Here is a 109,585-nt window from a genome sequence, read left to right as displayed (position 1 = left end):
GGCGAACGCTACGTCCACGTCATGCTGGACGACGTGCGCGCCGAGTTCTGGCAGATGACCGGGAACAACAGGAGAGCCGCGTGAGGAATCTAAGCCTGCGCCTTAGAGAGGAATGCCTCAATAAGACCGACCGCTCTAACTCTGCGCTGCTCCGCGTACTCCAGAAGCTCAACGAATCGATCGGCGTCTTGCGGCATCAAGAGTCCGTCCCTCAACAGGTCTTGAGCTTCCTCGAAGAAGTTGATGGCCGTGAGTATCTCCCCACCAGCGTCAGGCATGAGATGGCACTCGTGCTCAATTGCCCGCATCTCTCTGGATATTGGCGCAGGGGGCATCGGTACGATGACGCTACCTGTACGTTGGACCCTCGCGTGATTGAGCTGGGCGGAGATGCCCTTCTGGAAACGCCTGACGGCCCTGTGGGCCCTCGTGTAGCGCATGTTGGCCTCTGCCCGCTCCTGCTTGTCCGCTACTTTCTTCGCGGCAGATCTTTCGCTAGAGGCGATTGTGATCGCCGCAACAATGGCGGCGACGCTTCCAACCGCTTGAACCCACGCGGCTTGAGCCTCCGGCTCGAGCGCGCACCATCCAATCCATTCACAGACCATGCCACGTCCTCCCTGTCGTTGCTGCGGATGATGGGTCGGGCGTTCTACTTCCGCAAGGGTTCTCCCTCGGAGTGCTGCTGATGCGCCGCGCGATCAAGGCTGCGACCAAGGCGGAGCAGGCGTACCAAGACGCGGCCCGCGCACTCGGCTGCGTGATCTGCCGCTGGCGGCATGCCGCCGGGCTGCAGCGCGGCATTGGGTGCGGCCCCACCCGGATCCACCACCGGAACACTGGCGACCTGCACGGCCAGAAGCAGATCGGCCAGCACGCAGTGGTCGCCATCGGCGACTGGCACCACCAGGGCATACCGCTGCCAGGTCGCACTGGCCGGCAGATGTACGCCATCTACGGGCCCAGCTTCCAAGAGCAGGCCCGCGAGTTCCGCACCTGGACGCAGGAGGTGCTGCCCGGCATGGGGCGCGGCACCGAAGCGTGGCAGGCATACCAAGACCAACTTCTTCAGCAGACCGCCCCGAAGGACGAAGCAGCATGAACGACGAACAGCGATACGCCACCGCCCACGACCAAGGCCGCGCCGCGCGCCGCAGCGGGAAACCGCGCAGCGCCAACCCCTACACGGGCCACACCAAACTGGTGCGGGACCTGCACGAGCAGCACGACCTCGGCTGGATCGCCCAGGACGCCGAGAACCGGGCCGCGCGCCAGAGGGCAGCATGAGCGCGCTCCGGCTGACCTTTGGCATCGACCCCGGCCTGCATGGCGCGGTGGTAACCCTGCTGGATGGGGTGCCCGGACCGATGATCGACATGCCCACCGTGGATGTCGGCGGCTGGGAAGAGATCGACTCGCGCGCGGTGGTGGTGTTCATCCGTGAGCAGCGAGCCGCGCACCCGGGCGCCTACGTGTCGGCCTGCATCGAGAAGGTCGGCGCTCGGCCCACCGATGGCGGCACCAGCGCCTTCCGGTTCGGCCAGACCGCCGGCAAGCTGCAGGCGATCCTTGAGGTGCTGGGCATCCCCGCAACCCGCGTAACGCCGGTGGTGTGGAAGCGCCACTTCGGCCTGCTCAAGCAGGAGAAGGACGCCGCCCGGGTGATGGCCATCGCCCGCTTCCCGGCCGGCGCGCGGATGCTGGCGCGGAAGAAGGACAGCGACCGCGCCGATGCCCTGCTGATCGCCCTTTGGTGGGACCAGCAGCACAGCATGGAACAGGCCGCTTGACCTCGGCCGACATCTCCGACGTGCGCCTGGCGAAGCGGTACCGGGCGCACCTGCGGCGATACGGCCGCTGCGCGGCCTGCCGGTTCCGGGAAAAGACCGACGGCACCTACCACTGCCAGCGGCGACCGGAGCGGCAGGGCACCTGCGACACCGACGGCATCCTGCCGGCGTTTCGATTCGACGAAGAAGTACTTGAGGGGATGCGTGATGCGCCATGAGGACGAACTGACAAAGCAGCTGCGGCGGTGGGGCCATGCCCAGGTGAACCGGTTCGCCCTGAGCCGTGCCGACCGGAGCGTGCATGTCCTGGACAAGGTGCGCGACCACGCCCCGCTGACCCGGGAGCGCGCGCTGCAGGATCTTGTGGGTCGAGATGGGGCTGAGCGCCGCCGCTTCATGGCTGCCCACAGCGGGGTGCAGGGGATGCGCATGTTGCCGCTCTGGGCGGTGGACCCGATCCGGGCGTCCAACGACGCCGACCACCCGCATGACAACCCTGAGATCGCGGTCGATGTCGGGATCCCGGACGACCTGCGCTGGGTGGACCGGGCGCTGGCGTCGATGGCCAGGCAGTACCCGCTGCGGGAGCTGATCCTGCGCACCGAGTTCACGGTGTCCGCCAGCCAAGCGGTGAAGGCCCGTATGGTGGCTGAGAAGTACGGCGGCACTCTGTCGGTCTGGCAGTACCGGCGCGAGCTGCAGCGCGGGGTAGACTTCATGGGCGGCAGGATCGCCGCGTAACGGATGGAACCCGTATGGCTCACTTTGGTTGGTTGAACGACATTCCTGATGAACAGTGGGGCGTGATTGGCGGTGGCCACTTCAAGACCTTCGGTCTTCAGGACTTCTTGGAACGCAGTGAGGGCACGATGCCCGAGTTGCTGGCGTTCGACTCTTGGGGTGTTGGTCAGCCGAGGTCGTATCGGGCCGAGATTCCCGAAATGCTCAACGACGCGGCTCCTATCGTGATGGTGGTCTGGCCGAGCATTTGACAAGTTGCACAGAGCTATGCCCTAATTCTGCAACTGTCAAGAATTGTCCCTGAAGCCCCGGCCCTGCGCTGGGGCTTCTGCGTTTCCGGGACCCCTTCCTCCGATCGACCACCGCGCCGAACAGCCCCCGCATTCGCCGTGAGGCGATGGGGCCTGGCGCTCAATCGCACCGGGCGGTGTGTGCGGCTGCTCCATGAGGCAGCCAGCGCCTAGCCAGCGGTGGTGATCGGACCATCTACGCCCGCAGCCCCCCGGACCAACCACATCGAGCTGAGAAACCCGGTCGAGGGGCGGGCACCTGTTGCAGCGTGGAGAAGAGGCATCTCGCCGGGCTCATAACCCGGAGGTCGCCCGTTCGAATCGGGCCGCTGCTACCACCATGAAAAGTGAGCCGCTATGAGCCAGTTCGACCAGATCATCAACCGGGTGCTGGCTCATGAAGGCGGCTACGTCAACGACCCACGTGATCCAGGTGGTGAGACCCAGTGGGGCATCAGCAAGCGCTCCTATCCCACTCTCAACATCCGGACGCTTACGCGCGCTGCCGCGGTGGAGATCTATCGCCGCGACTTCTGGCAGCGGGTCCAGGGCGACCGGCTCCCGCGCGCCTTTGCCTTCCAAGGCTTGGATGCAGCGGTGAACCACGGCATCGGAAACGCGGTGCGCTGGCTGCAGCGCGCGGCCGGCGTCGCTGACGACGGAGTGATCGGCCCCCGCACGCTCGCCGCGGTGGCTGCGCAGGACCCGGCCGACCTGGTGCTGCTGTTCAACGCCGAGCGCCTGGAGTTCTACGCCAAGCTGGGTACGTTCGACACCTTCGGGCGCGGCTGGACGCGCAGGGTGGCCGGCAACCTGCGTTACGCGGCACAGGACAACTGACCTATGAGCGCGAGCAACGGTCGGACCCTGCTCGGCGGCATCAGCCTTGCTGGTGTGCTTGCTGCCATCGCGCTGTTGTCGGCGCACTCCACGGATATCGAATGGCTGTTCGCCTACGTGCAGCGCCTCACGGCCACCGCGCCCATGGGTTTCTGGACAGTGGTGCTGGGGGTGCTGATCGGCTGGGTGGTGATCATCCGCATCAACACCATTCCCGGCGAGTGGTTGCCGATGACGCGCCGTGGCCAGATGGCTGTGGCGCAGATGGCAGGATCGGTCGTCACCTTCTCAGTGATCTTCCTGTGGTGGAACAACCATGTCAGCACGCTGGTCGCGCTCCTGTTCGGCCTTGCCGCACCGCTGAGCCTGTCCTGTGTGCTGGCCATCCTTGAACTCGTGCCGTGCCGTATGGCACGGCGCCTGGCCGCTGAGGTCAGGGGCGACACGCAGGTGACCAAGTAATGCCCTTCGCAGATGACGCCGAGTACCAGGAAGCCCGCCGCGAGGCCGAGATGAAAGCAGTTGAGATGCTGAAGGCGTGCTTCGGCCGGCGGCTGGAGCAACCCAAGACCGACGGCGATGGGCGGACGTGGATCGGCTTCGGCCGCAACCTATTCCGCCGACGGCAGAGCCAGGCAGCTGCCGATCTTGACCTCAGCGAGGACGTCGCCGCCACCTACCAGGTGCTGGAGCGCCGACTGCTGCAGATGACGTTCAAGTCGCCGACCACGCTGATGAAGGTCCCATCGCTGGTGGTGATCGCCGACCTGGTTGGCCCGGAGGCCATCCGCGACTGCGAACCGCTCTGGGCGGCGATCGCGGCAGGGGAGTGGACACGGGTAGGCGCCATCCTCCTGGCATTCGACTGGCGCGCGTACCGCGCTGCCGGCCAACACTCGCTGGATCAGGAGGCAATCAACATGCGGATCATCGAGCTTTCCATGGGTGGCCGGCTTTGAACCGCGCCCTCATCGCCGTAGCCCTTGGCATCGCACTGTTCGCTGGTGGGTTCGGAGCCGGATGGGCATGGCGTGGTGATCGTGCTGAAAGGGACGATGCAAAGCACACCGCAACCAACGCGCGTGGAGAGGTCCAGGTTGTCAACCAAGCCCGCACGACCGAGCGCCAACTGGCCGATACCCTGGCCACCATCGGAGCAAAGCATGAAGAAGACCGCGCTGCGGCCCCGGCCGTCGCTGATGCTGTTGTGGCTGACCTGCGCTCTGGCGCTCTCCGCCTGCGCAACGACCTCGCCGCGTGCCACACCGATCGCCTGTCCCAGGCTGCCGCCAGCGCCGGCGAGCGTAATGCGGCCTCCGACTTCGGAAGCACGCTTGCGGGCCCTGCTGTTCGAATCGGCCGAGACGCCGACGACCAGCTCCGTTCCTGCCAAGCCGTCGTTGCCGCTGACCGTGCCGAGGTGAGCCCATGAGCACCACCGCCCACGATGTGATCGTGCAGCTGGCGAAGGATCTCACTCAGCAGCAGTCGACCCAGTTGGCTCAGGATCTGCGGGCAGCGTTCCCGCACAAGCGGGTGGTGGTCCTTCCACCGGGAGTGGTGGTGAGCCACAGCGAACAGCTGGACCGCATCGAGCAGAAGCTGGACACCCTGATAGCGGCGCTTGCCGATGAGCAGGATGACCAGGAAGAGCAGCACCACATCGTGACGCTGGACGGCGAGACCATCGCTGCCGACGACCGCGACCAGACGCAGAGCCTCAGCTGATGCCACGTGTCACTACCCTGGCACCGCGCATCGCCTGCGCACCCAGCCGCCTGAAGCCCTCCACCCCGGTGGTCCCCACCTATGGGCAGGGGAGAGGTGGGAGGCCCTGGCGCCGGAAGCGTGATGCGGTGCTGCTGAGGGACAAGTACCTGTGCCAGTGCGAGGGCTGCCAAGCCGGTGGCCGGCTCCCCCTGCTGGCTGACGAGGTGGACCACATCGTTCCTGTGGCAGAGGGCGGCACGGACGAGCTGTCGAACCTGCGCGCCATCAACCGCGACTGCCACAAGGTGAAGACGCAGGAAGAGGCACGACGCGGTGCGGCACGACGCTGAACGGCCCGGCCGTGGAACGCGAACGAATCGCATCGACGATCCACGGGCGCACCAGACCGGGGGGGAGGGGGCAGAACTTCAGACCCTTACCGACGGACACCCGCCGCCCACTCATTCAGAGGTTTTTTTCTCAGCCGAGATTTCAGGCTGAAGGCCATTTATGCGCAAAAACACGAAATCGGGCCGGCCAGCGTTCAAGGCGACGGCGGTGCAGCGGCGCCTGGTCACCAATGCGGCTGCCAGCGGCATGTCCCATCAGGAGATCTCGATCGCGCTGGGCGTCTCGCGCAATACGCTGGAGAAGTACTTCGAGAAGGAGATTTCCACCGCGGCACTGCGCCGGCGCATGGAGGTGATGGACGCCATGGCGAGGACGGCACTTAAGGGCAACGTGGCAGCCCAGAAGGCGTTCCTTGCCCAGACGCCTACGCTGGCTGCGCCGCCGGTGCCGCAGGAGAAGCCGGTGGGTAAAAAGGAGCAGGCCAACGCCGAGGCAGTGGGCGCGCAGGCCGGAACCGAGTGGGAGGACCTGCTGGACGACAAGGTGACCCCGATCCGCCGGGCCAACAGCTGATGGCATGGGACCTCTCGTGCCGCGACTGGTGGGAGCGCCTGCAGGCCGGCCAGCTGCCGGTGGGCAACCTGCCGCTGTGGACCCCGCAGGCTGAGCGAGCGGCCAACATCCTCGGCCGGCTGCGGCTGGCGGACGTCCCGGGCACGCCCACGTTGGCAGAGGCCGGCGGCGAGTGGTTCCAGGACGTGACGCGCTGCATGTTCGGCTCGGTGGACCCGGCGACGGGCGACCGGCAGATACGCGACCTGTTCGCCCTGGTGCCGAAGAAGAACGCGAAGACCACGTTCGGCGCGCTGGGCATGGTGACCGCCACGCTGCTGAACAAGCGGCCCCGGGCGACCTTCATCATGACCGCGCCGGTGCAGGACACCGCGCAGCTGGCGTTCGACGCTGCTGCCGGTGCGATCGAGCTGGATCCGGTGCTCAACGCGAAGTTCCACATCCGGCACCACCTGAAGACGATCATCCATCGCGAGACGAAGGCCTCGCTGGAGATCATGACGTTCGATCCGTCGGTGCTGACCGGCGTCAAGGTGTCGGGCGGGGCGCTGATCGATGAGCTGCACGAGTGCGCAAAGAAGGCCAAGGCGTCCAAGGCGCTGCGCCAGATCCGCGGCGGCATGGTGCCGTTCCCGGAAGCGTTCCTGTGGTTCATTACCACGCAGAGCGATGAGCAGCCGGTGGGCGTGTTCGCCGACGAGTTGCAGAAGGCGCGGGACATCCGCGACGGCAAGCGCGTCGGCAAGATGCTGCCAGTGCTGTTCGAGTTCCCCCAGGAGCTGCAGGAGTCGAAGGACCAGCAGTGGAAAGACCCGAAGCTGTGGCCGCTGCTGAACCCCAACATCGGCCGTGCCATGACGCTGGAGCGCATGGTCGAAGAGTACGAAGACGCCGTCGGCACCAGTGAGGCGGAGCTGCGGAGCTGGGCATCGCAGCACCTCAACGTGCAGATCGGCGTGGCGCTGCATCAGGGCAGCTGGGCGGGTGCTGAGTTCTGGGAAGCGCAGGCGGACAAGCGGCTGACGCTGGAGGGCATGATCCGGCGCTGCGACGCCATCACCGTCGGGATCGATGGCGGTGGCCTGGACGACCTCCTGGGCCTGTCGTTCTGCGGCCGGGACAAGTACACGAAGCGGAAGCTGCTGCTGAGCCGCGCCTTCGCTCACCCGAAGGCACTGAAGCGGCGTAAGAGCGAGGAAGCCCGCTACGAGGACTTCATCGCCGACGGCCATCTGATGGTCGGCAGCGAAGCGGAGGAAGGTGCTACGGACCTGCGCGACATGGCCAAGATGGTGAAGCAGGTTGCCAAGGCCAGGCTGCTGGCCGGCATCGGCGTAGACCCCTCGGGGCTGGGCACCGTGCTGGACGCGCTGGCCACCGAGAAGATCGATGCGGACCTGATCACCGGCATCCGCCAGGGCTGGCAGCTGACCGGCACCTGCAAGGTGTTCGAGCGCTGGCTGGCGGACGGTGTCCTGACGCATGACGGCTCGAGGCTGATGGACTGGTGCGTCGGCAACGCAAAGGTGGAGGCGTCGAAGAACGCGCTCTACGTGACCAAGGCAGCCAGCGGCACCGGAAAGATCGACCCCTTGATGGCGGCTATGAACGCGGTGGAGCTGATGTCGCGCAACCCCGAGCCGCAGAACAAGAAACTCGTCCTCATGACCTTGGGTGGAAGCCGATGAAGAACGAAAACCGCGCCTACAGCTTGCTGGAGGTGAAGAACTACGACGACGACCAGCAGGTGATTACCGGCTGGGCGACCACGCCGGAGCCTGACCGCTACGGCGATGTGGTCGAGCCGCTGGGCGCGAAGTTCGCCGCCGAGCTGCCGCTGCTCTGGCAGCACCGGCATGACAGCCCGGTGGGCATTGTGAAGTTCGGCAAGCCCACGAAGGACGGCATCCCCTTCACCGCCAGCGTCGCGAAGATCAGCACGCCCGGCGCGCTGAAGGACATGTGCGATCTGGCCTGGCAGTCGGTCAAGGAAAAGCTGGTGCGCGGCGTGTCGATCGGCTTCCGCGCGCTGGAGTACAGCTACATGGACGGCGGTGGCATCCGCTTCACCGAGTCCGAGATCTACGAGCTGTCCCTGGTCACCATCCCGGCCAACGCCGCGGCGACCATCCAGAGCATCAAGGCCATGGACACCAGCGGCACGCGCCGCTCCGTGAACTACGGCGTTCCCCTCATCCAGCGCCAGGCGGTACCGGTCGCGCGACCGGCCGGCGGCGCGGTGAAGTTGTTGAGCTGAGTTAACGGGCCGCATGGCCCTGCGGGGTGGAACCCGCCTCCCATCATTTGCAGGCACTGCCCGGCGTGGAAACCGGGCCGAACGGCTGCGCCACAAAGGAAACCAGATGAAGACCATCGCAGAACAGCTGGAAGCGCTCCGCGCAACCCGTGAAGCGCACCAGAAGAAGCTGGGCGAGATTGCCCAGAAGTCCATGGACGAGAGCCGTTCCTTCAACACGGCAGAGCAGGAAGAGTTCGACGACATCGAAGGCCAGATCAAGGCTCTCGACGGTGATATTGATCGCCTGACCCGCCTGCAGGCAGTGCAGGCCAAGTCCGCGGTGCCGGCGGCGCAGATCGTGAAGGAGCACGGTTCGGCCAACGTCGGCGGCCGCGCCCTTGACGCGGTGCAGGTCAAGAACACCCAGAAGCTGGAAAAGGGCATCGAGTTCGCTCGTTACGCCATGTGCCAGCTGAAGGCGAAGGGCAATCCGGAACTGGCCTTCCGCCTGGCGGAAAAGCATTACCCGGAGAGCGAGCGGGTCGTGAACACCCTGAAGGCGCAGGCCGAAGGTGCGGACCTGGGCAACATCATGAAGGCGGTTGTCGAGGCCGGTACCACCCTCGATGCGACCTTCGCCTCGCCCCTGGTGGACTACCAGACCTTCGCCGGTGACTTCGTCGAGTTCCAGCGTCCGCAGTCGATCATCGGCCAGTTTGGCCAGGGCGGCGTGCCTGGTCTGAACCCGATCCCCTTCAATGTCCGCATCGGCGGCCAGACCAGTGGCGGCAGCGCCAGCTGGGTGGGTGAGGGCAATCCCAAGCCGCTTACCGCATTCGACTTCAATGCGGTCGAGCTGCGCTGGGCCAAGGTTGCCGCGATCTCGGTGCTCACCAACGAGCTGATCCGCTTCTCCAGCCCGTCGGCAGAGCGCTTGGTTCGCGACGCTCTGGCTGCCGCAGTCAACGAGCGCCTGGACATCGATTTCATCGATCCGGCGAAGGCTGCGGTCGCGAACGTCTCGCCTGCGTCGATCACCAACGGCGCGACGGCGGTTGCGTCGAGCGGTTCGGATGCCGACGCCATCCGCAACGATGTGAAGCGTCTGTGGGCCCCGTTCATCGCTGCACGCAACCCCCCGCGCAGCGCGGTGTACCTCATGGACAGCACCACGGCGCTGGCCGTCAGCCTCATGCAGAACCCGCTCGGCCAGTCCGAGTTCCCCGGCCTGACCATGAACGGCGGCACCTTCATGGGCGTCCCGGTGATCGTGTCCGACTACATCCCGGCGGGCGTGGTGGTGCTGGTGAACGCGCGTGACATCTGGCTGGCTGACGATGGCCAGGTCACCGTCGATGCGTCGCAGGAAGCCTCGCTGCAGATGCTGGACAACCCGACCAACAACTCGGCCTCCGGCACCGCCACCTCCATGGTGTCGATGTTCCAGACGAACAGCACCGCGTTCCGCGCCGAGCGTTACATCAACTGGCAGCGTCGTCGCGCGTCGGGCGTGGCGTACCTGACCGGCGTGGCCTGGGGCGAAGCGACTGACCCGGGCGCCGGTGGCTGATAGCCAGCGGCAGAAATAGGCGGGGCTTCGGCCCCGCCTCCTACGGCATCAGTGAGGTTCCCATGAGCAAGGTTGAGATCGAGAAGCGCGGCCGGGTGGCGCGGGTCCATACGCGTGTGGCCGACATGCTGGTGCAGCGCTTTGGCTACCAGCGGCGCGACATGCAGGCGCAGGCTGCCGCCGCACTGCCGGCAGACAGCCAGGCGCTCGAAGCCAAGCGCGCGGCAGCACAGGCGAAGCGTGACGCTGCAGCAGCAGCCAAGGCAGCGGCGCAGGACGCGCCCAAGGACGCGACGAAGAACGCAGCCAAGAAGGCTGCGAAGAAGGCAGCATCGAAGACCGCAGCATCCACGCCCGCGCCTGACAAGGACGCATCCGAATGACTGGTTTCTCGCCCCGTGAGCTGGCCATCGAGGCCGGCGTGCGCAAGTACGGCACCGACTACCTGAAATCGCTGTCTCCGGTAGATGCTGGCCCGGGGCGAGATGGCTGGCGGCCGCTGGTGCGTGAGCCGTTCAGCGGCGCGTGGCAGCGGAACATGGAGGAGCGCCCAGAGTCCGTTCTTACCTATCCGACGCTCTACGCCTGCCTGAACCGCATCAACAGCGATATCGGCAAGCTGCCGTTCGTGCTGAAGATCGAAGGCGCTGACGGAATCTGGCGGGTGGACACCGCGAACACGGCCTTCTGGCCGGTGCTGCGCAAGCCCAATGCTTACCAGACGTCCCAGCAGTTCCGTGAAGCGTGGATCCTGTCGAAGCTGACCCAGGGCAACACATACGTCCTGAAGGGCCGCGACGAGCGCAACGTGGTCACGCGCCTGTGGGTGCTGGACCCCAACCGCGTGCAGCCGATGGTGTCGGACAGCGGCGACGTCTTCTACCAGGTCAATTACGGCAGCGGTAACAACCTGCTGCCGGAGAAGTACCCGGGTGACCAGCTGATCATCCCGGCCAGCGAGATCATCCACGACCGGATGAACTGCTTCCACCACCAGCTGATCGGTGTGCCGCCGCTGTGCGCAGCCAACTGGGCGGCGGTGAAGAACCTCAAGATCCTGAAGGATTCCACCACCTTCTTCTCCAACGGCGCCAACCCTGGCGGCATCCTGACCGCGCCGGCGGGCATGTCCGATGAGGACGCGCAGCAGGTGAAGGACTACTGGAACACCGAGTTCAAGGGTAGCAACGCCGGCAACGTCGCGGTGGTCGGCGCGGACATGAAGTTCACCTCGTTTGCCTTCAAGGCTGCCGACTCGCAGCTGGTTGAGCAGATGCGGTATTCGGACGAGCAGGTGTGCCAGCCGTTCGGCATTCCGCCCTTCAAGGTGGGCATCGGCAGCGTTCCCGCCGGCACGAAGCCGGACGAAGTGAACCAGATGTACTACTCGGATGCTCTGCAGGCCCACATCGAGGCGATGGAAAACCTGCTGGACGAGGGGTTGGGCATCAGCCGACCGCGCGGCGTCGAGCTCGACCTGGAACCGCTCCTGCGCATGGACGTCGGCAAGCAGGCGCAGGTGGAAAGCACGCTGGTCGATGGCGAGATCAAGACCAGCAACGAGGCTCGCAAGGTATTCGGCCTGCCGCCTATCGAGGGCGGCGACACCATCTACAAGCAGCAGCAGGACTACCCCATCTCCGAGATCCGGAACAACAAGCTGCCGCCCACCGCGGCGGCTGACCCGGTGGCGGAGCCGGAGGTGGTCGATCCGCCGCCTGATGACAGCGAAGAAAGGCGCGCGCTGGAGCAGGAGATCTTCATGTTGAGGGCCCTCGAGGCCGCACGAGCCGAGGTGTTCCGCAATGACTGATCCCAACGAGTTCGGCAAGCACATCGGCGCGCTGATCCGCGAGGCCACGGCCGCGCTGCGCCGGGAACTGGAAGAGCTGAAGGCACGACCGTTGCAGAAGGGCGAGGCCGGTAACGATGCGGAACCGGTCGACCTGGAGTGCCTTGCCGACCTGGTGGTCGAGAAGCTGCTGGGTTCGCCGCGGTTGATCACCTTGCTGGACGTGGCCACGACCGACGCGGTTTCGAAGCACTTCGAAGCCAACCCGGTGCAGCACGGCCGCGACGCGGACCCGGTTGCGATCGACACGGCGGTCAAGGCCGCTGTGGCCGCTCTGCCGGCGCCGAAGGACGGTCAGGACGCCCCGGCGATCACCGACGAGCAGCTGGCGGCGCAGGTGGCCAAGCATCTGGCCGCCAACCCGCCGCAGGCTGGCGCCGACGGCGTGGGCCTGGCCGGGGCGATGATCGATCGCGGCGGCGAGCTGGTGATTACCACGACCAAGGGTGAGCCGATCAGGCTGGGCAAGGTCGTCGGTGAGGATGGCCAGAACGGCCTCAGCTTCGACACGGCATCCGGTGAGTACGACGCCGAGCGCGGCTTCGTTATCACTCTGGGTGCTGGTGAGCGCCGCGCCGAGCTGGTGCTGCCGTACATGGTGCATCGCGGGTTCTGGCGCGAAGGGCTGGGCACGAAGTCCGGACAATCTGTCACCCACGACGGCGCGCTCTGGATCGCCAAGCGCGACAACGCGTCCAAGCCGTGCCTGGAGAACGATCAGGACTGGATCCTCGGCGCCCGCAAGGGCAGGGACGGCAAGGACGGCAAGAACGTCAAGGTGCCGGCCGAGCCGGTGAAGCTGGGAGGCGGCAATGCATAGTTTCGTCACCCCGGACGACGCGCGCGAGCAGCTGCGCATCGACAGCGATGCCGATGACCGCTGGCTGGCGATCTGGATCCCGGCCGTGTCCACCTCCATCGCGGCCTGGCTCAAGCAGGAATGGCGCCTGTACCTGCTGCAACGCGATGCGGTAGGGGAGGTCGTGCTGGACGATGCAGGCGTGCCCGTGCCGGTCGAGGACGACGCCGGCAAGCCTATCGTGCATCCGGCGGTGGTCGCAGCCACGCTCCTGGAGCTGGCATCGCAGTACCGGTACCGGGAGAGGCGAGGGCGACAACGTGGTGCCTTCCGATGCCGGCCATGGCTACGTCCTTTCCAAGGCGGCAACGGCGCAGCTGGTCGCGCTGCGTCGGTCGACGGTGGCCTGATGAGCAACGTACCCGCAGGAGATCTCCGCCACCGCGTGCTGATCCAGCAGCAGGTGACCACCCGCGACGACGACGGCGTGCAGACCACCAACTGGGTGGACGTGGCCACGGTATGGGCCAGCGTCGAGCCGCTGTCGGCACGCGAGTTCATCCAGTCCGGACAGACCCAGGCGGCGGTGACCGCGCGCATCACCATCCGTTACCGCGCCGGCCTGCTGCCGAGCATGCGCCTGGTGCACCGCGGCCAGACCTACAACATCGCCGGCCTGCTGCCTGACAAGGCGTCGGGGCTGGAATACATCACGATCCCGGTCTCCGCCGGCGTCAACGACGGGCGGTAGCGCATGAAGGTGGAAATGAAGATCAATGGGGTGGACGGCCTGCTGGCCACCCTGCAGGCGCTGCCGCCGGAGGTCGTCAGCAAGCGCGGCGGGCCGGTGAAGCTGGCGCTGGCCAAGGGCGCGCGCATGCTGCGCGACCAGGCCAAGGAGAACTTTCGGCGCTCAGCGGCTGTTGGCGGCGCGGACAGCACCGACACCACGGTCAACAACATCATCGCCAGCCGCGGCAAGGCGCCTACCGGTACGAAGGGTGAGCGTCAGCTGGTGCGGGTCAAGCGGAAGGTCTTCATCAACGCGCACGGCGCCAAGACGACGACACGCAAGGCCGCGCAGCTGATGGAGTGGGGTTCATCGACACAGGCAGCGATTCCGTGGCTGAGGCCCGCTGTGCGCCGGCGTGGCAGCCAGATCATCGACACGATGACCGAGGACCTGCTGAAGCGGGTGGAGCTGATCACCAAGCGCCTGGCAGCCAAGAACGGGGGTAAGCGCTGATGTTCCCCAAGGTCTACAGGACCATCCGCACGCCTGCGGTCATCGCGCTGGTTGGCGACCGCGTCAGTGGCCACGGCAAGGCGCCGCAGACGGATCCCCGTCCCTACATCACCTGGCAGATCGTCACCGGCGATCCCTACGGCAACCTCAGCAGTGCGCCGGGCGGCGACTTCACCACGGTGCAGATCGACTGCTACCACAAGGATGAGGCGGGCGCGCAGGCGCTCGCGCTGGCCGTGCGGGACGCGCTGGACGCGGAGCTGATCGTCAACCGTGTCGCGATCGACATGATCGATTCGGACACCGAGCTGTACCGGGTCGGACTGGAAGCCGACTTCATCGACCAGCGCTGAGCCGCTGAAACCATCACCAACCACGCACTGCCGCCCTCGCGCGGCTTCAAGAGAGGATCCAGCCATGACCGAGGGCGTCGTCAAGACCCAGGGCACCCATCTGTTCTTCGTCGACCCGAATGCGGCCGGCGGACCTGAAATCGTGAAGTTCGCCTGCCCGACCGGTGCATCCGGCCTCGGCGGCGCTGCCGATCAGATCGAGGACACCTGCCTCGATGCGACGGTCGACAAAACCTACCAGCGCGGCCTCGGCACGCCCGGCCAGGTAAGCATCCCGTTCAACTACATCCCCAGCTCGGCATCGCATGCCGCGCTGTTTGAGCTGAAGGACACCGGCGAGAACGTGGACTGGTACATCGGCCTCAGTGATGGCACCGCCGCGCCGACGCTCGTAGACGATGCGCTGGTGCCGCCGCTGGCCAGTGCACGCTCCGGCTTCAAGTTCCAGGGCTACGTGGCTGATTACAACATCGACATCGCCACCAATGAGATCGTCCGCGGCACCGTCACCGTGCAGCGCAGCGGCCCGGTCCTCCGCTACGGCAAACCCCTGACCTAAAGCAGCGGCAACGGCTGTGGCTTGAAACTGGGTCGGCATGTGGCGCTGTCAGGCCGTGGCGCCACGCCGACCCCCAACTCTTCGAGAACGGGCATGAATGACGCGAACAACGCAGCCGTCGTGCTGCTGGACGACTCCCTTTTCATCAGCGACCGGGTCCACGTGAAGGACGTGGAGCTGCCCGACGGGAAGCAGCACAAGTTCCACTTCCGCGAGCTGCCGGCGGCAGAGTTCCATGCCTTCATCAGCGCGCAGCGCGACGAGAGCGCTGAGCGCCAGGCTGACTCGTGGCCGCGGCTGATCGCGAAAGCGGTCGTCGATCCCGATGGCAAGCTGGTGCTGTCGCTGGACCGGGCGCGTGCCCTGAAGTTCCCCGTGCAGGCCGCCCTGGTGAACGCGATCCGCGAGGTGAACAGTTACCAGGGAAAGGCGACCTCGCCCGACGAGGCAGCGCCGAGTGGTTCCGATACCAGCTCGCTCTGAGCCTGGGCAAGAGCGTCGCGGAAATCGATGCGCTGGGCGAAGTGGAGCTGGCCGGCTGGCGTGCTTTCTTCGAGCTCTACCCGTTCGACGACCTGCATCGCTTCCATCGGCCCGCTTCAGCAATCGCCGGCTCCTTCGGCGCTAAGCCGGAGCAGATCCTGAAATACCTCTCGCCCGACCCAATCGACTCTGCACTGAGCGACGCCGATCGCGACGTTGCCACGGCGCTGGGCTTCACCTCCTGACGGGATAAACCATGTCAACCGCCGGTTCCATTGTTGTTGATCTGCTGATGCGAACCGGGTCCTTCGAGACCGACGCTGACCGCGCTACCAAGCAAGTGAAGAAGCTGGGGAAGGACTCCAGCGATAGTGCGGCGCAGGTGGGCGCCGCCTTCGGCAAGATTGGTGGCGTCGTGGCCGGTGGCCTGACCGTGGCAACGGTGGCGGTGGTCAACTGGACTCGGCAGCTGGTGGTCGCTTCCGCCGAGGTAGAGAAGCTGTCGCGCCTGTCCGGCACCAGCGAGCAGACCTTCCAGCGCCTGGCCGCCGGCGCCAGCACCGTGGGCATCCAGCAGGACAAGCTGGGCGACATCTTCAAGGACACCCAGGACAAGCTGGGCGATTTCCTGAGCACCGGCGGCGGTGCGATGAAGGACTTCTTCGAGCAGATCGCGCCGCGCGTCAATCTGACCGCCGATGCCTTCCGGAACCTCAGCGGCCCCGAGGTCCTGCAGAAGTACTACAAGGCGCTGGAGGATGCCGGTGCGTCGCAAGCGGACATGGTCTTCTACATGGAGGCCATCGCCAGCGACTCGGCGATGCTAGCGCCCCTGCTGGCGAACAACGGGGAGGGCTTCCGTAAGTGGGGCGCGGAGGCGGAGCGCGTGGGGGCGATCCTCGACGGGCCGACCATCGCCGCGATGAAGGAGGTGAAGGAGCAGTCCAACCAGATGGATCTGGCGTTCCAAGGGCTGCGCACCGAGGTGGCCACCCAATTGCTGCCGCAGTTCCGGGATCTCGTTCAGCTGCTGGGCGCTGAGGACACGAAGCGTGCCTTCACCAGCATTGCCGGATTCGCGGCGGACATTGCAGGCGAGATGGCAAATGGGGTCGTGCAGATCGCCAGCTTCATCGCCAGGTTCCGCGAGATGCGGAGGCTTGACGGCGCCGGAGATGCCGATCTGGCTGGCGCCTCCGAGGATGCGCTGAATCAGAAGATCGGCGAGCTGGGCGCAGTGCGTCGGGCGATGCTGGCTGCAGAAGGCGACAACGAGCGAACGGCGAAGGAATCCCAGAGGCTGATGCTGGAGATGCAACGCGTCCAGCGAGAGCTGACCCGTCGCTACAAGGCTGAAAACGCAGCCGAGAACTTCAAGGGCGTCACTGGGAGCGTTGACAGCACCGGTCGAATCATCAAGCCGCAGGAAGCTGGCAGCTTTCGCGCCACTGCGGCCGCGGACAAGGACAAGACGGGCGAGAACGCTGCCAAGCGGCTGGCAGAGGCACTGAAGTCAGCCAATCAGCAGTTGGAGCGGCAGATCGCGCTATATGGTGATGCGTCGGAGCTGTCCCGGGTCACCTACGAGATCCAGTTCGGCGGTCTGAAAGGAATCGATGACGCGTCCCAGTCTGCGCTGCGGTCCGGTGCGTCGCTGTTGGACATGCTCGGCAACATCGACGAGGCCGAGGCCATCATGGCCGAGGATGCTCAGCGCTTCGCCGACGCGTTCCGCAGCCTTCTCGGGCAGGACGACGACTCCACGGTGGCGAACTACTTCGATCAAATGTCCACCTACGCCGACCAGGCTGCGCGCAACATGCAGGACTCGTTTGCCGATTTCCTCTTTGATCCCTTCGCGGAGGGCCTTGGGGGCATGGTTGAGGGCGCAGCCAATGCGATGCGGCGAATTGCTGCCGAGTTCGCCGCGTCCCAGGCATTCGAAGCGCTTGGCCGGTGGGCTTCGACCTACAGCGGGGCCGGCAGCAGCTGGATCAATTCCATCGGCGGGGCGATCGCTGGTAAAGGCGGCCGTGCCGGCGGTGGTCCGGTTTCCGAGAACGGGATGTACCGGGTGGGTGAGGGCGGGATGCCTGAGCTGTTCCACCAGGGCGGCAAGACGTTCCTGATCCCCGGCGATGCCGGCACCGTTCGTCCGGTCACTGCCCGCCTTGGGGGCGACGCTCCGCCTGCGTTTGGTGGTGCAGGCGGCATGCGTGCCACCGTCAACATCGATAACCAGAGCGGCGCCCAGTTCGATATGAAGGCGGAGGACATTCGATTCGACGCCGGCGAGTGGGTCATCAACATGGTTGCGCGCGACCTGGCCACCGGCGGCAATACCTTCAAGGCGCTGCAGCAGACAACTGGCGTACAGCGGCGGGGTAACGTCAATGGCTGAAATCTATCCCTGGCCCCGCACCAGCATCCCGTGTCCGCTGGTGGAGGGCTATGTCGATGCCGGCGACGATGGTGTGATCCGCACCACGGTGCAGTCCGGTCCACAGCGCGCACGCCCGCGTGTAAGCGCTGTGTCGGCTCAGGTGACGGCGGTGGTCATGGTCCGTCGCGCAGGTATGCAGGTGCTGGAGGACTTCTACTTCCTGACGCTCCGCCGCGTAGGCCGCTTCTACTGGCGTGACTTCCGGAAGCCGGCAGCAGACGACAACGTCGCCGTGTACCGGTTCGCAGCCCGACCCAGCTACGCGCCGACATCCTCGCCAGAGTTCTGGAAAGCCACCCTGCAGCTGGAGCGACTGACCACCGTGAACGGACACTTCCTCCTGGACTTCTACGACGAAACGACCTGGCCGACGACCTGACATGCCCCGCATCCTTTCCCCGGCCGCAGCGCGGTCGATCCTGTCGTGCGAGACCGATGAGATCTGGATGTGCGCCATGCGCATCACCCACCCCTCGATCGCCACCGTCCGCATCGTCAACGACAGCGTGGAGGCGGTGAGGGCAGACGGCATCTACACGCCGTGGGGCTTCGAGCCGATCCTGCCGAACGACACGGCTGATGCAAATGCCACGGTCACTGTGACCATGGACAACGTCGACCGCGACATCGTGAAGCTGCTGCGCACCATCACCGGCGAGCCGCCGAAGTGCACGCTGGAGGTCGTGCTGGCCAGCCAGCCGGACGAAGTTGAGCTGGGCCCCCTTCGAGTTCTCGATCCTGCAGGGGCAGAGCGACATCACCACGCTGCAGCTGTCCTTGGGCTACGAGGAAGACTTTCTCAACCAGGGTGTCCCGGCGCAGAGCTACAACCCGACCAGCAGCCCGGGATTGTTCGTATGAACTGGATCGGCATCCCCTACCAGGGCGTGAAGTTCTGCCGAGAGTTTGCTCGGCAAGTGCTGGCGGAGCAGGGCATCCAGATGCCATGCGTTGATGACCCGAGCCAGGCGCCGAACTGGACGCGTGTGGAGCGGCCAGAGCAGTACGACGTGGTGGTGTTCAAGCGCGCAGGCCGGGCGGACCACGTCGGGGTATGCCTGGGCCGTGGCGACTTCCTGCACGTCGAAGAGAACCGATCCTCATGCATCGAGCGCCTGTCCTCCCCGAAGTGGGAGCGGCGGATCGAGGGCTTCTACAGATTCACCGGAGTTCGTTCGTGACCCAAACCCATTCCCTGAGCCTGCACGCGCACGAGTTCGCGCCAGCAGGCGTGTTTGAGGTCCGCGGCGGGCAGAGCCTGCGCGCGATGCTGCAGGAAGCCTGCGGCTCGGGAGAGCTGGCTTCGTCCCTCGACGTCCGTGTGGGGGGCTACCAGGTGCCGGTGGAGATGTGGGACCGCCTGCGGCCGAAGCAGGGGGCGATCATCACCGTGGTGCGCACCGATCTCGCCGGCGGCGGCGGCGGGCTCCTGCGATCGATCGCCATGATTGCTGTAGCTGTAGCCGCCACGTGGGTCACTGCTGGTGGTGCCGCGGGCTGGGGCTTGGCCTTCGCCGCGAAGGGGACGTTTGCTGCCGCAGCCCTCGGCGCAGGCGTGACCATCGCCGGCTCGCTGCTGGTGAACGCCCTGATCCCGCCACCCACGCCTGGTGGTGGGAGCTTCGGTGCAGACCTGCAGTACAACCAGCTCACCGGCAGCAGCAACCAAGCCATGCAGTGGGGCCCGATCCCGGTCGTGCTGGGTGAGAGCCGCTTCTTCCCCCCGCATGCGGCCATCCCCTACAGCGAGAACGTGGGCTCGGACAACTACCAGCACCTGCTGTTCGATCTCGGATACGGCGATCTTGAAGTCAGCGACATCAAGATCGGCGACAACGCGCTGAGCACGTACAGCGACGTCCAGTACGAGATCACCAAGACCCCTACGCTCTACACCAACGACGTCAACGAGACGGCCGTCGGCTTCACGCTGGCGGCCAATGGCGACAACACCTCCCGCACCAGCGCACCGGGCATCGACACGCTGAGCCTGGACCTGCTGTTCCCGCAGGGGCTGATCGGCTACGGCACGTCTTCCAGCGGCCCGGGCGACGGCTTCGAGATGTGGGTTCTGTACCGGATCCAGTACCGGCCCACCGGCACCAGTGGCTGGCTCAACGTCACCGGCGCGCGCCTGTCGAAGATGCTCACGCAGTGGGTGCCCGGCAGTGGTGGCCAGCGGCCGAACCTCAGCCCGGGTCCTGGCCTGTTCCTGGTCAAGACGCGATCGAAGGCGCCGTTCGCTGCCGGCCTGGCATGGGACGCACCCAACGGACAGTACGACGTGCGTGTGGAGCGAATCTCCGCGCTGCGCGGCGGCAGCGCCAACACCTACATCGACACGGCCACCTGGACGCTGCTGCGCTCGATCCGGAACGTGAACCCGTCGACGACCGGCACCACCAAGCTGGCCATGCGGATCAAGGCGACGGACCAGCTGACCGGTGTGCTGCAGAGCCTGTCGTGCATGGTGCGGCAGAAGATCCCCGTCTACGACCGCAACACCGGCACTTGGTCGGCGCCGCAGGTCAGCCTCAACCCGGCATGGATCAGCCACTGGCTCATGACCATGTGTCCGGCGGTGAAGCGGCACGTTCCGGTCAGCCGCATCGACCTGGACAGCTTCGCCGACCACGCCGAGTTCTGCAGGGTCAACGGGTTCGAGACACGGATGACGCTGGATGCGGTGACCACGGTGCGCGACCTGCTGGTGCGCGTGCTGGGCGGCGGCCTAGGCTCGCCGGGAAACCGGGATGGCAGGTACTGCGTGGTCTTCGACCCGGGCGTGGTGAGCTACCCGCGCATGGCCTTCAGCCCGGTGGACATCGAGAGCTTCTCGGACACGACCAGCTACCTGCGCATGCCCGACGCCCTGCGCGTCCAGTTCCGCAACCCGAACGCCGACTGGAAGGACGACGAGATCATCGTGCTGCGGGATGGCTTCAGCTATCGCGGCGTGGACGCCCGGGGCAATCCGTCCTCGGCTCCGCAGGCCACCGAGTTCGAGACCATGAAGGTCGACCAGTCCATGCTGCCGCAGCAGGCCTGGCGCATGGGCCGCTATCACCTGGCGCAGGCAGAGTTCCGGCGGACGTCCTACAGCTTCTCGCCAACGATCTCCGGCCTGAGCACCACCCGCGGCGACGTGGTGGATGTGGGCCATGACTACATGGAGTGGGGCGCCGGCAGCGGCCGGCTCATCGGCCTGACCGCGCAGGCGCCTCCTGGGTATGTCGGCACCATCAAGCTGGACACGATGATCGACACGGACCCCGCCAAGCAGTACGGGATCCAGATCCGCAAGGCGATGGGCGAGCCTGCGGTGGTCAACGTCGAGCCCCATAGCGCCTACACCGACACGTTCTACATCCCCGAGGGCGCAGCGCTACCAGCGGGTGTCTCGCGCGATGACATGGCGATCGTTGGCCTGCGCGGGCAAGAGACGGTCCGGCTGCTGGTCACCGGCGTCACCTATGCGGCGGACTTCATGACCAGCTTCACGGCCACCAACTACGACGAGCGGGTTGACGCCTACTGGCGGAACCCGCCCACGCCGATCATCAGCGAGGTCACGGGAACCGTCCTGGGCGCGCCGGAGCCGCCGGTCATCTCGGCCATCTCCACGGTCAACGCCAACAACAAGACCGACGATGCCGGCATCGCCACCCCGGTGGTGCGCATCAACCTGACCAACAAGCCCGGCTTCATCTACGAGGCCCTGCGATGAAGACACCTGTGGTTGCTCACGAGGTCCGGTATCGCCAGGTCGTGGTCGGGGACTTCGCCGAATCAGCGTGGATGACGAAGACCTTCCCGGCGGGGGAAAACATCGACCTGGAAGAGCTGGCGCGCGGGGTGCCCTACGAGCTGCAGATCCGGGCGGTGGGTGCCAACGGCAATTCGTCCGAGTGGGTGGACGGGTCCGCGCTGCTGGCGCTGACGAACCGGGTCGGTGCCGCGGCGCTGCCGAACATCGGCAACCAGCAGTCGATGTGGGACCTGCAGACGTCGGTCACCTTCGCCGCAAGCACCGACGGCAGCGGAAGCTCGGTGGCCACGATCAGCGTCACCGCTGGTGACCTGATCATCGGCTCGGTGGTGGTGTCCTATGCCGCAAGCAGCGCCACGGTCACCGGTGCGGCAGGCGAGAAAGTCACGCTCTACCTGTACTACCACGATCCGCTCCTGCAGGGCGGCAGCCGGCTGCTCAACGTCACCACCAACATCGTGGAAACCGCGAACGTCAACGGCAACGTGGCCGTCAGCTCGATCGATTTCACCTTTCCGCCTGCAGGTGGTAGCAGCAGCGGCGGCGGAAGCATCGGCGGCGGCGGCGGCAGTGGCGGCATCAGAAATCCCCCCTACACCGAGGTTCCGGTATGACGTACATCAGGCGGGACGATGTCCCGGTGGCGGAAGGCGAGATGGCAGTCCAGCTCGACACCGGCGAGATTGTGGCGCTGCGGTGCGAGCGCGGGATCAACCGGGGGAACGTCGTGTTCACCGGCACGGCCCGCGCCATCCTCGAGGACGGCACCCCGGTTGTTGGTGCCGATGGCATGCCGGTGGAGCGGGAGTATCGACACACCGACCAGCGTGCCCAGCTGGCCGACCTCATTGCCAAGGACGTGCTCATGGCCCTGATCGGCGAACCGATCTCCGAGCTTGTGCAGTGGTCGTCCCAACTGCTCATCGACGTCAACATTCGCCAGGCGCTGTCGCTGGCCACCATCAATGTCGGGGCGTTCGACGCCTCGACCATCCTGTGAGGCATATTCCATGGTCCCCAACTTGAACGTCGTGCCGCTGGTCGATCTTCCTCTTCAGCCGGCAGCGAGTCAGGGGTATCTGATAGCTACAGACCCGGCTCTGAAGAAAGCAGTTCGTGTGTATCTGCCCGATATCAATGCGGCTGCCTCTGTCGTCGGCCAACAGCTTGGAGCCATGCTCGCCGCGGCAAACGTGCAGCTTTCAGCAGAGGTTTCCGCACTTGTAACTGCCATCGATAACACTCTTGCACAGACGCAGCAGGATGCCGAGGCGGTTCTTGCGGCGACCGGATATCTGGTGCCTGTGGCTTACTCCGCTGGACTTGATGTATCCAGCTCACGCTTCACGGTTTCGTATAACGGACAGGTATACGCCGCTGATCCGAATGATGTTCCTTTTATCTCGCACGCTGCGTTTGATACCGCTCAATGGCGGCTGATACAGGGGGTCACCGCTGCTGATCTGGCCCAGAGAGCTGGCGCTGCACTGATAGGCTTTGCTCAAAAGGGTAACGATTCAGTTCTCCGCTCAGTATCCAAGAAACTGGAAGAATTCGTCAGTGTCATGGACTACGGCGCCGTCGGCGATGGTGTCAATGACGACTCAGCGGCTTTCGCGAAAGCCATGGCGGTGGCAGCTGTTAAGGGGCTGCGTGTATTTGTGCCCACTTGCGCCGCCTACTACGTCGTGGGTGACGTAACGATTCCGAAGGGCGTGCGAATCAAAGGCGAGGCATCGCGTCCGTATACCGCATCTACCTTGGCTGAGGTCAGTGGGATCGGCGGAGCTATTGTCATCAAGCAGGGGGCATCGTCTCTTTTCAAATACAACAGCTACGTCAATTTGGAAGACGTAGTTCTCTTTGGTCGCAACCGATCTGTGGCTAACACGCAACCGGCCGATGGCGTTACATCCTTGGTGTGGGTGGAGTTCACGCGGTGCGGGATCTACATGTTCAGTATCGGTGTCGGTGGAAACGTTGCTCTTGGTGGCGCTATGGTCAACCAGTGCAACATCGCATACAACGGCACAGGAATAAGTAACATTGTGGACTCGCAGGTTTGCGGAGGCGCCATCAATGCAAACACCGGTGCCGGTGTGTTCTTGGGCAACGGCGCGAACGACAATTCCTTCTGCAATGTAAAGTGCGAATGGAACAACTCTGATAACTACAACTTCTTTCAGTCCAACTCTAACGTCATCGTTGGGGGAGTTATCGATCGGGCTGGCAGGCATGGCGTTTTTGCAGGTGCCTCATCGGAGACGGTGATTGCTGGTGTAAAGATTCGTAGGTCTGGGCGTGTTACTGCGGGAAACAACCTTCGAATTGAGTCCGTTGTCTCACTGGTGGCTGTGGGGGTGATGTATGGGCGTGGCGCCAACGACGATGGCGGAGGTAGTGCTTCTCCCAATACCTGCATCCAGGCTGAGGGTGCGAGTGGTGTCATCTCGATTTCGGGTGGCGATGCAACCCGCGGCTTCGTTGAAGGGGGCTCCGCATTCGTCAGGAACGGAACCATCCAGAACCTGTCAGTCCGCGGTGTCGTAGGCGTGAGAGACGCTGAGCTGCGGCCAGGACAGTTTTCGGGTGCTGTTTCTGCTCCTGCCGCCTCCAGCGCAGCGATCACCATGCCTTGCCACGCAATCGGCACTTTCACCGCTGCCAGCTACGCTCTAGATGTTCGCGGTCGTGCAGCTGACGGCACCGTCTACCTTCTGGGGCTGCAGGTTCTGATCAGAAGGGAGTCGGGCAACGCGCTTGTATCAACGGCCGTGCGTTACGTCACTGGTAGCGCCGGGGTTGCGGCTGAGAACATGGCCCTCTCATTCGCAGCTGCGCCTGATGGGTCAACGGTTACGATCACCGTGAACAACAATCGGGCTTCGGGCACGATTGGCGCCACGCTTGCTCTGACTACCTCGGTCTAGAAGCACGGCTGCTTGCGCAAGGATTGCTCCAAGCGCAGGCAGCCAATCCGGGTGAACGCTTCACCGATGTATCGGGCCGTGAGACTGGGACGGCCTATGCTCCCGCCCCATGGACGCCGACACCCAGACCCTGACCCCCATGCCTGACGGCTTCTACTGGAAGCCCCGCTGCCACCTCGACACGCTCCCGACAGGTCTGTTCCTCCATGGGGAGATTGTGGCCAGCATGCAAAAGAGGGTCGACGGGACGTGGCTGGCCAGGCTGAGTCCCGAAGAAGGGGTGCATGCGCCCTTGCTGCTCCGGCGCTGCAGCTCGTTTGATGCTGGCCGGCGCGGGTGCGAGATGTGGGCCTTGCGCCACGAACAGGTGCTGCGCCGGAAGGTCGCGAAGAAGCTGCAGTGGATCCAGGACCACGTCGTGCTGCGCGGCAGGGGCAAGCAGCTGGACCAGCAGGACGTTCTAGGGCAGGGCTGAGGCAGTCAGCTGCCGTTGCCTGCGTATCGGCCCCTGCGACGCGCCGCCGGCACCATGGCTGCCATGACGAAGACGAATGCGGGGAAGGCGCGCTGGGCGCGCACCAAGGCTTCCGGCCTATGGCAGCAGGCCACTGAGCTGGACCGTGACCGCACCGGCAGCTGGGAAGATAGGGCACGCCGCCGCCGCGCTGCCGACCGCCTCCGCACCGAGGCCGCCCGATTCGAATCGATCGCGCGCCGCCTCGATCCCTCCCTAGACGATCAGGCCGCCTGACCGGGCCGCAGCGGCACCACATTGCCCATGCGCAGCCGGTCCAGGTAGTCGGCCCATTCCTGCATCATCCGCGTCCGCTCCACCAGGTGCGTGGTTCGGTTGTAGGCCCTGCCGTTCGGATCCTTCACCGCGTGCGCCAGCTGGTGCTCGATGATGTCCGGACGGAAGCCCAGCACCTCGTCCAGCAGCGTGCGCGCGGTGGCACGGAAGCCGTGGCCCGTGACCGTGTCCTTGTCGAACCCCATCACGCGCAGGGCGGCCAGCACCGCGGCCTCTGACATCGGGCGTGCGTCGGTACGGCCGCCGGCGAACACGTATGTTCCGTGCCCGGTCACGTCCCTCAACTCTCGCAGCACCTCCAGCGCTTGCCGTGCCAGCGGCACGATGTGCGCCTGCCGCATCTTCATCCGCCCAGCAGGGATGCTCCACAGTCCCGCATCCAGATCCATCTCCCCCCATTCCGCGTGTCGCAGCTCCCCCGGCCTGACGAACAGCATCGGTGCCAGCTTCAGCGCTGCCTGGACCACTGGCGTGCCATGGTAGGCGTGCAGCGCCCGCAGCAGGCCGCCCAGCAGGGCAGGGTCTACGACCGCCGCATGGTTCTTCTCAGGCGCCGGCACAAGCGCGCCGCGCAGGTCTGCCACCGGGTTCCGCTCCGCCCGGTCCGTGGCCACCGCATACCGCATCACCTGCCCGCAGTTCTGCATCACCCGGTGCGCCGACTCGAAGGCGTCACGGGCTTCCATGCGTCGGGCCACCTGCAGGAAGTCGGAGGCCTTCAGCTCCACCGCGCGGCGGCTGCCGATGAACGGGAAGACGTCGTTCTCGAACCAGGCGGCGACCTTCTTCCGGTAGTTGGGCACCCATGGGCGGCTGGCCAGCCACTCCCTGGCGATGACCTCAAAGGCTTCCCCGTCGGCCGTGGTGCGCGCGGCGGTCGTGGCCTTGCGCTGCTCGCTCGGGTCCACGCCGCTGGCCAGCAGCCGGCGGGCATCTTCCCGGGCTTCGCGTGCTTTGGCCAGCGACACCTCGGGGTAGATTCCCATCCCCAGCAGCTTCTCCTTCCCCCCGAAGCGGTACTTCCAGCGCCAATAGCGGGACCCGTTTGGGTGGACCAAGAGGAACAGACCGCCACCGTCGGACAGCTTCTGCTGCTTCTCGGTGGACTTCACGCGACGGATCGCGGCATCGGAGAGGGGCATGGGGGTACAAGGTTTTCAGGGCGGTGTTGTACCCCTAGATATACCCCCAGCGTCTCACAGGCTGCAACGGAACCGGCTGGACAGGCATAGACAACAAAAAAGCCGGAACCCCTTATTTGACGAGGGATTCCGACTCTCTGTGGCTCCGAAGAGACCAATCAATGGTGGAGGTGGGCGGAATTGAACCGCCGTCCGAAGGCACTCCATCCCCAGCTCTACATGCTTAGCTCACCGTTGAGTCTCGTCCCGGAACAGCACGGTGTGCGAAGCACATCCCGGAACAAGCCTGTTGCGTTCTAGTGCTGGACTGACAGGCAGCCGCCCAGCTCGATTCCATGATAATGACTCTACGCTGCGAGCATGGACACAAGCAGTTTCGAGGCTCCGCCTAAGTCGGCAGAAGGTCTAACTCAACAGCTTTTAGGCTGCGAGTGCGACCGGAGCGTAGTTGTCGTCGTTGGCAACTAGAGTTTTGCAGCTGGATTTACGAGGAAAGCTACCCCCTCGGCATGCGCCAAGCGACTTCACAACCCCCGTCGAAACCAATGCACCCCCGGTTTCAAACAAGTGCCTGCAAGTACTGGCCCGATTCCGATGACGCTGGAGCAGGGCTGCCCAACGCGAGTGATGCTACGCCAATCCGGCTGAACAGTCACGCAAATGATCGATTTCTGGTGGCAAGCCTGCATGTCAAACTGGTAACGTCTTGACGACCTCTTTGCGACACCTGCCGGGTGAGCATGGGGACAGGCTCTGCAGGCGAGGTAACAGGTGGACGTAAGCAACAAGCGCAGCCTTCGGCAACTGGTCGGTCCGGTGGGAATGGGCTACCTGCGCAGGGCCGTACCTCCGCCGTGGGTATGGACGGCGCTGGTTGCCCTGGTGGCCGCCGGGTGCCTGATCGAACTGCCGGTGACGGCCGCCGCGGCCTTGGTGGCCAGCGCGGTGGTGGTGCACTGGCCGCGTCGCAAGCGCCCTTCGCTGGGCTATTGGCGACTTTTGGGCCTGGTGGTGCTGGCAGTGTTGGCGTGGGCGCCGGAACCGGACGTATTGTCCCAGTGGTTCGAACATGGCCTGGCGATCGCGCTGCTGGCGCTGGCCGCGGTCAGTGCGCTGACCCATGTGCTGCAGGCGCGACGGCTGTCACGCCGGCTGCAGCAGTCGGCCGATGCGATGGATGACTCGCGGCTGCTAGCGTTGTTGCCGGGCGAAGCGGCGACACTGGCCGATCGCTGGCGTGCCGGTGACGACAGCCATGCCGATGAGCTGGCCGTGGTGATGCACCTGGCGGTGATGCACGCGGCGTTGTCGCCGCGGATGCAGGGTGGGGCGGTGGACGTCTGAGGGGTGGGGCGGGAACGGCATGACGACCAACGGTCGTCACCCACCGGAGCGACGCATTGACGGCCAGCGGCCGTCACTACCGGGTTGGGTCAGGCGTCGCGGTTGCCGCGGCGCATGACGCGCGACTTTTCGATCGCCCATTCGCGGTCCTTGGCGGCATCGCGTTTGTCGTGGTCCTGCTTGCCCTTGGCCAGCGCCACTTCCAGCTTGATCTTGTTCTTGCTCCAGTACATCGCAGTGGGCACGATGGTGTAGCCATCGCGCTCCACCTTGCCCACCAGCTTGTCGATCTCGCTCCGGTGCAGCAGCAGCTTGCGCTCGCGGCGGTCTTCGGCCACTACGTGGGTGGAAGCCTGGATCAATGGAGTGATCTGCGCGCCGATCAGGAAGATTTCGCCCTGCTTTACATAGGCATAGGCGTCGACGATGTTGCCGCGCCCCGCGCGGATCGACTTCACTTCCCAGCCCTGCAGCGCGAGGCCCGCCTCGAAGCGCTCCTCGATGTGGTATTCGTGCCGTGCACGCTTGTTCAACGCGATGGTTTTGTTGGCCGTCGCGTTCTTTGCTTTATCCTTGCTGCTGTTCTTGCTCATTCCCGTATTGTCTCCGATTCGGGCCCGCCCGGTCGATCACCTGCAGCCGAACCTGAAATGCCTACCATCCGTCGAAGCGCCCTGGTTGAACACTCCGCGGCGCGCATGTTTGATCTGGTCAACGATATCGCCGCCTACCCGCAGCGCTTCCGTTGGTGTTCGGCTGCGCAGATCCTGGAGCAGGGCGACCAGCGCCTGGTGGCCCGACTGGACCTTGGGCTGGGCTCGTTCTCGACCTGGTTCATGACCGAGAACACCCTGGTCCGCCCCCGTTCCATCGACATGCAGCTGCGCGATGGTCCGTTCAAGCGCCTGCATGGCCGCTGGGAGTTCCATTCGCTGGCTGAAGACGCCTGCAAGGTCAGCCTGGAGCTGGAGTTCGAGCCGAAGTCACGCTTGCTGGCGCCGGCACTGGCGCTGGGTTTCCAGGGGCTGGCCGACCGCATGGTCAACGACTTCGTGCGCGTGGCTGACGAGCAGGAATGAGCCGGTGATCCGGGTACAGGTGGTGCTGGCCTGGCCGCAGCGGGTAGGGGAGCGCACATTGGAACTGCCAGAAGGCGCCACCGTTGCCGAGGCCATCACCGCTGCGGCGCTGGAAGGCAGCGATGCCTGTCCGGCGGTAGCCGTGCATGGGGTGGTGGCGCGCGCTGACCAGCTGCTGCAGGACGGCGACCGGGTGGAGCTGCTGCGCCCCCTGCTGGCAGACCCGAAGGACAACCGACGGCGCCGCGCGAAGGCGCAGCCGAAGTAGGTTGTCCGGGGGGCAGGGTGACGGCCAGCGGCCGTCACTACCAGATCAGCCGCCGCCTTTCTTCTTTTCTTTCGGCAGGTTGCGGCCGAACTGACGCACGGTCTGGGTGGCCAGCTCGCCGTCCTGGGCGGGGAAGTAGTCGCCTTCCCAGCGGGTGACCGCATCGTTTTCGAAGTACACCGTGAAATTCTTGGTCTCGGTGCGGCCGACGCGGTCGATGCGCTGGCTGGCCATGTAGTCCCAGCGCTGGGCATGGAACGGGTCGGCCACCGACGGGGTGCCCAGCAGGGCGTTGACCTGCTGCTTGCTCTGCCCGACCTGCAGCTTGGACACGGCATCTTCCCGGATCAGGTTGCCCTGATAGATGGGTTGCTTATAGATGATGCCGCAGCCCGTGGTGGACAGGGCAACGGCGGCGACCAGCAGGAGATTGCGCATCGGGAATCGCGTTTGGGGAAATCGATCCGATGATACACTCCCGGCGTGCCACCGCGACCCAATCCGAGGCAGCTGGCGCTAAATCGCCAATGAACGGAGACATATGGAAACCCACGACCTGCGCAAAGTCGGCCTGAAGGTGACCCATCCGCGGATGCGGATCCTGGCGTTGCTCGAACAGCGCAACGCCCAGAACCACCAGCACCACATGACCGCCGAAGACATCTACCGCCAGTTGCTGGAGCACGGTGATGAGATCGGCCTGGCCACGGTTTACCGTGTGCTGACCCAGTTCGAGGCAGCCGGCCTGGTGCTGAAGCATAATTTCGAGGGCGGCCAGGCCGTCTACGAGCTGGACCGCGGCGGCCACCACGACCACATGGTGGACGTGGATTCGGGCAACGTGATCGAGTTCGAAAGTGCTGAAATCGAGGAGCTGCAGCGCAAGATCGCAGCCGATCACGGGTACGAGCTGGAAGAGCATTCGCTGGTCCTCTACGTGCGCAAGAAGCGCCGCTGAGCCCTGCGGGGCAGGTGGTTGCTGAGAACCCCGGGCTTGCCCGGGGTTTTTCGTTCAGGCGCGCAGCCTGAACGATTCCGCCGAGCACGGCTCGGCGCTACCGGGGCGGGTGCGGGGTAGCGCCGACCCGTGGTCGGCGAGCGCAGTGGGCCGTGGCGTCAGGCAATCCGCCGAGCACGGCTCGGCGCTACCAGGGCGGGTGCGGGGTAGCGCCGACCCATGGTCGGCGAGCGCAGTGGGCCGTGGCGTCAGGCATTCCGCCGAGCACGGCTCGGCGCTACCAGGGCGGTCGCGGGGTAGCGCCGACCCATGGTCGGCGAGCGCAGCGGGCCGTGGCGTCAGGCAATCCGCCGAGCACGGCTCGGCGCTACCAGGGCGGTCGCGGGGTAGCGCCGACCCATGGTCGGCGAGCGCAGCGGGCCGTGGCGTCAGGCATTCCGCCGAGCACGGCTCGGCGCTACCAGGGCGGGCCGTCGGGCGGCCCGGCCTCGGCTCAGCCCGCCAGCAGCTTCCTGGCCGCCGCGCGCGCTTCCTTGCTGACTTCCACGCCGCCCAGCATGCGCGCCAGTTCTTCTTCGCGAGCCTTGGTGTCCAGCTTTTCCACCGCGCTCTGGGTCATGCCGTCCACCGGCGCCTTGCTGACCCGGTAGTGCGCATGGCCCTTGGACGCGACCTGCGGCAGATGGGTCACGCACAGCACCTGGCGCTTTTCGCCGAGTGCGCGCAGCTTCTGCCCGACGATGTCGGCCACCGCGCCACCGATGCCCGAATCGACTTCGTCGAACACCATGGTCGGCACCGCATCCAGGTCCAGTGCCGCCACTTCGATGGCCAGCGAGATGCGCGACAGCTCACCCCCGGAGGCGACCTTGCGCAGCGGGCGCGGTGGCTGGCCGGCATTGGCGGCCACCAGGAACTCCACCCGCTCGGCACCCTGCGGGTCCGGCTTGGCCAGGTCCTGCGGTTCCAGCTGGATCAGGAACTGGCCACCGCCCATGCCCAGTTCGGCGATCAGCCCGGTGGTGGTGGTGGACAGCTCGGTGGCGGCGCGCTGGCGCCCGGCACTGAGCACCGCGGCGTGTTCGCGCCAGGCGGCGGCGGCTTTTTCGATTTCCCCGGCCAGCCTCTGCAGGCGCACGTCGGCCCCGCGCAGCTGCTCGACCTCGGCCTGCATGCGGTCGCGCTGGGCGGCCAGGTCTTCCATCGGCACGCGGTGTTTGCGCGCCAGGTCATGCAGCCGGCCCAGCCGGCGCTCGTTGTCTTCGAACTGTTCCGGGTCCGCATCCAGGTCATCGTGCACGCGGTCCAGCAGGCTCAGCGCCTCCTGCAGCTGGATGCTGGCGCTGTCGATCAGCGCATCCACCTCGCCCAGCCGGGCATCGTGTTCGACCATCCGCGACAGGTCGCCGCGCACCTGCGCCAGCAGGCCCAAGGCGGAGGCGTCGTCGTCGCCGTTGATGCGGGTGGTGGCGGTGTCGCAGGTGGTCAGCAGCGCGCTGGCGTGGGCCTGGCGGCGGTGGCTGGCGCCCAGCGCGATGATCGATTCAGGTTCGAGGTCTTCGCGTTCCAGCTCGCGCAGCTGGTGTTCCAGGAAACCGATGCGGTCGCTGACATCGCCCTGCTGGGACAGTGCGGCGGCTTCGTCGACCAGCGCCTGCCAGCCGGCAGCGGCCACGCGCACGGCGCGGCGTTGTTCGGCATTGCTGGCGTAGGCGTCCAGCAGCGCCAGCTGCGAAGGCCGGGTCAGCAGGGCCTGCTGTTCGTGCTGGCCGTGGATTTCGACCAGCAGGCCGGCCAGCTCGGTGAGCTGGGAGATGGTCACCGGGCGGCCGTTGATCCAGGCCCGCGAGCCACCGTCGGCACGGATCACCCGGCGCAGCTGGCACTGCTCGTCGTCGTCCAGTTCGTTGTCGGCCAGCCAGCGGCGGGCGCCGGCCAGCTGGTCCAGCGCGAATTCGGCCGACAGTTCGGCGCGCGGCGCGCCATGGCGCACCACGCCGCTGTCGGCGCGCAGGCCGGACAGGAAGCCCAGGGCGTCCACCATCAGCGATTTGCCCGCGCCGGTTTCGCCCGATACCACGGTCATGCCGGGGCCGAACTCCAGTTCAGTGGCGCGGACAACGGCGAAATCCTTGATTGATAAGTGTCTGAGCATGGTCCAGTAGGTCTCTCGAGCCGCGCAACGCTAGCACGCACGTTGGCATGTACCAATGACTTGCCAAGCGTCCTTGTCGGCATTATCTAGGAGGGGAGTCTCACAGGCTGATCCGATGCCGCCGTCCTTTGACCAGTTGGCCCCACGTTCGCGCCATCTGCTGCGCACCCTGATTGCCCGCCATATCCAGGATGGCGAGCCGGTCGGGTCGGCAACGCTTGCGCGCACGGCCGGCCTGGATGTCAGCGCGGCCACCATCCGCAACATCCTCGGCGACCTGGAAGACCTGGGGTTGCTGAGTTCACCGCATACCTCGGCCGGGCGCATCCCGACCGCGCATGGCTACCGGGTGTTCGTGGACAGCCTGGTGCAGATGCATCCGCCGGGCGAGCAGGACCTGAGCCGCCTGCGCAGCGAGCTGGCCAGTGGTGCCGGCACCCAGGCGCTGCTGGGCAGTGCCTCCGAACTGCTGTCGGCGATGAGCCATTTCGTCGGCGTGGTCAGTGCGCCCACGCGGGAGCAGTTCGCCTTCCGCCAGATCGATTTCGTGGCGCTGGACGCGCATCGGGTGCTGGCCATCGTGGTGTTCGCCGACAGCGAGGTGCAGAACCGGGTGATCGAGGCGCGCCGGCCTTGGGAGCCGGGTGAGCTGGAGCAGGTGGCCAACTACCTCAATACCCACTTCGCCGGTCTGCCGGTGGCGCAGATCCGCCGCCGCCTGCTGCACGAGCTGCGCGATACCCACAGCGAGATGGAACAGCTGCTCGGCCCATAGCATCGAGCTGGCCGAGCAGGCCCTGCAGCCGCCGGCCAACGACATGCTGGTGGCTGGCCAGACCCGCCTGATGGGCGTGCAGGACCTGTCCGACCTGGAGCGCCTGCGCGAGCTGTTCGAGCTGTTTTCCAGCAAACGCGAGATCCTGCAGCTGCTCGAGCGCACCATCCAGGCGCCCGGCGTGCGCATCTTCATCGGCGAAGAGACCGGGGTGGTGCCGCTGGAAGGCGTCTCGCTGGTCACCGCGCCGTATACCGCCGATGGCCAGGTGCTGGGCGTGCTGGGGGTGATCGGGCCCAAGCGGATGGCCTATGACCGGATGATCCCGCTGGTGCAGGCCACCGCCGAGGTGCTCGGGGCGGCCTTTTCGCCGGGATCGGGCAACTCGATGCCCCGCGGCGCTTGAAACGCAGTTTCCCGCCCACACTAGGTGGGATGGAGGCGGGGAGTCACCGCCAGGGAAACGCACATGAACCAAGATCATCACGATATCGAATCCAACCCGGCCGCCGACGAGGCCGCCATGGCCCACCACGACCAGCTGGAGCAGCTGCGCGGTGAGCTGGAGCAGGTCAAGGCCGATGCGCTGCGTGAGCGCGCCGACCTGGACAACCAGCGCAAGCGCGTGGCCCGGGACGTGGAACAGGCCCGCCGTTTCGCCAACGAAAAGCTGCTCGGCGAGCTGCTGCCGGTGTTCGACAGCCTGGACGCTGGCCTGAAGGCCGCAGGCGAGGACGCCAGCCCGCTGCGCGACGGCCTGGAAATGACCTACAAGCAGCTGCTGAAGGTCGCCGCGGACAACGGACTGGTCCTGCTGGACCCGACCGGCCAGCCCTTCAACCCGGAACACCACCAGGCGATCAGCCAGGTCGACGCCGACGGCGCCGCCCCGGGCAGCGTGGTGCAGGTGTTCCAGAAGGGCTACCTGCTCAACGACCGCCTGCTGCGCCCGGCGCTGGTGGTGGTCGCCCGCGACTGACCGCGGCGCGGTAACTCCGGTCGCGCCGCGCCATGTCCGGCGAGCGCGCCGGCAGGGACAGGGCCCGCCGGGCATGGCTCGGCGCTGGCTGGACCCTGAATCGTGGAATACAGCGTCCCGGGATGGCTTGAATGTTCCACGAGCCTCCCCCACATCCCATTCATACACCGGCTACGGCCGGATTCACCGAATATTCTTCAGGAGTCCCCCATGGGCAAGATCATTGGTATCGACCTCGGCACCACCAACTCGTGCGTGGCGATCATGGACGGCGGCAAGGCCCGCGTCATCGAAAACTCGGAAGGCGATCGCACTACCCCGTCCATCGTGGCCTACACCAAGGACGGCGAAGTCCTGGTGGGTGCCTCGGCCAAGCGCCAGGCGGTCACCAATCCGAAGAACACCTTCTACGCGGTGAAGCGCCTGATCGGCCGCAAGTTCACCGACGCCGAAGTGCAGAAGGACATCGCCCACGTGCCGTACGGCATCCTGGCCCATGACAATGGCGATGCCTGGGTGTCCACCAGCGATGCGCGCAAGATGGCGCCGCAGGAAATCTCCGCCAAGGTGTTGGAGAAGATGAAGAAGACCGCCGAGGATTATCTCGGTGAGAAGGTCACCGAAGCGGTCATCACCGTGCCGGCGTACTTCAACGACAGCCAGCGCCAGGCCACCAAGGACGCAGGTCGCATCGCCGGCCTGGACGTCAAGCGCATCATCAACGAGCCGACCGCGGCCGCGCTGGCCTATGGCCTGGACAAGGGTGACAACAAGGACCGCAAGATCGTGGTCTACGATCTGGGCGGCGGCACCTTCGACGTGTCGGTGATCGAGATCGCCAACGTCGACGGTGAGAAGCAGTTCGAAGTGCTGGCCACCAACGGTGACACCTTCCTGGGCGGCGAAGATTTCGACAACCGCGTCATCGAGTACCTGGTCGAAGAGTTCAACAAGGACCAGGGCATCGACCTGCGCAAGGATCCGCTGGCCCTGCAGCGCCTGAAGGATGCTGCCGAGCGCGCCAAGATCGAACTGTCCAGCGCCCAGCAGACCGAAGTGAACCTGCCGTACGTCACCGCTGACGCGTCGGGCCCGAAGCACCTGAACATCAAGCTGACCCGCGCCAAGCTGGAGTCGCTGGTGGACGAGCTGATCAAGAAGTCGATCGAGCCGTGCCGCGTTGCGTTGAATGACGCCGGCCTGCGTTCGAGCGACATCAGCGAAGTCATCCTGGTCGGCGGCCAGACCCGCATGCCGAAGGTGCAGCAGGCGGTGACCGAGTTCTTCGGCAAGGAACCGCGCAAGGACGTCAACCCGGACGAAGCCGTGGCACTGGGTGCGGCGATCCAGGGCGGCGTGCTCGGCGGCGACGTCAAGGACGTGCTGCTGCTGGACGTGACCCCGCTGTCGCTGGGTATCGAAACCATGGGCGGTGTGTTCACCAAGATCATCGAAAAGAACACCACCATCCCGACCAAGGCCTCGCAGGTGTTCTCCACCGCCGAGGACAACCAGTCGGCGGTGACCGTGCACGTGCTGCAGGGTGAGCGCGAACAGGCCCGCTTCAACAAGTCGCTGGCCAAGTTCGACCTGTCCGGCATCGAGCCGGCGCCGCGTGGCCTGCCGCAGGTGGAAGTGTCCTTCGACATCGACGCCAACGGCATCCTGCACGTGTCGGCCAAGGACAAGAAGACCAACAAGGAACAGAAGGTCGAGATCAAGGCCGGTTCGGGCCTGTCCGAGGACGAGATCGCGCGGATGGTGGCGGACGCCGAAGCCAACCGCGAAGAAGACAAGAAGTTCCAGGAACTGGTGCAGGCCCGCAACCAGGCCGATGCGCTGATCCACGGCACCCGTTCGGCGATCACCGAGCACGGCAGCAAGGTCGGCGGCGATGTGATCGGCAAGGTCGAAGCGGCACTGGCCGACCTGGAAACGGCGATGAAGGGTGAGGACAAGGCGCAGATCGAATCGCGCTCGAAGGCCCTGGAAGAAGCCGGCCAGGCGCTGTTCGCCGCCGCTTCGGCCGGTGACCAGGGCGGCGCCCCGGGTGCCGATGCCGGCGCCGGTGCGAAGCACGACGACGTCGTCGATGCCGAGTTCACCGAAGTAAAGGACGACAAGAAGTCCTGATCCAGACCGACGCGGGACGCTGCTTGGCGCAGCGTCCCGTCGTCGCATCAGGGTCCTGGCCGCCGCGAGGCGAGTCGGGGCGCCCGACGCAGGAGCGGACCTTGTCCGCTTTTCTGCTTTGACGAATCCCGACGTACCGGAAAGCGATCCACTCCATGAGCAAGCGCGATTATTACGAAGTCCTGGGCGTAGCCCGCACCGCCACCGACGAAGAGCTGAAGAAGGCTTACCGTCGCTGTGCGATGAAGCACCATCCCGACCGCAACCCGGGGGATGCGGCCGCCGAAGCGGCCTTCAAGGAGTGCAAGGAAGCCTACGAAACCCTGTCCGACGGCAACAAGCGCCGGATGTACGACGCCCACGGGCATGCTGCGTTCGAACACGGCATGGGCGGTGGCGGCGGTCCGGGTGGTCCGGACATGAATGATATTTTCGGCGACATCTTCGGCAATATCTTCGGAGGTGGCGCCGGTGGCCAGCGCCAGGCCCGTCGCGGTGCCGACATCGGTTACGTGATGGAGCTGGACCTGGAAGAAGCGGTGCGGGGCATCGAGCGCCGCATCGAAATCCCGACCCTGGCCGAGTGCGGCGACTGCGATGGCAGCGGGTCGGAAGACGGCAAGGTGGAAACCTGCACGGTCTGCCATGGCCGCGGCCAGGTGCGCATCCAGCGCGGCATCTTCGCCATGCAGCAGGCGTGTCACCACTGCAACGGGCGCGGGCAGACCATCGCCCAGCCGTGCAAGACCTGCCACGGCAATGGCCGCGTGGAAGAAGACAAGGTGCTGTCGGTGAAGGTGCCTGCGGGCGTGGATACCGGCGACCGCATCCGTCTGGCAGGCGAAGGCGAAGCCGGTCCGGCAGGCACCCAGCCGGGCGATCTGTACGTGGAAGTGCGGGTGCGCGAGCACGCCATTTTCCAGCGCGATGGCGATGACCTGCACTGCGAAGTGCCGATCCGCATCTCGCAGGCTTCGCTGGGCGACAGCATCCGCGTGGCGACGCTCGGTGGCGAGGCGGAAATCCGCATTCCGGCCGAAACCCAGACCGGCAAGCTGTTCCGCCTGCGTGGCAAGGGCGTGCGTTCGGTACGCAGCCGCAGCGAAGGCGACCTGTACTGCCGGGTGGTGGTGGAAACCCCGGTCAACCTGACGCCGGACCAGCGCAAGCTGATGGAACAGTTCGAAGCCACCTTCGTCGGCGAAGACGCCCGCAAGCACTCGCCGAAGTCGGCGACGTTCATCGATGGCGTCAAGGGTTTCTGGGACCGGATGACGTCCTGACCCAAGTAGTGACGGCCGCTGGCCGTCACGCTCCTGCGCGGCCGTCTGGTAGCGACGGCCGCTGGCCGTCATGTCCTTGATCGTCTGCCGGGTGACGACCGCTGGTTGTCACGGGCGTAAAATGGGCAGATGAGCGAATCCCTCGAAAACCACCTGGTCCACGGCCGTCGCCAGCGCCCGGACGGCCCATCGCCGGTCGATGTCATTTCGGTCCAGTCCCAGCTCGTCTACGGGCATGCCGGCAACAGCGCCGCCGCGCCCCCGCTGCGGGCACTGGGCCTGCGCGTGGCCGAAGTGCCGACCACGCTGCTGAGCAACGCGCCCTTCTACGAAACCACCCGCGGGCGCGTGCTGCCGGCGGACTGGTTTGCCGACCTGCTGCGCGGCGCCAGCGAGCGCGGCCTGCCGCAACGCGCGCGGATGCTGGTATCGGGCTACTTCGGCAGCGTCGACAACGGCGCCGCGTTCGCGGACTGGCTGGATCAAACGCTGCCGGCGTGTCCGCAACTGCGGTACTGCCTGGATCCGGTGATCGGCGATACGCACACCGGCGCTTACGTCGAACCCGGCCTGGAAAAAGTGTTCGCCGAGCGCCTGCTGCCGCACGCCTGGCTGGTCACGCCCAATGCTTTCGAGCTGGGCCGCCTGACCGGGATGCCCGCGCTGGCACAGGACGACGCGATTGCTGCCGCCCGCGTGCTGCTGGAGCGTGGGCCGACCTGGGTGCTGGCGCACAGCGTTTCCGGGGACGGCGGCGAGCTGGTGACGCTGGCGGTGAGCGCGTCGGGCATCTGGCGCTGGACTTCGCCGCTGTTGCCGGTGGACGTAGCCGGTACCGGCGATGTGCTGATGGCCCTGATCGTGGCGTTCCTGCTGCGCGGGGAAGACATGCAGCAGGCGATCAGCCGCGCGGTGTCGGGTACCCACGCGGCCCTGGAAGCGACGCTGGCCAATGGCCATGAAGAATTCGACGTGCATGCCGCCGCACCTGCTGCGCTGGCGCAGCCGCACCGGTTTGCCGTGGAGCGGCTGGAATGAGCGTGTCGCCGCGGGTGATAGGTATCGTCGGCAGCGCCGGTGCGTTCGGGCGCTGGCTGACCCGCTTCTTCGAACAACGCATGCAGTTGCAGGTGATCGGTCATGATCCTGCCGACGCCACCTCGCACAGCCCCGAGCAGCTGCTGGAACAGGCCGACGTGCTGCTGTTTTCGGCACCGATCCGGCATACCCCCGCGCTGATTGCCGAGTACGTGCAGGCGTCGGCGGGTCGCGAGGCGGGTCGCTTGTGGCTGGACGTCACCTCGGTGAAAGAGGCCCCGGTGCAGGCGATGCTGGCCTCGCAGGCCGACGTCGCCGGCCTGCATCCGATGACCGCGCCGCCCAAGTCGCCGACGTTGAAGGGCAGGGTGATGGTGGTCTGCGAAGCCCGCGTGCAGCGCTGGCAGCCGTGGCTCAACGAATTGTGCGCCGCGCTGCAGGCCGAGTGCGTGCGTGCCACGCCGGCCCACCACGACAAGGTGATGACGCTGGTGCAGGCGATGGTGCATGCCGGCCACCTGGCGCAGGCCGGCGTGTTGCGCGGCTATGCCGCCGAACTCGGCGATCTTTCCGCGCTGCTGCCATATCGCTCGGCGTCCTTCGAACTGGATACGGCGATCATCTCGCGCATCCTGTCATTGAACCCGGCGATCTACGAGGACATCCAGTTCGGCAACCCGCACGTAGCACCGATGCTGGAGCGCCTGATCGGCCAGCTGCAGCAGCTGCAGGCGCAGGTGCTGCAGGGCGACGACGCAGCGCGTGCGGGGTTCCGCCAGCAGATGCTGCAGGCCAATCGTGATGCATTCGGCGAGCAGGTGCTTGGCGATGGCAACTACACCTTCGAGCGTGTGGGTTACCTGCTGGCCGACCTGACTGAACGCCAGTCGTTGTCGGTGCACCTGCCCGAAGATCGCGCCGGATCGCTGCGTGCGTTGCTGCACGTGTTCGAGCAGCACCAGATCAGCCTGGCCTCGATCCATTCCTCGCGCACGCCGGGGGGCGAAGTGCATTTCCGGATCGGTTTCGTGCCTGGCAGCAGCGACATGGCGATCGCCGCGGCGGCGGCCGAAGTGGATGACAGCGGAATCGGCCGGGTGCTGGAACGCTGACGGTTTCATCCACAGGCGGTGTGGATGGTTGTCGCACAAACATGTGGATAACCGGTCTCAGCCCTTGCCACCAGACGCTGTCAAGATGGGTGGTGAAAATTACGCCATGGCGTGTTGAGGGGGCTGGGCCTGCGGCCCGGCGGCCCGCTTTTTTCAGGCAACGTCAACGTCAAAAGCTGCAGGGATGTGGGTTGGCGGGGCGGGGCGGCCTTGTGGTAGCGCCGACCCATGGTCGGCGGATTCGCCGTTGGGAGGAAGATGGGGTCAGAGTCCTTTCGCTGCGCGAAAGGACTCTGACCCCTGCCTTTGCTTTTTATTTTCATTACGCGGCGGGCGACCACGGAACCTGTCAGAGGGCCGGGCGGTGGGGCTGGGCGGGGGCGTTGAGCGCCATGGATGGCGCGAAACGAGGCCCGCAGGAGCGGCTTTTGCCGTCCCCCGACCAGTCCCACCGCCCGGCCCCAAGCACGTAGCCAGCTGTAGGCAGCCACCCGCGAGGGGGCAGCGCCCGTTCGACCGATCACTCAGATGCTCAACCGCACATCACCACCGGGCGTCACGAACTCACGCCCGCTGCGCACCAGCACGCGCCCATCTTCCAGTTCGTAACGCGGTTCCGCCCGCGCGCCCTGCGTGGACGCGGCGTCAGGCGTGAACTCCAGGATGATGCGGCTGTCGCCATTGGAATCGACTGCGGGAAACTGACGGAACGACATCGTCTACCTCCTTCACTCCACGGGTCTGCGGCGGCCAGCGTGCGCCGCCGCTTGTTAGCCGCGCGTGGTCAATCGATGAACTGCAGGCGGGCCAGCTCCGCGTACAGGCCGCCTTCGGCCAGCAGCTGTTCGTGGGTGCCCTGGGCAATGATCCGGCCATGGTCCATCACCACGATGCGGTCGGCCTTGAGGATGGTCGCCAGGCGATGCGCGATCACCAGCGTGGTGCGGCCTGCCATCAGCCGTTCAAGCGCCTGCTGCACGGCGCGTTCGCTCTGCGCGTCGAGTGCGCTGGTGGCTTCGTCCAGCAACAGGATCGGCGCGTCCTTCAACAGGGCGCGGGCAATGGCGATGCGCTGCTGCTGGCCGCCGGACAGGCGTGCGCCGCGTTCGCCCAGTTCACTGTCATAGCCGTCCGGCAGGGAACGCAGGAACTCATCGGCTTCGGCGGCGCGGGCAGCGGCTTCCACCTCGGCATCGCTGGAGTCCAGCCGTCCATAGCGGATGTTGTCGCGTGCGCTGGCGGCAAACAGCGTGGGCTGCTGGGGCACCAGCGCCAACTGGGCGCGCAGCGCCGCCGGATCCATCGCGCGCAGGTCGATGCCGTCCACGCTCAACGCACCGGAACGCGGATCGTGGAAACGCAGCAGCAGCTGCAGCACGGTGCTCTTGCCGGCACCGGAAGGGCCCACCAGCGCGACCGTTTCGCCATGCCGTACGTGCAGGCTGAAATGCTCCAGCGCGGCCGTGTCCGGGCGCTGTGGATAATGGAACACCACGTCGTCGAAACGGATCTCGCCGCGCAGCGGAACCGGCAGCACCGCCGGCGAGGCCGGTGCGCGGATCTCGATGTCTTCCTGCAGCAGTTCGCTGATGCGCCCCATGCCGCCGGACGCGCGCTGCAGTTCGTTCCACACTTCGGCCAGCGCACCCACCGATCCGCCACCGATCAGCGCATACAGCACGAACTGGCCGAGCGTACCGGCAGACAGGCGGCCGGCGATCACGTCGTGCGCGCCCAGCCAGAGCACGCCCACGATTGCGCCGAAGACCAGCAGGATGGCGCTGGCGGTGACCAGCGACTGTGCGCGGATGCGCCGCCGGGCGGCACGGATCGAATCTTTCAGCGCATGGTCGAAGCGGCCGCGTTCGTAGGGCTCGCGCGCGTGCGACTGCACGGTGCGCACCGCGCCCAGGGTTTCGGCGGCCAGGCTGTTGGCATCGGCGATGCGGTCCTGGCTGTCGCGGGAAATCCCGCGCAGGCGGCGCGCGCCCAGCACGATCGGCAGCACCGCCAGGGGAATGCCGAGCAGTGCCCAGGCGGCCAGCCGCGGGCTGGTCACGAACAGCATCACCAGGCTGCCGACCACGGTGACGCTGCTGCGCAGGGCCACCGACATGGTCGAGCCGATCACGCTGCGCAGCAGTTCGCTGTCGGCCGTCAGGCGCGAGACCAGCTCGCCACTGCGGTTGCGGTCGTGGAAGCCGGCGCCGAGCGTGATCAGGTGCCCGTACAGCTGTGCGCGCAGGTCGGCGACGACCTTTTCGCCGAGCAGCGAAACGAAGAAGAAGCGCGCGGCGGTTGCCAGCGCCATCACCACCGCCACGACCATCAGCAGGGCGAACGCACGGTTGATCTGGCCGCCTCCGGTGAAGCCGTGGTCGATCATCTGCTTGACCGCCGGCGGCAGGCTGAGCGTGGCCGCCGATGACACCGCCAGCGCCACCAGCCAGGCACTGAACAACCCCACATGGCGGCGCACGAACGGCCACAGCGTGCCCAGGCTGCCAAGGCGCTTGAGGGCGGGGCGGGACGCGTCGGTGTCAGTCATCAGTGCGGGACTCGGAAGGAGAGTGCAGGCGTACCCGGTTACGGGTGGCGTCGCGCAGGCGCGTTTTCAATGCATCGCACTGGTCGGCAGGCAGTTCGACCCGCATGATCGCGCCGTCGGCGGTGAAGGTTTCTTCCTGCTTTACCGCCAGGTGCGCGGCCAGTGCGGCGTGCAGGGCGCCGAGGTCTTCGAACGGGGCGAGGATCTGCAGCTGTGCCAGCGCCACCAGCGGCTCACGTGGCGCGGTCCGCAGGCATTCGGCGGCGGTACCGCCGTAGGCGCGCACCAGCCCGCCCGCGCCCAGCTTGATGCCGCCGTACCAGCGGGTGACCACCACCATGACCCGGTCGAAGCCCTGGCCGTCGATGGCGGCCAGGATCGGCCGGCCAGCCGTGCCCGACGGCTCGCCGTCATCGCTGGAACGGTATTCGTTGCCATGCCGGTAGGCCCAGCAGTTGTGGGTGGCGTCGGCAACGGCGACCTGCTGCAGGAATTGCAGCGCGTGGCTGGCATCACGGATCGGCGCGGCATGCGCCAGGAATCGGCTGTGCTTGATGTCCAGGCAGTGGTCGACAGCAGCGGCGAGGGTATCGAGCATCCCCGCAATCTTACCGTGCGCACGCCAGGCAGATATCGACCAGAGCGCTCAGTCAGTCGGCGAGCAGCGGTTGCAGGTCACGCGGGAGGCGGGTCTCCGGGTACTGCGCCAAGTAGCGCTCCAGGCTGGCCCGCGCCAGGTCCACGTCACCGGCGTCACGCCGATGGCGGATTTTCTGCAACCACTGCCGTCGCGTCAGCCGCGCATCGGCATCGACTTCCTGCTGCACCGCCGCTGCACTCAGCGCGGGCACTGCCGTCGCGCTGTACGCGTCGGCCTTGTCCAGCGCCGAAGCTGCCGGGGCGGTACGTGCGAAGGTGCTGGGCGCTCGCTCGGCAGGGGCCGGTGCCGACATCGCCGCAGGCGCGGCCGGTGGCGGGGCGGGGGCCGGTGAGGCCTGTGGCGGCACGCGCGACGCGTCGGCTGCGCGGGCACCGAACGCCTGCGGCGCCGGTGCATCCGCGCTTTCGGCCGGGGCAATAGCCGGTGCAGCGGGCGCTGGAGGCGCTGGTGCTGGCGCAGGTGCCTGCACGCGTGCGGCAGGCGCCGGCGCAGGTACGACCATGGGCGCCGGGGCCGCATCGGGGACCGGCGCGGTGGATCGGGTGGCATCGTCTTCGGCCGACGCCGACGCCGACGCCGCCGCTGACGGGGCTGGCTCTGGCGCGTCTACCGGCTCCGCCGGCGCGGGGCTGGCCATTTCCTGCAACGTAGGCGCCTGCGGCGGTGCCGGCTGCATCTGCCAGGCCAGGCCCACCGCGAAGATCACCGAGGCGGCGATGCCGGCCACGGCCGGCCAGCGCGGGCGACGCGCACGCTGGCGCCGCTCCTGCACCGGCGCACTGGCGGCTGCCGGCGCATCCGCACGCTCTGCGGCCGGTGCGGCCTGCACGGCGGCCCGTGCCGCGGCCAGCACGGCGGCATCCACGGCGGCCGACGGCGCCTTGTCCAACCGGCCGCCGAGCAGCCGGGCCAGTTCGCGTTCTTCGGGGGTCAGGGGATCGCGGCCGTTCATGGGGTCAATCCTGCACGCAGTTTGTCCATCGCATAGCGCAGGCGCGATTTCACCGTTTCCCGGCCCACGCCGGTGACCTGGGCAATCTCTTCCAGGCTGAGTTCCTGCTCCAGCCGCAGCAGCAGTACTTCGCGCTGGTCCGGTGGCAGCGCATCCATGGCCTGCTGCACGCGGCGCCGCTGCTCGAAGCCGCTCAGTTCGCTTTCCGGGGTGTGGCCATCGACCACCGCCTCCACGCGCGCTTCGGCGTCGGCCGGTGCGGGGGGACGGTGGCGCGCAGCGCGCCAATGATCGTTCAGCCGGTTATGCGCGATGCGGAACAGCCAAGTGCTGAAGGCCGCCTCCGGCTGCCAGCCGGCGCGCGCGGCGATGACCCGCTGCCACACGTCCTGGAACATCTCCTCGGCCAGGCCGGGGTCGCGCAGCTGGCGCACCAGGAAGCCGTGCAGGCGCCGGCGGTGGCGCTCGTACAGGGCCTGGAAGGCGGGCAGGTCGCCGCCGGCCCAGGCCAGCATCAAGGCTTCATCGGTTGGCAGTGCGGTGGTGTCCACGGGGGACAGGGTAAGGCCTGCCTGCGATGGCGCATAGCCGGTGACGGGCGGGCGGAGGGATGCGGCCGAGGGAGCGGAAATGGGCATGTCCCGAGCGTCAACGCATGCAGGGGCGGAACGGGGTTGCGGGACGACAAATTCAAGTCGCGGAAAGCGCTATGCTCCGCGCACAGGGGAGGTGCCGGGAGTTCCCGCACCATGGGGTCGTCATGTTGTCCAGCCAGATCGTTGCACCCACGATGGAAACACCGGGCAAAGCGGTGGTGACCACCGGATTGCTGGAGGCCCTGTGTGGCCTGCTGCCAGACCGTGCCTGTCTGTGGGTGGACTGGGACGATCCGCTGCTGGGGCAGGGGAGCCAGTGCCATCCGCCGCAGGCGATGCCGTCATTGCGCGTAGCCGGGCCGCACCCGTCGCAGCACGCGCAATGGCAGCACGACGGTGCGCGCATCGGCCTGCGTGTCGAAGGTGCAGCGGTGAGCGCGGGCTGGTGGCTGGTCGCGCGCGAGGCCCTGCAGCTGGGGCTGCAGCAGGCGCGCCAGGCCGGCCAGATCCACGCCCTGGAAGACGCCAAGCGGCTGCAGCAGGCGCTGTACGAGATTGCCGATCTGTCCGGTGCCGAACTGGAAATGGCCGAGATGCTGCGGCATGTGCATCGCGTGCTGAACACCCTGATGTACGCCCACAACTGCTTCATCGTCGAATATGACGACACGCGGCAGACCATCCGTTTCCTGTACTTCGCCGACCAGATCGATGATTTCATCGCCGATCCGTCGCGCGCCTATGCCGAAAGCGAGCTGCCCGGCAGCCTGACCTTCGCCCTGCTGCAGCATGGGCAACCGCTCAGTGGTCCGTCGCGCCAGCTGCTGGCCACCGTCGGCCAGGACGGGCAGCACTGGCGTGGGCCGGAAAGCCTGGACTGGCTGGGCGTACCGATGCTGCGCGAAGGCCGGGTGTGCGGGGCGATCGTGGTGCAGAGCTACGACCAGCATGACCGCTATGGCGAAGCGGACCGCGCGCTGCTTGGCTTCGTTGCCCAGCACGTGCGCACCGCGATGGACCGGCGCCAGGCGCAGGTGCAGCTGGAACGGCAGGTGGAACGACGCACGCTGGAACTGCAGCGTGCCAACCGCAGCCTGCAGGACGAAGTCTTCGAACGCCGCCGTGCCGAAAAGCTGCAGGCCGCGCTGTATGGCATCGCCGAACTGGCGATGCAGGCCGAAAGCCTGTCGCAGTTCCACGCGCAGGTGCACGGCATCGTCGGCACGTTGCTGGACGCGCGCAACTTCTACATCGCCCTGGTCAACGAGGCAGGGGACGGGCTCGAGTTCGTCTATTCGGTCGATGAATACACCGTCTCGCGCGCGCCGCGTCCCTTCAGCCAGGGGCTCACCGAACACGTGGTGCGCGAGCGGCGACCGCTGCTTGCCGCGCGCGCCGACATCGACGCCATGATCGAAGCCGGCCAGGTGCGCGAGTCCGGCGTGCGTTCGCAGTGCTGGCTCGGCGTGCCGCTGCTGCGCGATGACGAAGTGGTGGGCGTGATCGTGGTGCAGAGCTACAGCCCGGACGTGGCGTTCACCGCGCACGACCAGCGCCTGTTGACCTTCGTGGCGCAGAACATCGGCGTAGGGCTGGCGCGGCAGCGCGACCAGGAACGATTGCGACGGGCGCATGCCGGACTGGAACAACGCGTGGAAGAGCGCACCCGCGAACTGGGCGAAGTGAACGAGAAGCTGCTGGGGCAGATCGCCGAACGGCTGCGCGCCGAACAGCGGCTGACCCACCAGGCGATGCACGACGGGCTCACCGGCCTGCCCAACCGCATCCACCTGCTGGACCGGCTGGAGGACGCGCTGCTGCGCGCCCGCAAGGGCGAAGGCGGTGAGTTCGCGGTGCTGTTCCTGGACCTGGATCGCTTCAAGTTGGTCAACGACAGCATCGGCCATGCGGCCGGTGACCAGATGCTGGTCGAGGTGGCCAAGCGCATCGTGTCGATGCTCGGCCCGGGCAACGTGGTGGCGCGGTTGGGCGGGGATGAGTTCGCGATCCTGCTGCAATGCCCGCACGGGCTTGCGCAGGCATTGGAGTTTTCCCAGCGCATGCTGCTGGCCCTGCAGGAATCGATGTGGGTGGCCGGGCGCGAGCTGTTCCCATCGGGCAGCCTGGGCATCGCGCTGTGGAATGCGCGCTACCAGCGTGGCGAAGAACTGCTGCGCGACGCCGATGCGGCGATGTACCGCGCCAAGGCGCAGGGCCATGACCGCTGCGCGATCTTCGACGAGGACATGCGCGAACAGGCGATGCGCAGCCTGGACCTGGAATCGGACCTGCGCCGGGCGATCATCAACCAGGATTTCCTGCCGTACTACCAGCCCATCGTGCGGCTCAGCGACGGCGTGGTGGTCGGCCACGAGGCCCTGCTGCGCTGGCAGCACGAGACGCGCGGCATGCTGCTGCCGGGCGCGTTCCTGGACCTGGGCGAAGGCAGCGGGCTGATCGAACAGGTCGACTGGCTGATCTACGAACAGGTGATCGCCGGGCTGGCCCGCGGCGGCACCGGCTATGTGTCGGTCAACGTGTCACCGCGGCACTTCCGCTCAGCGGAGTTCAGCAACCGGTTGTTCGGCTTGATCGAAGCCTTCGACGCCGACCCGCACCGGCTGCGGCTGGAGATCACCGAAGTGGCGCTGCTGGACGAAGGCCCGCGCACCCTGCGCGTGCTGCAGGCACTGCGCGAGCGCGGCATCCTGGTGCAGCTGGATGACTTCGGCACCGGTTTCTCGGCGCTGTCCTACCTGCATCGATTCCCGATTTCCACGCTGAAGATCGACCAGAGCTTCATCGCCGGACTCAACGGCCCGGACGCGCAGAGCACCCTGGCGCTGGTGGAAGGCGTGGTGTCACTGGCGCGGACCTTGGGTATCACCACCATCGCCGAAGGCATCGAGACCGAAAGCCAGCGCCAGATCCTGCTGGGCCTGGGCTGTGACTTCGGCCAGGGCTACCTGCTCGGCCGCCCGGCCCCGCGTTAGACCAGGGCGTTGCGGCGCTTTTCGTCGATCCACTTCGAGGCCTGGGCGGGCTCGTAGCTGCGCATCCAGTCCAGCATCGCGTCGATGTCCGAGCCGTACCAGAGGTCGGCGCGCTGCGCCGGGTGCAGGAAGCGCTCTTCGACCATGCGGTCGATCATCCCGATCAGCGGGGCGTAGAAACCGTCCACGTCCAGGAAGGCGCACGGCTTGTTGCCGATGCCGAGCTGGCGCCAGGTCAGCATCTCGAAAATTTCTTCCATGGTGCCGAAGCCGCCGGGCAGCGCGACGAAGGCATCGGAGAGCTCGAACATGCGCGACTTGCGCTCGTGCATGGAGCCGACCACTTCCAGCGTGGTCAGGCCGCGGTGTGCGACTTCCCAGTCCGCCAGCTGCTGGGGGATCACGCCGGTGACTTCGCCGCCGGCTTCCAGCGCGGCATTGGCCACCGTGCCCATCAGGCCGACGTTGCCGCCGCCGTAGACCAGGCGCAGGCCGTCGCGGGCGATGCGGTCACCCAGCGCGATCGCGCGCTCGGTATAGATCGGCTTGCTGCCCGCGTTGGAGCCGCAGTAAACACAGAGGGACTTCATTGGGTATTCCTTGAAACGAAAGCGCCCCGCCAGGGGCGGGGTGCGGGATCAGTATGCGGCACATTTTACCCGCTGGCAGCGGACGCTGCCCGGTGCCAGCGGAGGCGGGGTTCAGGCCGCCTGGGCCTGTTCGCGGCGCGGGCCTTCGCGCAGGGCGCGGCCGACCATGCCGACCAGCAGTTCCAGCTCGCTGCTGTCCATGCCGAAGTGCGGGGTGAAGCGCAGCGAGCGCTCGCCGCCGTGGATCACGTTGACGCCCTGGCGGCGCAGCCATTCTTCGGTGGAACCGGCGCCGTAGCACTTGAACTGCGGCGCCAGTTCGCAGGAGAACAGCAGGCCGGTGCCCTGCACCTTGGTGATCAGCCCGCCCAGTTCGTCCTTGAGCTTTTCCAGCCGGCGCAGCGCCTCCACGCCGCGTTCGGCGATGTTGCCGCGCACTTCCGGGGTGAGCTGGGCCAGCGTGGCGCAGGCCACGTCCAGCGCACGCGGGTTGCTGGTCATGGTGTTGCCGTAGATGCCCTTGCGGTAGAGCTGTGCGGCGCGTTCGTTCACCGCCAGCACCGACAGCGGGTACTGGGCGGCGTTGAGCGCCTTCGAATAGGTTTCCATGTCCGGCGCGTCCAGGCCTTCGAAGCCGGGGTAATCCACGACCGACAGCACGCCATGCGCGCGCAGCCCGGCCTGGATGGAGTCGATCAGCAGCAGGCTGCCGTGGGCGCGGGTCAGTTCGCGCGCCAGCGCATAGAACGCCGGCGGCACCGAGCGTCCCGGATCGCCTTCGCCCATCACCGGTTCCAGGAACACCGCTTCGATGAACCAGTTGTTGCGCGCCGCCTCGTCGAAGACCGCGCGCAGGGCGGCTTCGTCGTACGGGGCGAGGGCGATCACCGAGTCTTCGTCGCGGTAGCTGGCCAGGTGCTGCTGGTAGGTGCGCCGGCTGGAATCGGAGTACAGGGCAGGGCGGTCGGTGCGACCATGGAAGCTGCCCTTGATCACCACGCGCTTGACCGTGGCACCGGCATGCGGGGCGCCCGGATCCGTCTGCAGCTTGCTGTTCACATCGGCGATGCGTGCGGCCAGGCCGACCGCTTCGGAACCGGAGTTGAGGCACATGAAGCGGGTGAACGGGCAGCCGCCGCGGCGATGGCCGATCTCCGCGCGCAGTGCCTTGATGAAGCGCTGCTGGGACAGGCTGGGGGTCATGATGTTGGCCATCACCTGCGGCTGGGCCATCGCCTCCAGCACCGCATCCGGGGTATGGCCGAAGCCGAGCATGCCGTAGCCGCCGGCGTCGTACAGCACCGCTCCTTTGAGCGTGACCACCCACGGGCCGCGTGCGGTCAGGGCGACATACGGGGTCACCGCGTCGTCGGCGTAGAAGTTGATGAAGCCGTCCTGCATGGCGTCGATCTGGGCCTGTTCGTCCAGCGCCAGCACCTCGCCCAGCTCACCCTGCAGACGGGAGAATGCGGCCGCGGCGGCGTCCACTGCGGCCACCAGTGCGGGGTGGGAGGCGGCAAGGCGCTCCAGCGTGGCGTCATCCAGGCCGGTGGTCAGGCGGGTGCCGGGCTGGGCGCGGAGGGGGGCGAGGCGTTCGATGAAGCTCATTGCAGATCTCCTGAAACGATAGGTCGCACGGCCCCGTAAAAGCACAACGCGCGGCAAGCGCGCGTGTCGGGTCATGGCTCGTGCATTCGGACTTCCATTTCGATGCTAGCACGCGGTTTTTTGCGCGATAACCCCGTGCGTTCGCTGCTGCATGGCAGCATTTTCGCGGGCGTTTGCCGCCAACTGCGCTGTCCATCGGTGGCCGGTCGTACAATGCGCGCCATTGCCGACCTGTTGCTGCGTGTTCCCTTGAAGAAGTCCGATTTCCATTACGACCTTCCCGCTGAACTGATTGCCCAGGCGCCGCTGCCGGAGCGCTCGGCCAGCCGGCTGCTGCTGGTGCCCCCTGCGCCGGGCGCGCTGCAGGATGCGCATGTGCGCGACCTGTCCGCGCTGCTGCGCGAAGGTGATCTGCTGGTGTTCAACGACACCCGGGTGATCCCGGCGCGGCTGTTCGGCCAGAAGGCGACCGGCGGCCGGGTGGAGATCCTGATCGAACGCCTGCTGGGCGCGCAGCAGGCGCGGGCGCAGGTGGGGGCCAGCAAGACCCCCAAGCCGGGCAGCCGCATCGCCCTGGACGCCGGTGGCGAGGTGGAAGTGCTGGGCCGCGATGGCGAGTTCTACGTGCTGCAGTTCCATGTACCCGAGCCGCTGGAACAGTGGCTGCTGCATGCCGGCCGGCTGCCGTTGCCGCCTTATATCCAGCGCGAGCCGGGGCTGGATGATCGTGAGCGCTACCAGACGGTGTTTGCGCGCGAGATCGGTGCGGTCGCCGCGCCGACCGCCGGCCTGCACTTCGATGATGCGCTGCTGGCGGCCCTGCAGGCCAAGGGCGTGGGTTTTGGCCATGTCACCCTGCATGTGGGCGCGGGCACTTTCCAGCCGGTCCGCGCGGAGGATCTGAAAGACCACGTGATGCACCGCGAATGGCTGAACGTCGGCGCCGAGCTGGTGCAGCAGGTGCGGCGCACGCGCGAGGCCGGTGGCCGGGTGATCGGGGTGGGGACCACGGTGGTGCGGGCGCTGGAAAGCGCGATGCGCGATGGCGAGCTGCTGCCGTTTGCCGGGGAGACCCAGATCTTCATCACCCCCGGCTACCGGATCCGCAGCGTGGACGCGATGGTGACCAACTTCCACCTGCCGGAGAGCACGCTGTTGATGATGATTTCCGCGTTTGCGGGCAAGGAGCGGGTGTTCGAGGCGTACCGTCATGCGATCGAGCAGCGCTACCGCTTCTTCAGCTACGGCGATGCGATGTTGTTGTTCCCGCAGGGCTGATCGGGTTTCCGTCGGTTTGCGCGGCCGTGCGGTCCCCGTGTTGCGAGCCGGGAACAGGCCCCACGGGACACGCCGTGAATCCATCCATGGAGTCTCGTTTCCGCCCATCCGGGGCTCCAACGGTCCCGTGGGGCCTGTTCCCGGCTCGCCTGACAGTTTCCCGCGCGCGGCCGGAGGTAGAGCCGCCCGTGCGGTGGGGGAGGGGGATAAAAGCGGTGGGTCGGCGCCGTTGGTTTCTATCCGCCGCGGCAGGCGCGGAATGCGGGAGGGGCGGGTGGGGCAGGTTGCGCGGGACGCTGAGCCGCATGGATGCGGCGATGCAGCCTACAGGGACGTACTTGCGGCGTGTCCCGCGCAGCCTGCCCCACCCGCGCCCCGCGAAGACACCCGAGGCGCCACGCTCTTAGCGGTAAACCGAAAAGTGCGAGACAATACAACGCTATCTGTCCCGAACAACCGCACCATGTCCCGACTGCAGTTCCAGCTCCAGACCACTGATGGCCGTGCCCGCCGGGGCCGCCTGACCTTCCCGCGCGGAACCGTGGAAACCCCCGCGTTCATGCCGGTTGGTACCTATGGCTCGGTCAAGGGCATCTTCCCCGACCAGGTGCGTGCCCTGGGCGCGGAAATCATCCTCGGCAATACCTTCCACCTCTACCTGCGCCCCGGCCTGGACGTCATCGCCGACCACGGTGGCCTGCACGGCTTCGCGCGCTGGGACGGCCCGATCCTGACCGATTCCGGCGGCTTCCAGGTGTTCTCGCTGGCGCATCGCCGCAAGATCACCGAACAGGGCGTTACCTTCGCCTCGCCCACCGACGGCGCCCGCGTCTTCCTCGGCCCCGAGGAAAGCATGAAGATCCAGAAGGTGCTGGATTCGGACGTGGTGATGATCTTCGACGAATGCACGCCGTACCCGGCGACCGAAGACGTCGCCCGCCGCTCGATGGAACTCAGCCTGCGCTGGGCCCAGCGTTCGCGCGATGCCCACGATGCCCTGGGCAACGATGCCGCGCTGTTCGGCATCGTCCAGGGCGGGGTGCATACCGACCTGCGCAGCCGCTCGGCCGACGCCCTGCAGCAGATCGGCTTTGACGGCTATGCCATCGGCGGGCTGGCCGTGGGCGAACCCGAGCATGAACGCAATGCCATGCTGGACCACCTCAATCCGGTGCTGCCGGCAGACCGCCCGCGCTACCTGATGGGCGTGGGCCGGCCGGAAGACCTGGTGGAAGGCGTGGCCCGCGGCGTGGACATGTTCGACTGCGTGATGCCCACCCGCAACGCGCGCAACGGCCACTATTTCACCTCCTTCGGCACCGTGCGCATCCGCAACGCCCGCTACGAGCGCGACATGGACCCGATCGAACCGGGCTGCGGCTGCTTTGCCTGCAGCGGCGGCTATACCCGCTCCTACCTGCGCCACCTGGACCGCTGCAATGAAATGCTGGCGCCGATGCTGGGCACCCTGCACAACCTGTTCTACTACGAAAAGCTGATGGCCGACATGCGCGCTGCCATCGCCGCGGGAACCTTCGAGGCCTTTCGCGGGTCTTTCTACGCAGCCCGGGGGGCTGCCGTACCGCCACTTTGAGCGGCCGCCCCCTGCCGAAGGGCCCAAGGACGAATCCCTGGGCCCGTGGCATACTTCACGGCTGACACCGATCTGCGGTCGCGCCCGGCCACTTGTGGCACCGGAGCGCCGCCCAACCAAAGGACTCCACGATGAACCTGCTTGCTTTCCTGATTCCCGCCGCCCACGCCCAGGCTGCCGGCGGCCAACCGCAGGGCTTCACCATGACCACCCTGCTGTTCCCGGTCATCCTGATCGCCATCATGTACTTCCTGATGATCCGCCCGCAGATGAAGCGGCAGAAGGAGCACAAGGCCATGCTGGAGAAGATCAAGCGCGGCGACGAAGTGCTGACCAACGGTGGCATCGCCGGCGTGGTCACCGACATCGGCGACAACTTCGTCACCCTGGAAGTCGCTGACAACGTGCGCATCCGCGTGCAGAAGGGCGCCGTCGGCAACGTGCTGCCGGCCGGTACCCTGAAGTCGGCTGTCTGATCCACTCCCTTTTCTGAAGCACAACCGCGGCGCCGGGGATGGCGCCGCGCGGGAACCTCGCAATGCTCGAATTTCCACGCTGGAAGTACGTCGTCATCCTGATCGTCCTGGCGATCAGCACGCTGTATGCGCTGCCCAACATCTACCAGAAGGATCCGGCCATCCAGATCACCGCCAACCGCGGCGGCCTGGTGGATTCAGCGCTGCGTGACCGCGTGCTGGCCGACCTCAAGCAGGCCGGCGTCACCCCGATGGCGGCCGAAGTGGAAGGCGACAGCCTGATCGTCCGCTTGCCCGACCTGCAGGCGCAGACCGCCGCCAACGACGTGCTGAAGCAGAGCGTCGGCGAGGATTACGTGGTGGCGCTGAACCTGGCCTCTACCGTGCCGGACTGGCTGTCCAACCTGGGCGCACGGCCGATGACGCTGGGCCTGGATCTGCAGGGCGGCGTGCATTTCGTGCTGCAGGTCGACCAGAAGGCTGCCCTCGACAAGCGCCTGGACGGCTACACCGAAGACGTGCGCACCACCCTGCGTGATGCACGCATTCCCTACCAGTCGGTCGAGCGCCGGGCGGACAACACCATCGTCGCCAACCTGAGCCCGAGCGCGGGCGAGGGTGCCGGCCTGCGTGCCCGTGATGCGCTGTTCAAGTCGCAGCCGACGCTGGGTTTTGAAGTCAGCGGCAACCGCGTGACCGTCAGCCTGCCCGACGCCGAACTGGACGCCATCGCCAACGGCGCCATCGAGCAGAACGTCAACACGCTGCGCAACCGCGTCAACCAGCTTGGCGTGGCCGAGCCGATCATCCAGCGCCAGGGTGCCGACCGCGTGGTCGTGCAGCTGCCGGGCGTGCAGGACACCGCCGAAGCCAAGCGCATGATCGGTGCCACCGCTACGCTGGAATACCGCGCCGTGGTCGAAGGCAACGCGCAGGACGCCATCACCAGCGGTCGTATTCCGCCGGAAGCCAAGGTCTACCAGCTGCGCGACAACCGCGGCCCGGTGCTGCTGGCCAAGCGCGTGATCGTCACCGGTGACCAGATGGTCGCCGCGCAGGCCACCACCGACCAGAACGGTTCGGCGGCGGTCAGCGTGACGCTGAACAATGTCGGCGGTCAGCGCATGTTCGACTTCACCAGCGCCAACGTGAACAAGCCGATGGCGGTGGTGTACACCGAGCGCATCCCCACCGTGGAAACCGTCGATGGCAAGGAAGTGCGCAGCTTCCGGGTCAAGGAAGAGGTCATCTCGGTGGCCAACATCAACGGCGTGTTCGGCAAGAACTTCCAGACCACCGGCCTGGAGAAGCGTGAGTCCGAAGACCTGGCCAAGCTGCTGAAATCCGGCTCGCTGGCCGCGCCGATGGACTTCGTGGAAGAAAAGATCGTCGGCCCCAGCCTGGGTGCGGAGAACGTGCAGCGCGGTGTCACCGCGGTGGGCTTCGCCTTCCTGTTCACGCTGGTGTTCTTCACCGTGTACTACCGCATGTTCGGTGTCATCACCTCGGTGGCGATGCTGTTCAACCTGCTGATCGTGGTCGCGGTGATGTCGCTGTTCGGCGCCACCATGACCCTGCCGGGCTTTGCCGGCCTGGCGTTGTCGATCGGCCTGTCGGTGGATGCGAACGTGCTGATCAACGAACGTATCCGTGAAGAGCTGCGTGCGGGCATGCCCGCCAAGGCCGCCATCGTGGCCGGTTACGAAAAGGCGTCGGGCACCATCCTCGACGCCAACCTGACCGGCATCCTGGCAGGTGTTGCGTTGTATGCGTTCGGTACCGGCCCGCTGAAGGGCTTCGCAGTGACCATGATCGTCGGCATCATCGCCTCGATGTTCACCGCCATTACCGTTTCCCGTGCCCTTGCAGTGCTGGTCTACGGCCGCCGCAAGAAGCTCAAGACCCTGGCCATCTGACGGGAAAAGGATCGATACCATGAAATTGTTTCCGCTCCACCTGATACCGAACGACACCAAGTTCGACTTCATGCGCACCCGATGGATCGCCATCGGCATCGCCGCGCTGGTGTTCATCGCCGCCCTCGGCAGCATCATCGGCAAGGGCTTCAACTACGCGCTGGATTTCACCGGCGGTACCGTGGTGGAAGTGCGTTTCGACCGGCCGGCCGACGTCGACGCCGTACGCGAGCACCTGGAGACCGCCGGCTATGCCGGTGCCCAGGTGCAGAGCTTCGGCAGCGGCAGCAACCTGCTGATCCGCCTGCAGCCGCAGGCCCAGGCCGAAGGCGAAAGCGCCGGCGAGGCCAACAACCGCACCGCCGAAGCGGTGCGTACGGCGGTGTCGCTGGAAGGCAATGCCGCCACCGTGCTGTCCTCGGAGTTCGTCGGTCCGCAGGTCGGCAAGGAGCTGGCCCTGAACGGCCTGTACGCCGCGCTGTTCGTGCTGGTCGGCTTCCTGATCTACATCGGGTTCCGCTTCGAATGGAAGTTCGCAGTGGTGGCCATCATCACCACCCTGTTCGACGTGCTGGTGGTGGCGGGCTACTTCTCTTTCAGCGGCCGCGAGTTCGACCTGACCGTGCTGGCCGGCCTGCTGTCGGTGATGGGTTTCTCCATCAACGACACTATCGTGGTCTTCGATCGCGTACGTGAAAACTTCCGCAGCCTGCGCGTCGAGCCGCTGGAAGTGATGAACCGCTCGATCAACCAGACCCTGTCGCGCACCATCATCACCTCGCTGGTGTTCTTCCTGTCCGTGCTGGCGCTGTACATCTACGGCGGCGGTTCGCTGGAAGGACTGGCCCTGAGCCAGATGATCGGCGCGGTCATCGGCACGCTGTCCTCGATCTTCATCGCCTGCCCGCTGCTGACCATGGGCGTCCTCGCGGTGACCAAGCAGGACCTGCTGCCCAAGACCAAGGACGTGGAAGCGCTCGCCCGCCGCCCGTAACGGGGTGTCGGCCTGTTGATTCGAAAAACCCCGCACAAGCGGGGTTTTTTCGTTGGCGGAAGCCTTCAGGCCTGACCGCTGCGCGACATGAACTGCAGCAAAGAACGGCGCGCCACGCCTGTATTTCTCGGCTGCGTCCTATTCCTTCTCGCAGGGCGGCCGGAGAACATGCGACTTCCGTCAACATACAAGGCAACTGCCATGCGTAGTGCCCAAATTCTCGCTGTATCTTCCCTGCTGATGCTGGCCGGCACAGTGCCGTCGCTGGCGCATGCCGCTGACCGCGAGGGCACCTATGGGTTCGCGGACATCGGCGTTACCGGCGTGAGCGACCGGTCCACCGTGGATGGCCTGAGCCAAAAGGACACCGGCCATTCCAGCAGCATGGGTCTCGGTGCGGGCTATCGTGTCAACCGCAACTTCGCCGTCGAAGGGGATATTCACTCTGTGCTGAAGCGAAAGATCGCGTTGCGCGACGGGCGCAGCTTCGGCAACCAGGGGGTGCGGGTTTCTGCACTCGGCATCATTCCGATCGGCGAGAATTTCGAGCTGCTCGGCAAGGTGTCGGCGGGAGTGGAGTGGAGTGACATGTCAAGCACGGCATCGTCGCCGAGTTTCGATGATCGTGCCCTTGTGATCGGCCTGGGCGCGGGTGCCCGGTACTGGATCAACGACCGCGCTGCGCTTCGCCTGGACGTGGATGGCCTCAACAAGGGGGACTTCGGCGTCGTAGGTGAAAAGCACAAGTACCGCGTTGGCAGCACCACGCTGGGCTTCCAGTACCGGTTCTGACCGCGACAACTGCCGCGCGTGAGCCGGCGGGCCCGTTGCAATCTTGCCCCGCGAATGCGGGGCTTCTTGTTTGCCGGCCCGCGCACATGACGCGGGCGTCGCTGCCGCGCCACGGGAAACGATACGCCGCCGTCGGTTGTGCATAATCCCGCCGCACACTACGATTCCCGCGTTGAGCGTATGCGCGGCCCCGCGCTGCGCCAGTCCCACACCGAGGTCTCCATGGTCATCAAACCGCGCGTCCGCGGCTTCATCTGCGTCACCACCCATCCCACCGGCTGCGATGCGGCGGTCAAGCAGCAGATCGACTACATCAGCGCCCGACCGAAGATCGTCAACGGTCCCAAGCGCGTGCTCGTCATCGGCGCCTCCACCGGCTACGGCCTGGCAGCGCGCATCACCGCCGCCTTCGGCAGCGACGCCGCCACCCTGGGCGTGTTCTTCGAAAAGCCCGGCAGCGAAACCAAGCCCGGCAGCGCCGGCTGGTACAACTCGGCTGCGTTCCACAAGTACGCCGGCCAGGCCGGACTGTATGCGAAGAGCGTGAACGGCGATGCGTTCTCCGATGAAGTGAAGGAGCAGGTCATCGCGCTGATCAAGGCCGACCTCGGCCAGGTCGACCAGGTGGTCTACAGTCTGGCGTCCCCGCGTCGCAAGCACCCGAAGACCGGCGAGGTGATCAATTCCACGCTCAAGCCGATCGGCGCGCCGATCACCCTGCGCGGCCTGGACACCGACAAGGTCAAGCTGACCGAAACCCACCTGGAGCCGGCCACCGAGGAAGAGATCGCCGGCACCGTGGCGGTGATGGGCGGCGAAGACTGGCAGATGTGGATCGACGCGCTGGCTGCGGCCGGCGTGCTGGCTGACGGCTGCAGCACCACCGCGTTCACCTATGTCGGTGAAGAGATCACCCAGGCGATCTACTGGAACGGCAGCATCGGTGCGGCCAAGAAGGACCTGGACCAGAAGGTGCTGGGCCTGCGCGATAAGCTGGCGGCGATCGGCGGCGACGCACGCGTATCGGTGCTGAAGGCGGTGGTCACCCAGGCCAGTTCGGCGATCCCGACCATGCCGTTGTACCTGTCGCTGCTGTTCAAGGTGATGAAGAAAAAGGGCACCCACGAAGGCTGCATCGAGCAGCTCGACGTGCTGTACGACATCCTTTACGGCGGCAAGGCCGACGGCACGGCGGTGGAGCGCCTGCGCCACGACCTGACCGACGCCGATGGCCGCCACGTCGAGCTGATCGACGAGGCCGGCCGCCTGCGCGCGGACTACAAGGAAATGGCGCCGGGCGTGCAGGCCGAAGTGCTGCAGCTGTGGCCGCAGGTCACCGATGAGAACCTGTACGAGATCAGCGACCTGGAAGGCTACAAGGCCGACTTCCTGCGCCTGTTCGGCTTCGGCGTGGAGGGCGTGGACTACGACGCCGACGTGGATGCGGACGTGAAGATCGACAACCTGGTCGACATGACCTGAGTGACGGCCAGCGGCCGTCACTACCGGAGCCACGGTAGCGCCGAGCCATGCTCGGCGAGCGCAGCGGCGTGACGACCCACGGTCGTCACCCACCAAGGCAGAACGCTGACGGCCAACGGCCGTCACTGCCGCCCGGACCTCAACCGAAATCGAACTCCATCCGCGGCAAGGCCTCGCCGACGAACTCGCCCTGCACGTAATCCACGCCTGCGCTGAACAGCAGGGTCATGGAATTGGCGTCGGTGACGAACTCGGCAACGGTGGCGATGTTGGCCGCCTGCGCGCGTTCGGTGATTTCCTTGATCTTGTCGAAGTTCTCGCGCGTGCTCGCCGCGTCGCGGGTGAAACCGCGGTCCAGCTTCAGGAACTGCGGCTGGAAATGCGCCAGCAGCTGGAACGAATCCAGCCCCGAACCGAACTGCTCCAGCCCGATCCGGCAGCCCAGCGGGGCGACCGCCTGCAGGAACTGCTGGGCATTGCGCAGGTGGGTGAACACCTTGGATTCCGGGGCATGCAGCCACAGCCGGTCGCCGGGCACGCCATGCGCCTGCAGCTCATCGCGCAGCGTGCTGATCAGCAGCGGATCGGCGAACGATTCCGGGGTGATCTTGACCAGCATGTGGGTGGCATGGCCGGCGCGCTGGCGTTCGCCCAGGATGGCGATCGCACGGCGCACCACCCAGCGGTTGATGTCGGCCAGCAGGCCGTGTTCTTCGGCGATGCCGAGGAAGGCGACCGGGCTCATCAGTTCGCCGTTGTTGTCCAGTCGCAGGTAGGCTTCGTACAGTTCGCGCGATTCGCCCTGCAGGTTCAGCACCGGCTGGTAATGCAGCTGGAAGCCATCGCCGTCCACCGCTTCGCGGATCCGGTTGACCCAGCGCGCGATGCGCTCTTCTTCCACCCGATCGGTGGCGGCCGGGTCGAAGATGCGCACGCTGTTGCCCAGTTCGGCCGCGGCCTGCACGCAGGTGGTGGCACGCGCCAGCACCTGGCCGATGCTGGCGATCTTCTCGCCGACCTGCACGCCGCCGATGCTGACGGTGACCGTGGCCGAGCGCTCGCCGATGCTGAACACATGCGCGGCATAGGCGCTGCGGATGCGTTCGGCCAGGGCCGAGGTATCGGCGAAGGCGCCGTCGAGCAGCACCGCGAAGCTGTGCTCGCCGAAGCGGGCCAGCTGCGCCTGGCTGCCGACCGTTTCGTTGAGCAGCGCGGCCATGGAGGCGATCAGCGCGTCGGCCGAATCCAGCCCGATGTCCGGCAGCAGGCGCGCGTAATGGTCCGGTTCGACCAGCAGCAGGCCGGAACGGCCTTCGCTGCGGCTGGCCTGGGCCACCGCGTTCTCCACCTGCACCATGAAGGTGGGGCGGTTGAGCAGGCCGGTGACCTGGTCGCGCTGGCGCAGTTCCTCCACTTCGCGGGCCAGTTCGGGGTCCAGTTCCAGCCGGCGGCGGAATACCACCTGCAGGCAGGACTCGCCTTCGTAGCTCGCACTGGTGAACTCCATCGTCGCCGCGAACGCGTTGCCATCCTGGTGGCGGGCGTCGATCTGATACTGCGGCGGCGGCGGCTCGCCCTTGCTCAGGCCCTTGAGCAGCTGCTTGAAGCCTTCCACGTGCTGCGCGGCCACCATGTCGAGCAGCGAAATACCTTCCACGTCGTCGAAGCTTTCGAACCCGAACATCTCCAGGTAGGCATCGTTGGCGCGGATGTGCATGCCTTCATGGATATAGGCGATGGGGTCGCGCGAGGAGGCGATCAGCGCGTCGCAGCGGCGTTCGGTCTCGCGCATCTGCGCCTCGATCCGGCGCAGTCCGCGGCGTGCCTGCAGGTCGACCCACTGGTCGCGCACCACCGCCAGCAGGTGTTCCGGCCGCGGCCGCAGCGCGAGCGCGCGCAGGCCGTGCGCGCTGGCTTCGACCAGCGCATCTTCCTCGATGTGGTCCACCAGCAGGATCAGCGGCACGTCCTTGCCGCTGGCGGCGATCTGCTGCGAGACCTGGGCCAGGCTGATCGACTGCTGCGGCGCGGCCAGTACCAGGTCGATCGGCTGCCCGGCCAGTACCTGCCCCAGTTCGCCCACGTCCTGCGGCCGCGACGGCCGCACCGCGATGCCACTGTTGCGCAGCGCGCTGACGATCGCTTCAGCGTTCTCGCCGCTGTCATCCACGATCACCAGGCGCAGCGTGATGTCATTCGAGTTCTGCATTCAAAGGCTCCCCAAGCTGCCCATTAGATACACGATGCGCGCCCGCAGGTCCATGCGCCGGCCCCGCTGGCCGCGCCCTGGAGGGGCCGCGGCTAGACCACGCTGCCGGCGGCGTGGCCGCTGGCCCACGCCCACTGGAAGTTGTAACCGCCCAGCCAGCCGCTCACGTCGAGCACCTCGCCGATGAAATGCAGGCCCGGCACCTTGCGCGATTCAAAGGTGGATGACGAAACCTGCGCGGTGTCCACCCCGCCGAGCGTGACTTCGGCGGTGCGGTAGCCCTCGGTACCACTGGCCACCAGCGGGAAGCCGGCGAGCAGGGCGGCGGCCTGGCGCAGCTGCGGCTCATCGATCTGCTTGACCGGGCGGTCCGGCAGCCAGTGCTCGCACAGGCGCTGCGCCAGGCGCTTGGGCAGCACCTCGGCCAGCACCGTGCGCAGGGCCGCGTCCGGGCGCTCGCGTTTCATCGCGCGCAGCCAGTGGTCTGCGTCCTGGCCCGGCAGCAGGTCCAGTTCAAGCGCATCACCAGGTTGCCAGAACGAGGAGATCTGCAGGATCGCCGGGCCGCTGATGCCGCGGTGGGTGATCAGCAGCGAGTTGCGGAAGGCCATGCCATTGCTGCGCGCTTCCACCGGCAGCGCCACCCCGGACAGGTCCGCCAGGCGCTGCTGGTGGGTACCGCTGAGGGTCAGCGGCACCAGCCCGGCGCGGGTGGGCAGCACATCGTGGCCGAACTGCCTGGCGATCTCATAGCCGAAGCCGGTGGCGCCCAGGCTGGGGATGGACAGCCCCCCGGTGGCCACCACCAGCGAGGCGGCGAAGAACATGCCGTGCGCGGTCTGCACATGGAAGCCGTCGCTGCCGCGTTCGATCCGCTGCACCGCGCAGTCGGTGCGGACCTGCACGCCGGCCTCCACGCACTCGTCCACCAGCATCTTGACGATCTGCTTGGACGACACATCGCAGAACAGCTGGCCGAGTTCCTTTTCGTGGTACGCGATGCGGTGCCGCTCGACCAGTTCGATGAAGTCCGCCGGCGTGTAGCGCGCCAGCGCGGATTTGCAGAAATGCGGGTTGGCCGACACGAAGTTGGCCGGGGTGGTGCCGGTGTTGGTGAAGTTGCAGCGACCGCCGCCGGACATCAGGATCTTCTTGCCGACCTTGTTGGCATGGTCGATCACCTGCACCACGCGCCCGCGCTGGCCGGCGGTGAGCGCACACATCAGCCCGGCCGCGCCCGCGCCGACCACCAGCACATCGCACCGCGTTGCCGCCACGCTGCTCACTCCTTGGCGCGCTTGCGCCAGGCCGGGATGACATCCAGCTGCATCTGGTCGTTGATCAGCTGCACTTCGGCGTCCTGGATCAGCACGCTCCAGCGCATGGCACGCTGGATAAGCTGGCTCCACTGCTCCACGAAGGCGCCCGGCAGGTCCAGCACGGACAGGTTGTTGAAGCGCTCCAGCGCCTTGCCCTGCTTCTGCCACCACACATCCGAGGCATGCCCGGCGTAGGTCACCACCTGCACCTGGCGGCTGCGGTTGCAGGCTTTGCGCACGCGCGATTCGTCCGGGTGGCCCAGGTCGATCCAGCGCAGGATGTCACCGGTGTAGTCCTGTTCCCACAGATCCGGTTCGTCGTCGGTGCTCAGCCCGCGGCCGAACTCCAGCCGGTCCTCGGCATTGAGCGCGAAAGCCAGCAGACGCACCATCAAGCGCTCGTCGGTCTCCGACGGGTGCTGGGCGAGGGTGAGGTTATGGGTCGCGTAGTAGCCGCGATCCATGTCGCTGATCTGCAACTCGGCCTTGCGGATGGTGGCGGTGAGGGCCATGAGGCTTCCGTGGACAAAGAGCACCATGATAATGGGTGCGCCATGACCCCGTCCGATCCGATCCTTCCCGTCGTTGCCGCCAGCCGCCTGCAACTGCCCCCGGGCAGCTGGGACAGCCTGCTGGACGGGCTCTGCGCCCGCTTTCCGCGGGTCAGCCGCGCCCAGTGGCAGGACCGCTTCCAGCGCGGACGGGTGCAGGATGCGCAGGGCAGGGCGCTGCGCCCCGGCCAGGCCTGGCAGGTGGGACTGGAAATCCGCTACTTCCGTGAAGTCGAGGATGAACCGGTCATTCCCTTCAGCGAGAGCATCGTGCACCACGACGCCCACCTGCTGGTGGCCGACAAGCCGCATTTCCTGCCGGTGGTGCCGGCCGGCGGCCATGTGCAGCAGACCCTGCTGGCCCGGCTGGTGGCCGCCACCGGCAACACGGACCTGGTGCCGTTGCACCGGCTGGACCGCCTGACCGCCGGGCTGGTGCTGTTCTCCACCCGCCGCGACAGCCGGGATGCCTACCAGCGGCTGTTCCGTGAGCGCCGGATCGACAAGGTCTACGAGGCGCTGGCGCCCGCGCTGCCGGGGCGGTCGTTCCCGCTGCAGCGCCACAGCCGGCTGCAGAAAGGCGAACCGTTCCACTGCATGCGCGAAGAGGAGGGCGAGCCCAACAGTGAGACCCGCATCGAGGTGGTCGAGCGCCAGGGTCCGGTCTGGCGCTACCGGCTGCAGCCGGTGACCGGGCGCAAGCACCAGCTGCGCGTGCACATGGCGGCCCTGGGGGCGCCGATACTGGGCGATGACCTGTATCCGGCCTACGCGCCGCAGCCGCCGGGTGACCATCGCCGACCGTTGCAACTGCTGGCCCGCCGCCTGTTGTTCAGCGACCCCTTCAGCGATGAATCGCGCTGCTTCACCAGCACCTTGACGCTGGCTGCACCGGAAGAGGCGTAGGGCGGAAACTGAATTGGGAGGCCGCGTGCGCCCCGATCCGGCCTCGCGCCTTGGCACAGCTGCGCCCGGGCGGTGGACCATGAACGCACTGCCTATCGCTTTTTAGAACAAACACGCGTATCGTCCGTCTCACTGTGTTTGCTAGGGTCACCGTAAATCGTGGCCTGGTGCAGTTGATCTCACGATCTGCTCCATCGATCCGCTTTGCCAACGCCTGCAACTCAGTCTCGGCCCCGATATCCGGTGGCTGCGATTTATTTCACATTGTTTCAGGAGTTTCAAAGATGTCTGATCGTCAGAGCGGTACCGTCAAGTGGTTCAACGATGCCAAGGGCTTCGGCTTCATCACCCCGGAAAGCGGCCCGGACCTGTTCGTGCACTTCCGTGCCATCCAGGGCAACGGCTTCAAGTCGCTGCAGGAAGGCCAGAAGGTGACCTTCGTCGCCGTGCAGGGCCAGAAGGGCATGCAGGCTGACCAGGTGCAGGCGGTCTGATCCGCTTGCTGCCGTAAGGTAGCCAGAAACGCCGGAAGCGAAAGCTTCCGGCGTTTTTTTTTGCCTGCATTGCGGTGGTGGGTGGCGACCGTTCGTCGTCACGCGTTCGCCGATCCCCGCTCTCTACCCTGTACCCACCTGACTCCACGGATCGCCCGCATGCTCACCGTCCACCACCTCGACAACTCCCGCTCGCTGCGCGTGCTGTGGATGCTGGAAGAACTCGGGCTGGCCTACGAGCTGAAGCAGTACGCGCGTGATGCGAAGACCATGCTGGCGCCGCCGGAGCTGCGGCAGGTGCATGGGCTGGGCAAGGCCCCGGTGCTGCAGGACGGCACGCGGGTGCTGGCCGAATCCGGTGCCATCCTGGATTACCTGGCCGACAGCTATGACAGCGAGCGCGTGTTGTCGCCTGCACCGCTGCCGGCCGCTTCGGACGAGCGCATGGCCTACCGTTACTGGCTGCATTACGCCGAAGGTTCGGCGATGCCGCCGATGCTGCTGACCCTGGTGATGTCGCGGATCCGCAACGCGCCGATGCCGTTCTTCGCCAAACCCATCGCGCGCGCTATCGCCGACAAGGCCGAAAAGGGGTTCGTCGGGCCGCAGCGCCGCCTGCACCTGGACTGGATGGAGCAGCGGCTGGCCGCCAGCCCGTGGTTTGCCGGCAAGCGCTTCACCGCCGCCGATATCCAGATGAGCTTCCCGATCCAGGCCGCCGCCAGCCGCGGCGAAGGGTTGGCCGACAAGCCGGCGCTGCGCGGCTTCCTGCAGCGCATCGAACAGCGCCCGGGCTACCAGCGTGCCGTGGCCCGCGGCGGCAGCCTGGAGGCGCTCAGCGGGCGCTGAGGGCATCTTGCCGCTGGGTCCGGCCGCCCCCATGTCGGGGGCATGGATACTGCTGACACCCCCCGTTTCGACAACCGCCTGATCCAGCGCCTCCCCGGCGACCCGGAGCTGTCCAACCAGCGCCGTGAGGTACGCGGCGCGGCTTGGTCGGCGGTCATGCCGACGCCGGTCACCGCGCCGTCCACGCTGGCGGTGTGGCCTGAAGTGGCCGACCTGCTGGGACTTCCGGCCGGCTTCGTGGACAGCGCGGATTTTGCCGAGGTGTTCGCCGGCAACGCGCTGCTGCAGGGCATGCAGCCGTGGGCCGCCAACTACGGCGGCCATCAGTTTGGTCGCTGGGCTGGGCAACTGGGCGACGGACGGGCGATCTCGCTGGGGGAACTGGTCGCCGCCGACGGGCGCCACTGGGAACTGCAACTGAAGGGCGCCGGACCGACGCCGTATTCGCGCGGCGCCGATGGGCGCGCCGTGCTGCGTTCGTCGATACGTGAATTCCTGTGCAGCGAGGCGATGCACCATCTGGGTGTGCCCACCACGCGCGCGCTGTCGCTGGTCGGCAGCGGCGAGGGCGTGTTGCGCGACATGTTCTACGACGGTCATCCGGACATCGAACCCGGTGCCATCGTGTGCCGCGTGGCGCCTTCGTTCCTGCGCTTCGGCAGCTTCGAGCTGCCCGCATCGCGCGGCGAACAGGAGCTGCTGCAGCAGATGGCGGACACCTGCATCGCGCGCGATTTCCCCGAACTGCAGGGCAGCGGCGAAGCGCTGATGGGTGACTGGTTCGGCCAGATCGCCGTGCGCAGTGCGGAAATGGTGGCGCACTGGATGCGCGTGGGCTTTGTCCACGGCGTGATGAACACTGACAACATGTCCGTGCTCGGCCTCACCATCGACTATGGTCCGTACGGTTGGGTGGAAGACTACGATCCGGACTGGACGCCCAACACCACCGATGCGCAGGGACGCCGTTACCGCTTCGGTACCCAGCCGCAGGTGGTGTTCTGGAACCTCACCCGGCTGGCGCAGGCGCTGGCGCCGCTGTTTGCCGACGTGCAGCCGCTGCAGGCTGGACTGGATGCCTTCCAGGCCACGCTGGCCGCCTGCACCCGGCGCGACGTGGCGGCGAAGCTGGGCCTGTCCGCAGCCGATGCGGCCGACCTGCAGCTGCACCAGCGCTGGCAGCAGCTGATGCAGGACGGGGCGATGGACATGACCCTGGCGTACCGGGCGCTGATCGGGCTGGACGTGGCGTCGCCGGATCCCGCGGTGCTCGACGGCGTGTTCTATGACCCCGCACGCCAGGCAGCAGTGCGCGAGCCGCTGCTGCAATGGCTGCACGACTACGCCACGCGCCTGCGTGCCGATCCGCTCGAGGCAGCGGAACGGATCGCGCGGATGACGCGCGCCAACCCGCTGTACGTGCTGCGCAACTGGCTGGCCCAGGAAGCGATCGAGCGCGCCAGCGAGGGCGACATGGGCGGCGTGCGGGCACTGCAGGAGGTCTTGCGTGATCCGTATACCGAACGGGCCGGGCTGGAGCATTACGCCGGCAGGCGCCCAGCATGGGCCGATCACAAGGCCGGCTGTTCGATGCTGTCCTGCAGTTCGTGAGCGGCCGGCCATCGGGGCCACCCGCAGCAGCCCGCCGACCGGCCTGTTACCCTATGCCGCCCTACAACGCTGGCCTTGCAATGACCGACGCACACGTCGAACCGCAGTGGGCATCGCGCCTGCGCGACATCGCTGATTTCCCCAAGCCGGGCATCCTGTTCAAGGACATCATGCCGCTGCTCGCCGATGGCGATGATTTCCGTGCGGCGATCCAGGCCATGAGCGCCCGCTGGCGCGACCTGCAGCTGGATGCGGTGGTCGGCATCGAGTCGCGTGGCTTCATCCTCGGCGCGGCGATGGCGCTGGAGCTGGGCGTGGGCTTCGTGCCGGTGCGCAAGCCGGGCAAGCTGCCGGGCAAGGTGCTGCGCGAGGAATACACGCTGGAGTACCGCAGCGACTGCATCGAAGTGCATGCCGACGCCCTGCCGGCCGGTGCCCGCGTGGCGATCATCGATGACGTGCTGGCGACCGGCGGCACGCTGGTGGCGGCGCTGTCGCTGGTGCGTCGACTGGGCGTGGACGTGGTCGGCGCCGGCGTACTGGTGGAACTGGATGGACTGGGCGGCCGTGCCCGCTGGGAAGCCGGCCTGCCGCTGCACACCGAACTGGTGTACTGAAGCAACCGCCCGCGCGCCGCGCAACCGGGGCATCCCTGGGTAGTGACGGCCGCTGGCCGTCAACGCTTAGCATCGGTAGTGACGGCCGCTGGCCGTCAACGCTTCGCTTCGGTAGTGACGGCCGCTGGCCGTCAACGCTTCGCCCCGGTGGGTGACGACCGTTGCAGGCTGTGTAACAAGTCCGACCTTGTCGGCCGATGGCGAAATTGTCGCCATTTTTCGCCCTGCTACGCGAGATCTGCATAGTTGCATGTCTGCCGGAGGTCCAGATCTCGCGTAGCTCGACCGGGCCCGGACTTGTTACACAGCCTGCGTTGGTCGTCACCGCTGCCGGCTTACATCACGCGGGTGCGGAACCTGCGGCCCTTGATCTTGCCTTCTTCCAGCTTGGCCACGGCCCGGGTTGGCGTGCTCGCGGGCGATGGCCACGTACGAACGCGTGGGGTAGATCGCGATCTTGCCGATGTGCTTGCCGGCCAGGCCGGCATCGCCGGTCAGCGCACCCAGGATGTCACCGGGGCGCAGCTTGTCGGTCTTGCCACCGTCGATGCGCAGGGTGCGCATGGCGGCCTGCGGCAGTTCGGCCGGGCGCGAGGTCGCCAGGGGCGTCTTCTGCCAGTCCAGCGGCGTGCCACGCTGCGCTTCCAGGGCCTCGGCGCGGGACTTCTCACGGCCGGCCACCAGGCTGATCGCCATGCCGCTGGCCCCGGCGCGACCGGTACGGCCGACGCGGTGCTGGTAGGTTTCGATGTCGGTCGGCAGTTCGTAGTTGATCACCATCGCCAGGTCTTCCACGTCCAGCCCGCGCGCGGCCACGTCGCTGGCCACCAGCACGTTGCAGCTGCGGTTGGCGAAACGCACCAGCACTTCTTCGCGGTCGCGCTGTTCCATGTCGCCGTGCAGGGCAAGCGAGGAGAAGCCGAACTGCTGCAGCGAATTGGCGACTTCGTCGACATCCTTGCGGGTGTTGCAGAACACCACCGCCGATTCCGGCGTGTACTTCAGCAGCAGCCCGGCCAGCGCCTTCTGCCGGTGCGCCGGCTCCACTTCGCAGAACAGGTGGCGGATGGAAGGGGCATCGTCGGCGCCGTCCACCGTCACTTCCACCGGATCGCGCAGCACGTCGCGGCCGATCGCGCGGATCGCATCGGGGAAGGTGGCCGAGAACAACAGCGTCTGGCGGTCCTTGTGGGTGCGCCCGGCGATCTCGCGGATCGGCTCTTCAAAGCCCATGTCCAGCATCCGGTCGCCTTCGTCCAGCACCAGCGTGCGCACCGCGCCGAGGTTCAGTGCGCGCTTGCGTGCCAGTTCCTGCACGCGGCCGGGGGTGCCGACCACCACGTGCGGGTGGTGGGCTTCCAGCGAGGCCAGCTGCGGCGCCAGCGGCGAACCGCCGGTCAGCACCAGCAGCTTCATGTTCGGGATGCCGGTGGCCAGCTTGCGGATCTGCTTGCCGACCTGGTCGGCCAGTTCGCGGGTGGGGCACAGCACCAGCGCCTGCACCCGCTGGGTGGCCGGATCCAGTGCCTGCAGCAGGCCCAGCCCGAAGGCGGCGGTCTTGCCGCTGCCGGTGGGGGCCTGGGCGATCACATCGCGGCGGTCGAGGATGGCCGGCAGGCTGCGCGCCTGGATGGCGGTGAGGGTGGTGTAGCCGAGCGCTTCCAGGCCAGGCTGAAGGGCCGGGCTCAGCGGCAGGGTCGAGAATTCATTCATGGCGCATTGTACGGGGTTAACCCCTTACAATACCCGCATGCCCCTGATTACCTTGCAGAACGTCGACTTCAGCGTCGGCGGCCCGTTGTTGCTGGAAAAAGCCGAACTGTCGATCGAGCCGGGCGAGCGTATCGCCCTGATCGGCCGCAACGGCGCCGGCAAATCCACTTTGCTCAAGCTGCTGTCCGGCGACCACAAGCCCGATGATGGCGAAGTCCGCGTCCAGCAGGGCGTCCGCGTGACCCGGCTGGAACAGGAGGTGCCGCATGGCGCCGCCGGCAGCGTGTTCGACGTGGTCGCCGAAGGCCTGGGCGAACTGGGCCAGTGGCTGGCCGAATTCCATCACCTGAGCGTGGCCGAAGAGTTCGACGGCGATGCACTGGGCGCGGTGCAGGCCAAGATCGATGCCGCCAACGGCTGGGGCCTGGACCAGCGCGTCAGCGAAACCCTGACCAAGCTCGACCTGGACGGCGATGCCGAATTCGCGCGCCTGTCCGGCGGCATGAAGCGCCGGGTGCTGCTGGGCCGGGCGCTGGTGTCCAGCCCGGACCTGCTGCTGCTGGACGAACCGACCAACCACCTGGACATCGAAGCCATCGACTGGCTGGAAATGTTCCTGAAGAACTGGAGCGGCAGCGTGGTGTTCGTCACCCATGACCGTCGCTTCCTGCGCGCGCTGGCCACCCGCATCGTGGAAATCGATCGCGGGCAGGTCACCAGCTGGCCGGGCGACTGGGCCAACTACGAGCGCCGCCGCGAAGAACGGCTCAACGCACAGGCACAGGAAAACGCCCGTTTCGACAAGATGCTGGCGCAGGAAGAAGTGTGGATCCGGCAGGGCATCAAGGCCCGCCGTACCCGCGATGAAGGCCGCGTGCGCCGCTTGGAAGCGATGCGCAACGAGCGCTCGTCGCGCCGCGAGATCAGTGGCAACGTCAGGATGGAAGCGGCCCAGGCTGCCAATTCCGGCAAGAAGGTCATCGACATCAAGGACGTGTCGTTCTCCTTCGGCGAGCGCTGCATGGTGCGCGACTTCTCCGCCACCATCCTGCGTGGCGACCGCATCGGCCTGATCGGTCCCAACGGCAGTGGCAAGACCACGCTGCTGAAGCTGCTGCTGGGCGACCTGGCGCCGGACCGCGGTGAAGTGCGCGCCGGTACCAACCTGGAAATCGCCTATTTCGACCAGTACCGCTCGGTGCTGCGCGAAGACTGGACGGCCATCGAGAACGTGGCCGAAGGCCGCGACTTCATCGAGTTCAATGGCAAGCGCAAGCACGTGCACGCCTACCTGCAGGACTTCCTGTTCACCCCGGAACGGGCGCGCGCACCGATCACCCGCCTGTCCGGCGGTGAGCGCAACCGCCTGCTGCTGGCCAAGCTGTTCGCGCAGCCGTCCAACCTGCTGGTGATGGACGAACCGACCAACGACCTGGACGTGGAAACGCTGGAGCTGCTGGAAGAGCTGCTGGGTGAGTACACCGGCACGCTGCTGCTGGTCAGCCATGACCGTGACTTCCTGGACAACGTGGTGACCTCCACGCTGGTGATGGAAGGCGAGGGCGTTGTCGGTGACTACGTGGGTGGCTACAGCGACTGGCAGCGGCATGCGGCTTTCGTGGCCGCGCAGCAGGCCAACGCGCCGGTGGTGGCCAGCCGTCCGGCAGCCGCTGCCGCCCCGGCGGCCGTGGCGGCGGCAGAGGTGGTGCCGGCCAAGCGCAAGCTCAGCTACAAGGACGCGCGCGAACTGGAACAGCTGCCGCAGAAGATCGAAACGCTGGAACAGGACGTCGAAGGGCTGACTGCGGCGATGAACGATCCCGCGTTCTACCAGCGCAGCGCGCCGGACATGGCCGCGCACAACCAGAAGCTGGCCAAGGTGCAGGCCGAGCTGGATGCCGCCTACGCGCGCTGGCAGGAACTGGACGCCTGACTCGCTCGATGGGGTAGTGACGGCCGCTGGCCGTCAGGCTCTTGCCGCTGCGCTCGCCGACCATGGGTCGGCGCTACCGGGGCATTGGCGGGTAGTGACGGCCGCTGGCCGTCAGGCCGTTGCCGCTGCGCTCGCCGACCATGGGTCGGCGCTACCGGGTCATTGGCGGGTAGTGACGGCCGCTGGCCGTCAGGCCCTTGCCGCTGCGCTCGCCGACCATGGGTCGGCGCTACCGGGTCATTGGCGGGTAGTGACGGCCGCTGGCCGTCAGGCCGTTGCCGCTGCGCTCGCCGACCATGGGTCGGCGCTACCGGGTCATTGGCGGGTAGTGACGGCCGCTGGCCGTCAGGCCGTTGCCGCTGCGCTCGCCGACCATGGGTCGGCGCTACCGGGTCATTGGCGGGTAGTGACGGCCGCTGGCCGTCAGGCCCTTGCCGCTGCGCTCGCCGACCATGGGTCGGCGCTACCGGGGCATTGGCGGGTAGTGACGGCCGCTGGCCGTCAGGCGTTGTCGGCGGCGCTCATTTCACCCCGTGCAGGTCTCGCAGCTGGGTCGGCCGTGAAGCGAAATAGGCCGCCAGGTCGGCGATCTCCTGATCACTGATGCCGGTCGCCTGCGGGGTCATCAACGCGTGCTGCCGATCGCCCGAACGATAGGCCTGCAGCGCGTGCGCCAGGTAATCACTGTATTGCCCCCCCAGCTTGGGGTAGGTCGGGTCGATCGGCGCATTGCCGTCGGCGCCGTGGCAGTCGATGCAGCTCTGCCCGGTGGCCTTGCCCTTGACCTGCGCACGGGCCTCACCGGCGGCGAGGCGGCCGGCCGGCAGCCCGGCCGACGATGAAGGAGCGGGGAGATCACCACTGGCCTGGCCCGGCTGGTCGGGCGACTGCGTGCTGCTGTCTTCATGCGACGGCGAGCAGGCGGCCATCAGGACGGCGACGGACAAGGCGATGGCATGACGCGTGAACTGCGCGGCTTTCGACATGTAGGCGTGCCTTACTTGACGGTGGACAGGTAAACAGCGAGATCGGCGATCTCCTGTTCGCTGAAACTCATCGACTGCGCCTGCATGGTCGGATGACGACGCTTGCCATGGCGGTACTCGGTGAGGGCCTGCAGCAGGTACTGCTCGCTCTGCCCGCCGATCTTCGGCACGCGGTAGCTGGGGTAGGCGTTCTTGTAACCGGTGATGCCGTGGCAGCCCTGGCAGGTGTACGCCAGGACCCGGCCATTGTCGAAATTGCCGGTGAGGGCGGCGGCCGGCGCGGGTGCCTGCGGGGCCGGAAGCGGCGCCGGAGCGGCAGGGGCGGACGGCGGTGAAGCAGGAGCAGGAGCGGCCACGGCGGCCCCGAAGGGCAGGAGGACGGCCAGAGCAAGACAAGCGGCGAGCGGCTGCGGGCGCATGATGTCGTTTCCGGGCTACGGGTCTGGTCGTTCCGGCGTGGGGTACGGAACGGCCCGAGTATAGCGGCTCGTTTCATGTTGCTGAAATGGGGTCGGCCCGACCGACGGCGTGAAGTCACCGTGACCTTTGGGATATGGTGTACCCGTGAGGTGGTGCATTACTTTGCTACCACACCTGTTCACGCATCCCCAGGGACCCGACGATGTCACGCCATGCCTTCCTGCCCGCCGGCCGCAGCGGAATCTGCGCCGCCGCGCTGCTCATCTCCACCACGCTGCTGATGTCCGGCTGCGCGGGTGGCCCCAACAACGAAGCAAAGGCAGCGGACGGCAAGGACGGCAAGTCCGAACAGAAGAAGGTCGATGCCGTGCCGGTGGAAGTGGCGGTGGCCAGCCATCGCGGCGTGGCCGCCAGCTACACCGGCACCGCCGCGCTGGAGCCGCGCGCCGAATCGCAGGTGGTGGCCAAGACCTCCGGCGTGGCGCTGGCCGTGCTGGTCGAAGAAGGCCAGCAGGTGCGCGCCGGGCAGCCGCTGGTGCGGCTGGATCCGGACCGCGCGCGGCTGGCGGTGGCACAGAGTGAAGCGGTGATGCGCAAGCTGGAAAACAACTACCAGCGCGCCAACCGCCTGGTGGGCCAGCAGATGGTCAGCGCCGCCGATGTCGACCAGCTGCGTTACGACGTGGAGAACGCCCGCGCGCAGTATCGGCTGGCCACGTTGGAACTCTCCTACACCACGGTCACCGCACCGATCTCCGGGGTGATCGCCTCGCGTTCGATCAAGACCGGCAACTTCGTGCAGATCAACACGCCGATCTTCCGCATCGTCGACAACTCGCGGCTGGAAGCCACGCTCAACGTGCCCGAACGCGAGCTGGCCACGCTGCGTGCCGGCCAGCCGGTGACCCTGCTGGCCGATGCACTGCCGGGCAAGCGCTTCACCGGCCAGGTCGATCGCATCTCGCCGGTCGTCGATTCCGGCAGCGGCACGTTCCGCGTGGTGAGCACCTTCGACGGCGGCGCGCAGTCGCTGCAGCCGGGCATGTTCGGCCGCATCCGCATCGATTACGACCAGCGCGCCGATGCGCTTGTGGTGCCGCGCCTGGCCCTGCTCGACGATGGTGACCCGGCCGTGTTCCGCGTGCGCGCCGGCAAGGTCGCGCGGGTTCCGGTGACGCTGGGCTACGCCGAAGGCGCCTGGGTGGAAGTGCGTGAGGGCCTGGCGGCAGGCGACCAGGTGGTCACCGCTGGCAAGGTCGCGCTGCGCGACGGCACCGCGGTGCAGGTGATCGTGCCCGCCGATCCCAAGCAGGTGGCCAAGGCCACGCCGGCTGCCAAGGCAGGGAGCGCCCCATGACATCGGCCGGTAACGACCACGGTCGCGACCCCCACCAGGGCCACGGCCCCGGCAGCATGGGCGGCGGCCTGGTGGAGTTCGCCACCCGCCGCCGCGTGACCATCGCCATGTGCACGGTCACCCTGATCCTGTTCGGGCTGATCGCGCTGAACAGCCTGAAGGTCAACCTGCTGCCGGACCTGAGCTATCCCACGCTGACGGTGCGGACCGAGTACACCGGCGCGGCACCGTCTGAAATCGAAACCCTGATCTCCGAGCCGGTCGAAGAAGCGGTCGGCGTGGTCAAGAACCTGCGCAAGCTGAAGTCGATCTCGCGCACCGGCCAGAGCGATGTGGTGCTGGAATTCGCCTGGGGCACCAACATGGACCAGGCCAGCCTGGAGGTGCGCGACAAGATGGAAGCGCTGAACCTGCCCCTGGAGGCCAAGGCCCCGGTGCTGCTGCGCTTCAATCCTTCGACCGAACCGATCATGCGGCTGGTGATTTCCAGCAAGGACGCGCCGGCCACCGACGCTGAAGCGATCCGTGAACTGACCGGCCTGCGCCGCTACGCCGACGAAGACCTGAAGAAGAAGTTGGAACCGGTCACCGGCGTGGCCGCAGTGAAGGTCGGTGGTGGCCTGGAAGATGAGATCCAGGTGGACATCGACCAGCAGAAGCTGGCGCAGCTGAACCTGCCGATCGACACCGTCATCCAGCGCCTGAAAGAGGAGAACATCAACATCTCCGGCGGCCGCCTGGAAGAGGGATCGCAGCGTTTCCTGGTGCGCACCGTCAACCAGTTCGTCGATCTGGAAGAGATCCGCAACCTGCTGATCACCACCCAGTCGTCCAATGGCAGCGCAGCCGATTCGGCGATGGCGCAGATGTTCGCCATCGCTGCGGCGACCGGCTCGGATGCGGCGATGTCGGCGGCATCGGCGGCGCAGAGTGCATCGGGCGGCAATTCCAGCGTCATCGCCAACGGCGTGCCGGTGCGGCTGAAGGACGTTGCCACGGTGCGCCAGGGTTACAAGGAACGCGAGGCGATCATCCGGCTGGGCGGCAAGGAGGCGGTGGAGCTGGCGATCTACAAGGAAGGCGATGCCAATACCGTGGCCACCGCCGAGGCCCTGCGCGCGCGGCTGGAGCAGATCAAGACCACCTTCCCGTCCGATGCCGAGCTCACCACCGTCGAAGACCAGTCGCGCTTCATCGAACACGCGATCAGCGACGTCAAGAAGGATGCGGTGATCGGCGGACTGCTGGCCATCCTGATCATCTTCCTGTTCCTGCGCGATGGCTGGAGCACCTTCGTCATCAGCCTGTCGCTGCCGGTGTCGATCATCGCCACGTTCTTCTTCATGGGACAGCTGGGCCTGAGCTTGAACGTGATGTCGCTGGGCGGCCTGGCCCTGGCCACCGGCCTGGTGGTGGACGATTCCATCGTGGTGCTGGAGAGCATCGCCAAGGCACGCGAACGCGGGCTGGGCGTGCTGCAGGCCGCCATCGCGGGGACGCGGGAGGTGAGCATGGCGGTGGTGGCGTCCACCCTGACCACCATCGCGGTGTTCCTGCCGCTGGTGTTCGTCGATGGCATCGCCGGGCAGTTGTTCCGCGACCAGGCGCTGACCGTGGCGATCGCCATCGCGATCTCGCTGCTGGTGTCGATGACCCTGATCCCGATGCTGAGCTCGCTGAAGGGGCGCCCACCGCTGGCGTTCCCGGAGGAACAGGCGGGCGAGGCCTGGCGTCCGCAGAACCGCTGGTTGAAGCCGGTGGCCGGTGGGCGTCGCGGCTTCGTGGCCGCCCTGCGCTGGAGCTTCTTCGGCGTAGCCTGGGCGGTGGTGCGGGTGTGGCGCGGCATCGTGGCGGTGGTCGGCCCGGTGATGCGCAAGGCCAGCGACATGGCGATGAAACCGTATGCCGGTGCCGAACGCGGCTACCTGCGCCTGCTGCCCAGTGCGCTGGCCCATCCGGGCAAGGTGCTGGGGCTGGCGGCACTGGCCTTCGTGGCCACCATGGCACTGGTGCCGATGCTCGGCGCGGACCTGATCCCGCAGCTGGCGCAGGACCGCTTCGAGATGACCGTGAAGCTGCCGGCCGGCACGCCGCTGAAGCAGACCGATGCGCTGGTGCGCGAACTGCAGCTGGCGCATGGCGATGGCAAGCAGGCCGCCGGTGAAGGCATCGCCTCGCTGTATGGGGTGAGTGGCGCCGGCACCCGGCTGGATGCCAGCCCGACCGAAAGCGGCGAGAACATCGGCAAGCTGACCGTGGTGATGGAAGGGGGCGGTGATGCACGCAGCGAAGCGGCCATCACCGAACGCCTGCGCGACACCATGGCTTCGCATCCCGGCGTGCAGGTGGACTTCGCACGACCGGCGTTGTTCAGTTTCTCCACGCCGCTGGAAATCGAGCTGCGCGGACAGGACATGGCCTCGCTGGAGCAGGCCGGGCAGCGGCTGGCGGCGATGCTGCGCAACAACGCGCACTACGCCGACGTCAAATCCACGGTGGAAGAAGGCTTCCCGGAAATCCAGATCCGCTTCGACCAGGAGCGCGCCGGTGCACTGGGCCTGACCACCCGCCAGATCGCCGATGTGGTGGTCAAGAAAGTGCGCGGCGATGTCGCCACCCGTTACAGCTTCCGCGATCGAAAGATCGATGTGCTGGTGCGTGCGCAGCAGGGCGACCGGGCCAGCGTGGACAGCATCCGCCGGCTGATCGTCAATCCCGGCAGCACCCGTCCGGTGACCCTGGACGCGGTGGCTGAAGTGGTCGCCACCACCGGCCCGAGCGAGATCCATCGCGCCGACCAGACGCGGGTGGCGGTGGTATCGGCCAACCTGCGCGACATCGACCTGGGCGGTGCGATGCGCGAAGTGCAGGCGATGGTGGCCGAACAGCCGCTGGGCGCGGCGGTGGGCATGCACATCGGCGGGCAGGGCGAGGAGCTGGAAGAATCCGCGCGCTCGCTGATCTTCGCCTTCGGGCTGGCGATCTTCCTGGTGTACCTGGTGATGGCCTCGCAGTTCGAATCGCTGCTGCATCCGTTCGTGATCCTGTTCACCATCCCGCTGGCCCTGGTCGGCGCGGTGCTGGCGCTGCTGCTGAGCGGCAAGCCGATCTCGGTGGTGGTGTTCATCGGCCTGATCCTGCTGGTGGGGCTGGTGACCAAGAACGCGATCATCCTGATCGACAAGGTCAACCAGCTGCGCGAAGCCGGCGTGGCCAAGCACGAGGCGCTGGTGGAAGGCGCACGTTCGCGCCTGCGCCCGATCATCATGACCACCCTGTGCACACTGTTCGGCTTCCTGCCGCTGGCGGTGGCGATGGGCGAGGGCGCCGAAGTGCGCGCGCCGATGGCGATCACCGTGATCGGTGGCCTGCTGGTGTCCACCCTGCTGACGCTGCTGGTGATCCCGGTGGTGTATGACCTGATGGACCGCAAGGGTGATGCGTACTACCGCGAACGCGGCCGCAAGCTGGCCCACGATGCAGGCTTCGATGCGCCCGACGCCGGACAGGGACGGGAGGAGCCGGCATGAGCATCGCCGAGTTCTCCATCCGCCGCCCGGTCACCACCATCATGTGTTTCGTGTCACTGGTGGTGGTGGGACTGATCGCCTCGTTCCGGCTGCCGCTGGAGGCACTGCCGGACATCACCGCACCGTTCCTGTTCGTGCAGATTCCCTACACCGGCTCCACCCCCGAAGAGGTGGAGCGCACCTTGATCCGCCCGGTGGAAGAAAGCCTGGCGACGATGACCGGGATCAAGCGGATGCGTTCGTCGGCCACCTCCGAAGGGGCCAACATCTTCATCGAGTTCAGTGACTGGGACCGCGACATCGCCATCGCCGCGTCCGATGCACGCGAGCGCATCGATGCCATCCGCACCGACCTGCCCGACGACCTGCAGCGCTACAACGTGTTCAAGTGGTCCAGCAGCGACGAACCGGTGCTGAAGGTACGCCTGGCCAGCGACACCGACCTGACCGGCGCGTACGACATGCTGGACCGCGAGTTCAAGCGGCGCATCGAACGCATCCCCGGCGTGGCCCGGGTCAACATCTCCGGCGCGCCACCGAACGAGGTGGAGATCGCGATCGATCCGAACCGGCTGAACGCACATGGGCTGAGCATCAACGAACTCAGCGAGCGCCTGCGCACGTTGAACTTCTCCTTGTCGGCCGGACAGATCGACGACAACGGCCAGCGCGTGCGCGTACAGCCGGTGGGCGAAATCACCGACCTGCAGGAAATGCGCGACCTGGTGATCAACGCCAAGGGACTGCGCCTGGGCGACATCGCCGAGGTGCGCCTGAAGCCGACCCGCATGAGCTATGGCCGCCGCCTGGATGGCAATCCGGCGATCGGCCTGGACATCTTCAAGGAGCGCAGCGCCAACCTGGTGGAAGTCTCGCGCGCTGCGCTGGCCGAAGTGGAGGCGATCCGCGCGCAACCGAGCATGCGCGATGTGCAGATCAAGGTCATCGACAACCAGGGCAAGACGGTGACGTCCTCGCTGCTGGAACTGGCCGAAGCCGGCGCGGTCGGCCTGATCCTGTCGGTGACCGTGCTGTTCTTCTTCCTGCGCCACTGGCCGTCCACGCTGATGGTGACCCTGGCCATCCCGATCTGCTTCATCATCACCCTGGGCTTCATGTACTTCGTCGGGGTGACGCTTAACATCCTGACCATGATGGGCCTGCTGCTGGCGGTGGGCATGCTGGTGGACAACGCCGTTGTGGTGGTGGAAAGCATCTACCAGGAACGCGAGCGGATGCCCGACCAGCCGCGGCTGGCCTCGATCATCGGCACCCGCAACGTGGCCATCGCGCTCAGCGCGGGCACCCTGTGCCACTGCATCGTGTTCATCCCGAACCTGTTCGGTGAAACCAACAACATCAGCATCTTCATGTCGCAGATCGCGATCACCATCTCGGTGTCCCTGCTGGCGTCCTGGCTGGTGGCGGTGAGCCTGATCCCGATGCTGTCCGCGCGGATGGACACGCCGAAGCTGCTGCATTCCAGGACGGGCGTCATCGCGCGCCTGCAGGGCCGGTATGCGGTGCTGCTGGACTGGACCCTGCGCCACCGTGGCTGGAGCCTGCTCGGCATCCTGCTGGTGGTGCTGGTCAGCCTGGTGCCGATGAAGCTGACCAAGGTGGACATGTTCGGTGGCGAAGGCGGCAAGGACGTGTTCATCGGCTACATGTGGAAGAGCGCCTACACCTACCGGCAGATGTCCGATGAAGTGAAGCGCGTGGAAGACTGGCTGGATGCCAACCGCGAGCGGCTGCACATCACCCAGGTGTATTCCTGGTACAGCGAGGACGAGGGCAGTTCCACCATCGTGACCCTGGACGAGGCGCACGCCGGTGGCCTCAAGGCGATCCAGGAAGAACTGCGCAAGGGCCTGCCGAAGTCCGCGCGTGCCGATTACTTCGTCGGCAACCAGGGCGGTGATTCCGGCGGCGGCAACAGCGGCGTGCAGGTGCAGCTGGTCGGTGATTCCAGTTCGATGCTGCAGGAGATCGGCGAGGAAGTCCTGCCGCTGCTGGCGCAGCGCAAGGAACTGCGCGACGTGCGCATCGACAACGGCGAGAAGGGCAGCGAGCTGGCGATCAAGGTCGACCGCGAGCGCGCGGCCGCGTTCGGCTTCAACGCCGAACAGGTGGCCAGTTTCGTCGGCCTGGCGCTGCGTGGCGCCCCGATGCGCGAGTTCCGCCGCGGTGACAACGAAGTGCCGGTATGGGTGCGTTTCGCCGGCGCCGAACAGAGTACGCCGGAGGACCTGGATGGCTTCAGCGTGCGCACCGGCGATGGCCGTACCGTGCCATTGCTGAGCCTGGTGTCGGTGGAGATCCTGTCCTCGGCCACGCAGATCGGCCGCACCAACCGGCAGACCACGCTGACCATCAAGGCCAACCTGGCCGACAAGGTCACCGCGCCGGATGGGCGCAAGGCGATCGAGGCGGTGCTCAAGCCGATGAACTTCCCGGCCGGCTACTAGCTTCAGCTTCGACGGCGGCGACTTCGGCAACGATGACGAGGCGATGCAGCAGATGCTGTTCAACCTGGTGATCGCGCTGCTGATGATCTACGTGGTGATGGCCGCGGTGTTCGAGTCGCTGCTGTTCCCGGCGGCGATCATGAGCGGGGTGCTGTTCTCGATCTTCGGGGTGTTCTGGCTGTTCTGGCTGACCGGCACCTCGTTCGGCATCATGTCCTTCATCGGCATCCTGGTGCTGATGGGCGTGGTGGTGAACAACGGCATCGTGATGATCGAGCACATCAACAACCTGCGCCGGCGCGGCATGGCCCGTACCCAGGCGCTGGTGGAAGGCTCACGCGAACGCCTGCGCCCGATCATGATGACGATGGGCACGGCGATCCTGGCGATGGTGCCGATCTCGCTGACCGACACGCAGATGTTCGGCGACGGCCCGCCGTACTACCCGATGGCGCGCGCGATCGCCGGGGGCCTGGCGTTTTCCACGGTGGTCAGCCTGCTGTTCCTGCCGACCATCTACGTGGTGCTGGATGACGCACGCAGTGCGGCGGCGCGGTTGATCGGCAAGGCCCGCGGTCGGGGCGTGGACACCCCGGTGGTGGAGGCCTGAACCGCGGAACTGGTAGCGCCGATCCATGCTCGGCGGGATCTCCGGGCGAGGAGCCCGCTGCACTCGCCGACCCTGGGTCGGCGCCCGATGGGACGCGACGGATGCATGCTGAGCGCATCAGGCGGAGCTCGCGTAGTCGTTTAACCAGCAAGGAAGTGAAGGAAGGCTGCGCCAGTGCCCACGATCAACATGTTGTCCATTCCGCGTGGCGCCGTCGCTTCGACCCCGGTCATTGTCAGAGCAAAGCCCAGAGATAGGGCTAGAGTCGTCACCACATCGACAGAGCTGGAAAGGATCAAGCCTATGCCGCAGGCCGCGAACGATACGGCGAAGACTGCCGAACTTCCTTCGATTGACTTGGTATTGCGAACGCGCCAGAAAACGTCTTTAACCGTATACTGCCTTTTCCCAAAACGCATGCCGATTGGTTCAGCGAGACCGTCACCGAGCCCCATCGCGCAGAAGGCGATCTTTGCGTAAAGCGGGTTAACGATTGCTAGTGCCGTATAGGTCGTGAGTTGCCCGCTAACCAAGGGTAGGAAGACAAAAAAATTTCCGTTGGGGAGGTCTCTATCCCGTACATTGCTTGCAATAACTGCGGCAATATACTGGTTTTTCGATAGGCTTGACCATGCATATATGATGATTACGCAAAGTGACGTTGCAATCGATGTCGGTACAAAAATCTCGTCAGGAAGGCCGAAAAGCATCGCTGCAGAGAGAATCGACAGGCCGAAGTGATTGAGTTTCCGTGTGAAACCGTCCCGGACTCCACGGCGTCGCATCATCCATGCCAAGTTGCCGACAGCCAGTGTTCCTATTACGCCGACACAGATTACACGCCATATGCTGACGTTAAGAAAAAAGTCACTTGCGCTCATCGCTCCAATCCTCGATCTCGCCTGCCCTGTCGACGCGATACTTAATTTCGCATAGATCAAGTATTGGCTTGTCGTTTCTGTTATCTGAGTAGCCAGCAAGAAAATACGTTTTTTTTCCTGTGCGCGATTCGACTTGTCTTACTTTCTCGGAACAGACGCACCGTATCGACAGGCAGAGGCCTCCCATGAATCGCTTCAGATTGGACCCGACAAGTGTAACTCGATCATCAGATGACAAGTTTGGGTAGATGCGCCTAACGAGATTCTCCGGACTGCCAGAGACTAAAAACAGGTGCGCCCCTTCTCGGTAGTGACGTTCAAGTTCCCGCCACGGTTTGGTGTGAAGGCAGTTGGATGCGCAGAATTGATTAATGAAATCATCATCGAAACGTTCGAGTGAACTCCTTGATAGCCCGAATGTCAAAAACCATATGAGCACGCTGAGGCTCAGGCGGCGGTCGGGACTTATTTTGTGGGATGCGAAAGCGATCCCAAGTACGGGTAGGCACAGGATGGTTCTCAGGTAGCTCCGCCTGGCCAGCTTTCTGATGTAGTTCTCGAATATATCTCCCGAGTGCAGGGTGCCGTCGACATCAAAAAATACATTTACCGTCATTTTCCTGCAATCCTTGAGAGTCTCTTCCGTCGATACCAAGATTCTTCAAAGCGATCGCGCGCCAAGATCATCGGTTGAATCCTGCATGAGCCCTCGATCACTGGCTCGCAGATATTGACAAATCCCATCATGGAGTAAAGGCGATCTTGTTTTCCGATGGCTGAGATAATGACGCTGTCAACCCTATGATCTCTGCAATATTCCATGACTGCAAGAATAAGGTGGTCGTAAATGCCGCGCCCGCGATAGTTGGCATGAATAGCCAAAAGCCTGACCTCCACCATTTCGTGGGCGCCACGATCAATTATTAGTCCTGCCGGAATCCGCTTCATTGTCGAAAGTTGGTGGCCCTTGGGCGTCAGTGAGATCATTCCAACGATCTCTTGATCGACCTTCGCTACGAAGAAAACTCCTTCTTTGTGCTTGCTGTCTACCCTTCTTTTGGAGCTTGCAGTTGCATGTTGGTTGAGCTCTTCGCAATAGATTTCATGATTTAGTCGCCAGATATCGTCCATGTCCGATGGTTCGGCAATTGCTACACTGACTTTCATGAGGATGACGTGCCGATGGATTCGATTGTCTGGAGCAGAGATTTCATTGTGTTCAAGTCTGCAAGTGTAATGCGCAGGTGTGTGTCCGATTCTCCAATATTCTCGCTCTTGACCATGAAGCCCGCGTCCATCAAATTCTTAGCTAGGTCATTCCAATGGGGGGCGCAGCGAACTAATATGAAGTTGGCTTCCGTTTTATAAGGATATAAGCCTTCGATGCTGAGCAGCTTCCGGTTGACGTACTCCCTCACGACTTCGTATTCAGATCTCAGGTCGTTCTGCAGCCGATGGTCTTGAATTCTCTCGATTGCAAGTTCTTGACTGAGTGTTGATATTCCAAATACCGTAGCAAGTGGTCTAACGCATTCAACTATATCGGCATTTCCAACTAGAAAGCCGATTCTGAGGTTTGCAAGCGCAAGGAACTTCGAGAACGTCCTTGTGACAAGTAGGTTCTTACTGGTTATTGCCGCGGAGACGATGAGATCAGCGCCTCGTTCTTGGTCGCTGAATCCGTGGTACGCCTGATCGACGAGAAACGTAACTGCAGGGAACTGATCAATCACTTCTAGTAGGTCGCGTGCTTCTACTGCGTTTCCGGTTGGGTTGTTGGGGCTGCAAATAACCGCTAACTTGGGAGCATAAGTAGCAAGCCCGCTGCGAAGATCTCCGAGGTCATATTCATAGGTGCTTGGTCCTTTGGCTAGTTGGTAGTAGCGGGCGCGAGCGCCTGAAAGCTGCGCAATGCTGGTGAAGAAAGACCAGCTCGGCGAGGGGAGTAGTATCGAGTCTCCCTCTGAAGTAATGCTGGTAAATAGAAGGCGAAGCAACTCGGCGCTGCCATTAGTAATAAGTACGTTTGCTGGGCTGCACGTGAGTTGCTCAGCGATAGCCTCTTGTAGCTTTGAGGTGCCACGTATTGGATACATGTGCAAACTTGCTAAACCGGTATTCCCAGTCGTACCGGCGACCTCTCCCCGTGCATGCAGTGCTGAAGAGAACATATTCTCATTCAAATGTAACTTGACATGGTTCGGAAAATCATTGTCGGGCATTGAGTAGGTTCCAAAACCCTGCCTCACTATGATGGCCTTCTTTTCGAGCATGCGTTGCCTCTGTTTGTTTCCATGCGTGGCGCTTTCGCTGAGCGCGCCTGTCATCCAGGTCATGCAAGCGAGTGGTGCGCGGCCTCCAGTGCCAGCAGTCTCCGCATTCTCCTTGATCGAGAATGTTTGCTGTAGAGAGCGGCAGAGGGGTTCCTCTCGGTCCCGGTTGGCAGTGCCGAACGATGGGTGACTTGGCTTGGCGCTCCGTGTTGGGTCCGGAAAGGCAGCTTGCCGGGTCGCAACTGGAGTGGCTGCTACGTTTCGCGCATAGGGCTACTAAGGATCAATTTCTCGCCCTCAGATCGAACTCCAACCGTTTGGGGGATACCATTTTTCAGCACGATGACGTGCTCAATGAGCCGATCGCGCTGCTGATGATCTACGTGGTGATGGCCGCGGTGTTCGAGTCGCTGCTGTTCCCGGCGGCGATCATGAGCGGGGTGCTGTTCTCGATCTTCGGCGTGTTCTGGCTGTTCTGGCTGACCGGCACCTCGTTCGGCATCATGTCCTTCATCGGCATCCTGGTGCTGATGGGCGTGGTGGTGAACAACGGCATCGTGATGATCGAGCACATCAACAACCTGCGCCGGCGCGGCATGGCCCGCACCCAGGCGCTGGTGGAAGGCTCACGCGAACGCCTGCGCCCGATCATGATGACGATGGGCACGGCGATCCTGGCGATGGTGCCGATCTCGCTCACCGACACGCAGATGTTCGGCGACGGCCCGCCGTACTACTCCATGGCGCGCGCGATTGCCGGCGGGCTGGCGTTCTCCACGGTGGTCAGCCTGCTGTTCCTGCCGACCATCTACGCGGTGCTGGATGATGCACGCAGTGCGGCGGCGCGGTTGATCGGCAAGGCCCGCGGCCGGGGCGTGGTCGCCCCAGCGCTGCGGTAGCGCCGAGCCATGCTCGGCGGGATCTGGCACGCAACGGCCCGCTGCGCTCGCCGACCATGGGTCGGCGCTACGGGGGCATCATCGGGCGCGAGGCCCGCTGCACTTGCCGACCCTGGGTCGGCGCTGCCCTTCTTTACCCCGCGACCTTGCCCCATACCTGGAAACCGGTCAGCCACAGGCCCAGCATGCTGCCGATATTGGTCAGCATGAAGGTCAGCACCACGCGGGTGACGCGGTTCCGGTACCAGCCCTTCAGGCTCTGCGCATCGTCGCGCAGCTTGAGGAAATCCTCGTAGGCCGGCTTGCGCAGGCGCGCTTCCACCAGCGCCGCGAAGGCGCCGGTGGGAATGCTCAGGCGGAACGGTTTGAACGGTGCCACCACGATCGCGGTGAGGATGCTCAGCGGATGGCTGCCGGCCAGCAGGCAGCCCAGGCCGGCCAGGCCGCCGGTGTACATCGCCCAGGTCAGCAGCAGCTCGCCGCCAACGCCCAACCCGCCGCGGTAGAAACCCACGCCGATGCCGGTGGCCACGATGGCCAGGACCGCCAGCGTGAACCAGGGAATATTGCGCCTCTTCGCCACTTCTTCCAGCTGCGCGCGCAGCGGTACCGGCGCGTCGTGGTCGGTTTCCAGATACGTCGCCAGGCCGGCAAGGTGGCCCGCACCGACCACCGCCAGCACCTCGCGCTGGGCAGGCACGGCACCCTGGAGGGCACGTTCCTCGCGCAGGCGGGTGGCCATGTAGCGGTCGCGCTCGCCGATGATGGTGTCGTACAGCGCGGGGCTTTCCTTGGCGAACTCGCCGAAGCTGGACTCCAGCATGTCGCCCTGCTTGAGCTTTTCGATTTCGTCCGTGCCGACCTCGTCGGACGAGAACAGGCCGGCAGCCAGCCCGGTCATCAGCTTGATCTTGCCGAAGAAGCCCAGCTGCGCCGAAGCGCGCTTGAAGGTCAGCCCGACCTCACGGTCGATCAGGTGCACCGGCAGGCCCTGTTCCCGGGCCAGCAGCACCGCGCGCTTGAGTTCAGCGCCGGGCTCGATGCCCAGTTGCTCCGCCAACCGACGCTGGTATGCCGACAGCGCAAGGTTGGCGGCGAACAGCGCCACGCGGCCCTTGCGGATCACTTCCACCAGGTCCAGCTTGGCCAGCGTGTCCGGCTCGGTCAGCGCCTGCAGGCGCTGCGGATCCAGTTCCACCGCGACCGCATCGAAGCGACCGCTGTGGATGGCCTTTTCCACCGCTTCCACGCTGGCGTGCGACACGTGCGCGGTGCCCAGCAGGGTGTAGCGCACGCCATCGCGTTCGACGATGCGCACCGGCTGGCCGGCAAACAGCGCATCGCCTGCGGTCACGTCGGTGGAGGGAAGGAGGGTGTCAGTCATGCGTTTACTCGTTTGTTGGGGCGCTGTCAGCGCCATCGCCCAGTGCACGTTGCATCTGAACGGTGTCCAGCCAGCGGCCGTGCTTGCGGCCCAGGCCCTGGAACACGCCGACCAGATGGAAGCCGAAGCGCTCGTGCAGCTTGATGGAGGCGGTATTGGTGGGTTCGCCGATGACCGCGACCATCTGCCGGTAACCGCGCGCGGTGCAGGCATCGATCAGCGCCTGCAGCAGCGTGGTGCCGACGCGCTGGCCCTGGAAGCGCGCATCGACGTAGACCGAATTTTCCACCGTCCACTGGTAGGCCACGCGGGTGCGGTAGGTATTGGCGTAGGCATAGCCGGCCACCTCGCCGTCGACTTCGGCGACCAGGTAGGGGAAGCCACGGGCGACGATGTCCTGCATCCGTCGCTGCATTTCGGCGGCGTCCGGGATGTCGTACTCGTAGGTGTTGACGAAGTCGGTCACTTCCACCGCGTAGATCGCGGTGATCGCGGCGATGTCAGCCTCGCTGACATCACGGATAAGCACGGCCATGGGCGCAGGTTCCGGCAGGGAATCAGTCGATGTAACGCTTCAGCAGGTCGCCGTAGGCGTCGATGCGGCGGTCGCGCAGGAACGGCCAGATACGCCGCACGTGCTCGCTGCGCTGCAGGTCGACCTCGCACACCAGGATGGTTTCCTCGCCGCCGGCTTCGGCGATGAACTCGCCCTGCGGACCCAGCACGTGGCTGTTGCCCCAGAACTGGATGCCCGAGGCGCCCATCGGCGAGGGCTCATGGCCGACGCGGTTGCAGCTGAGCACCGGCACGCCATTGGCGACGGCATGGCCGCGGTGGCTGAGTACCCAGGCATCGCGCTGGCGGTTTTTTTCATCCTGCTGGTCATCCGGATCCCAGCCGATGGCGGTCGGATAGAGCAGCAGTTCGGCACCGGCCAGCGCCATCAGGCGCGCCGCTTCCGGATACCACTGGTCCCAGCACACCAGCACGCCGAGGCGACCGACCGAGGTATCGATCGGGGTGAAGCCGAGGTCGCCCGGGGTGAAATAGAATTTTTCGTAGAAACCCGGGTCGTCCGGGATATGCATCTTGCGGTACTTGCCCAGCAGGCTGCCGTCCTTTTCGAACACCACTGCGGTGTTGTGGTACAGGCCGGCGGCACGGCGTTCGAACAGCGAGGCGACGATGACCACGCCATGCTGCTTGGCCAGTGCGCCGATGCGCTCGGTGCTGGGGCCCGGGATCGGCTCGGCCAGGTCGAATTCGTCGACGCTTTCGTGCTGGCAGAAGTACGCGCCGTTGTGCAGTTCCTGCAGCAGGATCAGCTTGGCACCCTGTGCGGCCGCTTCAGCGACGCGGGATTCGATCACGGCGAGGTTGGCGGCGGCATCACCGTGGTTGCGCTCCTGGATCAGGGCGACGGTAAGGGGCTGGCGGGGGCTCATCCGGAAGCGTTCCTGCGGGGGAAAACACGCATGTTAACGCGGATGGGGAAGGGCGGCGTGGTGGCGGCTGAATGATCGGTTTTTGCTGGCCCGCGGCCGGTAGAAGCCAAAGCGTAAAGCCAACGCGCAAAGGCAAAGCCAAAGCTGCAGGGCTGGGGGGTGGTGGGGCGGGGTGGCGTTGGAGAAAGAACCGAAGACGGGGTCAGAGTCCTTTCGCGCAGCGAAAGGACTCTGACCCCTGCCTTCATCTCATTCATACGTGGCTGGCGGCCACGGGAATTGTCCGAGGGCCGGGCGGTGGGGCTGGGCGGGGGCGTTGAGCGCCATGGATGGCGCGAAACGAGGCCCGCAGGAGCAGCTTCTGCCGTCCCCCGACCAGCCCCACCGCCCGGCCCACCCAACGATGCGGTTTTACAGCCAACCACGAGGGGCTCAGCCGTTCGCCAGCAACCCCGCCGGCAGCTGCATCGTGATGCAATGCAGACTCCCGTTCTGCCAGATCAACGACCGGCACGGCACCTGCACGATCTCCCGGTCCGGGAACGCCGCCGCCAGCACGTCACGCGCCGCATCATCCGCCGCATCGCCATAAGCCGGCATCAGCACCGCACCATTGACGATCAGGAAGTTCGCGTAGGACGCCGCCAGGCGACGCCCTTCGTCCAGGACCGGCTGCGGCCACGGCAGCGGGAACAGGCGGTACGGCTGGCCATCGGCGGTGCGCAGCGCGGCCAGTTCAGCACCCATCGCCTGCAGTTCCGCGTGGTGCGAATCAGACGCATCGTCGCAGGCCTGGTACACGATGCTGTCGGCCGAAGCGAAGCGCGCCAGCGTATCGATGTGGGCGTCGGTGTCGTCACCCTCCAGATAGCCGTGGTCCAGCCACAGCACGCGGTCCTGCTGCAGCCAGTCAGCCAGGTCGGCGGACAGGCTGGCGCGGTCACGGTCCGGGTGGCGCTCGTGCAGGCACTTCCAGGTGGTCAGCAGGGTGCCCTGGCCATCGGTTTCAATGCCGCCGCCTTCCAGCGCGAAGGCAATGCTGCGCACCGGTGCGTCGTTGAACACGCGCGCGGCATCCAGCACGCCCACCAACTGGTCGTCCAGCGTGGCGTCGAACTTGCCGCCCCAGCCGGTGAAGCGGAAATCCAGCAGCTGGAAGCCGCCGTCCTTGCGCTGCAGGGTGATCGGGCCGGAATCGCGCAGCCAGGTGTCGTCGTAGGCTGCAGTGACGAAGCGCACGCGCTGCATGTCGATGCGGTTGGAGCGCAGCCGCATCTCGGCGTAGGTCTCAACGTCATCGTCGGCCACGCAGATCAGCACCGGCTGGAAGCGGGTGATCGCGGCTACCAGGGCGATGTAGGTCTCTTCCACCTGACCCAGGCGGTCGGCCCAGTCGGTGTCGGCCGTCGGCCAGGCAATCAGGACGCCGCTCTGGGCTTCCCATTCGGCAGGAAAACGAAGGGTCTGGTTCATGGTCTCGCTTGGATGCGCCCGCGCAGGCGCGGGCCGGGTTCGTCAGCGGATCGGCGGCTTGGGACCGATCTCGTTGGGGGCCGCCTTGTTGGCCACCACGTCGATCACCTTCTGCTTTTCGAAGTAGACGGTGAACTGCGGGTAGACCCAGCGGTTGATGGTGGGCCACTGGCGCTTCTGGCCGCCGCGGGCATCGAGCTGTTCAGCGGGTGAACCGAACTGGCTCTGCACCTGCTGCATGCTCTGTCCACGCACGGGCAGGGCGCCGGCCGGCTTGTCGGCGGCACGGTCGATCAGCAGGGTGTCGGCCAGCGCCGGCGTGGCGGCGGCCAGGGTGGCCAGCACGGCCAGGGACATCAGGTAACGCTTCATCTCGAGCTACTCCCCAGTGGTCAAGAACGGCGATTACAGCATAAACAAAGCAGAAAGCCGCCCGGAGGCGGCTTTCTGCATCAAACCGGCCCCGCGAAGGAACCGTGGACGGCCGTCAGGCCGGCCGACTCAGCGCTGGCGCGCCTTGAAACGCGGGTTCGACTTGCAGATGACGAAGATCTTGCCACGACGACGCACGACCTTGCAGTCACGGTGACGGGCCTTCGCCGACTTCAGGGAGGACAGAACTTTCATGGCATACCTCGGCGTACACGTTGAGTGTAAAAGTAAGTGTTCAGGTGGAGCGCGCCGCGATATGCCGGAGACAATACTGCGTTGACGCTCGTTTAAGCCCGCCATTCTACCGGGCTTTTCTCCATCGCTTCAAGTGGTTGCACAGACGGATCGCAGCAGCCGCTCAGGCTGGGGCTAGAATGGGGTCTTCACACCTGCTGGAAACCCCATGTCCGCACTCGCTCCCGTCCTCACCATCGACGGCCCTTCCGGGGCTGGCAAGGGTACCATCAGCCGCATCGTAGCCCGCCGGCTGGGCTGGCATTACCTGGATTCGGGCGCGCTGTACCGGGCGGTGGGCGTGGCCGCCAGCTGGGCCGACATCGATACCTCGGACGCCTCGGCGCTGGTGCGCTGCACCTTCGATACCAAGGTCCAGTTCGTGGAGCAGGGCGAGACCATGCGGGTGCTGGTCAACGGCACCGACGCCACCGACGAGCTGCGTCTGGAGACCACCGGGGCGCTGGCCTCGGCGATTGCCGCCATTCCGGAGGTGCGCAGCGCATTGAAGGAACGCCAGCGCGCATTCAGGTTGGCGCCGGGCCTGGTCGCCGATGGCCGTGACATGGGCACCGTCATCTTCGCCGACGCCCCATTCAAGGTTTTCCTGACCGCCAGCGCCGAGGAGCGCGCCGAGCGCCGGCATAAGCAGTTGAATGACAAAGGGGTTTCTGTTAACTTTGATGACCTCCTGCGCGAGATCATGGCCCGCGACGCCCGTGATGCACAGCGCACTGTGGCGCCCCTGAAGCCGGCAGACGATGCCGTCCTCATCGATACCACTGGTATCGGCATCGATGATGTCGTTGCAAGAGTGATGGATCTGCTTCCGGTTTCGGCTGCCTGATCCGTTCGTACAGGAGTACCGCCAGCATTCGTGGCGGTTGTCGCCGCCGCAAGGCGATACGTACTGCAAGGTAGTAAATGCTCCGTCGCGCAATGATGCGTGGCGGTTTAACCACTTCACACACGGCCTGCTTTTCCGGGGTCGACCAACAGGCGGGCAGACGGACTCCTTGATGGAAGCCGCTGACCCATGTGATCAACAGAGTAAATCTAATGACCGAATCTTTTGCCGAACTGTTTGAAGCCAGCCAGGCCAATCTGGCCAAGCTGAAGCCGGGCTCGATCGTCAGCGGTACCGTCGTGGAAGTCCGCGGCGATGTCGTGGTGATCAACGCCGGGCTGAAGTCCGAAGGCATCGTGCCGATCGAACAGTTCCGTAACGACGCTGGCGAGATCGACGTCGCCGAAGGTGACATCGTCAAGGTCGCCCTCGATTCCATCGAGAACGGCTTCGGTGAAACCGTGCTGTCGCGCGAGAAAGCCAAGCGCGCGATGGTGTGGGACGAGCTGGAAGAAGCGTTGGAAAAGAACGAAACCATCACCGGCCGCATCAGCGGCAAGGTCAAGGGTGGTTTCACCGTGGACATCAAGGATGTCCGCGCGTTCCTGCCGGGTTCCCTGGTCGATGTGCGCCCCGTGCGCGATCCGGCCTACCTGGAAGGCAAGGAGCTGGAATTCAAGCTCATCAAGCTGGACCGCAAGCGTAACAACGTCGTGGTTTCGCGCCGCGCTGTCGTCGAAAGCGAGCACTCGGAAGAGCGCGAGCAGCTGATGGACAAGCTGCAGGAAGGCGCGATCCTGAAGGGTGTCGTCAAGAACCTGACCGATTACGGCGCATTCGTGGACCTGGGCGGTATCGACGGCCTGCTGCACATCACCGACATGGCATGGAAGCGCGTGCGCCATCCGTCCGAAGTCGTGAACGTCGGCGACGAGCTGGACGTGCGCGTGCTGAAGTTCGACCGCGAGCGCAACCGCGTTTCGCTCGGCCTGAAGCAGCTGGGCGAAGATCCGTGGGATAACATCTCGCGTCGTTACCCGGCCAACAGCCGCGTCTTCGGCAAGGTCTCCAACGTGACCGATTACGGCGCGTTCGTCGAGATCGAGCCGGGCGTGGAAGGCCTGGTGCACGTGTCCGAGATGGATTGGACCAACAAGAACGTCAACCCGTCCAAGGTTGTGCAGGTGGGTGACGAAGTCGAAGTGATGGTGCTGGATTGTGACGAAGAGCGTCGCCGCATCTCGCTGGGCATGAAGCAGGTTGCCGCCAATCCGTGGGAAACCTTCGCTGCCACCCACAAGAAGGGTGACAAGGTGTCGGGCCAGATCAAGTCGATCACCGACTTCGGCATCTTCATCGGCCTGGACGGCGGCATCGACGGCCTGGTCCACCTGTCCGACATCAGCTGGGCAACCACTGGCGAAGACATCGTCCGCAACTTCAAGAAGGGCGACAACCTGGACGCAGTCGTCCTGGCCGTTGATCCGGAACGCGAGCGCATCAGCCTGGGCGTCAAGCAGCTGGAGCAGGACCCGTTCGGCCAGTTCATGGCCGTGAACCCGAAGGGTTCGAAGATCGAAGGTGTGGTCAAGGAAGTTGACGCCAAGGGCGCCATCATCGAACTGGCTGACGGCATCGAGGGCTATGTGGCTGCCCGCGATATCTCCGCCGACCGCGTCGACGATGCGACCCAGCACCTGAAGGTTGGCGACAAGATCGAAGCCAAGTTCGTGGGCATGGACCGCAAGGGCCGCACCCTGCAGCTGTCGATCAAGGCGAAGGACGATGCCGAGATGCGCGAAGTGATGGACGACTACCAGTCGGCTGCTGCTTCCGGTGGCATGACCCAGCTCGGCGCGCTGCTGCGTGCACAGCTGGGCGGCAACAAGTCCGAGTAATCGGCCTTACGCTGTCGTAGTTTCCTGGACGGCCCGGACATCATGTCCGGGCCGTTTCAGGGTTTGAGCCCCCCGAGCAGAGCCTGCAATGACCAAATCCGAACTGATCGAAATCCTCGCGCGCCGGCAGGCGCACCTGAAGGCCGATGATGTCGATCTGGCGGTCAAGTCGTTGCTGGAAATGATGGGTGGTTCGTTGTCGGCCGGTGACCGTATCGAGATCCGCGGTTTCGGCAGTTTTTCCCTGCATTACCGTCCGCCGCGACTGGGCCGCAACCCCAAGACGGGTGAGTCGGTGGCCCTGCCGGGCAAGCATGTGCCGCATTTCAAGCCGGGCAAGGAGCTGCGCGAACGCGTCAGTGACGTCGTCCCGCAGGATGCTGATCCTGCCTGAGCGCAGTGATGTAGAGCGTGCGATTCCCCCGCCGGGTCGGATAAGCTACAGACCGGGCATGACTGGAGCTGTCGCATGAAGGTTTTCCGTTTGCTGGTCCTGCTGGCCGTTCTGGTCCTTGGACTCATCATCGGCGCGGTCAACATGACCGAGATGTCGATCAATCTCGTATTTACCCAATTGCATACCTCGGTCGGCGTGGCGATGATCGCCGCATTGCTGGTCGGGGTGGTGGTCGGTGCCGGTCTGGTGCTGGTGAGCGTGGTCGTCCCGCTCTATGCCCAGCTGCGCCGCGCCAACAAGGCCGTACCGGCGACCCCGGTGACGCCCCCCCAACCTCCTTTTGCAGGACGCTGATCACGCATGGAATTCGTTTCCCAGTATTTCTGGTTCTTCCTGTGCGTGCCGCTGGCCGCCGTCGCCGGCTGGGTGATCGGCCGTCGCGGTGGGCAGCGGCACGGTGACAACCAGGTCAGCCGCCTGTCCAGCACCTATTTCCGCGGCCTGAACTACCTGCTCAACGAACAGCCGGACAAGGCGATCGAGCTGTTCCTGCACATCGCCGAACTGGACAAGGAAACCTTCGAGACCCAGGTCGCGCTGGGCCATCTGTTCCGCCGTCGCGGTGAGGTCGACCGCGCCATCCGCCTGCATCAGGGGCTGGTCAACCGTACCGACCTGAGTGATGCTCAGCGCGTGCAGGCGCTGCTGGCGCTCGGCGAGGACTACATGAAGTCCGGCCTGCTGGACCGGGCCGAAACGGTATTCAGCGAACTGGCGCAGATCGACCAGCGCGCGCCGCAGGCGCTCAAGCACCTGATTGGCATCTACCAGGCCGAGCGCGACTGGGAAAAGGCGATCGACAACGCCCTGCGCTTCGAGGAAGTGACCGGCGAGCCGATGGGCAAGCTGGTCGGCCAGTTCGAATGTGAACTGGCCGAACGCCACCGTGGCGCCGGCAACGTCGAAGAGGCGAGGGCGGCCATCGCGCGCGCCTACCAGGCCGATGCGATGTCGGTCCGTGCCGGCATCATCGAAGGCCGTCTTGAAACCGATGCGGGCAACGCGGAAGCGGCTGTGCGCGCCTTCGAACGTGCTGCACGCAACGATCCGGAGTACCTGCCCGAAGTGCTGCAGGCGCTGATGCAGAACTACCGCAAGGTTGGCGACATGGGCGGCGCGCGCAGTTTCCTGTCGGAAATGACCGAGCATTACCGCGGCATCGCCCCGGTGCTGGCGCTGACCCGCCTGATGGAGGAGCAGGAAGGTGTTTCGCCGGCCCGTGCCTACCTGGGCCGGCAGCTGAAGGACCGCCCGTCGGTACGTGGGGAGTCGGCGCTGATCGACCTCACCCTGGCCGAAGGCGCTGATCCCACCGCGACCCTGCATGACCTCAAGCACATCACCGACCAGTTGCTGGTGCGCAACCCGGCGTATCGCTGCACGCGCTGTGGCTTCGGTGCACGCACCCATCACTGGCAATGCCCCAGCTGCAAGGAATGGGGAACGGTCAAGCCGCTGCTGAACTACGCGGTGCTGTAACCGATGCGGGATGTCGATCCATGGATGGCGCTGCTGGTGCTGGCGCTGCTGTCGGCCGGGCTGACCTGGCTGGCACGTCGCTACGCGCTGCGGCGGCAGCTGCTGGACCACCCTGGCGAACGCCGCAGCCACCACGTTGCGACACCGCGTGGCGGGGGCATTGCGATCGTGGTCACCGTGCTGGCCGGCACCGCCGCCGGCGCGTTCCTGTATCCGGCCGCAGCGCCCCAACTGGCGGTGTTTGCCGCCGGCCTGGTGATGGTGGCCGGGATCGGCTGGTGGGACGACCATCGCCCGCTGCCGGCCGTGCGCCGGCTGCTGGTGCACATGCTGGCGTCGGCGCTGCTGGCCGGACTGGCCTGGCAGGCGACCGGCAATGCGCTGCAGGCCCTGCTGCTGTTCCTGGTGGCGACCGCGCTGGTGAACCTGTGGAACTTCATGGACGGCATCAACGGCATCGCCAGCGGCTATGCGCTTGTCGGCGCGTTGAGCCTGGCCGTGGTGATGCCGATGCCGTTCGCGTTGATCGCCGTGGTGGTCGCCGCGGGCTGCCTCGGTTTCCTGCCATTCAACTTCCCGCGTGCGCGCATCTTCATGGGTGACGTGGGCAGCGGGGCATTGGGTTACCTGATGGCTGCGCTGGCCGGGCTGGCAAGCGTGGTAACTGACATTAACTGGCTGGCTTTGCTGATACCGTTGTCAGCCTTCATCGTGGACGCAGGCTTCACGCTGTCATCCCGCATGCTCACGGGGCAGCGCTGGATGGAACCCCATACGCAGCATGTCTACCAGCGCGCGGTGAAGGCCGGCTCCAGCCACACGTGTGTGACAGGCGTGTATATTCTGCTCGGCCTTGCCGGCGCGGCAGTAATGGCGGCTCTGGTTCCACTGCCGCCGCTGCAGCAGGCCGGCGTGGCGGTCGCCTGGGGGGCGTTGTTGGCCTGCCTGTGGGCTGTCATGCGTGTTCGCCTGCGCAACTATTGAGGGTTTAACCTGGTCATGTCAGCTCGGTGGAATCGAATAATCGCGTTGGTGCCCCGCGCGGCCATCGTCGTCCATGACCTGTTCATGGTGTGGGCGTGCTGGCAGCTGCTGCACGCCGGTCGTTACTCCATCCTGCCCGACGCCCCCGCGTTGCCGCTCTGGAATGTCGACACCTCGCTGGTGCTGGGCATCCAGGCGCTGGTGTTCTGGCGCGTCGGGCTGTATCGCGGCCTGTGGCGGTTCGCCAGCGTTGCCGACCTGATCAACATCTTCAAGGCCAGTTTCATCGGTCTGGTGGCCATTGTCCTGACCCTGATGTGGAAGCGCTTCGACGGCGTCCCGATGTCGGTGCTGGTCATCTATCCCTTTGCGCTGTCTGCGCTGCTGGGTGCCCCGCGGCTCCTGTACCGGGCCTGGAAGGATTACCAGTCGGTCCAGTCCGACACCAGCGGCCGGCGCGTGCTGATCCTGGGTGCAGGGCAGGCGGCCGAGGCGCTGGTCCGTGACCTGCGCCGTTCAGGCGAGTTCGACCCGGTCGGCCTGCTCGACGACGCCCCGCACCTGCAGGGCGCCAAGCTGCAGGGCCTTCCGATCCTCGGCACGCTGGACGATGCCGCTGCCGTCGCCCGCGAAACCTCCGCCAAACTGATCGTCATCGCCATTCCGTCGCTGGATGCGGTCGGCATGCAGCGCGTGGTCGGCCTGTGCGAGAGCACCGGCGTGCCGTTCCGCACCGTGCCCAAGCTGACGGACATCCTGCAGGGCCAGTCGCTGCCAGGCCAGCTGAAGGAGGTGGCGATCGAGGACCTGCTCGGCCGCAAGCCGATCCAGCCGGACTGGTCGCTGATCCGCAACTGGCTGGGCGGGCGTACGGTGCTGGTCACTGGTGCCGGCGGTTCTATCGGTTCGGAGCTGTGCCGGCAGTGCGCCCGGCACGGAGCAGGGCGCATCGTCCTGCTGGAAATGAGCGAGCTGCTGCTGTTGACCATCGAAGCCGAGCTGTGCCGCAGCTTCCCGGATATCGAAGTGGAGGCGGTGTTGGGCGACTGCGGCGACCCGGCGGTGATCCGCCACGCGCTGTCGCTGCACCGCATCGAAGCGGCCTTCCATGCCGCGGCCTACAAACAGGTGCCGGTGCTGGAGCGCCAGCTGCGCGAGGCCGTGCGCAACAACATCCTGGCCACCGAAAACGTGGCCCGGGCCTGCATGGAGGCCAAGGTCGAGCACTTCGTGTTCATTTCCACCGACAAGGCCGTTGACCCGGTCAACTCGCTGGGCGCCAGCAAGCGCTATGCCGAGATGATCTGCCAGAGCCTGGACCAGAAATCCACGCATACCCGTTTCGTGACCGTGCGCTTCGGCAATGTGCTGGCATCGGCCGGCAGCGTGGTTCCGTTGTTCCGCGACCAGATCATGAAGGGCGGTCCGGTCACCGTGACCGACCCGGAGGTCACGCGTTACTTCATGACCATTCCCGAGGCCTGCCAGCTGATCCTGCAGGCGGCGGCCTCCGCCTCGCATGGCGCCATCTACACGCTGGACATGGGCGAACCGGTGCCGATCCGCGTGCTGGCCGAACAGATGATCCGGCTTGCCGGCAAGCAGCCGTACAAGGACATCGCGATCATCTACACCGGACTGCGTCCCGGCGAGAAGCTGCATGAGACGCTGTTCTATTCCGATGAGGACTACCGTCCCACATCGCACCCCAAGGTGCTGGAAGCCGGGGTGCGTACGTTCTCACGCGACCTGGTGCTGGGCAACGTGCCGAAGCTGCGCGACGCCATCACCACTTACGATATCGATGCGATCCAGCAGATTCTGTTCGCGACCATGCCGGAGTTCGATCCGCTTCAACAGGATGCATACATTCCATCCGCTAACGTAGTGCCCTTCCCGGCACGTGAGGCCAACAGGTAATCGATGAGCAAGCGAATCAGAAAAGCAGTTTTTCCAGTGGCAGGGCTCGGGACGCGCTTTTTGCCGGCAACCAAGACGGTTCCGAAGGAAATGCTGCCGATCATTGATCGTCCGCTTATCCAGTACGCCGTCGACGAGGCCATCGAGGCCGGCTGTGACACCCTGATCTTCATCACCAACCGTTACAAGCACGCCGTCGCCGACTACTTCGACAAGGCCTATGAGCTGGAACAGAAGCTCGAGCGTGCCGGCAAGCTGGAACAGCTGGAGCTGGTTCGCCACGTGCTGCCCAACGGCGTGCGCGCGGTGTTCGTCACCCAGGCAGAAGCGCTGGGCCTTGGCCATGCGGTGCTGTGCGCCAAAGAGATCATCGGCGACGAACCGTTCGCGGTGCTGCTGCCGGACGACCTGATCTACAACCGTGGCGACAGCGCGCTGAAGCAGATGGCCGACCTGAATGAGGCCACCGGTGCCAGCGTGATCGCGGTGGAAGATGTGCCGCACGAGCAGACGGCCAGCTATGGCATCGTCGCCACCGAGACGTTCGACGGCAACCGCGGTCGCATTTCCGCCATCGTGGAAAAGCCCAAGCCGGACGACGCGCCCAGTGACCTGGCCGTGGTCGGCCGCTACGTGCTGAGCCCGAAGATCTTCGAACTGCTGGAAGCGACCGGCACCGGTGCCGGCGGCGAGATCCAGCTGACCGATGCGATTGCCGAACTGCTGAAGACCGAGCCGGTGGACGCCTACCGTTTCGAGGGTCGTCGCTTCGATTGCGGCACACATCTGGGCCTGGTTGAAGCCACCATCCGTTTCGCGCTGAACAGCAAGAAGCTGGCCAAGCCGGCGCGACAGAAGCTGCAGGAAATGCTCGCCGAAGACGATTGATCCGGCGAGCGGCTGGGGCCCTCGTGGCGTGGGGCGTTGGAGCTTGTCGCTGCGGGGTGGGCCGGGCGGGGAGGCTATGCGGGGCACGCGCAAGTACGTCCATGTAGCTCTTCGCGGCTCCTGCCGCTCAAGGCCCCGCATAGCCTCCCCGCCCGACCCATGACAGGTTCCGGTGGCCGCCAGTCACGCAAGAAATAAAAAAGGGGTCAGAGTCCTTTCGCGCAGCGAAAGGACTCTGACCCCTTTTTCCTGACGGCGATTGATCCGGCGAGCGGCTGGGCCCCTCGTGGCGTGGGGCGTTGGAGCTTGTCGCTGCGGGGTGGCCGGGCGGGGAGGGTATGCGGGGCACGCGCAAGTACGTCCATGTAGCTCTTCGCGGCTCCTGCCGCTCAAGGCCCCGCATAGCCTCCCCGCCCGACCCATGACAGGTTCCGGTGGCCGCCAGCCACGCAAGAAATAAAAAAGGGGGTCAGAGTCCTTTCGCGCAGCGAAAGGACTCTGACCCCCTTTTCATGTTTCATCCCCATCCGCCGACCATGGGTATGCCGGTCGTCCCGACCGGCACCCTGCGGGCCCTCGCAAGCAACGTTGGCAGCGGCTCCTGCCGCTGCCTTCGGCGCTACCAGAGCACCCAGGACCTGTCGAAGGTGGGGCGGGGTGGGTTCGCGGGAACGCTCATCCGCATGGATGCGGATGGCGAGCCTCCAGGGATGGATTCACGGCGATTCCCGCGAACCCACCCCGCCCCGCCCAATACACAGCCCTGCGGCTGCGGCTGTTGCCTTGGCTCCAGCAGGCTGCCGGGGCGCAGCCCCGGCAACAACCCCGACTTACAGCGATTCGAAGATGCCCGCCGCACCCATGCCGGTGCCGATGCACATCGTCACCATGCCGTACTTCTGCTGGCGACGGCGCAGGCCGTGCAGCAGGGTCGCGGTGCGGATCGCACCGGTCGCGCCCAGCGGATGGCCCAGCGCGATCGCCCCGCCCAGCGGGTTGACCTTGGACGGATCCAGCCCGCAATCGCGGATCACCGCCAGCGACTGCGCGGCGAAGGCTTCGTTGAGCTCGATCCAGTCCAGCTGGTCCTGGGTCAGGCCGGCCTGCTTGAGCGCCTTCGGAATCGCGGCGATCGGGCCGATGCCCATCACTTCCGGGCGCACACCGGCCACCGAGAAGCTCACGAAACGGGCCAGCGGCTTCAGGCCGTAGTCCTTCACCGCCTGCTCGGAAGCCAGCAGCACCGCGCCGGCGCCATCGCTCATCTGCGAGGAGTTGCCGGCCGTGACCGTGCCGCCGAACTGGCCGTTGCGGAACACCGGGCGCAGCTTGCCCAGGCCTTCGGCGGATGAGTCCAGGCGCGGGCCTTCGTCGGTGTCGACGATCTTGTCGCGGGTGATGATACGACGGCCGTCGGCCAGGTCAGGCTGGCGCGTACGCACGTCGTAGGGGCTGATCTCGTCCTTGAACTCGCCGTTCTGGATCGCGGCGATCGCCTTCTGGTGCGAGGCCAGGGCAAACGCATCCTGCTCCTCGCGCGAAACCTTCCACTCTTCGGCAACCTTCTCGGCGGTGATGCCCATGCCATAGGCGATGGCGACGTGGTCGTTGTCGAACACGCTCGGTGCCATCGCGATCTTGTTGCCCATCATCGGCACCATCGACATCGACTCGGTGCCACCGGCCAGCATCAGGTCGGCGTTGCCGAGGCGGATCTGGTCGGCGGCCATCGCCACGGCCTGCAGGCCGGACGAGCAGAAACGGTTGACCGTCTGCGCAGCGATGGTGTCCGGCAGGCCGGCCAGCAGCACGCCGATGCGCGCCACGTTCATGCCCTGCTCGGCTTCCGGCATGGCGCAGCCGATGATCGCGTCATCGATGCGGTTGACGTCGATGCCGGGGGCCTGCGCCACGACGCTGCGCAGCACGTGGGCCAGCATGTCATCGGGTCGGGTGTTGCGGAACACGCCCTTGGGCGCCTTGCCGACCGGGGTACGGGTGGCGGCGACGATGTAGGCGTCCTGGATTTGCTTGGTCATTGCAGTGATCTCTCGAATAGGGGTTGGAAGAGGTTGCCGGCCAGCGGCCGGCACTACCGATGTCTTCCGTCAGTTCCGCAGCGGCTTGCCGGTCTTCAGCATGTGCGCGATGCGGGCCTGGGTCTTTTCCTGCTGGGCCAGTTCGACGAAGTGCTTGCGCTCCAGGGTCAGCAGCCACTCTTCGTCCACCAGCGTGCCGCGGTCCACTTCGCCGCCGCACAGCACGGTGGCGATACGCACGGCGATTTCGTAGTCGTACGGGCTGATGAAGCGGCCTTCCAGCATGTTGACCAGCATCATCTTGAAGGTGGCGATACCCACGTCACCGGCGACCTGGATGCGGCGCGCCGGCATCGGCGGACGGTAGCCGCCTTCGGCCAGTGCGCGCACTTCGGCCTTGGCGATGTACAGGGCCTCGTAGCTGTTGAACACCACCTTGTCGGTGGCGCGCATCAGGCCCAGCTCCTGTGCGTTGACGGCCGAGTTGGAGACCTTGGCCATGGCCACGGTTTCGAAGGTCTTCTTCAGTTCGGCGAAGACATCCCCGCCCGGGCCAGCGGCCTGCGAGGCACGCACGGCCAGTTCCTTCAGCCCACCACCGGCCGGCAGCAGGCCGACGCCGGCTTCGACCAGGCCGATGTAGCTTTCCAGCGATGCCACGCTCTTGGCGCTGTGCATCTGGAACTCGCAGCCACCGCCCAGCGCCAGCCCGCGCACCGCGGTCACCACCGGCACCAGCGAATACTTGATCGCCTGGCTGGTGCGCTGGAAGTTGTGCACCATCTCTTCGAACTGCTCGACCTTGCCGGCCTGCAACAGGCCCAGTGCACCAGCCAGGTCGGCACCGGCGGAGAAGGGCTCCTTCTGCTGCCAGATCACCAGGCCCTGGAAGTCCTGCTCGGCGCGCTTGATCGCTTCCTGCAGGCCATCGAGCACATGGTCGGAGACGGTGTTCATCTTGGTCTTGAAGCTGACCACCGCGATGCCGTCGCCGTCGTGCCACATGCGCACGCCGTCGTTTTCGAACACGGTTTCGCCCGGGGCGAACGTCTCGCCCAGCAGCGGATCCGGGAAGCGCTGGCGCTGGTACACCGGCAGCGCGGAGCGCGGCAGCTTGGCGTTGCGCGACGGGCTGTAGCTGCCCTCGGCGGCGTGCACGCCGTCGCGGCCATCGAACACCCAGTCCGGCAGCGGCGCGCTGCTCATGCTCTTGCCGGCCACGATGTCATCGGCGATCCACTGTGCGACCTGCTTCCAGCCGGCGGCCTGCCAGGTTTCGAACGGGCCCAGCGACCAGCCGTAGCCCCAGCGGATGGCCAGGTCGACGTCGCGCGCGGTCTCGGCGATGTCGGCCAAGTGGTAGGCGCTGTAGTGGAACAGGTCGCGGAAGGTCGCCCACAGGAACTGCGCCTGCGGGTGCTGGCTTTCACGCAGCTTGGCGAACTTCTCCGCCGGGTTCCTGATCTTCAGGATCTCGACCACTTCCGGAGCGGCGCCGCGGTCGGCGGGACGGTAGTCCTGCTTTTCCAGGTCCAGCACCATGATGTCCTTGCCGACCTTGCGGAAGATGCCGGCGCCGGTCTTCTGGCCCAGCGCGCCCTTGGAAATCAGCGCGTCCAGCCACTTCGGCGACTTGAAGAACTCATGCCACGGATCGTTGGGCAGGGTATCGCCCATGGTCTTGATGACGTGGGCCATGGTGTCCAGGCCGACCACGTCTGAAGTGCGGTAGGTCGCCGACTTCGGGCGGCCGACCAGCGGGCCGGTCAGGCCATCGACTTCGTCGAAGCCCAGGCCGAATTCCTGCGTGTGGTGGATCGTGGACAGGATCGAGAACACGCCGATGCGGTTGCCGATGAAGTTCGGGGTGTCCTTGGCATACACCACGCCCTTGCCCAGGGTGGTGACCAGGAACGCTTCCAGGGCTTCCAGCACCGTCGCATCGGTGGTGGTGGCCGGGATCAGTTCGGCCAGGTGCATGTAGCGCGGCGGGTTGAAGAAATGCACGCCGCAGAAGCGGTGGCGCAGCTGCTCGGGCAGCACGTCGGCCAGCTTGTTGATGCCCAGCCCGGAGGTATTGGAGGCCAGCACCGCATGATCGGCCACGAAAGGGGCGATCTTCTTGTACAGGTCCTGCTTCCAGTCCATGCGCTCGGCGATGGCCTCGATGATCAGGTCGCAGTCGCGCAGTTGTTCCAGGCCGGTCTCGTAGTTGGCCGGGGTGATCGATTCGGCGTAGGACTTGCTGGCCAGCGGGGCCGGGCTCAGCTTGGTCAGGTTGGTGATCGCCTTGATCACCACGCCGTCGGCGGGACCTTCCTTGGCGGGCAGGTCGAACAGCACGGTGTCGACACCGGCATTGGTCAGGTGGGCGGCGATCTGGGCACCCATGACGCCGGCACCCAGCACGGCGGCGCGGCGGACTGGCAGGGAATTGGACATGTCGATAAGCCTTGGTTGGTCAGCAGTTACTGGGTGGAAAGGGAGGGAGCAGGGGTCGAAGGCGTAGGGCTGCCTTCGCTGCGTGCCGCGGCGCGGAAACCGGCCTCGGCGAAGTGGATGAGTTCCTGGGCGGCCTGTGCACGATGGGCTTCTTCGGTGACACCGGCGGGACGCTTGATCAGGCCGAAGTCGGCCATGGCGTAGGTCAGCGAGCCGGCCAGGAAGTCCAGCCGCCAGTACAGCTCTTCCTTGCTCAGGCCCGGTACGCAGGTGGCGATGGCGCGGCCGAAATCGCGCAGCACGTGGCCGTAGTGGTCGGAGAGGAAGCGGCGCAGGTTGTCGTTCTTCTCGGCGTAGGCGCGGGCGATCACCCGCACGAAGGCGCCCCCGCTCTGCCGGTCCTGGGCCATCGCCAGCGCCGGTTCGACGAAGGCGGCCAGCACCGGCCGCAGCTCACCGGGGTGGTTGCCGAGGGCTTTTTCCAGCTGGCCCATGCGCGCGGCGGTCATCTCGTCCATGCGCCGGCGGAACACCTCGTTGACCAGGTTTTCCTTGGAACCGAAGTGGTAGTTGACCGCCGCGATGTTCACGTCCGCCTGGGTGGTCACCTGGCGCAACGAGGTCCCGGCAAAGCCATGCAGCGCGAACAGCTCCTCGGCAGCGCCGAGAATGCGGTCCTTGGTGGAAAAGTGGGCGGGTTTGGCCATGGGGCGGGACAGGTTCAATCAAACGATTGTTTGATACTAGACCCGCCCACGAATCAGTGCATTGTGCGCCGCAGCATGCCGGGGCCGCCGTTCATCCACGTCCCTTACATGAATGGCCGGGGCTACCGTGGAAGGGAGCGAGGCGTTACAATCCGCGCACGTTTATCAGGCTAAGCCCGCGTTTTGACGCGGGTTTTTTTCATGTTACCCTCGGGCCTTGAGTGGCCCGGACTTTCGGAGATACCACCATGGCGCTGGAGCGCACCCTTTCGATCATCAAGCCGGACGCCGTTGCCAAGAACGTCATCGGTGAAATCTACGCCCGCTTCGAGAAGGCTGGCCTGAAGGTCGTTGCCGCCAAGTACAAGCAGCTGTCGCGCCGTGAAGCAGAAGGCTTCTACGCCGTGCACCGCGAGCGTCCGTTCTTCAACGCACTGGTCGAGTTCATGATCTCCGGTCCGGTGATGATCCAGGCCCTGGAAGGCGAGAACGCCGTGCTGGCCCACCGTGACCTGCTCGGTGCCACCAATCCGAAGGAAGCTGCGCCGGGCACCATCCGCGCCGATTTCGCTGAATCCATCGATGCCAACGCCGCCCACGGCTCGGACTCGGTCGAGAACGCCACCAACGAAATCGCCTATTTCTTTGCCGCTACCGAAGTGGTCTCCCGCTAAGAGGTCGACGTGAACGAGGTCGTACAGACACCCGCCATCCAGCCGCTGCCGAAGTCGGCACCCACGGCTGGCAAGCAGAACCTGCTCGACCTCGATCGCGCGGGCCTGGAGCGCTTTTTCGTCGAAAAACTGGGCGAACAGAAGTTCCGGGCCCACCAGGTGATGAAGTGGATCCACCATCACTACGTCACCGACTTCGATGAGATGACCGACCTCGGCAAGAACCTGCGCGCCAAGCTGCAGGAACATGCCGAGGTCCTCGTCCCGAACATCGTGTTCGAAAAACCGTCCGCCGACGGCACCCACAAGTGGCTGCTGGCGATGGGCACCGATGGCAAGAACGCCATCGAGGCGGTGTACATCCCGGACAAGAACCGCGGCACGCTGTGCGTGTCCTCGCAGGTCGGCTGCGCGCTGAACTGCACCTTCTGTTCGACCGCCACGCAGGGCTTCAACCGCAACCTGTCCACCGCCGAGATCATCGGCCAGGTGTGGGTGGCCGCGCGCCACCTGGGCAACATCCCGCACAAGCAGCGTCGCCTCACCAACGTGGTGATGATGGGCATGGGCGAGCCGCTCATGAACTTCGACAACGTCGTGCGCGCCATGAGCGTGATGCGTGATGACCTGGGCTACGGCCTGGCCAACAAGCGCGTGACCCTGTCCACCTCCGGCCTGGTGCCGCAGATCGACCGGCTGTCCACCGAAAGCGATGTGTCGCTGGCCGTTTCGCTGCATGCCCCGACCGATGAGCTGCGCGAGACCCTGGTGCCGCTCAACAAGAAATACCCGATCGCCGATCTGATGGCGTCCTGCGCGCGCTACCTGCGCGCCAACAAGCGCCGCGAATCGGTGACCTTCGAATACACCCTCATGAAGGGCATCAACGACCAGCCCGAGCACGCCCGTGCGCTGGCCCGGCTGATGCGCCAGTTCGACAACGCCGTGCAGGCCAAGGGCTCGGGCAAGATCAACCTGATCCCGTTCAACCCGTTCCCGGGCACCCGCTACGAGCGTTCGGACGAGGTCCAGATCCGCGCCTTCCAGACCATCCTGCTGGACAGCAACGTGCTGACCATGGTGCGTCGCACGCGCGGCGACGACATCGATGCGGCGTGTGGCCAGTTGAAGGGGCAGGTGATGGACCGCACCCGCCGCCAGGCCGAGTTCAACAAGATCCTCAACGAGTCGCTCAAGGATGGGGCCGGACGTGATGCGGCGGCCTGACCGCCCGCTGTCGTTTGCCTTCGTTGCGCTCTGCGTGATGGCGCTGAGCGCCTGCAACAGCGGTTCCAAGGGCGTCAAGCTGCCCAAGGCGCAGCTGGCGGTGGCGCCCACCTACGTGGCCCAGGATGACGGCCGCATCCGCAAGCTGCACCAGTACCAGAGCCAGCTGACGCTGGCCGGGGCGGACTTCGGCAGCGGCAACCTGGCGTCGGCGGAAAAACGTGCGCGTGCCGCGCAGAAACTCATTCCCGAGCGTCCCGACGCGCTGCTGCTGCTGGCCGCCATCGCCGACCGTCGCGGTGAGGGTCCGCGTACCGGTGAACTCCTGCAACGCGCCGTTGCGCAGGCCCCGGAGCGCGGCGACGTGTTGAACAACTACGCGGCCTGGATGTGCCAGCACGGTGATGCCCAGGCATCGCTGGGCATGTTCGAGCGCGCCATCGCAGCGCCGGGTTACGCCAGCCCCGGTGTCGCGTTGTCCAACGCCGGCGCCTGCGCGCTGCGCGCCCGGCAGCCGGTCGCGGCCGAACGCTACCTGCGTGCGGCGCTCGCGCAGGACCCGCGTGATACCCAGGCATTGGATGCCATGGCCCAGCTTTCCTTCGACGATGGCCGTTACATGGAAGCCCGTGCGTTCTCCGAGCGCCGGCTTGCGGCTGCACCGCCAACGCGTTCCGTGTTACAACTGGCGTCGCAAATAGAGACGCGACTGGGTGATCAGCGAGCAGCTGAGCGCTACCAGCAGCGGATTCGACAGGAATTTCCGCAGGATGCGGACCTCAATTCCAAGGGTTGAAGCACTGTGACTGACAACCAGACCGTGAACGCTTTCGAGACGGCAGCCGGCTGTGGCCAACGCCTCCGCCAGGCCCGTGAAGCGGCAGGACTGACGCTTGACGATGTGGCCCAGCGCCTGCACATGCCGGCGCAGGTGGTGCGTTCGCTGGAAGAAGAGCAATGGCAGCGCCTCGGCGCGCCGGTGTTCGTCCGTGGCCAGCTGCGCAGCTATGCGCGGCTGCTGGGGGTGGATGTCGGCGAGGTGCTGGAACAGGCGCAGGTCGGCCCGATCGTGCCGCCGACCCTGGTCAGCCACACCCATACCCCGCGTGCACGCCGCATCGCCGAAAGCATCGGTCGCCGCCTGCTGTACGTGGGCATCACCGCCGCGTTGGCGGTGCCGGTGTGGTTCGCCACCCGCAGCCACCTGGATGCGGACGGGCAGGGCCCGAGCACCGCGTCGCTGGATGTGATTCCGGCGACCGTGGCAGTGGCTCCGCCGCGCAACGACGACGATGCCCCCCGCGTGGCCGCCCCGGCCGCCGCGCCGGCCAGGCCGGCAACCCAGCCCTACATGGCCTCGCTGACGCCGGTACCGCGTCCTGCGGTGGCCAGTGAACCGGCCGCTGGCAAGGGCGCGCTCGGCCTCCAGTTCAGCGGTGACAGCTGGATTGAAATCACCGCCCCGGACGGCTCCACGGTGGAAAAGGCGCTGGTCCAGGCCGGCCAGTCGCGCAGCTTCACGCCGGGCCAGGTGGGCCGGGTGGTGCTGGGCAACGCTGCGCAGGTGCAGGTTCAGCAGAACGGCGCCATCATCGATCTTGGCCCGTATCGGCGAGCCAACGTCGCACGCTTTACGGTATCCTCTGAAGGCTCCGTGGTCCCGGTTTCAAACTGAGGCCCGGGCTGGAATCCACAACCCATTGAACAGTCCTCCCCGGCGAGCTTGCCTCCGGCTCGGGTAGGGCGAGAGTACGCATGGCGATCGACGACCTGCTCGACGAGCACGAACAAAGTGAACGCGTCCGCACCTGGCTGCGGAAGAATGGCCTGAGCATCATCGGCGGCGTGGCGATTGCCGTCGGTGCGATCTGGGGCTGGGGCTATTGGCAGCAGGAGCACGGCAACAAGCTGGCTTCGGCCAACGTCGAATACCAGAAAGTGCTCCAGGGCATCCAGGAAAACAAGCTCGACGACGCCGGCAAGGCGGTCAAGGCGCTCGACGCCGGTCCGTCCAACATCTATTCCGAACTGGCTGCGCTGCAGCTGGCCAAGGCGCAGGTGGAAGCGGGCAAGAACGATGACGCGCTGGCTACCCTGCGCGCGGTGACCGTGGAAGGCGACCTCAAGCATGTCGTCGACCAGCGCATCGCGCGCCTGCTGGTGGCCACCGGCAAGGGCAGCGAAGCGATCACCCTGCTGGGCAGCGCCAGCGACCCGGCTTCGCTGGAAATCCACGGCGATGCCCTCATCGCCGCCGGCAAGCGCGACGAAGCGCGTGGGCAGTATGAGAAAGCGCTGAAGACGCTGGACGTGGCAGCGCCGCAGCGGCGCCTGCTGGAAACCAAGTTGATGGACGCCGGCGGCACCGTCGCGGCGACTGAGGAGTCGGTTTAATGAGTCAGATGGTCATCCTCAAGCGGGTTGCCACGGTTGCCATGCTCGGCATGGCGCTGTCCGGTTGCAGCACGGTCAAGGGCTGGTTCGCCGGCAAGGACGCTGAAGCCAAGAAGTTGCAGGAGCCGGTGGAACTGGTGAAGTTCGACGCCACCGTCAAGGTCGACAAGCTGTGGACGGTCAACCTGGGCAAGGGCGAAGAGCGCATCGGCGTCCGCCAGGGCCCGGCAGTCGCCGACGGCCGCGTGTTTGCCGCTGCCATCACCGGCGGCGTGCATGCCATCGACCTGCAGACCGGCAAGAAGGTCTGGACGTATGAGCCGGCCAAGGAAAAGAAGAAGCCCAAGCTGCGCCTTTCCGGTGGTCCGGGCGTGGGCGATGGCCTGGTGGTCATCGGCACGCTGGACGGCCAGGTGATCGCGCTGGATGCCGCTGACGGCACTGAAAAGTGGCGCGCCAAGGTACCCGGCGAAGTGATTTCCGCCCCGGCCGTCGGCCAGGGCATGGTGTTCGTGCGCAGCAACGATGGCCGCATCACCTCCTTCGACGCGACCAACGGCACCCAGCGCTGGTTCAACCCGCGCGAACTGCCGATGCTGACCGTGCGCGGCAACGCGCCGGTGGTGCAGGGCCCGGGCGTGGTGTTCGTCGGCAACGATGACGGCACCCTGGCCGCGCTGGGCGCTGCCGATGGACGCACGCTGTGGGACCAGGTGGTCGGCAACCCGGAAGGGCGCACCGAACTGGATCGCATGGCCGATGTCGACGGCGCTCCGGTGCTGGAAGGCAGCACGCTGTATGCCAGCAGCTTCAAGAACCAGACCATCGCCATCGAAGGTCCGACCGGGCGCCCGTTGTGGACGCGCGACCACGGTGGAGCAGGCGGCGTCACGCTGTCTTCGTCCTATGTGATCGTCACCGACAACCAGGGCGGTGTGTTCGGCCTGGACAAGCAGAGCGGTGCGGCCAGCTGGTCGCAGACCGGCCTGGCCCGGCGCCAGCTGACCGGCCCGGCGCTGCAGGGCGATTACGTGGTCGTCGGGGATTTCGACGGCTACGTTCACTGGCTGCAACAGTCCGATGGCGCGATGGCCGCCCGGGCAAAGACCGGCGGGACCGTCAAGGCCCAACCGATAGTCGCCGACGGGGTCCTGCTGGTGCAGAACATCGAAGGCAAGCTGACCGCTTTCCGGTTGGCCAATTAATTACGGAGTAAACGCGATGCTGCCCCTGGTCGCCCTGGTCGGACGGCCGAATGTCGGCAAGTCCACAATCTTCAATGCGCTCACGCGCACCCGCGACGCGCTGGTCCATGACCAGCCCGGCGTGACCCGTGACCGCAACTACGGTGTCTGTCGCCTGGACGAGGACAATCACTTCCTGATCGTGGACACCGGCGGCATCGCCGAACAAGAAGAAGGCCTGGCCGGCGCCACCGCGCGCCAGGCCCGTGCCGCCGCCGAAGAAGCCGATCTGATCGTCTTCGTGGTCGATGCGCGCGATGGCACCTCTGCGCTGGACGATGACATCCTGGCCTGGCTGCGCAAGCAGCAGCAGCCGAAGGTGCTGCTGATCAACAAGATCGACGGCACCGACGAGCACACCGTGCGCGCGGAGTTCTCGCGCTACGGCTTCAGCGAAATGCTGACCGTCTCGGCGGCCCATCGCCAGGGTCTGGACGACCTGCTCGAGGAAATCGTCGAGCGGCTGCCTGAAGAGGGCAGCGCCGAAGAGATGGACAACGACCCGAACCGGGTGCGCATCGCCTTCGTCGGCCGCCCCAACGTGGGCAAGTCCACGCTGGTCAACCGCATCCTCGGCGAGGAGCGGATGATCGCCTCGGAAGTGCCGGGCACCACGCGTGATTCGATCTCGGTAGACCTGGAACGCGAGGGTCGCGATTACCGCCTGATCGACACCGCCGGCCTGCGCCGTCGTGGTCGGGTCGACGAAGCCGTGGAAAAGTTCTCGGTCGTCAAGACCATGCAGGCCATCGAACAGTGCCAGGTCGCGGTGCTTATGCTGGACGCGCATGAAGGCGTGACCGACCAGGACGCGACCGTTCTGGGCGCGGTGCTCGATGCCGGCCGCGCGCTGGTCATCGCGATCAACAAGTGGGACGGGCTGACCGATTACCAGCGCGAGCAGGCAGAGACCCAGCTGTCGTTGCGCCTGGGCTTCGTGCCGTGGGCGGAGTCGGTGCGCATCTCGGCGATGCACGGCTCCGGCCTGCGTGAGCTGTTCAGCGCGATCCATCGCGCGCATGACTCGGCCAACCACCAGTTCAGCACCAGCGAAGTGAACCAGGCACTGGAAATGGCCTACACCGCCAATCCGCCGCCGACCATCCGGGGCCATGTGTCCAAGCTGCGTTACGTGCATCCGGGCGGCGCCAATCCGCCGACCTTCATCGTGCACGGCACGCGCCTGAAGGAACTGTCGGAGACCTACAAGCGCTATCTGGAAAACTTCTTCCGCAAGCGCTTCAAGCTGGTCGGCACCCCGGTGCAGTTCATCTTCCGCGAAGGGTCCAACCCGTACGAAGGCAAGAAGAACCCGCTGACCGAACGCCAGGTCAAGGCCAAGCGCCGCCTGATGAAGCACGTCAAGGGCCGCTGAGGCCCGTTCGCGACGAGGGGTAGCGCCGACCCATGGTCGGCGAGCGCAGCGGGCCGTGCGCGGCAGGATTCCGCCGAGCATGGCCCGGCGCTGCGACCTCATCCGGCATCGATGGCCGATAATGTGGCCATGCGCATTCCTGAAATCACTCCAGAACTCGCCCTGCAGCGCCTTTCCGAAGGCGCCGTACTGATAGACGTGCGCGAACCGCACGAGCGCGCCGGCGGCATGGCCGAAGGCGCGCGCGGCATCGCCCTGGCCGATCTGCAGGCGGCCCCGGCAACCCACCTGCCACGCCGGGAACAGGACATCCTGCTGATC

Annotated in this window: 107 protein-coding genes, 1 tRNA gene, 1 other RNA gene and 3 pseudogenes (2 of these 112 only partly in view); 79 read left to right on the top strand and 33 right to left on the bottom strand. The window is 66.0% G+C overall.

The window, feature by feature from the left end; genetic code table 11:
- Positions 1–84, top strand: partial view of a hypothetical protein gene (locus tag QE373_RS11090; protein ID WP_309686456.1) — the 3' end only. 537 nt of this gene lie to the left of the window's left edge; only the last 84 of its 621 coding nucleotides appear in the window; its start codon lies beyond the left edge, outside the window; its stop codon occupies positions 82–84.
- A gap of 5 nt (positions 85–89) precedes the next feature.
- Here QE373_RS11090 and QE373_RS11085 read toward each other — a convergent pair whose 3' ends face one another.
- Entirely contained in the window at positions 90–608 is a 519-nt protein-coding gene (locus QE373_RS11085; RefSeq protein WP_309686454.1) for a hypothetical protein, read from the bottom strand.
- 80 nt (positions 609–688) lie between these two features.
- On the opposite strand from QE373_RS11085, the gene QE373_RS11080 reads away from it, so the two are divergent.
- The 10 genes from QE373_RS11080 to QE373_RS11035 all read left to right on the top strand — a co-directional run bounded on the left by QE373_RS11080 (position 689) and on the right by QE373_RS11035 (position 4,620).
- Positions 689–1,102 carry a hypothetical protein gene (locus QE373_RS11080; RefSeq protein WP_309686452.1) on the top strand — a complete coding sequence of 138 codons (414 nt, stop codon included), beginning with the start codon at positions 689–691 and terminating at the stop codon, positions 1,100–1,102.
- On the top strand, positions 1,099–1,287 hold the full coding sequence (locus QE373_RS11075) for a hypothetical protein (RefSeq protein ID WP_309686450.1): 189 nt from the start codon (positions 1,099–1,101) through the stop codon (positions 1,285–1,287). The genes QE373_RS11080 and QE373_RS11075 overlap by 4 nt, the downstream gene beginning before the upstream one ends.
- Positions 1,284–1,790, top strand: coding sequence for a hypothetical protein (locus QE373_RS11070; protein WP_309686447.1), 507 nt, complete (start codon positions 1,284–1,286; stop codon positions 1,788–1,790). The genes QE373_RS11075 and QE373_RS11070 overlap by 4 nt, the downstream gene beginning before the upstream one ends.
- A complete protein-coding gene (locus QE373_RS11065) occupies positions 1,787–2,008 on the top strand; it encodes a hypothetical protein (protein ID WP_309686444.1) in 222 nt (73 codons plus the stop codon). The genes QE373_RS11070 and QE373_RS11065 overlap by 4 nt, the downstream gene beginning before the upstream one ends.
- Entirely contained in the window at positions 1,998–2,531 is a 534-nt protein-coding gene (locus QE373_RS11060; protein WP_309686442.1) for a hypothetical protein, read from the top strand. Before QE373_RS11065 ends, QE373_RS11060 begins: the two co-directional genes overlap by 11 nt.
- A gap of 32 nt (positions 2,532–2,563) precedes the next feature.
- On the top strand, positions 2,564–2,782 hold the full coding sequence (locus QE373_RS11055; protein ID WP_309686440.1) for a hypothetical protein: 219 nt from the start codon (positions 2,564–2,566) through the stop codon (positions 2,780–2,782).
- Between the two features lie 302 nt (positions 2,783–3,084).
- Positions 3,085–3,159: transfer RNA gene (locus QE373_RS11050), tRNA-Met, on the top strand.
- 19 nt (positions 3,160–3,178) lie between these two features.
- Complete coding sequence (locus QE373_RS11045; RefSeq protein WP_309686437.1) at positions 3,179–3,661, top strand: glycosyl hydrolase 108 family protein; 483 nt, start codon at positions 3,179–3,181, stop codon at positions 3,659–3,661.
- A 3-nt stretch (positions 3,662–3,664) separates the two neighbouring features.
- Entirely contained in the window at positions 3,665–4,123 is a 459-nt protein-coding gene (locus QE373_RS11040) for a hypothetical protein (RefSeq protein WP_309686434.1), read from the top strand.
- Positions 4,123–4,620 carry a hypothetical protein gene (locus QE373_RS11035; RefSeq protein ID WP_309686431.1) on the top strand — a complete coding sequence of 166 codons (498 nt, stop codon included), beginning with the start codon at positions 4,123–4,125 and terminating at the stop codon, positions 4,618–4,620. Before QE373_RS11040 ends, QE373_RS11035 begins: the two co-directional genes overlap by 1 nt.
- Here QE373_RS11035 and QE373_RS11030 read toward each other — a convergent pair.
- Complete coding sequence (locus QE373_RS11030; protein ID WP_309686429.1) at positions 4,566–5,054, bottom strand: hypothetical protein; 489 nt, start codon at positions 5,052–5,054, stop codon at positions 4,566–4,568. The two genes, QE373_RS11035 and QE373_RS11030, sit on opposite strands and share 55 nt — an antisense overlap.
- A 35-nt stretch (positions 5,055–5,089) precedes the next feature.
- Here QE373_RS11030 and QE373_RS11025 point away from each other — a divergent pair, with 35 nt between their 5' ends.
- The 24 genes from QE373_RS11025 (at position 5,090) to QE373_RS10910 (ending at position 25,289) form a co-directional block, all read left to right on the top strand.
- Positions 5,090–5,389 carry a hypothetical protein gene (locus QE373_RS11025; RefSeq protein WP_309686426.1) on the top strand — a complete coding sequence of 100 codons (300 nt, stop codon included), beginning with the start codon at positions 5,090–5,092 and terminating at the stop codon, positions 5,387–5,389.
- The gene (locus QE373_RS11020) at positions 5,389–5,721 is read left to right on the top strand and encodes an HNH endonuclease signature motif containing protein (RefSeq protein WP_309686424.1); all 333 of its coding nucleotides are present in this window, start codon (positions 5,389–5,391) and stop codon (positions 5,719–5,721) included. The genes QE373_RS11025 and QE373_RS11020 overlap by 1 nt, the downstream gene beginning before the upstream one ends.
- A gap of 160 nt (positions 5,722–5,881) precedes the next feature.
- Positions 5,882–6,295, top strand: a complete 414-nt coding sequence (locus QE373_RS11015; protein ID WP_309686422.1) for a hypothetical protein — start codon at positions 5,882–5,884, stop codon at positions 6,293–6,295.
- 59 nt (positions 6,296–6,354) lie between these two features.
- Positions 6,355–7,983 (top strand): terminase TerL endonuclease subunit, encoded by a 1,629-nt coding sequence (locus tag QE373_RS11010; protein WP_309686419.1) that lies wholly within the window; start codon positions 6,355–6,357, stop codon positions 7,981–7,983.
- Positions 7,980–8,552: an HK97 family phage prohead protease gene (locus tag QE373_RS11005; protein ID WP_309686416.1), complete on the top strand. Its 573-nt coding sequence runs from the start codon at positions 7,980–7,982 to the stop codon at positions 8,550–8,552. Before QE373_RS11010 ends, QE373_RS11005 begins: the two co-directional genes overlap by 4 nt.
- A 106-nt stretch (positions 8,553–8,658) precedes the next feature.
- The gene (locus tag QE373_RS11000) at positions 8,659–10,104 is read left to right on the top strand and encodes a phage major capsid protein (RefSeq protein WP_309686413.1); all 1,446 of its coding nucleotides are present in this window, start codon (positions 8,659–8,661) and stop codon (positions 10,102–10,104) included.
- Positions 10,105–10,166: 62 nt separating this feature from the next.
- A complete protein-coding gene (locus tag QE373_RS10995; protein ID WP_309686410.1) occupies positions 10,167–10,487 on the top strand; it encodes a hypothetical protein in 321 nt (106 codons plus the stop codon).
- The gene (locus QE373_RS10990) at positions 10,484–11,917 is read left to right on the top strand and encodes a phage portal protein (RefSeq protein WP_309686406.1); all 1,434 of its coding nucleotides are present in this window, start codon (positions 10,484–10,486) and stop codon (positions 11,915–11,917) included. Before QE373_RS10995 ends, QE373_RS10990 begins: the two co-directional genes overlap by 4 nt.
- Positions 11,910–12,776: a hypothetical protein gene (locus QE373_RS10985; RefSeq protein ID WP_309686403.1), complete on the top strand. Its 867-nt coding sequence runs from the start codon at positions 11,910–11,912 to the stop codon at positions 12,774–12,776. Before QE373_RS10990 ends, QE373_RS10985 begins: the two co-directional genes overlap by 8 nt.
- Positions 12,769–13,506, top strand: a complete 738-nt coding sequence (locus tag QE373_RS10980; protein ID WP_309686399.1) for a phage head closure protein — start codon at positions 12,769–12,771, stop codon at positions 13,504–13,506. Before QE373_RS10985 ends, QE373_RS10980 begins: the two co-directional genes overlap by 8 nt.
- Positions 13,507–13,536: 30 nt before the next feature.
- Positions 13,537–14,001 (top strand): hypothetical protein, encoded by a 465-nt coding sequence (locus QE373_RS10975; RefSeq protein WP_309686396.1) that lies wholly within the window; start codon positions 13,537–13,539, stop codon positions 13,999–14,001.
- Positions 14,001–14,354 (top strand): DUF3168 domain-containing protein, encoded by a 354-nt coding sequence (locus QE373_RS10970; RefSeq protein ID WP_309686393.1) that lies wholly within the window; start codon positions 14,001–14,003, stop codon positions 14,352–14,354. Before QE373_RS10975 ends, QE373_RS10970 begins: the two co-directional genes overlap by 1 nt.
- Positions 14,355–14,418: 64 nt before the next feature.
- A complete protein-coding gene (locus QE373_RS10965) occupies positions 14,419–14,913 on the top strand; it encodes a phage tail tube protein (protein WP_309686391.1) in 495 nt (164 codons plus the stop codon).
- Between the two features lie 93 nt (positions 14,914–15,006).
- Positions 15,007–15,396: a hypothetical protein gene (locus QE373_RS10960; RefSeq protein WP_309686387.1), complete on the top strand. Its 390-nt coding sequence runs from the start codon at positions 15,007–15,009 to the stop codon at positions 15,394–15,396.
- Positions 15,397–15,437: 41 nt separating this feature from the next.
- Positions 15,438–15,641, top strand: a complete 204-nt coding sequence (locus tag QE373_RS10955) for a hypothetical protein (RefSeq protein ID WP_309686385.1) — start codon at positions 15,438–15,440, stop codon at positions 15,639–15,641.
- An 11-nt stretch (positions 15,642–15,652) separates the two neighbouring features.
- The gene (locus QE373_RS10950) at positions 15,653–17,797 is read left to right on the top strand and encodes a hypothetical protein (RefSeq protein WP_309686382.1); all 2,145 of its coding nucleotides are present in this window, start codon (positions 15,653–15,655) and stop codon (positions 17,795–17,797) included.
- A complete protein-coding gene (locus QE373_RS10945; protein ID WP_309686379.1) occupies positions 17,790–18,218 on the top strand; it encodes a hypothetical protein in 429 nt (142 codons plus the stop codon). Before QE373_RS10950 ends, QE373_RS10945 begins: the two co-directional genes overlap by 8 nt.
- A gap of 1 nt (position 18,219) precedes the next feature.
- Positions 18,220–19,020, top strand: coding sequence for an NlpC/P60 family protein (locus QE373_RS10940; RefSeq protein ID WP_309686376.1), 801 nt, complete (start codon positions 18,220–18,222; stop codon positions 19,018–19,020).
- On the top strand, positions 18,942–21,566 hold the full coding sequence (locus QE373_RS10935) for a hypothetical protein (protein ID WP_309686373.1): 2,625 nt from the start codon (positions 18,942–18,944) through the stop codon (positions 21,564–21,566). The genes QE373_RS10940 and QE373_RS10935 overlap by 79 nt, the downstream gene beginning before the upstream one ends.
- A gap of 71 nt (positions 21,567–21,637) precedes the next feature.
- Positions 21,638–22,222, top strand: a complete 585-nt coding sequence (locus tag QE373_RS10930) for a hypothetical protein (protein ID WP_309686370.1) — start codon at positions 21,638–21,640, stop codon at positions 22,220–22,222.
- A gap of 41 nt (positions 22,223–22,263) precedes the next feature.
- Positions 22,264–22,608 carry a hypothetical protein gene (locus tag QE373_RS10925; protein ID WP_309686367.1) on the top strand — a complete coding sequence of 115 codons (345 nt, stop codon included), beginning with the start codon at positions 22,264–22,266 and terminating at the stop codon, positions 22,606–22,608.
- 10 nt (positions 22,609–22,618) lie between these two features.
- On the top strand, positions 22,619–24,538 hold the full coding sequence (locus QE373_RS10920; protein ID WP_309686364.1) for a glycosyl hydrolase family 28-related protein: 1,920 nt from the start codon (positions 22,619–22,621) through the stop codon (positions 24,536–24,538).
- 109 nt (positions 24,539–24,647) lie between these two features.
- Positions 24,648–25,013, top strand: a complete 366-nt coding sequence (locus QE373_RS10915) for a hypothetical protein (protein ID WP_309686361.1) — start codon at positions 24,648–24,650, stop codon at positions 25,011–25,013.
- A gap of 63 nt (positions 25,014–25,076) precedes the next feature.
- Positions 25,077–25,289, top strand: a complete 213-nt coding sequence (locus tag QE373_RS10910) for a hypothetical protein (RefSeq protein WP_309686360.1) — start codon at positions 25,077–25,079, stop codon at positions 25,287–25,289.
- Here the strand turns inward: QE373_RS10910 and QE373_RS10905 are convergent.
- The gene (locus QE373_RS10905; protein WP_309686357.1) at positions 25,277–26,491 is read right to left on the bottom strand and encodes an integrase arm-type DNA-binding domain-containing protein; all 1,215 of its coding nucleotides are present in this window, start codon (positions 26,489–26,491) and stop codon (positions 25,277–25,279) included. The genes QE373_RS10910 and QE373_RS10905 overlap by 13 nt on opposite strands.
- A 162-nt stretch (positions 26,492–26,653) precedes the next feature.
- Positions 26,654–27,046, bottom strand: a transfer-messenger RNA (tmRNA) gene (gene ssrA, locus QE373_RS10900).
- A gap of 267 nt (positions 27,047–27,313) precedes the next feature.
- Here ssrA and QE373_RS10895 point away from each other — a divergent pair.
- Entirely contained in the window at positions 27,314–27,835 is a 522-nt protein-coding gene (locus QE373_RS10895) for a hypothetical protein (RefSeq protein ID WP_309689709.1), read from the top strand.
- Positions 27,836–27,924: 89 nt separating this feature from the next.
- Here the strand turns inward: QE373_RS10895 and smpB are convergent, their stop codons facing one another.
- Positions 27,925–28,428 (bottom strand): SsrA-binding protein SmpB, encoded by a 504-nt coding sequence (gene smpB, locus QE373_RS10890; protein WP_042612310.1) that lies wholly within the window; start codon positions 28,426–28,428, stop codon positions 27,925–27,927.
- Positions 28,429–28,485: 57 nt separating this feature from the next.
- Between smpB and QE373_RS10885 the strand changes: the two genes are divergently transcribed.
- Positions 28,486–28,914 (top strand): type II toxin-antitoxin system RatA family toxin, encoded by a 429-nt coding sequence (locus QE373_RS10885; protein WP_309686354.1) that lies wholly within the window; start codon positions 28,486–28,488, stop codon positions 28,912–28,914.
- 4 nt (positions 28,915–28,918) lie between these two features.
- Positions 28,919–29,182, top strand: coding sequence for an RnfH family protein (locus QE373_RS10880; RefSeq protein ID WP_309686352.1), 264 nt, complete (start codon positions 28,919–28,921; stop codon positions 29,180–29,182).
- A gap of 45 nt (positions 29,183–29,227) precedes the next feature.
- On the opposite strand, the gene bamE is transcribed toward QE373_RS10880, so the two are convergent.
- On the bottom strand, positions 29,228–29,620 hold the full coding sequence (gene bamE / locus QE373_RS10875) for an outer membrane protein assembly factor BamE (RefSeq protein ID WP_309686349.1): 393 nt from the start codon (positions 29,618–29,620) through the stop codon (positions 29,228–29,230).
- A gap of 103 nt (positions 29,621–29,723) precedes the next feature.
- Between bamE and fur the strand changes: the two genes are divergently transcribed.
- A complete protein-coding gene (gene fur / locus QE373_RS10870; protein ID WP_042612306.1) occupies positions 29,724–30,140 on the top strand; it encodes a ferric iron uptake transcriptional regulator in 417 nt (138 codons plus the stop codon).
- Between the two features lie 493 nt (positions 30,141–30,633).
- On the opposite strand, the gene recN is transcribed toward fur, so the two are convergent.
- Positions 30,634–32,295 (bottom strand): DNA repair protein RecN, encoded by a 1,662-nt coding sequence (recN, locus tag QE373_RS10865; protein ID WP_309686343.1) that lies wholly within the window; start codon positions 32,293–32,295, stop codon positions 30,634–30,636.
- A gap of 115 nt (positions 32,296–32,410) precedes the next feature.
- On the opposite strand from recN, the pseudogene hrcA reads away from it, so the two are divergent.
- The 6 genes and pseudogenes from hrcA (at position 32,411) to QE373_RS10835 (ending at position 39,615) form a co-directional block, all read left to right on the top strand.
- A pseudogene (gene hrcA / locus QE373_RS10860) lies at positions 32,411–33,476 on the top strand (heat-inducible transcriptional repressor HrcA).
- A 117-nt stretch (positions 33,477–33,593) separates the two neighbouring features.
- Positions 33,594–34,049 carry a nucleotide exchange factor GrpE gene (gene grpE, locus QE373_RS10855; RefSeq protein ID WP_309689705.1) on the top strand — a complete coding sequence of 152 codons (456 nt, stop codon included), beginning with the start codon at positions 33,594–33,596 and terminating at the stop codon, positions 34,047–34,049.
- A 210-nt stretch (positions 34,050–34,259) separates the two neighbouring features.
- Positions 34,260–36,182 carry a molecular chaperone DnaK gene (gene dnaK, locus QE373_RS10850; protein WP_123699330.1) on the top strand — a complete coding sequence of 641 codons (1,923 nt, stop codon included), beginning with the start codon at positions 34,260–34,262 and terminating at the stop codon, positions 36,180–36,182.
- Positions 36,183–36,337: 155 nt separating this feature from the next.
- Entirely contained in the window at positions 36,338–37,465 is a 1,128-nt protein-coding gene (gene dnaJ / locus QE373_RS10845; protein WP_309686337.1) for a molecular chaperone DnaJ, read from the top strand.
- Positions 37,466–37,594: 129 nt separating this feature from the next.
- Positions 37,595–38,503, top strand: coding sequence for a pyridoxal kinase (pdxY, locus tag QE373_RS10840; protein WP_309686335.1), 909 nt, complete (start codon positions 37,595–37,597; stop codon positions 38,501–38,503).
- Positions 38,500–39,615 carry a prephenate dehydrogenase gene (locus QE373_RS10835; RefSeq protein ID WP_309686332.1) on the top strand — a complete coding sequence of 372 codons (1,116 nt, stop codon included), beginning with the start codon at positions 38,500–38,502 and terminating at the stop codon, positions 39,613–39,615. The genes pdxY and QE373_RS10835 overlap by 4 nt, the downstream gene beginning before the upstream one ends.
- A gap of 524 nt (positions 39,616–40,139) precedes the next feature.
- Here QE373_RS10835 and QE373_RS10830 read toward each other — a convergent pair.
- The 5 genes from QE373_RS10830 to QE373_RS10810 form a co-directional block, all read right to left on the bottom strand.
- Positions 40,140–40,331: a hypothetical protein gene (locus QE373_RS10830; protein WP_309686330.1), complete on the bottom strand. Its 192-nt coding sequence runs from the start codon at positions 40,329–40,331 to the stop codon at positions 40,140–40,142.
- A 68-nt stretch (positions 40,332–40,399) separates the two neighbouring features.
- Positions 40,400–42,163, bottom strand: a complete 1,764-nt coding sequence (locus tag QE373_RS10825) for an ABC transporter transmembrane domain-containing protein (protein ID WP_309686327.1) — start codon at positions 42,161–42,163, stop codon at positions 40,400–40,402.
- Positions 42,156–42,761 (bottom strand): YigZ family protein, encoded by a 606-nt coding sequence (locus QE373_RS10820; RefSeq protein WP_309686324.1) that lies wholly within the window; start codon positions 42,759–42,761, stop codon positions 42,156–42,158. The genes QE373_RS10825 and QE373_RS10820 overlap by 8 nt, the downstream gene beginning before the upstream one ends.
- A 52-nt stretch (positions 42,762–42,813) precedes the next feature.
- A complete protein-coding gene (locus QE373_RS10815; RefSeq protein WP_309686322.1) occupies positions 42,814–43,776 on the bottom strand; it encodes a hypothetical protein in 963 nt (320 codons plus the stop codon).
- Positions 43,773–44,414, bottom strand: coding sequence for an RNA polymerase sigma factor (locus QE373_RS10810; protein ID WP_309686319.1), 642 nt, complete (start codon positions 44,412–44,414; stop codon positions 43,773–43,775). The genes QE373_RS10815 and QE373_RS10810 overlap by 4 nt, the downstream gene beginning before the upstream one ends.
- A gap of 122 nt (positions 44,415–44,536) precedes the next feature.
- On the opposite strand from QE373_RS10810, the gene QE373_RS10805 reads away from it, so the two are divergent.
- Complete coding sequence (locus QE373_RS10805; RefSeq protein WP_309686316.1) at positions 44,537–47,365, top strand: EAL domain-containing protein; 2,829 nt, start codon at positions 44,537–44,539, stop codon at positions 47,363–47,365.
- On the opposite strand, the gene QE373_RS10800 is transcribed toward QE373_RS10805, so the two are convergent.
- Both QE373_RS10800 and QE373_RS10795 read right to left on the bottom strand, forming a co-directional pair.
- The gene (locus QE373_RS10800) at positions 47,362–47,955 is read right to left on the bottom strand and encodes a TIGR00730 family Rossman fold protein (RefSeq protein ID WP_057687281.1); all 594 of its coding nucleotides are present in this window, start codon (positions 47,953–47,955) and stop codon (positions 47,362–47,364) included. The genes QE373_RS10805 and QE373_RS10800 overlap by 4 nt on opposite strands.
- A gap of 111 nt (positions 47,956–48,066) precedes the next feature.
- On the bottom strand, positions 48,067–49,563 hold the full coding sequence (locus QE373_RS10795; RefSeq protein WP_309686312.1) for an aminotransferase class III-fold pyridoxal phosphate-dependent enzyme: 1,497 nt from the start codon (positions 49,561–49,563) through the stop codon (positions 48,067–48,069).
- A 213-nt stretch (positions 49,564–49,776) separates the two neighbouring features.
- On the opposite strand from QE373_RS10795, the gene queA reads away from it, so the two are divergent.
- The 7 genes from queA (at position 49,777) to fabV (ending at position 58,095) form a co-directional block, all read left to right on the top strand.
- Entirely contained in the window at positions 49,777–50,841 is a 1,065-nt protein-coding gene (queA, locus tag QE373_RS10790; RefSeq protein ID WP_309686309.1) for a tRNA preQ1(34) S-adenosylmethionine ribosyltransferase-isomerase QueA, read from the top strand.
- Between the two features lie 463 nt (positions 50,842–51,304).
- Positions 51,305–52,435, top strand: coding sequence for a tRNA guanosine(34) transglycosylase Tgt (gene tgt / locus QE373_RS10785; RefSeq protein WP_057508479.1), 1,131 nt, complete (start codon positions 51,305–51,307; stop codon positions 52,433–52,435).
- 131 nt (positions 52,436–52,566) lie between these two features.
- On the top strand, positions 52,567–52,911 hold the full coding sequence (gene yajC / locus QE373_RS10780; RefSeq protein ID WP_042615071.1) for a preprotein translocase subunit YajC: 345 nt from the start codon (positions 52,567–52,569) through the stop codon (positions 52,909–52,911).
- 62 nt (positions 52,912–52,973) lie between these two features.
- On the top strand, positions 52,974–54,827 hold the full coding sequence (secD, locus tag QE373_RS10775) for a protein translocase subunit SecD (protein ID WP_185000368.1): 1,854 nt from the start codon (positions 52,974–52,976) through the stop codon (positions 54,825–54,827).
- 19 nt (positions 54,828–54,846) lie between these two features.
- Entirely contained in the window at positions 54,847–55,821 is a 975-nt protein-coding gene (gene secF / locus QE373_RS10770; RefSeq protein WP_309686297.1) for a protein translocase subunit SecF, read from the top strand.
- A 201-nt stretch (positions 55,822–56,022) separates the two neighbouring features.
- Complete coding sequence (locus QE373_RS10765) at positions 56,023–56,613, top strand: outer membrane beta-barrel protein (protein ID WP_309686293.1); 591 nt, start codon at positions 56,023–56,025, stop codon at positions 56,611–56,613.
- A 222-nt stretch (positions 56,614–56,835) separates the two neighbouring features.
- Positions 56,836–58,095: an enoyl-ACP reductase FabV gene (gene fabV / locus QE373_RS10760; RefSeq protein ID WP_309686292.1), complete on the top strand. Its 1,260-nt coding sequence runs from the start codon at positions 56,836–56,838 to the stop codon at positions 58,093–58,095.
- A 139-nt stretch (positions 58,096–58,234) separates the two neighbouring features.
- Here fabV and QE373_RS10755 read toward each other — a convergent pair whose 3' ends face one another.
- From QE373_RS10755 to QE373_RS10745, 3 genes are all read right to left on the bottom strand, one after another.
- Complete coding sequence (locus tag QE373_RS10755; RefSeq protein ID WP_309686290.1) at positions 58,235–60,304, bottom strand: EAL domain-containing protein; 2,070 nt, start codon at positions 60,302–60,304, stop codon at positions 58,235–58,237.
- A gap of 92 nt (positions 60,305–60,396) precedes the next feature.
- Positions 60,397–61,581, bottom strand: a complete 1,185-nt coding sequence (locus tag QE373_RS10750) for an NAD(P)/FAD-dependent oxidoreductase (RefSeq protein WP_057508482.1) — start codon at positions 61,579–61,581, stop codon at positions 60,397–60,399.
- 5 nt (positions 61,582–61,586) lie between these two features.
- Positions 61,587–62,135, bottom strand: coding sequence for a YaeQ family protein (locus tag QE373_RS10745; protein WP_309686287.1), 549 nt, complete (start codon positions 62,133–62,135; stop codon positions 61,587–61,589).
- Between the two features lie 42 nt (positions 62,136–62,177).
- Between QE373_RS10745 and QE373_RS10740 the strand changes: the two genes are divergently transcribed.
- The 5 genes from QE373_RS10740 to QE373_RS10720 all read left to right on the top strand — a co-directional run bounded on the left by QE373_RS10740 (position 62,178) and on the right by QE373_RS10720 (position 66,651).
- Complete coding sequence (locus tag QE373_RS10740) at positions 62,178–63,080, top strand: pseudouridine synthase (RefSeq protein ID WP_309686284.1); 903 nt, start codon at positions 62,178–62,180, stop codon at positions 63,078–63,080.
- Between the two features lie 284 nt (positions 63,081–63,364).
- Entirely contained in the window at positions 63,365–63,574 is a 210-nt protein-coding gene (locus tag QE373_RS10735) for a cold-shock protein (RefSeq protein ID WP_042615064.1), read from the top strand.
- Between the two features lie 159 nt (positions 63,575–63,733).
- On the top strand, positions 63,734–64,423 hold the full coding sequence (locus QE373_RS10730) for a glutathione S-transferase (protein ID WP_309686276.1): 690 nt from the start codon (positions 63,734–63,736) through the stop codon (positions 64,421–64,423).
- A 42-nt stretch (positions 64,424–64,465) separates the two neighbouring features.
- Entirely contained in the window at positions 64,466–66,034 is a 1,569-nt protein-coding gene (locus tag QE373_RS10725) for a protein adenylyltransferase SelO family protein (protein WP_309686274.1), read from the top strand.
- A gap of 80 nt (positions 66,035–66,114) precedes the next feature.
- Entirely contained in the window at positions 66,115–66,651 is a 537-nt protein-coding gene (locus tag QE373_RS10720) for an adenine phosphoribosyltransferase (protein ID WP_309686271.1), read from the top strand.
- Between the two features lie 335 nt (positions 66,652–66,986).
- On the opposite strand, the pseudogene dbpA reads toward QE373_RS10720, so the two are convergent.
- Positions 66,987–68,364 (bottom strand): annotated as a pseudogene (gene dbpA, locus QE373_RS10715) (ATP-dependent RNA helicase DbpA).
- Positions 68,365–68,401: 37 nt separating this feature from the next.
- On the opposite strand from dbpA, the gene QE373_RS10710 reads away from it, so the two are divergent.
- Complete coding sequence (locus QE373_RS10710; protein WP_309686268.1) at positions 68,402–70,297, top strand: ATP-binding cassette domain-containing protein; 1,896 nt, start codon at positions 68,402–68,404, stop codon at positions 70,295–70,297.
- Between the two features lie 521 nt (positions 70,298–70,818).
- On the opposite strand, the gene QE373_RS10705 is transcribed toward QE373_RS10710, so the two are convergent.
- A complete protein-coding gene (locus QE373_RS10705) occupies positions 70,819–71,283 on the bottom strand; it encodes a cytochrome c (RefSeq protein ID WP_057687402.1) in 465 nt (154 codons plus the stop codon).
- An 11-nt stretch (positions 71,284–71,294) separates the two neighbouring features.
- A complete protein-coding gene (locus tag QE373_RS10700; protein WP_042614923.1) occupies positions 71,295–71,702 on the bottom strand; it encodes a cytochrome c in 408 nt (135 codons plus the stop codon).
- A gap of 203 nt (positions 71,703–71,905) precedes the next feature.
- Between QE373_RS10700 and QE373_RS10695 the strand changes: the two genes are divergently transcribed.
- The 3 genes and pseudogenes from QE373_RS10695 (at position 71,906) to QE373_RS10685 (ending at position 79,668) form a co-directional block, all read left to right on the top strand.
- A complete protein-coding gene (locus tag QE373_RS10695; RefSeq protein ID WP_309686265.1) occupies positions 71,906–73,060 on the top strand; it encodes an efflux RND transporter periplasmic adaptor subunit in 1,155 nt (384 codons plus the stop codon).
- Entirely contained in the window at positions 73,057–76,590 is a 3,534-nt protein-coding gene (locus QE373_RS10690) for an efflux RND transporter permease subunit (RefSeq protein ID WP_309686263.1), read from the top strand. Before QE373_RS10695 ends, QE373_RS10690 begins: the two co-directional genes overlap by 4 nt.
- Positions 76,587–79,668, top strand: a pseudogene (locus QE373_RS10685) (efflux RND transporter permease subunit). The gene QE373_RS10690 and the pseudogene QE373_RS10685 overlap by 4 nt, the downstream one beginning before the upstream one ends.
- Positions 79,669–79,808: 140 nt before the next feature.
- Here QE373_RS10685 and QE373_RS10680 read toward each other — a convergent pair.
- From QE373_RS10680 to QE373_RS10665, 4 genes are read right to left on the bottom strand one after another with little or no spacing between them, the layout of a single operon-like run.
- The gene (locus tag QE373_RS10680; RefSeq protein WP_309686261.1) at positions 79,809–80,549 is read right to left on the bottom strand and encodes a hypothetical protein; all 741 of its coding nucleotides are present in this window, start codon (positions 80,547–80,549) and stop codon (positions 79,809–79,811) included.
- Positions 80,536–81,165 carry a haloacid dehalogenase-like hydrolase gene (locus QE373_RS10675; RefSeq protein ID WP_309686254.1) on the bottom strand — a complete coding sequence of 210 codons (630 nt, stop codon included), beginning with the start codon at positions 81,163–81,165 and terminating at the stop codon, positions 80,536–80,538. Before QE373_RS10675 ends, QE373_RS10680 begins: the two co-directional genes overlap by 14 nt.
- Positions 81,162–81,680, bottom strand: a complete 519-nt coding sequence (locus tag QE373_RS10670; protein ID WP_345784378.1) for a GNAT family N-acetyltransferase — start codon at positions 81,678–81,680, stop codon at positions 81,162–81,164. The genes QE373_RS10675 and QE373_RS10670 overlap by 4 nt, the downstream gene beginning before the upstream one ends.
- A gap of 32 nt (positions 81,681–81,712) precedes the next feature.
- Complete coding sequence (locus tag QE373_RS10665; protein ID WP_309686247.1) at positions 81,713–82,822, bottom strand: aminotransferase class I/II-fold pyridoxal phosphate-dependent enzyme; 1,110 nt, start codon at positions 82,820–82,822, stop codon at positions 81,713–81,715.
- Positions 82,823–82,944: 122 nt separating this feature from the next.
- Here QE373_RS10665 and QE373_RS10660 point away from each other — a divergent pair, with 122 nt between their 5' ends.
- Positions 82,945–83,721, top strand: coding sequence for an efflux RND transporter permease subunit (locus QE373_RS10660; RefSeq protein WP_309686245.1), 777 nt, complete (start codon positions 82,945–82,947; stop codon positions 83,719–83,721).
- 133 nt (positions 83,722–83,854) lie between these two features.
- Here QE373_RS10660 and QE373_RS10655 read toward each other — a convergent pair whose 3' ends face one another.
- The 6 genes from QE373_RS10655 to ykgO all read right to left on the bottom strand — a co-directional run bounded on the left by QE373_RS10655 (position 83,855) and on the right by ykgO (position 88,650).
- Complete coding sequence (locus QE373_RS10655; protein ID WP_309686242.1) at positions 83,855–85,105, bottom strand: TraB/GumN family protein; 1,251 nt, start codon at positions 85,103–85,105, stop codon at positions 83,855–83,857.
- A gap of 4 nt (positions 85,106–85,109) precedes the next feature.
- Entirely contained in the window at positions 85,110–85,640 is a 531-nt protein-coding gene (locus QE373_RS10650) for a GNAT family N-acetyltransferase (protein ID WP_057687407.1), read from the bottom strand.
- A gap of 22 nt (positions 85,641–85,662) precedes the next feature.
- Positions 85,663–86,550 (bottom strand): carbon-nitrogen hydrolase, encoded by an 888-nt coding sequence (locus QE373_RS10645; RefSeq protein WP_309686239.1) that lies wholly within the window; start codon positions 86,548–86,550, stop codon positions 85,663–85,665.
- A 432-nt stretch (positions 86,551–86,982) separates the two neighbouring features.
- The gene (locus QE373_RS10640; protein WP_309686237.1) at positions 86,983–88,023 is read right to left on the bottom strand and encodes an agmatine deiminase family protein; all 1,041 of its coding nucleotides are present in this window, start codon (positions 88,021–88,023) and stop codon (positions 86,983–86,985) included.
- A gap of 42 nt (positions 88,024–88,065) precedes the next feature.
- Complete coding sequence (locus QE373_RS10635; protein ID WP_309686235.1) at positions 88,066–88,395, bottom strand: hypothetical protein; 330 nt, start codon at positions 88,393–88,395, stop codon at positions 88,066–88,068.
- A gap of 129 nt (positions 88,396–88,524) precedes the next feature.
- Positions 88,525–88,650, bottom strand: coding sequence for a type B 50S ribosomal protein L36 (ykgO, locus tag QE373_RS10630; protein ID WP_005409283.1), 126 nt, complete (start codon positions 88,648–88,650; stop codon positions 88,525–88,527).
- A gap of 208 nt (positions 88,651–88,858) precedes the next feature.
- Here ykgO and cmk point away from each other — a divergent pair, with 208 nt between their 5' ends.
- The 8 genes from cmk (at position 88,859) to galU (ending at position 97,162) form a co-directional block, all read left to right on the top strand.
- On the top strand, positions 88,859–89,536 hold the full coding sequence (gene cmk, locus QE373_RS10625) for a (d)CMP kinase (RefSeq protein WP_057506687.1): 678 nt from the start codon (positions 88,859–88,861) through the stop codon (positions 89,534–89,536).
- A 212-nt stretch (positions 89,537–89,748) separates the two neighbouring features.
- Entirely contained in the window at positions 89,749–91,434 is a 1,686-nt protein-coding gene (rpsA, locus tag QE373_RS10620; RefSeq protein ID WP_057506688.1) for a 30S ribosomal protein S1, read from the top strand.
- A gap of 88 nt (positions 91,435–91,522) precedes the next feature.
- Positions 91,523–91,828 (top strand): integration host factor subunit beta, encoded by a 306-nt coding sequence (locus QE373_RS10615; protein WP_042615402.1) that lies wholly within the window; start codon positions 91,523–91,525, stop codon positions 91,826–91,828.
- A 75-nt stretch (positions 91,829–91,903) separates the two neighbouring features.
- Positions 91,904–92,185 carry a lipopolysaccharide assembly protein LapA domain-containing protein gene (locus QE373_RS10610; protein ID WP_309686231.1) on the top strand — a complete coding sequence of 94 codons (282 nt, stop codon included), beginning with the start codon at positions 91,904–91,906 and terminating at the stop codon, positions 92,183–92,185.
- 6 nt (positions 92,186–92,191) lie between these two features.
- Positions 92,192–93,370: a lipopolysaccharide assembly protein LapB gene (lapB, locus tag QE373_RS10605; protein WP_309686229.1), complete on the top strand. Its 1,179-nt coding sequence runs from the start codon at positions 92,192–92,194 to the stop codon at positions 93,368–93,370.
- 3 nt (positions 93,371–93,373) lie between these two features.
- Complete coding sequence (locus tag QE373_RS10600) at positions 93,374–94,354, top strand: glycosyltransferase family 4 protein (RefSeq protein ID WP_309686227.1); 981 nt, start codon at positions 93,374–93,376, stop codon at positions 94,352–94,354.
- 15 nt (positions 94,355–94,369) lie between these two features.
- Complete coding sequence (locus QE373_RS10595; RefSeq protein ID WP_309686225.1) at positions 94,370–96,274, top strand: nucleoside-diphosphate sugar epimerase/dehydratase; 1,905 nt, start codon at positions 94,370–94,372, stop codon at positions 96,272–96,274.
- A gap of 3 nt (positions 96,275–96,277) precedes the next feature.
- Positions 96,278–97,162, top strand: a complete 885-nt coding sequence (gene galU / locus QE373_RS10590) for a UTP--glucose-1-phosphate uridylyltransferase GalU (RefSeq protein ID WP_309686221.1) — start codon at positions 96,278–96,280, stop codon at positions 97,160–97,162.
- A gap of 830 nt (positions 97,163–97,992) precedes the next feature.
- Here the strand turns inward: galU and QE373_RS10585 are convergent.
- The 3 genes from QE373_RS10585 to QE373_RS10575 form a co-directional block, all read right to left on the bottom strand.
- Entirely contained in the window at positions 97,993–99,201 is a 1,209-nt protein-coding gene (locus QE373_RS10585) for an acetyl-CoA C-acyltransferase (RefSeq protein WP_309686218.1), read from the bottom strand.
- Between the two features lie 69 nt (positions 99,202–99,270).
- Complete coding sequence (locus tag QE373_RS10580; protein WP_309686216.1) at positions 99,271–101,643, bottom strand: 3-hydroxyacyl-CoA dehydrogenase/enoyl-CoA hydratase family protein; 2,373 nt, start codon at positions 101,641–101,643, stop codon at positions 99,271–99,273.
- A 26-nt stretch (positions 101,644–101,669) separates the two neighbouring features.
- Positions 101,670–102,350, bottom strand: a complete 681-nt coding sequence (locus QE373_RS10575; protein WP_309686214.1) for a TetR family transcriptional regulator — start codon at positions 102,348–102,350, stop codon at positions 101,670–101,672.
- Between the two features lie 248 nt (positions 102,351–102,598).
- Between QE373_RS10575 and ndk the strand changes: the two genes are divergently transcribed.
- The 8 genes from ndk to moeB form a co-directional block, all read left to right on the top strand.
- Entirely contained in the window at positions 102,599–103,024 is a 426-nt protein-coding gene (gene ndk, locus QE373_RS10570; RefSeq protein ID WP_042615376.1) for a nucleoside-diphosphate kinase, read from the top strand.
- Positions 103,025–103,033: 9 nt separating this feature from the next.
- Positions 103,034–104,251: a 23S rRNA (adenine(2503)-C(2))-methyltransferase RlmN gene (gene rlmN, locus QE373_RS10565; RefSeq protein ID WP_057506697.1), complete on the top strand. Its 1,218-nt coding sequence runs from the start codon at positions 103,034–103,036 to the stop codon at positions 104,249–104,251.
- Complete coding sequence (locus QE373_RS10560; RefSeq protein WP_309686209.1) at positions 104,238–105,047, top strand: type IV pilus biogenesis/stability protein PilW; 810 nt, start codon at positions 104,238–104,240, stop codon at positions 105,045–105,047. The genes rlmN and QE373_RS10560 overlap by 14 nt, the downstream gene beginning before the upstream one ends.
- A gap of 6 nt (positions 105,048–105,053) precedes the next feature.
- The gene (locus tag QE373_RS10555; protein ID WP_185000531.1) at positions 105,054–105,926 is read left to right on the top strand and encodes a RodZ domain-containing protein; all 873 of its coding nucleotides are present in this window, start codon (positions 105,054–105,056) and stop codon (positions 105,924–105,926) included.
- 80 nt (positions 105,927–106,006) lie between these two features.
- Positions 106,007–106,645 (top strand): tetratricopeptide repeat protein, encoded by a 639-nt coding sequence (locus QE373_RS10550; protein ID WP_309686205.1) that lies wholly within the window; start codon positions 106,007–106,009, stop codon positions 106,643–106,645.
- The gene (gene bamB / locus QE373_RS10545) at positions 106,645–107,850 is read left to right on the top strand and encodes an outer membrane protein assembly factor BamB (protein ID WP_057506701.1); all 1,206 of its coding nucleotides are present in this window, start codon (positions 106,645–106,647) and stop codon (positions 107,848–107,850) included. The genes QE373_RS10550 and bamB overlap by 1 nt, the downstream gene beginning before the upstream one ends.
- A gap of 16 nt (positions 107,851–107,866) precedes the next feature.
- Positions 107,867–109,264 (top strand): ribosome biogenesis GTPase Der, encoded by a 1,398-nt coding sequence (der, locus tag QE373_RS10540; protein WP_057506702.1) that lies wholly within the window; start codon positions 107,867–107,869, stop codon positions 109,262–109,264.
- Positions 109,265–109,375: 111 nt separating this feature from the next.
- Positions 109,376–109,585, top strand: partial view of a molybdopterin-synthase adenylyltransferase MoeB gene (gene moeB, locus QE373_RS10535; RefSeq protein ID WP_309686200.1) — the start only. 951 nt of this gene lie beyond the right edge of the window; only the first 210 of its 1,161 coding nucleotides appear in the window; the start codon lies at positions 109,376–109,378; the stop codon falls past the right edge of the window.

The sequence above is a fragment of the Stenotrophomonas sp. SORGH_AS_0321 genome (assembly GCF_031453215.1).
GTDB lineage: Bacteria > Pseudomonadota > Gammaproteobacteria > Xanthomonadales > Xanthomonadaceae > Stenotrophomonas > Stenotrophomonas chelatiphaga.
The sequence above is the reverse complement of the archived record's forward strand: the minus strand, read 5'-3'. Positions and strand labels throughout refer to the sequence as shown.

What these genes read in the sequence shown, in the direction of transcription:
- QE373_RS11085 (WP_309686454.1), bottom strand. Translation starts at nt 608, where the DNA reads ATGGTCTGTGAATGGATTGGATGGTGCGCGCTCGAGCCGGAGGCTCAA.
- QE373_RS11080 (WP_309686452.1), top strand. Translation starts at nt 689, where the DNA reads ATGCGCCGCGCGATCAAGGCTGCGACCAAGGCGGAGCAGGCGTACCAA.
- QE373_RS11075 (WP_309686450.1), top strand. Translation starts at nt 1,099, where the DNA reads ATGAACGACGAACAGCGATACGCCACCGCCCACGACCAAGGCCGCGCC.
- QE373_RS11070 (WP_309686447.1), top strand. Translation starts at nt 1,284, where the DNA reads ATGAGCGCGCTCCGGCTGACCTTTGGCATCGACCCCGGCCTGCATGGC.
- QE373_RS11060 (WP_309686442.1), top strand. Translation starts at nt 1,998, where the DNA reads ATGCGCCATGAGGACGAACTGACAAAGCAGCTGCGGCGGTGGGGCCAT.
- QE373_RS11045 (WP_309686437.1), top strand. Translation starts at nt 3,179, where the DNA reads ATGAGCCAGTTCGACCAGATCATCAACCGGGTGCTGGCTCATGAAGGC.
- QE373_RS11040 (WP_309686434.1), top strand. Translation starts at nt 3,665, where the DNA reads ATGAGCGCGAGCAACGGTCGGACCCTGCTCGGCGGCATCAGCCTTGCT.
- QE373_RS11035 (WP_309686431.1), top strand. Translation starts at nt 4,123, where the DNA reads ATGCCCTTCGCAGATGACGCCGAGTACCAGGAAGCCCGCCGCGAGGCC.
- QE373_RS11025 (WP_309686426.1), top strand. Translation starts at nt 5,090, where the DNA reads ATGAGCACCACCGCCCACGATGTGATCGTGCAGCTGGCGAAGGATCTC.
- QE373_RS11020 (WP_309686424.1), top strand. Translation starts at nt 5,389, where the DNA reads ATGCCACGTGTCACTACCCTGGCACCGCGCATCGCCTGCGCACCCAGC.
- QE373_RS11015 (WP_309686422.1), top strand. Translation starts at nt 5,882, where the DNA reads ATGCGCAAAAACACGAAATCGGGCCGGCCAGCGTTCAAGGCGACGGCG.
- QE373_RS11005 (WP_309686416.1), top strand. Translation starts at nt 7,980, where the DNA reads ATGAAGAACGAAAACCGCGCCTACAGCTTGCTGGAGGTGAAGAACTAC.
- QE373_RS11000 (WP_309686413.1), top strand. Translation starts at nt 8,659, where the DNA reads ATGAAGACCATCGCAGAACAGCTGGAAGCGCTCCGCGCAACCCGTGAA.
- QE373_RS10995 (WP_309686410.1), top strand. Translation starts at nt 10,167, where the DNA reads ATGAGCAAGGTTGAGATCGAGAAGCGCGGCCGGGTGGCGCGGGTCCAT.
- QE373_RS10990 (WP_309686406.1), top strand. Translation starts at nt 10,484, where the DNA reads ATGACTGGTTTCTCGCCCCGTGAGCTGGCCATCGAGGCCGGCGTGCGC.
- QE373_RS10985 (WP_309686403.1), top strand. Translation starts at nt 11,910, where the DNA reads ATGACTGATCCCAACGAGTTCGGCAAGCACATCGGCGCGCTGATCCGC.
- QE373_RS10980 (WP_309686399.1), top strand. Translation starts at nt 12,769, where the DNA reads ATGCATAGTTTCGTCACCCCGGACGACGCGCGCGAGCAGCTGCGCATC.
- QE373_RS10970 (WP_309686393.1), top strand. Translation starts at nt 14,001, where the DNA reads ATGTTCCCCAAGGTCTACAGGACCATCCGCACGCCTGCGGTCATCGCG.
- QE373_RS10965 (WP_309686391.1), top strand. Translation starts at nt 14,419, where the DNA reads ATGACCGAGGGCGTCGTCAAGACCCAGGGCACCCATCTGTTCTTCGTC.
- QE373_RS10960 (WP_309686387.1), top strand. Translation starts at nt 15,007, where the DNA reads ATGAATGACGCGAACAACGCAGCCGTCGTGCTGCTGGACGACTCCCTT.
- QE373_RS10950 (WP_309686382.1), top strand. Translation starts at nt 15,653, where the DNA reads ATGTCAACCGCCGGTTCCATTGTTGTTGATCTGCTGATGCGAACCGGG.
- QE373_RS10945 (WP_309686379.1), top strand. Translation starts at nt 17,790, where the DNA reads ATGGCTGAAATCTATCCCTGGCCCCGCACCAGCATCCCGTGTCCGCTG.
- QE373_RS10940 (WP_309686376.1), top strand. Translation starts at nt 18,220, where the DNA reads ATGCCCCGCATCCTTTCCCCGGCCGCAGCGCGGTCGATCCTGTCGTGC.
- QE373_RS10935 (WP_309686373.1), top strand. Translation starts at nt 18,942, where the DNA reads ATGCATCGAGCGCCTGTCCTCCCCGAAGTGGGAGCGGCGGATCGAGGG.
- QE373_RS10930 (WP_309686370.1), top strand. Translation starts at nt 21,638, where the DNA reads ATGACGAAGACCTTCCCGGCGGGGGAAAACATCGACCTGGAAGAGCTG.
- QE373_RS10925 (WP_309686367.1), top strand. Translation starts at nt 22,264, where the DNA reads ATGGCAGTCCAGCTCGACACCGGCGAGATTGTGGCGCTGCGGTGCGAG.
- QE373_RS10920 (WP_309686364.1), top strand. Translation starts at nt 22,619, where the DNA reads ATGGTCCCCAACTTGAACGTCGTGCCGCTGGTCGATCTTCCTCTTCAG.
- QE373_RS10915 (WP_309686361.1), top strand. Translation starts at nt 24,648, where the DNA reads ATGGACGCCGACACCCAGACCCTGACCCCCATGCCTGACGGCTTCTAC.
- QE373_RS10910 (WP_309686360.1), top strand. Translation starts at nt 25,077, where the DNA reads ATGACGAAGACGAATGCGGGGAAGGCGCGCTGGGCGCGCACCAAGGCT.
- QE373_RS10905 (WP_309686357.1), bottom strand. Translation starts at nt 26,491, where the DNA reads ATGCCCCTCTCCGATGCCGCGATCCGTCGCGTGAAGTCCACCGAGAAG.
- QE373_RS10895 (WP_309689709.1), top strand. Translation starts at nt 27,314, where the DNA reads ATGGGCTACCTGCGCAGGGCCGTACCTCCGCCGTGGGTATGGACGGCG.
- smpB (WP_042612310.1), bottom strand. Translation starts at nt 28,428, where the DNA reads ATGAGCAAGAACAGCAGCAAGGATAAAGCAAAGAACGCGACGGCCAAC.
- QE373_RS10885 (WP_309686354.1), top strand. Translation starts at nt 28,486, where the DNA reads ATGCCTACCATCCGTCGAAGCGCCCTGGTTGAACACTCCGCGGCGCGC.
- bamE (WP_309686349.1), bottom strand. Translation starts at nt 29,620, where the DNA reads ATGCGCAATCTCCTGCTGGTCGCCGCCGTTGCCCTGTCCACCACGGGC.
- fur (WP_042612306.1), top strand. Translation starts at nt 29,724, where the DNA reads ATGGAAACCCACGACCTGCGCAAAGTCGGCCTGAAGGTGACCCATCCG.
- recN (WP_309686343.1), bottom strand. Translation starts at nt 32,295, where the DNA reads ATGCTCAGACACTTATCAATCAAGGATTTCGCCGTTGTCCGCGCCACT.
- grpE (WP_309689705.1), top strand. Translation starts at nt 33,594, where the DNA reads ATGGCCCACCACGACCAGCTGGAGCAGCTGCGCGGTGAGCTGGAGCAG.
- dnaK (WP_123699330.1), top strand. Translation starts at nt 34,260, where the DNA reads ATGGGCAAGATCATTGGTATCGACCTCGGCACCACCAACTCGTGCGTG.
- dnaJ (WP_309686337.1), top strand. Translation starts at nt 36,338, where the DNA reads ATGAGCAAGCGCGATTATTACGAAGTCCTGGGCGTAGCCCGCACCGCC.
- pdxY (WP_309686335.1), top strand. Translation starts at nt 37,595, where the DNA reads ATGAGCGAATCCCTCGAAAACCACCTGGTCCACGGCCGTCGCCAGCGC.
- QE373_RS10835 (WP_309686332.1), top strand. Translation starts at nt 38,500, where the DNA reads ATGAGCGTGTCGCCGCGGGTGATAGGTATCGTCGGCAGCGCCGGTGCG.
- QE373_RS10830 (WP_309686330.1), bottom strand. Translation starts at nt 40,331, where the DNA reads ATGTCGTTCCGTCAGTTTCCCGCAGTCGATTCCAATGGCGACAGCCGC.
- QE373_RS10825 (WP_309686327.1), bottom strand. Translation starts at nt 42,163, where the DNA reads ATGACTGACACCGACGCGTCCCGCCCCGCCCTCAAGCGCCTTGGCAGC.
- QE373_RS10820 (WP_309686324.1), bottom strand. Translation starts at nt 42,761, where the DNA reads ATGCTCGATACCCTCGCCGCTGCTGTCGACCACTGCCTGGACATCAAG.
- QE373_RS10815 (WP_309686322.1), bottom strand. Translation starts at nt 43,776, where the DNA reads ATGAACGGCCGCGATCCCCTGACCCCCGAAGAACGCGAACTGGCCCGG.
- QE373_RS10810 (WP_309686319.1), bottom strand. Translation starts at nt 44,414, where the DNA reads ATGCCCATTTCCGCTCCCTCGGCCGCATCCCTCCGCCCGCCCGTCACC.
- QE373_RS10805 (WP_309686316.1), top strand. Translation starts at nt 44,537, where the DNA reads ATGTTGTCCAGCCAGATCGTTGCACCCACGATGGAAACACCGGGCAAA.
- QE373_RS10800 (WP_057687281.1), bottom strand. Translation starts at nt 47,955, where the DNA reads ATGAAGTCCCTCTGTGTTTACTGCGGCTCCAACGCGGGCAGCAAGCCG.
- QE373_RS10795 (WP_309686312.1), bottom strand. Translation starts at nt 49,563, where the DNA reads ATGAGCTTCATCGAACGCCTCGCCCCCCTCCGCGCCCAGCCCGGCACC.
- queA (WP_309686309.1), top strand. Translation starts at nt 49,777, where the DNA reads ATGCGCGCCATTGCCGACCTGTTGCTGCGTGTTCCCTTGAAGAAGTCC.
- tgt (WP_057508479.1), top strand. Translation starts at nt 51,305, where the DNA reads ATGTCCCGACTGCAGTTCCAGCTCCAGACCACTGATGGCCGTGCCCGC.
- yajC (WP_042615071.1), top strand. Translation starts at nt 52,567, where the DNA reads ATGAACCTGCTTGCTTTCCTGATTCCCGCCGCCCACGCCCAGGCTGCC.
- secD (WP_185000368.1), top strand. Translation starts at nt 52,974, where the DNA reads ATGCTCGAATTTCCACGCTGGAAGTACGTCGTCATCCTGATCGTCCTG.
- secF (WP_309686297.1), top strand. Translation starts at nt 54,847, where the DNA reads ATGAAATTGTTTCCGCTCCACCTGATACCGAACGACACCAAGTTCGAC.
- QE373_RS10765 (WP_309686293.1), top strand. Translation starts at nt 56,023, where the DNA reads ATGCGTAGTGCCCAAATTCTCGCTGTATCTTCCCTGCTGATGCTGGCC.
- fabV (WP_309686292.1), top strand. Translation starts at nt 56,836, where the DNA reads ATGGTCATCAAACCGCGCGTCCGCGGCTTCATCTGCGTCACCACCCAT.
- QE373_RS10755 (WP_309686290.1), bottom strand. Translation starts at nt 60,304, where the DNA reads ATGCAGAACTCGAATGACATCACGCTGCGCCTGGTGATCGTGGATGAC.
- QE373_RS10745 (WP_309686287.1), bottom strand. Translation starts at nt 62,135, where the DNA reads ATGGCCCTCACCGCCACCATCCGCAAGGCCGAGTTGCAGATCAGCGAC.
- QE373_RS10740 (WP_309686284.1), top strand. Translation starts at nt 62,178, where the DNA reads ATGACCCCGTCCGATCCGATCCTTCCCGTCGTTGCCGCCAGCCGCCTG.
- QE373_RS10735 (WP_042615064.1), top strand. Translation starts at nt 63,365, where the DNA reads ATGTCTGATCGTCAGAGCGGTACCGTCAAGTGGTTCAACGATGCCAAG.
- QE373_RS10730 (WP_309686276.1), top strand. Translation starts at nt 63,734, where the DNA reads ATGCTCACCGTCCACCACCTCGACAACTCCCGCTCGCTGCGCGTGCTG.
- QE373_RS10725 (WP_309686274.1), top strand. Translation starts at nt 64,466, where the DNA reads ATGGATACTGCTGACACCCCCCGTTTCGACAACCGCCTGATCCAGCGC.
- QE373_RS10720 (WP_309686271.1), top strand. Translation starts at nt 66,115, where the DNA reads ATGACCGACGCACACGTCGAACCGCAGTGGGCATCGCGCCTGCGCGAC.
- QE373_RS10710 (WP_309686268.1), top strand. Translation starts at nt 68,402, where the DNA reads ATGCCCCTGATTACCTTGCAGAACGTCGACTTCAGCGTCGGCGGCCCG.
- QE373_RS10705 (WP_057687402.1), bottom strand. Translation starts at nt 71,283, where the DNA reads ATGTCGAAAGCCGCGCAGTTCACGCGTCATGCCATCGCCTTGTCCGTC.
- QE373_RS10700 (WP_042614923.1), bottom strand. Translation starts at nt 71,702, where the DNA reads ATGCGCCCGCAGCCGCTCGCCGCTTGTCTTGCTCTGGCCGTCCTCCTG.
- QE373_RS10695 (WP_309686265.1), top strand. Translation starts at nt 71,906, where the DNA reads ATGTCACGCCATGCCTTCCTGCCCGCCGGCCGCAGCGGAATCTGCGCC.
- QE373_RS10690 (WP_309686263.1), top strand. Translation starts at nt 73,057, where the DNA reads ATGACATCGGCCGGTAACGACCACGGTCGCGACCCCCACCAGGGCCAC.
- QE373_RS10680 (WP_309686261.1), bottom strand. Translation starts at nt 80,549, where the DNA reads ATGAGCGCAAGTGACTTTTTTCTTAACGTCAGCATATGGCGTGTAATC.
- QE373_RS10675 (WP_309686254.1), bottom strand. Translation starts at nt 81,165, where the DNA reads ATGACGGTAAATGTATTTTTTGATGTCGACGGCACCCTGCACTCGGGA.
- QE373_RS10670 (WP_345784378.1), bottom strand. Translation starts at nt 81,680, where the DNA reads ATGGACGATATCTGGCGACTAAATCATGAAATCTATTGCGAAGAGCTC.
- QE373_RS10665 (WP_309686247.1), bottom strand. Translation starts at nt 82,822, where the DNA reads ATGCTCGAAAAGAAGGCCATCATAGTGAGGCAGGGTTTTGGAACCTAC.
- QE373_RS10660 (WP_309686245.1), top strand. Translation starts at nt 82,945, where the DNA reads ATGTTTGCTGTAGAGAGCGGCAGAGGGGTTCCTCTCGGTCCCGGTTGG.
- QE373_RS10655 (WP_309686242.1), bottom strand. Translation starts at nt 85,105, where the DNA reads ATGACTGACACCCTCCTTCCCTCCACCGACGTGACCGCAGGCGATGCG.
- QE373_RS10650 (WP_057687407.1), bottom strand. Translation starts at nt 85,640, where the DNA reads ATGGCCGTGCTTATCCGTGATGTCAGCGAGGCTGACATCGCCGCGATC.
- QE373_RS10645 (WP_309686239.1), bottom strand. Translation starts at nt 86,550, where the DNA reads ATGAGCCCCCGCCAGCCCCTTACCGTCGCCCTGATCCAGGAGCGCAAC.
- QE373_RS10640 (WP_309686237.1), bottom strand. Translation starts at nt 88,023, where the DNA reads ATGAACCAGACCCTTCGTTTTCCTGCCGAATGGGAAGCCCAGAGCGGC.
- QE373_RS10635 (WP_309686235.1), bottom strand. Translation starts at nt 88,395, where the DNA reads ATGAAGCGTTACCTGATGTCCCTGGCCGTGCTGGCCACCCTGGCCGCC.
- ykgO (WP_005409283.1), bottom strand. Translation starts at nt 88,650, where the DNA reads ATGAAAGTTCTGTCCTCCCTGAAGTCGGCGAAGGCCCGTCACCGTGAC.
- cmk (WP_057506687.1), top strand. Translation starts at nt 88,859, where the DNA reads ATGTCCGCACTCGCTCCCGTCCTCACCATCGACGGCCCTTCCGGGGCT.
- rpsA (WP_057506688.1), top strand. Translation starts at nt 89,749, where the DNA reads ATGACCGAATCTTTTGCCGAACTGTTTGAAGCCAGCCAGGCCAATCTG.
- QE373_RS10615 (WP_042615402.1), top strand. Translation starts at nt 91,523, where the DNA reads ATGACCAAATCCGAACTGATCGAAATCCTCGCGCGCCGGCAGGCGCAC.
- QE373_RS10610 (WP_309686231.1), top strand. Translation starts at nt 91,904, where the DNA reads ATGAAGGTTTTCCGTTTGCTGGTCCTGCTGGCCGTTCTGGTCCTTGGA.
- lapB (WP_309686229.1), top strand. Translation starts at nt 92,192, where the DNA reads ATGGAATTCGTTTCCCAGTATTTCTGGTTCTTCCTGTGCGTGCCGCTG.
- QE373_RS10600 (WP_309686227.1), top strand. Translation starts at nt 93,374, where the DNA reads ATGCGGGATGTCGATCCATGGATGGCGCTGCTGGTGCTGGCGCTGCTG.
- QE373_RS10595 (WP_309686225.1), top strand. Translation starts at nt 94,370, where the DNA reads ATGTCAGCTCGGTGGAATCGAATAATCGCGTTGGTGCCCCGCGCGGCC.
- galU (WP_309686221.1), top strand. Translation starts at nt 96,278, where the DNA reads ATGAGCAAGCGAATCAGAAAAGCAGTTTTTCCAGTGGCAGGGCTCGGG.
- QE373_RS10585 (WP_309686218.1), bottom strand. Translation starts at nt 99,201, where the DNA reads ATGACCAAGCAAATCCAGGACGCCTACATCGTCGCCGCCACCCGTACC.
- QE373_RS10580 (WP_309686216.1), bottom strand. Translation starts at nt 101,643, where the DNA reads ATGTCCAATTCCCTGCCAGTCCGCCGCGCCGCCGTGCTGGGTGCCGGC.
- QE373_RS10575 (WP_309686214.1), bottom strand. Translation starts at nt 102,350, where the DNA reads ATGGCCAAACCCGCCCACTTTTCCACCAAGGACCGCATTCTCGGCGCT.
- ndk (WP_042615376.1), top strand. Translation starts at nt 102,599, where the DNA reads ATGGCGCTGGAGCGCACCCTTTCGATCATCAAGCCGGACGCCGTTGCC.
- QE373_RS10560 (WP_309686209.1), top strand. Translation starts at nt 104,238, where the DNA reads ATGCGGCGGCCTGACCGCCCGCTGTCGTTTGCCTTCGTTGCGCTCTGC.
- QE373_RS10550 (WP_309686205.1), top strand. Translation starts at nt 106,007, where the DNA reads ATGGCGATCGACGACCTGCTCGACGAGCACGAACAAAGTGAACGCGTC.
- bamB (WP_057506701.1), top strand. Translation starts at nt 106,645, where the DNA reads ATGAGTCAGATGGTCATCCTCAAGCGGGTTGCCACGGTTGCCATGCTC.
- der (WP_057506702.1), top strand. Translation starts at nt 107,867, where the DNA reads ATGCTGCCCCTGGTCGCCCTGGTCGGACGGCCGAATGTCGGCAAGTCC.